The 113396-nt window shown below is 68.0% G+C and carries 100 protein-coding genes (2 of these 100 only partly in view); 62 read left to right on the forward strand and 38 right to left on the reverse strand.

Annotated features, from left to right (window positions below; all coding sequences use genetic code 11):
• Window positions 1–575: the 3' portion of a trimeric intracellular cation channel family protein gene (locus ACN6PJ_RS13355; protein WP_427996351.1), read on the forward strand. 64 nt of this gene lie to the left of the window's left edge; 575 of the gene's 639 nt are visible here — the last part of the coding sequence; its start codon lies beyond the left edge, outside the window; its stop codon occupies window positions 573–575.
• A gap of 60 nt (window positions 576–635) precedes the next feature.
• A complete protein-coding gene (locus ACN6PJ_RS13360; protein ID WP_427996510.1) occupies window positions 636–1379 on the forward strand; it encodes a GntR family transcriptional regulator in 744 nt (247 codons plus the stop codon).
• Here the strand turns inward: ACN6PJ_RS13360 and ACN6PJ_RS13365 are convergent.
• From ACN6PJ_RS13365 to ACN6PJ_RS13380, 4 genes are read right to left on the reverse strand one after another with little or no spacing between them, the layout of a single operon-like run.
• Window positions 1364–2143, reverse strand: a complete 780-nt coding sequence (locus ACN6PJ_RS13365; RefSeq protein WP_427996352.1) for a LamB/YcsF family protein — start codon at window positions 2141–2143, stop codon at window positions 1364–1366. The two genes, ACN6PJ_RS13360 and ACN6PJ_RS13365, sit on opposite strands and share 16 nt — an antisense overlap.
• Before the next feature lie 13 nt (window positions 2144–2156).
• The gene (locus ACN6PJ_RS13370) at window positions 2157–3149 is read right to left on the reverse strand and encodes a biotin-dependent carboxyltransferase family protein (RefSeq protein WP_427996353.1); all 993 of its coding nucleotides are present in this window, start codon (window positions 3147–3149) and stop codon (window positions 2157–2159) included.
• The gene (gene pxpB, locus ACN6PJ_RS13375; RefSeq protein ID WP_427996354.1) at window positions 3146–3877 is read right to left on the reverse strand and encodes a 5-oxoprolinase subunit PxpB; all 732 of its coding nucleotides are present in this window, start codon (window positions 3875–3877) and stop codon (window positions 3146–3148) included. The genes ACN6PJ_RS13370 and pxpB overlap by 4 nt, the downstream gene beginning before the upstream one ends.
• Window positions 3878–3896: 19 nt before the next feature.
• The gene (locus tag ACN6PJ_RS13380; RefSeq protein WP_062684611.1) at window positions 3897–4328 is read right to left on the reverse strand and encodes a VOC family protein; all 432 of its coding nucleotides are present in this window, start codon (window positions 4326–4328) and stop codon (window positions 3897–3899) included.
• A 142-nt stretch (window positions 4329–4470) separates the two neighbouring features.
• Between ACN6PJ_RS13380 and ACN6PJ_RS13385 the strand changes: the two genes are divergently transcribed.
• The gene (locus ACN6PJ_RS13385; RefSeq protein ID WP_427996355.1) at window positions 4471–5352 is read left to right on the forward strand and encodes a LysR family transcriptional regulator; all 882 of its coding nucleotides are present in this window, start codon (window positions 4471–4473) and stop codon (window positions 5350–5352) included.
• Here the strand turns inward: ACN6PJ_RS13385 and serA are convergent.
• From serA to phoB, 9 genes are all read right to left on the reverse strand, one after another.
• Window positions 5347–6546 (reverse strand): phosphoglycerate dehydrogenase, encoded by a 1200-nt coding sequence (gene serA / locus ACN6PJ_RS13390; RefSeq protein WP_427996356.1) that lies wholly within the window; start codon window positions 6544–6546, stop codon window positions 5347–5349. The two genes, ACN6PJ_RS13385 and serA, sit on opposite strands and share 6 nt — an antisense overlap.
• 138 nt (window positions 6547–6684) lie before the next feature.
• A complete protein-coding gene (locus ACN6PJ_RS13395) occupies window positions 6685–7143 on the reverse strand; it encodes a DUF411 domain-containing protein (RefSeq protein WP_129529094.1) in 459 nt (152 codons plus the stop codon).
• Between the two features lie 32 nt (window positions 7144–7175).
• Complete coding sequence (locus tag ACN6PJ_RS13400; RefSeq protein WP_427996357.1) at window positions 7176–8183, reverse strand: copper resistance protein B; 1008 nt, start codon at window positions 8181–8183, stop codon at window positions 7176–7178.
• A gap of 12 nt (window positions 8184–8195) precedes the next feature.
• A complete protein-coding gene (locus ACN6PJ_RS13405) occupies window positions 8196–9965 on the reverse strand; it encodes a copper resistance system multicopper oxidase (RefSeq protein ID WP_427996358.1) in 1770 nt (589 codons plus the stop codon).
• Between the two features lie 25 nt (window positions 9966–9990).
• Window positions 9991–10482, reverse strand: coding sequence for a cupredoxin domain-containing protein (locus ACN6PJ_RS13410; protein ID WP_427996359.1), 492 nt, complete (start codon window positions 10480–10482; stop codon window positions 9991–9993).
• A 71-nt stretch (window positions 10483–10553) separates the two neighbouring features.
• Complete coding sequence (locus tag ACN6PJ_RS13415) at window positions 10554–11954, reverse strand: heavy metal sensor histidine kinase (protein WP_427996360.1); 1401 nt, start codon at window positions 11952–11954, stop codon at window positions 10554–10556.
• Complete coding sequence (locus tag ACN6PJ_RS13420) at window positions 11951–12655, reverse strand: heavy metal response regulator transcription factor (protein ID WP_427996361.1); 705 nt, start codon at window positions 12653–12655, stop codon at window positions 11951–11953. The genes ACN6PJ_RS13415 and ACN6PJ_RS13420 overlap by 4 nt, the downstream gene beginning before the upstream one ends.
• A 54-nt stretch (window positions 12656–12709) precedes the next feature.
• Complete coding sequence (gene phoR / locus ACN6PJ_RS13425; protein ID WP_427996362.1) at window positions 12710–14017, reverse strand: phosphate regulon sensor histidine kinase PhoR; 1308 nt, start codon at window positions 14015–14017, stop codon at window positions 12710–12712.
• A gap of 12 nt (window positions 14018–14029) precedes the next feature.
• Window positions 14030–14728: a phosphate regulon transcriptional regulator PhoB gene (gene phoB / locus ACN6PJ_RS13430; RefSeq protein WP_006227196.1), complete on the reverse strand. Its 699-nt coding sequence runs from the start codon at window positions 14726–14728 to the stop codon at window positions 14030–14032.
• Between the two features lie 161 nt (window positions 14729–14889).
• Between phoB and ubiE the strand changes: the two genes are divergently transcribed.
• From ubiE to rfaE2, 6 genes are all read left to right on the forward strand, one after another.
• Entirely contained in the window at window positions 14890–15666 is a 777-nt protein-coding gene (gene ubiE, locus ACN6PJ_RS13435) for a bifunctional demethylmenaquinone methyltransferase/2-methoxy-6-polyprenyl-1,4-benzoquinol methylase UbiE (RefSeq protein ID WP_043544662.1), read from the forward strand.
• A 178-nt stretch (window positions 15667–15844) separates the two neighbouring features.
• Window positions 15845–16834 (forward strand): Tim44 domain-containing protein, encoded by a 990-nt coding sequence (locus ACN6PJ_RS13440; protein ID WP_427996363.1) that lies wholly within the window; start codon window positions 15845–15847, stop codon window positions 16832–16834.
• A gap of 183 nt (window positions 16835–17017) precedes the next feature.
• Window positions 17018–17656, forward strand: a complete 639-nt coding sequence (locus ACN6PJ_RS13445) for a ubiquinone biosynthesis accessory factor UbiJ (protein ID WP_427996364.1) — start codon at window positions 17018–17020, stop codon at window positions 17654–17656.
• Window positions 17657–17659: 3 nt separating this feature from the next.
• Window positions 17660–19213, forward strand: a complete 1554-nt coding sequence (ubiB, locus tag ACN6PJ_RS13450; protein ID WP_427996365.1) for a ubiquinone biosynthesis regulatory protein kinase UbiB — start codon at window positions 17660–17662, stop codon at window positions 19211–19213.
• A 181-nt stretch (window positions 19214–19394) separates the two neighbouring features.
• Entirely contained in the window at window positions 19395–20273 is an 879-nt protein-coding gene (locus ACN6PJ_RS13455; RefSeq protein ID WP_427996366.1) for a ferritin-like domain-containing protein, read from the forward strand.
• 39 nt (window positions 20274–20312) lie between these two features.
• Window positions 20313–20801 carry a D-glycero-beta-D-manno-heptose 1-phosphate adenylyltransferase gene (rfaE2, locus tag ACN6PJ_RS13460; protein WP_427996367.1) on the forward strand — a complete coding sequence of 163 codons (489 nt, stop codon included), beginning with the start codon at window positions 20313–20315 and terminating at the stop codon, window positions 20799–20801.
• Between the two features lie 15 nt (window positions 20802–20816).
• Here the strand turns inward: rfaE2 and ACN6PJ_RS13465 are convergent, their stop codons facing one another.
• The 6 genes from ACN6PJ_RS13465 to ACN6PJ_RS13490 form a co-directional block, all read right to left on the reverse strand.
• A complete protein-coding gene (locus tag ACN6PJ_RS13465; RefSeq protein ID WP_427996368.1) occupies window positions 20817–22148 on the reverse strand; it encodes a TolC family outer membrane protein in 1332 nt (443 codons plus the stop codon).
• A gap of 79 nt (window positions 22149–22227) precedes the next feature.
• Window positions 22228–22908, reverse strand: coding sequence for a protein-L-isoaspartate O-methyltransferase family protein (locus ACN6PJ_RS13470; protein WP_427996369.1), 681 nt, complete (start codon window positions 22906–22908; stop codon window positions 22228–22230).
• A 101-nt stretch (window positions 22909–23009) separates the two neighbouring features.
• Window positions 23010–23852: a bifunctional hydroxymethylpyrimidine kinase/phosphomethylpyrimidine kinase gene (gene thiD, locus ACN6PJ_RS13475; protein ID WP_427996370.1), complete on the reverse strand. Its 843-nt coding sequence runs from the start codon at window positions 23850–23852 to the stop codon at window positions 23010–23012.
• Window positions 23849–24664, reverse strand: a complete 816-nt coding sequence (locus ACN6PJ_RS13480) for a thiazole synthase (RefSeq protein ID WP_427996371.1) — start codon at window positions 24662–24664, stop codon at window positions 23849–23851. The genes thiD and ACN6PJ_RS13480 overlap by 4 nt, the downstream gene beginning before the upstream one ends.
• A gap of 150 nt (window positions 24665–24814) precedes the next feature.
• The gene (locus ACN6PJ_RS13485) at window positions 24815–25717 is read right to left on the reverse strand and encodes a cobalamin-binding protein (protein WP_427996372.1); all 903 of its coding nucleotides are present in this window, start codon (window positions 25715–25717) and stop codon (window positions 24815–24817) included.
• Between the two features lie 54 nt (window positions 25718–25771).
• On the reverse strand, window positions 25772–27817 hold the full coding sequence (locus ACN6PJ_RS13490) for a TonB-dependent receptor (protein WP_427996373.1): 2046 nt from the start codon (window positions 27815–27817) through the stop codon (window positions 25772–25774).
• Window positions 27818–28262: 445 nt separating this feature from the next.
• On the opposite strand from ACN6PJ_RS13490, the gene metH reads away from it, so the two are divergent.
• Window positions 28263–32036, forward strand: a complete 3774-nt coding sequence (metH, locus tag ACN6PJ_RS13495; protein ID WP_427996374.1) for a methionine synthase — start codon at window positions 28263–28265, stop codon at window positions 32034–32036.
• Window positions 32037–32088: 52 nt separating this feature from the next.
• Here the strand turns inward: metH and iaaH are convergent, their stop codons facing one another.
• Both iaaH and ACN6PJ_RS13505 read right to left on the reverse strand, forming a co-directional pair.
• Window positions 32089–33552, reverse strand: coding sequence for an indoleacetamide hydrolase (gene iaaH / locus ACN6PJ_RS13500; protein ID WP_427996375.1), 1464 nt, complete (start codon window positions 33550–33552; stop codon window positions 32089–32091).
• Window positions 33553–33644: 92 nt separating this feature from the next.
• On the reverse strand, window positions 33645–34415 hold the full coding sequence (locus tag ACN6PJ_RS13505; RefSeq protein ID WP_427996376.1) for a class I SAM-dependent methyltransferase: 771 nt from the start codon (window positions 34413–34415) through the stop codon (window positions 33645–33647).
• Window positions 34416–34531: 116 nt separating this feature from the next.
• Here ACN6PJ_RS13505 and ACN6PJ_RS13510 point away from each other — a divergent pair, with 116 nt between their 5' ends.
• The gene (locus ACN6PJ_RS13510) at window positions 34532–35353 is read left to right on the forward strand and encodes a helix-turn-helix transcriptional regulator (RefSeq protein WP_427996377.1); all 822 of its coding nucleotides are present in this window, start codon (window positions 34532–34534) and stop codon (window positions 35351–35353) included.
• A gap of 17 nt (window positions 35354–35370) precedes the next feature.
• On the opposite strand, the gene ACN6PJ_RS13515 is transcribed toward ACN6PJ_RS13510, so the two are convergent.
• A complete protein-coding gene (locus ACN6PJ_RS13515) occupies window positions 35371–36048 on the reverse strand; it encodes a GntR family transcriptional regulator (RefSeq protein ID WP_427996378.1) in 678 nt (225 codons plus the stop codon).
• Window positions 36049–36214: 166 nt separating this feature from the next.
• Here ACN6PJ_RS13515 and ACN6PJ_RS13520 point away from each other — a divergent pair, with 166 nt between their 5' ends.
• From ACN6PJ_RS13520 to ACN6PJ_RS13560, 9 genes are all read left to right on the forward strand, one after another.
• Window positions 36215–37942, forward strand: a complete 1728-nt coding sequence (locus ACN6PJ_RS13520) for an acetolactate synthase catalytic subunit (RefSeq protein ID WP_427996379.1) — start codon at window positions 36215–36217, stop codon at window positions 37940–37942.
• A complete protein-coding gene (locus tag ACN6PJ_RS13525) occupies window positions 37939–38694 on the forward strand; it encodes a 3-oxoacyl-ACP reductase (protein WP_427996380.1) in 756 nt (251 codons plus the stop codon). Before ACN6PJ_RS13520 ends, ACN6PJ_RS13525 begins: the two co-directional genes overlap by 4 nt.
• 40 nt (window positions 38695–38734) lie before the next feature.
• Window positions 38735–39691, forward strand: coding sequence for a tripartite tricarboxylate transporter substrate binding protein (locus ACN6PJ_RS13530; protein ID WP_427996381.1), 957 nt, complete (start codon window positions 38735–38737; stop codon window positions 39689–39691).
• A 66-nt stretch (window positions 39692–39757) separates the two neighbouring features.
• Window positions 39758–40642: a branched-chain amino acid ABC transporter permease gene (locus ACN6PJ_RS13535; RefSeq protein WP_427996382.1), complete on the forward strand. Its 885-nt coding sequence runs from the start codon at window positions 39758–39760 to the stop codon at window positions 40640–40642.
• Window positions 40639–41643 (forward strand): branched-chain amino acid ABC transporter permease, encoded by a 1005-nt coding sequence (locus tag ACN6PJ_RS13540; protein WP_427996383.1) that lies wholly within the window; start codon window positions 40639–40641, stop codon window positions 41641–41643. The genes ACN6PJ_RS13535 and ACN6PJ_RS13540 overlap by 4 nt, the downstream gene beginning before the upstream one ends.
• Window positions 41636–42355 carry an ABC transporter ATP-binding protein gene (locus tag ACN6PJ_RS13545; RefSeq protein WP_427996384.1) on the forward strand — a complete coding sequence of 240 codons (720 nt, stop codon included), beginning with the start codon at window positions 41636–41638 and terminating at the stop codon, window positions 42353–42355. The genes ACN6PJ_RS13540 and ACN6PJ_RS13545 overlap by 8 nt, the downstream gene beginning before the upstream one ends.
• Window positions 42342–43052: an ABC transporter ATP-binding protein gene (locus tag ACN6PJ_RS13550; RefSeq protein WP_427996385.1), complete on the forward strand. Its 711-nt coding sequence runs from the start codon at window positions 42342–42344 to the stop codon at window positions 43050–43052. Before ACN6PJ_RS13545 ends, ACN6PJ_RS13550 begins: the two co-directional genes overlap by 14 nt.
• Before the next feature lie 43 nt (window positions 43053–43095).
• On the forward strand, window positions 43096–44352 hold the full coding sequence (locus tag ACN6PJ_RS13555) for an ABC transporter substrate-binding protein (protein ID WP_427996386.1): 1257 nt from the start codon (window positions 43096–43098) through the stop codon (window positions 44350–44352).
• A 10-nt stretch (window positions 44353–44362) separates the two neighbouring features.
• Complete coding sequence (locus ACN6PJ_RS13560; protein ID WP_427996387.1) at window positions 44363–45382, forward strand: cyclase family protein; 1020 nt, start codon at window positions 44363–44365, stop codon at window positions 45380–45382.
• A 24-nt stretch (window positions 45383–45406) separates the two neighbouring features.
• On the opposite strand, the gene mutY is transcribed toward ACN6PJ_RS13560, so the two are convergent.
• Entirely contained in the window at window positions 45407–46477 is a 1071-nt protein-coding gene (mutY, locus tag ACN6PJ_RS13565) for an A/G-specific adenine glycosylase (RefSeq protein WP_427996388.1), read from the reverse strand.
• A 169-nt stretch (window positions 46478–46646) separates the two neighbouring features.
• On the opposite strand from mutY, the gene ACN6PJ_RS13570 reads away from it, so the two are divergent.
• Window positions 46647–50261 carry an indolepyruvate ferredoxin oxidoreductase family protein gene (locus ACN6PJ_RS13570; RefSeq protein ID WP_427996389.1) on the forward strand — a complete coding sequence of 1205 codons (3615 nt, stop codon included), beginning with the start codon at window positions 46647–46649 and terminating at the stop codon, window positions 50259–50261.
• A gap of 12 nt (window positions 50262–50273) precedes the next feature.
• Here ACN6PJ_RS13570 and glpK read toward each other — a convergent pair whose 3' ends face one another.
• Window positions 50274–51800, reverse strand: coding sequence for a glycerol kinase GlpK (gene glpK / locus ACN6PJ_RS13575; protein WP_427996390.1), 1527 nt, complete (start codon window positions 51798–51800; stop codon window positions 50274–50276).
• On the reverse strand, window positions 51787–53241 hold the full coding sequence (locus ACN6PJ_RS13580; RefSeq protein WP_427996391.1) for a DHA2 family efflux MFS transporter permease subunit: 1455 nt from the start codon (window positions 53239–53241) through the stop codon (window positions 51787–51789). The genes glpK and ACN6PJ_RS13580 overlap by 14 nt, the downstream gene beginning before the upstream one ends.
• A gap of 98 nt (window positions 53242–53339) precedes the next feature.
• On the opposite strand from ACN6PJ_RS13580, the gene ACN6PJ_RS13585 reads away from it, so the two are divergent.
• From ACN6PJ_RS13585 to ACN6PJ_RS13600, 4 genes are all read left to right on the forward strand, one after another.
• Window positions 53340–53528, forward strand: coding sequence for a DUF3460 family protein (locus ACN6PJ_RS13585; protein ID WP_008165355.1), 189 nt, complete (start codon window positions 53340–53342; stop codon window positions 53526–53528).
• Between the two features lie 16 nt (window positions 53529–53544).
• Window positions 53545–54435, forward strand: coding sequence for a segregation and condensation protein A (locus tag ACN6PJ_RS13590; protein WP_059374014.1), 891 nt, complete (start codon window positions 53545–53547; stop codon window positions 54433–54435).
• Between the two features lie 44 nt (window positions 54436–54479).
• Complete coding sequence (gene panC, locus ACN6PJ_RS13595) at window positions 54480–55334, forward strand: pantoate--beta-alanine ligase (protein ID WP_427996392.1); 855 nt, start codon at window positions 54480–54482, stop codon at window positions 55332–55334.
• Window positions 55335–55449: 115 nt separating this feature from the next.
• Complete coding sequence (locus ACN6PJ_RS13600; protein WP_427996393.1) at window positions 55450–55800, forward strand: response regulator transcription factor; 351 nt, start codon at window positions 55450–55452, stop codon at window positions 55798–55800.
• A gap of 134 nt (window positions 55801–55934) precedes the next feature.
• Here the strand turns inward: ACN6PJ_RS13600 and ACN6PJ_RS13605 are convergent, their stop codons facing one another.
• Complete coding sequence (locus tag ACN6PJ_RS13605) at window positions 55935–56705, reverse strand: copper resistance protein NlpE N-terminal domain-containing protein (RefSeq protein WP_427996394.1); 771 nt, start codon at window positions 56703–56705, stop codon at window positions 55935–55937.
• Window positions 56706–56907: 202 nt separating this feature from the next.
• Between ACN6PJ_RS13605 and ACN6PJ_RS13610 the strand changes: the two genes are divergently transcribed.
• From ACN6PJ_RS13610 to ACN6PJ_RS13640, 7 genes are all read left to right on the forward strand, one after another.
• The gene (locus ACN6PJ_RS13610) at window positions 56908–57756 is read left to right on the forward strand and encodes a prepilin peptidase (RefSeq protein ID WP_427996395.1); all 849 of its coding nucleotides are present in this window, start codon (window positions 56908–56910) and stop codon (window positions 57754–57756) included.
• A gap of 41 nt (window positions 57757–57797) precedes the next feature.
• Complete coding sequence (coaE, locus tag ACN6PJ_RS13615; RefSeq protein WP_427996396.1) at window positions 57798–58445, forward strand: dephospho-CoA kinase; 648 nt, start codon at window positions 57798–57800, stop codon at window positions 58443–58445.
• Window positions 58446–58487: 42 nt separating this feature from the next.
• Window positions 58488–59240: a cell division protein ZapD gene (zapD, locus tag ACN6PJ_RS13620; protein ID WP_427996397.1), complete on the forward strand. Its 753-nt coding sequence runs from the start codon at window positions 58488–58490 to the stop codon at window positions 59238–59240.
• Window positions 59241–59530: 290 nt separating this feature from the next.
• Window positions 59531–60805: an MdtA/MuxA family multidrug efflux RND transporter periplasmic adaptor subunit gene (locus ACN6PJ_RS13625; protein ID WP_427996398.1), complete on the forward strand. Its 1275-nt coding sequence runs from the start codon at window positions 59531–59533 to the stop codon at window positions 60803–60805.
• Window positions 60806–60818: 13 nt separating this feature from the next.
• Window positions 60819–63917 (forward strand): MdtB/MuxB family multidrug efflux RND transporter permease subunit, encoded by a 3099-nt coding sequence (locus ACN6PJ_RS13630; RefSeq protein ID WP_427996399.1) that lies wholly within the window; start codon window positions 60819–60821, stop codon window positions 63915–63917.
• On the forward strand, window positions 63914–67027 hold the full coding sequence (locus tag ACN6PJ_RS13635) for a multidrug efflux RND transporter permease subunit (RefSeq protein WP_427996400.1): 3114 nt from the start codon (window positions 63914–63916) through the stop codon (window positions 67025–67027). The genes ACN6PJ_RS13630 and ACN6PJ_RS13635 overlap by 4 nt, the downstream gene beginning before the upstream one ends.
• Window positions 67024–68550: an efflux transporter outer membrane subunit gene (locus ACN6PJ_RS13640; protein WP_427996401.1), complete on the forward strand. Its 1527-nt coding sequence runs from the start codon at window positions 67024–67026 to the stop codon at window positions 68548–68550. Before ACN6PJ_RS13635 ends, ACN6PJ_RS13640 begins: the two co-directional genes overlap by 4 nt.
• Before the next feature lie 22 nt (window positions 68551–68572).
• Here the strand turns inward: ACN6PJ_RS13640 and ACN6PJ_RS13645 are convergent, their stop codons facing one another.
• Together ACN6PJ_RS13645 and ACN6PJ_RS13650 are read right to left on the reverse strand one after the other, a co-directional pair.
• Window positions 68573–68842: a hypothetical protein gene (locus tag ACN6PJ_RS13645; protein ID WP_427996402.1), complete on the reverse strand. Its 270-nt coding sequence runs from the start codon at window positions 68840–68842 to the stop codon at window positions 68573–68575.
• Window positions 68843–68866: 24 nt separating this feature from the next.
• Window positions 68867–69640 (reverse strand): SDR family oxidoreductase, encoded by a 774-nt coding sequence (locus tag ACN6PJ_RS13650; protein WP_427996403.1) that lies wholly within the window; start codon window positions 69638–69640, stop codon window positions 68867–68869.
• Between the two features lie 155 nt (window positions 69641–69795).
• Here ACN6PJ_RS13650 and ACN6PJ_RS13655 point away from each other — a divergent pair, with 155 nt between their 5' ends.
• Window positions 69796–70701, forward strand: a complete 906-nt coding sequence (locus ACN6PJ_RS13655) for a LysR substrate-binding domain-containing protein (RefSeq protein WP_427996404.1) — start codon at window positions 69796–69798, stop codon at window positions 70699–70701.
• A gap of 33 nt (window positions 70702–70734) precedes the next feature.
• On the opposite strand, the gene ACN6PJ_RS13660 is transcribed toward ACN6PJ_RS13655, so the two are convergent.
• Window positions 70735–72153: an amidase gene (locus ACN6PJ_RS13660; protein ID WP_427996406.1), complete on the reverse strand. Its 1419-nt coding sequence runs from the start codon at window positions 72151–72153 to the stop codon at window positions 70735–70737.
• A gap of 70 nt (window positions 72154–72223) precedes the next feature.
• A complete protein-coding gene (locus ACN6PJ_RS13665; protein ID WP_427996407.1) occupies window positions 72224–73456 on the reverse strand; it encodes an amino acid ABC transporter substrate-binding protein in 1233 nt (410 codons plus the stop codon).
• 120 nt (window positions 73457–73576) lie between these two features.
• Here ACN6PJ_RS13665 and ACN6PJ_RS13670 point away from each other — a divergent pair, with 120 nt between their 5' ends.
• The 5 genes from ACN6PJ_RS13670 (at window position 73577) to ACN6PJ_RS13690 (ending at window position 77935) form a co-directional block, all read left to right on the forward strand.
• The gene (locus tag ACN6PJ_RS13670; RefSeq protein WP_427996408.1) at window positions 73577–74500 is read left to right on the forward strand and encodes a LysR family transcriptional regulator; all 924 of its coding nucleotides are present in this window, start codon (window positions 73577–73579) and stop codon (window positions 74498–74500) included.
• Between the two features lie 88 nt (window positions 74501–74588).
• Complete coding sequence (locus ACN6PJ_RS13675) at window positions 74589–75581, forward strand: branched-chain amino acid ABC transporter permease (RefSeq protein ID WP_427996409.1); 993 nt, start codon at window positions 74589–74591, stop codon at window positions 75579–75581.
• Between the two features lie 9 nt (window positions 75582–75590).
• A complete protein-coding gene (locus tag ACN6PJ_RS13680; RefSeq protein ID WP_427996410.1) occupies window positions 75591–76472 on the forward strand; it encodes a branched-chain amino acid ABC transporter permease in 882 nt (293 codons plus the stop codon).
• 13 nt (window positions 76473–76485) lie between these two features.
• Window positions 76486–77193, forward strand: a complete 708-nt coding sequence (locus ACN6PJ_RS13685; RefSeq protein WP_427996411.1) for an ABC transporter ATP-binding protein — start codon at window positions 76486–76488, stop codon at window positions 77191–77193.
• A 1-nt stretch (window position 77194) separates the two neighbouring features.
• Entirely contained in the window at window positions 77195–77935 is a 741-nt protein-coding gene (locus ACN6PJ_RS13690) for an ABC transporter ATP-binding protein (RefSeq protein ID WP_427996412.1), read from the forward strand.
• 146 nt (window positions 77936–78081) lie between these two features.
• Here ACN6PJ_RS13690 and ACN6PJ_RS13695 read toward each other — a convergent pair whose 3' ends face one another.
• The 6 genes from ACN6PJ_RS13695 to ACN6PJ_RS13720 all read right to left on the reverse strand — a co-directional run bounded on the left by ACN6PJ_RS13695 (window position 78082) and on the right by ACN6PJ_RS13720 (window position 83746).
• Window positions 78082–79044 (reverse strand): Nudix family hydrolase, encoded by a 963-nt coding sequence (locus ACN6PJ_RS13695; protein WP_427996413.1) that lies wholly within the window; start codon window positions 79042–79044, stop codon window positions 78082–78084.
• Window positions 79037–79903: an ATP-binding protein gene (locus ACN6PJ_RS13700; protein WP_427996414.1), complete on the reverse strand. Its 867-nt coding sequence runs from the start codon at window positions 79901–79903 to the stop codon at window positions 79037–79039. The genes ACN6PJ_RS13695 and ACN6PJ_RS13700 overlap by 8 nt, the downstream gene beginning before the upstream one ends.
• 25 nt (window positions 79904–79928) lie before the next feature.
• Window positions 79929–81155: a bifunctional glutamate N-acetyltransferase/amino-acid acetyltransferase ArgJ gene (gene argJ / locus ACN6PJ_RS13705; protein ID WP_427996415.1), complete on the reverse strand. Its 1227-nt coding sequence runs from the start codon at window positions 81153–81155 to the stop codon at window positions 79929–79931.
• Window positions 81156–81269: 114 nt separating this feature from the next.
• Window positions 81270–82295 (reverse strand): hypothetical protein, encoded by a 1026-nt coding sequence (locus tag ACN6PJ_RS13710; RefSeq protein ID WP_427996416.1) that lies wholly within the window; start codon window positions 82293–82295, stop codon window positions 81270–81272.
• A 50-nt stretch (window positions 82296–82345) separates the two neighbouring features.
• Complete coding sequence (locus tag ACN6PJ_RS13715; RefSeq protein WP_427996417.1) at window positions 82346–82840, reverse strand: MarR family winged helix-turn-helix transcriptional regulator; 495 nt, start codon at window positions 82838–82840, stop codon at window positions 82346–82348.
• A gap of 6 nt (window positions 82841–82846) precedes the next feature.
• A complete protein-coding gene (locus ACN6PJ_RS13720) occupies window positions 82847–83746 on the reverse strand; it encodes an alpha/beta hydrolase (protein ID WP_427996418.1) in 900 nt (299 codons plus the stop codon).
• 226 nt (window positions 83747–83972) lie between these two features.
• Between ACN6PJ_RS13720 and ACN6PJ_RS13725 the strand changes: the two genes are divergently transcribed.
• The 17 genes from ACN6PJ_RS13725 (at window position 83973) to ACN6PJ_RS13805 (ending at window position 103654) form a co-directional block, all read left to right on the forward strand.
• On the forward strand, window positions 83973–85136 hold the full coding sequence (locus tag ACN6PJ_RS13725) for an ABC transporter substrate-binding protein (protein ID WP_043544719.1): 1164 nt from the start codon (window positions 83973–83975) through the stop codon (window positions 85134–85136).
• A gap of 208 nt (window positions 85137–85344) precedes the next feature.
• The gene (locus ACN6PJ_RS13730) at window positions 85345–86265 is read left to right on the forward strand and encodes a branched-chain amino acid ABC transporter permease (protein ID WP_427996419.1); all 921 of its coding nucleotides are present in this window, start codon (window positions 85345–85347) and stop codon (window positions 86263–86265) included.
• A gap of 2 nt (window positions 86266–86267) precedes the next feature.
• Window positions 86268–87230 carry a branched-chain amino acid ABC transporter permease gene (locus ACN6PJ_RS13735; protein WP_427996420.1) on the forward strand — a complete coding sequence of 321 codons (963 nt, stop codon included), beginning with the start codon at window positions 86268–86270 and terminating at the stop codon, window positions 87228–87230.
• Complete coding sequence (locus tag ACN6PJ_RS13740; RefSeq protein ID WP_427996421.1) at window positions 87227–87994, forward strand: ABC transporter ATP-binding protein; 768 nt, start codon at window positions 87227–87229, stop codon at window positions 87992–87994. The genes ACN6PJ_RS13735 and ACN6PJ_RS13740 overlap by 4 nt, the downstream gene beginning before the upstream one ends.
• Complete coding sequence (locus ACN6PJ_RS13745; RefSeq protein WP_427996422.1) at window positions 87994–88698, forward strand: ABC transporter ATP-binding protein; 705 nt, start codon at window positions 87994–87996, stop codon at window positions 88696–88698. Before ACN6PJ_RS13740 ends, ACN6PJ_RS13745 begins: the two co-directional genes overlap by 1 nt.
• Before the next feature lie 230 nt (window positions 88699–88928).
• On the forward strand, window positions 88929–90917 hold the full coding sequence (siaA, locus tag ACN6PJ_RS13750; RefSeq protein WP_427996423.1) for a biofilm regulation protein phosphatase SiaA: 1989 nt from the start codon (window positions 88929–88931) through the stop codon (window positions 90915–90917).
• Window positions 90918–90939: 22 nt separating this feature from the next.
• Window positions 90940–91479, forward strand: a complete 540-nt coding sequence (gene siaB / locus ACN6PJ_RS13755; protein ID WP_427996424.1) for a biofilm regulation protein kinase SiaB — start codon at window positions 90940–90942, stop codon at window positions 91477–91479.
• Between the two features lie 37 nt (window positions 91480–91516).
• A complete protein-coding gene (gene siaC, locus ACN6PJ_RS13760) occupies window positions 91517–91894 on the forward strand; it encodes a biofilm regulation phosphoprotein SiaC (RefSeq protein WP_427996425.1) in 378 nt (125 codons plus the stop codon).
• On the forward strand, window positions 91891–92688 hold the full coding sequence (siaD, locus tag ACN6PJ_RS13765) for a biofilm regulation diguanylate cyclase SiaD (protein ID WP_427996426.1): 798 nt from the start codon (window positions 91891–91893) through the stop codon (window positions 92686–92688). The genes siaC and siaD overlap by 4 nt, the downstream gene beginning before the upstream one ends.
• A gap of 39 nt (window positions 92689–92727) precedes the next feature.
• Window positions 92728–95304 carry a sensor domain-containing protein gene (locus ACN6PJ_RS13770; protein ID WP_427996427.1) on the forward strand — a complete coding sequence of 859 codons (2577 nt, stop codon included), beginning with the start codon at window positions 92728–92730 and terminating at the stop codon, window positions 95302–95304.
• Between the two features lie 442 nt (window positions 95305–95746).
• A complete protein-coding gene (locus tag ACN6PJ_RS13775; RefSeq protein ID WP_427996428.1) occupies window positions 95747–98098 on the forward strand; it encodes a bifunctional salicylyl-CoA 5-hydroxylase/oxidoreductase in 2352 nt (783 codons plus the stop codon).
• The gene (locus ACN6PJ_RS13780) at window positions 98095–98886 is read left to right on the forward strand and encodes an SDR family NAD(P)-dependent oxidoreductase (RefSeq protein ID WP_427996429.1); all 792 of its coding nucleotides are present in this window, start codon (window positions 98095–98097) and stop codon (window positions 98884–98886) included. The genes ACN6PJ_RS13775 and ACN6PJ_RS13780 overlap by 4 nt, the downstream gene beginning before the upstream one ends.
• A gap of 44 nt (window positions 98887–98930) precedes the next feature.
• A complete protein-coding gene (locus ACN6PJ_RS13785; protein WP_427996430.1) occupies window positions 98931–99788 on the forward strand; it encodes an enoyl-CoA hydratase family protein in 858 nt (285 codons plus the stop codon).
• Window positions 99789–99879: 91 nt separating this feature from the next.
• Window positions 99880–101049 (forward strand): acyl-CoA dehydrogenase family protein, encoded by a 1170-nt coding sequence (locus tag ACN6PJ_RS13790; protein WP_427996431.1) that lies wholly within the window; start codon window positions 99880–99882, stop codon window positions 101047–101049.
• 61 nt (window positions 101050–101110) lie between these two features.
• Window positions 101111–102751 (forward strand): AMP-binding protein, encoded by a 1641-nt coding sequence (locus ACN6PJ_RS13795; protein WP_427996432.1) that lies wholly within the window; start codon window positions 101111–101113, stop codon window positions 102749–102751.
• A 20-nt stretch (window positions 102752–102771) separates the two neighbouring features.
• Window positions 102772–103197, forward strand: coding sequence for an acyl-CoA thioesterase (locus ACN6PJ_RS13800; RefSeq protein WP_427996433.1), 426 nt, complete (start codon window positions 102772–102774; stop codon window positions 103195–103197).
• Window positions 103198–103246: 49 nt separating this feature from the next.
• Entirely contained in the window at window positions 103247–103654 is a 408-nt protein-coding gene (locus ACN6PJ_RS13805; RefSeq protein WP_427996434.1) for a RidA family protein, read from the forward strand.
• Window positions 103655–103798: 144 nt separating this feature from the next.
• Here the strand turns inward: ACN6PJ_RS13805 and ACN6PJ_RS13810 are convergent, their stop codons facing one another.
• Window positions 103799–104785 carry an AraC family transcriptional regulator gene (locus tag ACN6PJ_RS13810; protein ID WP_427996435.1) on the reverse strand — a complete coding sequence of 329 codons (987 nt, stop codon included), beginning with the start codon at window positions 104783–104785 and terminating at the stop codon, window positions 103799–103801.
• 249 nt (window positions 104786–105034) lie between these two features.
• Between ACN6PJ_RS13810 and ACN6PJ_RS13815 the strand changes: the two genes are divergently transcribed.
• From ACN6PJ_RS13815 to ACN6PJ_RS13840, 6 genes are read left to right on the forward strand one after another with little or no spacing between them, the layout of a single operon-like run.
• Window positions 105035–106213 (forward strand): ABC transporter substrate-binding protein, encoded by a 1179-nt coding sequence (locus tag ACN6PJ_RS13815; RefSeq protein ID WP_427996436.1) that lies wholly within the window; start codon window positions 105035–105037, stop codon window positions 106211–106213.
• A 28-nt stretch (window positions 106214–106241) separates the two neighbouring features.
• A complete protein-coding gene (locus ACN6PJ_RS13820) occupies window positions 106242–107486 on the forward strand; it encodes a dienelactone hydrolase family protein (protein ID WP_427996437.1) in 1245 nt (414 codons plus the stop codon).
• Between the two features lie 9 nt (window positions 107487–107495).
• Window positions 107496–108845, forward strand: coding sequence for an aromatic ring-hydroxylating dioxygenase subunit alpha (locus ACN6PJ_RS13825; RefSeq protein WP_427996438.1), 1350 nt, complete (start codon window positions 107496–107498; stop codon window positions 108843–108845).
• Entirely contained in the window at window positions 108836–109369 is a 534-nt protein-coding gene (locus tag ACN6PJ_RS13830) for an aromatic-ring-hydroxylating dioxygenase subunit beta (protein WP_427996439.1), read from the forward strand. The genes ACN6PJ_RS13825 and ACN6PJ_RS13830 overlap by 10 nt, the downstream gene beginning before the upstream one ends.
• A complete protein-coding gene (locus tag ACN6PJ_RS13835) occupies window positions 109366–109980 on the forward strand; it encodes a cysteine hydrolase family protein (protein WP_427996440.1) in 615 nt (204 codons plus the stop codon). Before ACN6PJ_RS13830 ends, ACN6PJ_RS13835 begins: the two co-directional genes overlap by 4 nt.
• A gap of 9 nt (window positions 109981–109989) precedes the next feature.
• A complete protein-coding gene (locus ACN6PJ_RS13840; protein ID WP_427996441.1) occupies window positions 109990–110796 on the forward strand; it encodes an SDR family oxidoreductase in 807 nt (268 codons plus the stop codon).
• A gap of 21 nt (window positions 110797–110817) precedes the next feature.
• Here ACN6PJ_RS13840 and ACN6PJ_RS13845 read toward each other — a convergent pair whose 3' ends face one another.
• Window positions 110818–112554: a DUF342 domain-containing protein gene (locus ACN6PJ_RS13845; protein WP_427996442.1), complete on the reverse strand. Its 1737-nt coding sequence runs from the start codon at window positions 112552–112554 to the stop codon at window positions 110818–110820.
• A gap of 261 nt (window positions 112555–112815) precedes the next feature.
• On the opposite strand from ACN6PJ_RS13845, the gene ACN6PJ_RS13850 reads away from it, so the two are divergent.
• Window positions 112816–113396, forward strand: partial view of a lytic transglycosylase domain-containing protein gene (locus ACN6PJ_RS13850; protein WP_427996443.1) — the 5' portion only. The gene runs 172 nt beyond the window's last position; the window shows 581 of its 753 coding nt (coding positions 1–581); the start codon lies at window positions 112816–112818; the stop codon falls past the right edge of the window.

Genomic DNA, 113396 nt, shown 5'->3' on the forward strand with positions numbered 1-113396 from the left:
CCATGACCGCGGCGCTTTCGGCCGGCCGGCGCGACATGGACTGGATGGGCGTGTGCATCATTGCCTGCGTGACCGCGCTGGGCGGCGGGTCGCTGCGCGACGTGCTGCTGGGGCACTACCCGCTGACATGGGTGATCCATCCTGAATACCTGTGGATGACGGGCGGCGCCGCGATCGTGACCGCCCTGATCGCGCCGGTCATGCGGCGGTTGCGCAGCCTCTTCCTGTTGGCCGACGCCCTGGGCCTGGTGGCCTTCACGGTGATCGGCTGCCAGGTCGCGCAGTTGATGCAGCTGCCGATCACCGTGGTGCTGATCAGCGGCATGATCACGGGCTGCGCGGGCGGGGTGTTGCGCGACGTGCTCTGCAACGAGGTGCCGCTGCTTTTTCGCAAGGAGCTCTACGCCAGCGTGTCGGTCGTGACGGGAGGGCTGTACCTGGGAGGGCAGGCGCTGGGCCTGTCCGCCAATGCCGCGGTGCCCATTGCGCTGGCCGCCGGCCTGGCGGTGCGCCTGCTGGCGCTGCGGTTCAACTGGCAGATGCCCAAGTTCGTCTACCGCGACGACTGGGATTGAGCGCCGGCATGGCCGCAACAATTTTCCTATTTGTGTTTCAATAAATTTCTAGTATCTTGCCTGGGTTACACACTACGCATTACGCAGCACAAGGGGAGCCGATTGGACGTCAAAGCGCCCGCCACGATTCCGTATTTCCTACAGGAACAGATTCGTGAACTGATAGTGGACGGGACTATCCGCCCCGGCCAGCCGCTACGGGAACAGGAACTGGAACAGCGCTTCGGCACCAGCCGCAGCCCTATCCGGGAAGCGCTGCGCCTGCTGGAACTGAGCGGCCTGGTCACGCACGTCCAGCGCAAGGGCTTTCGGGCCACCCTCTATACGGAAACGCAGATCCGCCACCTGTACCTGCTGCGTGCGGAACTCGAGGCCTATTGCCTGCGCCAGGCGGCCGAGGCCGACGACCTGGCGCCGCTGCTGGATGAATTGAACCGCCACGATGCCGCGATCGCCGCGGCGCTGGCCAGCCGCGATGTGCGCGGCTGCATTTCGGCGGCATGCGAGTTCTACCTGGCCGCGGCCCGCAGCACGGGCAATACGCCCTTGGCCGGCATGCTCAGCAAGCTGTACGAACAGATCGAGCCGCTGCGCTATCTGCTGGCCAAGCGGTCGATGGAATCCAGCGCCATTCATGCCTGCACCCGCGGCATCGTCGACGCGATGGCGGCGCGGGACATCGAACTCGCGGCGCGCCTCGCGCGCGACTATCTGGCCGACGTGCTGCCGGCCGTCGCCGACGCGTACCGGCACGCGGCCCTGCAGGATGCGGAAGACCTGGCGCCGCGCTACGGGCGGGCCTGAGGCCGGGGCGGAGTACGCACTTCGATGCCGGCCTTTTCCAGGGCCCGGCGTATGCCGTTGGCGAAGACCAGGGCGTTGGGCTGGTCCCCATGGATACAGAGGGTGTCCGCCTGCACCGCCACGTCCTTGCCGTCTACCGAGCGCACCTTGCCTTCGCGCACCATGCGCACGACCTGCGCGACCGCCTGGTCCACGTCTTCGATCATCGCGCCGGCGCGCGTGCGCGGCGTGAGCGAGCCGTCGTCCTGGTAGGAGCGGTCCGCGAACACCTCGCTGGCGGCGGCCAGGCCGATGGCGCGGGCCGCGTCGATCAGCTTGCTGCCCGCCAGTCCGTACAGGATCAGCGAGGCGTCCACGTCTTTCACGGCCTGGCAGATGGCGCGCGCCAGGCCTTCGTCCTTGGCGGCCATGTTGTAGAGGGCGCCGTGCGCCTTGACGTGGTGCAGCCGCGCGCCTTGCGAGGCCGCGACGCCGGCCAGCGCGCCGATCTGGTAGACCACGATGTCGTAGGCCTCGTCGGGGCTGATCTGCATGACGCGGCGGCCGAAACCGACCAGGTCCTGCAGGCCGGGATGCGCGCCCACGGCCACGCCCTGCTTGAGGGCTGCCGCCACTGTCTTGCGCATGGTGGCCGGATCTCCGCCATGGAAGCCGCAGGCGATGTTGGCGGAGCTGACGTACTGCAGCACGGCCGCGTCGTTGCCCATGGTCCAGGCGCCATAGCTTTCGCCCATGTCGCAGTTCATGTCGATTCGGGTGGTCATGGCGGTTTCCTTTCTAGGCGAGAAGCGCGCGCAACGGCGCAAGCGCCTCCTGCAGTTGGGAGAAGGCGCGCTCGCGCTCGCTGTCCAGGCGCTGCGCCTCTTCCAGCGGGACCGGCTGGAAGCGCAGCGGCTGTCCGGGTGCGCATTGCGCCAGAGCGGGCAGGTCCACCGTGGCGATCTGCGCGATCTTGGGGTAGCCGCCGGTGGTCTGCCGGTCGGCCATGAGGATGATGGCTTCGCCGCCCGAGGGCACCTGCACGGTGCCGAAGCAGGCGGCCTCCGACAGCATCTGGCGCGGCTCGCTCATGGACAGGGCCGGGCCCAGCAGGCGGTAGCCCATGCGGTCGGATTGCGGGCTGATGCGGAACTCCGATGCGGCGAAGGCCTGGCGGGACGCTTCCGAGAATTCCTGCCAGTGCATGCCCGGCAGGAAGCGGATGGCGTCCCGGCGCTTGGGGCCCAGCGCCGCCGGCAGGTAGACGCGCAACTGCCACAGCGCCTCCTGGAGGACGTCCAGGTCGCGGCCTTCGGCCAGCGGGGTCCGCAGGGGCAGCCGGTCGCCCTTGGCCAGCGCGCGGCCCTGGAATCCGCCGAAGCCGCTGCGCAGGTAGGTGCTTTCGCTGCCCATCACGCGCGGGAGCGCGAAACCCCCGTGCACCGCGAGGTAGCCGCGCACGCCGGCGGCCGGCCTGGCGCCGAAGGCCAGCGTGTCGCCCGCCCGCGCGACCAGGGGGCGCAGGGCGGGGATGTCCTGGCCGTTCAGGGTGGCGCCCAGGTCGGCGCCCGCCAGGGCGAAGCATGCCGGCGCATCGAAGCGCAGGGTGGGGCCCGTCAGCGTCATTTCCAGCGTGGCGGGGTCGCCCTGGTTGCCGGCCAGCGCGTTGGCCAGCCGGTGCGCGCGTTCGTCCATGGCGCCCGCGGCGGGGATGCCCTGGTGCTGGTAGCCCTCGCGGCCGCGGTCCTGGAAGCTGGACAGCATGCCGGGCTTGATCACCGCAATGCTCATCGCCCGGCCTCCCGGATGCGCTCGAACTCCTCGGGGCTGATGGGCACGAAGCGCACGGAATCGCCGGGCTGGAGCAGGGCCGCGGGGTCGCGGTCGGGATCGAACATGGTCAGCGGCGTAGTGCCGATGATGTTCCAGCCGCCCGGCAGCCGGTTCGGATAGATCACGGTCTGGCGGTTGGCCACGGCGACCGCGCCGATCGGAACGGCGGTGCGCGGCGACGGGCGGCGCGGAATATTGAGCTTTTCGTCGTGCACGCCCAGGTAGGCGTGCCCGGGCGCGAACCCCAGCATGAACACCATGCTGCGGGGCTGGCTATGCAGCTGGATGACGCCCTCGGGCGTCAGGCCGGCGGCCTGGGCCACCTCGGCCAGGTCAGGACCATATTCGCCGCCATAGCAGACGGGGATGTCGACCTCGCGCCCGCCCGAGTCATCGGCGCGCACGCCATCGGCCAGCAGTTGGCCGATGCGTTCGGCCAACTGGGCATAGGTCGGGCCGCCGCGCGGGTCGGGCCGGTAATGCACGGCCACCGCGACGAACGAGGGCACCACGTCGGTCACGCCGGGAAGCCGCGCGTCGCGCAGCTTGCCCGCCGCGGCCAGGCAGGTCCTGCCCACCGAGGCGTCGATGCGGTCGCCAAAGGAAACGATGAGGCAGCGGTCGCCCTGGGGCAGGATGCGCCAGGAGGTCTCGGCCGCAGAAGGGGGTTCTGATAGTACGTTCAACGACACGAAACCTGTAGGGTTACTTGGCGAACAAAGAATCCATGTTCTTGAACGCCTTGAACTCCAGCGCGTTGCCCGACGGATCCAGGAAGAACATGGTGGCCTGTTCGCCCACCTCGCCCTTGAAACGGATGTAGGGCTCGATGACGAATTCAGTGCCGGCGTCGGTCAGGCGCTGGGCCATGGCTTCCCATTGTTCCATGGAAAGCACCGCGCCGAAATGGCGCACGGGCACATTATGCGAATCCACGGCGCTGGTGGCGCGGTGGCCGCATTCGCTGGGGGCCAGGTGAGCCACGATCTGGTGGCCGTAGAAGTTGAAATCGATCCATTCGGGCGAGCTGCGGCCCTCGGGACAGCCCAGTTTTTCGCCGTAGAAGGCGCGGGCTTCGGCGAGGTCGCGGACCGGGAAGGCCAGGTGGAAGGGCGGCAGGTTGGTTTGAGCGGTCATGAAAGGCTCCGGGACAAAAGTGACGATGGGATTGCGGGCCGCCGCAAGCGCGGACCGGCCTTGGCATCGAGGATTATTTTATGAATTGTTTTTTTGATCGAAAAACGATATTTTTTGTGTCTTAGCATCGAAAAAATTGATCGTGATCAAGGAATTCAAGACCTTTATCGGCGTGGCGCGCAACGGCACCTTTACGGGGGCGGGCGCCCAGCTGGGGCTGACGCAGTCCGCCGTCAGCGCCCAGATCAAGCGCCTGGAGGAATACCTGGGCGTGACCTTGTTCGAGCGCAGCGCGCGGGCGGCGGTGTTGAACGCCAATGGCCGCGAGATGCTGCCCCAGGCGGAAGAACTCGTCGCCATGGCCGAGCGCATGGTCACCACGGCGGGGGCCGGCCATGTCAGCGGATCGCTGCGGATCGGCGCCATCGCCTCCGTGCAGCAGGATCTGCTGGTCCGCGCGCTGGGCGAGTTCAGGGCGGTCTATCCGGACGTGCGCGTGCGCGTCGTGCCGGGCGTGTCGCTGTCGCTGCTGGGCCAGGTGGACGCGGGCGAGGTGGACATGGCCATGTTGATCCGGCCGCCCTTCGCCCTGCCGCCGGAACTGGGGTGGCAGCCGCTGATGCGCGAGCCGGTGATGCTGGCCGTGCCCGAATCCCTGCCGGCCGCGCCGTGGCGCGAATTGCTGGCGACGCAGCCATTCATCCGCTACGACCGGGCGTCGTTCGGCGGCCGCGCCGTGGATATTTTCCTGAAGAAGCACCGCATCGCGGTGCGTGAGGCGGTGGAGCTGGATGAAATCGAGGCCATCGCCGGCATGGTGCGGCACGGGCTGGGCGTGGCGCTGCTGCCGCATTTGCGGCAGCTGGACACGACGGGCCTGCGGCTGCTGGCGCTGGGGGAGGACGCCTTCCACCGCGAGATCGGCCTGATCGGGCGCCTGCCTTTCGAGGCAGGCGGCGTGCGGGAAAAAATGGCGGAGTGCCTGGCGTCGGCGGCGGCGGAGCCCGCCGCCGGGCCGCTATAGCTTGTCGCAGCGGACCGTGATCGGGTGGTCGCGCAGCGTGGTCATGACGATGTCGTTCACTTCGCCCTCCACGTCCGTGATCACGTAGCCGATCTGGCCGCGGGTCTGCAGGGTCTGGCTGATGATGTTCAGGCCATGCTGCGCCATCAGGTTGTCCAGCGTGCCGAGCGCGCCCGGAGCGTTGCGGTGCACGTGCAGGATGCGCGTGCCGCCGGCCTGCTCCAGGTAGGGCAGTTCGGGGAAATTGACCGCGCCCTTGGTGGTGCCCGCCTGCAGGAAGCGCACCAGCTTCTCGGCGACTTCCCGGCCGATGTTCTCTTGCGATTCCTGCGTGCTGCCTCCGATGTGCGGGGTCAGGATCACGTTGGGCATGCCGATCAGCGGGCTGGCCAGCGGTTCGTCCGGGCCCTTGGGCTCGGTGGGGAACACGTCCAGCGCGGCGCCGGCCAGATGGCCGGATTTCAGGGCGGCGTGCAAGGCCTCGATGTCCACGACGGTGCCGCGAGAGGCGTTGATCAGGATGGCGCCACGGCGCATGCGCGCGATGGTGTCCGCATTCATGATCTTTTCGGTCGCCTTGCCGCCGGGAACGTGCAGGGTGACGACGTCGGACTGCTCCAGCAGCTCGTTGAGCGTGCCCGCGGGACGGGCGTTGCCCAGCGGCAGCTTGGCCTCGACGTCATGGTAGATGACGCGCATGCCCAGGCTTTCGGCCAGCGTGCTGATCTGCGAGCCGATGTTGCCGTAGCCGACGATGCCCAGCGTCTTGCCACGGGTTTCGAACGCGCCGGAGGCGCTCTTGTCCCAGTGGCCCAGATGCACGCGCGCATTCTTTTCGGGAATGCGGCGCAGCAGCAGGATGGCTTCGCCCAGCACCAGTTCGGCGACCGAGCGGGTGTTCGAGAAGGGGGCGTTGAACACCGGGATGCCGCGCTGCATGGCCGCATCCAGGTCGACCTGGTTGGTGCCGATGCAGAAGCAGCCCACGACGCGCAGGTCGGGGTTGCCGGACAGCAGGCTGGCGTCCAGGTGCGTGCGAGAACGGATCCCGGCCACCGGGGCGCCGCGCAGGGCGTCGGCCAGTTGGGCCGGCGGCAAGGCCGCGGCGTGCGTGACGATGTCGGTGTAGCCGGCGGCCTCGAAAACGGCGCGGGCGCTCGGGTGGATATTCTCGAACAGGACGATTTGTGCCATGACTGCCTGGGGAGGGGTGGGGAAACGCGTTTTATCGATTGTGGCGCATTTTTGCTGCAGTGCAAGGAGTAGCCATTGGGCCGGTGTGGATGAATTGTTTCAGGAGGAGGGCCGTGGCACCGGCCCGTTCCTGGGGCGTCAGCGATAGGCCTGGAAGACCTTGGCGCCGCCCTGCTTGTCCACCAGCACCACATCGTGCGGCGTTTTGCGGCCGCCGTATTCGGGGCCGTCCATGCCGGGAGAGCCCAGCGGCATGCCCGGGGCCGCCAGGCCGGCGGCGTCGGGCTTTTCCAGCAGCAGCCGGCGCACATCGCTGGCGGGCACGTGGCCCTCGATGGCGTAGCCTTCCACCGCGGCCGTGTGGCAGGAGCCGTAATCCGCCATGCCGGCGTTGCGGCGGATGGGGCCGGTGTCCTGGACGTCATGCGTGGTCACGGCGAAGCCGTTGTCGCGCATGTGCTTGACCCAGTCCTCGCAGCAGCCGCAGGTGGGCGTTTTCCAGACCTCGACCTTGGTGGGCGCCTCGGCGGAGGCGAGCGCGGGCACGCACAGGGCGGCGGCGATGGCAAGGCGGCGGGTAAGGCGGGAAACGTTCATGATGCTCCGTGCAAGAGTCGTGGACATAAGGCTCAGAACCAGAAGCGCACGCCCGCCATGACGGACGTCTGGGACCGGCTGGCGCCGGCGTCCGATGCGTAGCGCGCGGTCTGGCCGAACTTGCGTTCAAAGGATACGCCAATATAAGGCGCGAACTCGCGGGTGACTTCATAGCGCAGCCGCAGCGACAGCGAGCCCTCCGACAGCCCGGAACCGATGCCGCGTTCGGGATCGTCCTTGCCGTAGAGGCTGGCTTCCAGCTCGGGGGTGAAGATCAGGCGCTGCGTCAGCAGCAAGTCGTACTCGGCCTTCAGCGCCAGCGCCGTGCGGCCGGACGGACCCGCGTAGCCCGTGGCCTCGAGTTCGATGTTGTAGGGCAGGACGCCTTCGACGCCGATGGCCGCCCAGTTGCGCTTGGGTCCGGTGCCGATGTCGCGGCGAGCGCCCAGCTGCAGGTCCCAGAAGGGCGAGACGGCATGGCTCCAGAAGGCCTCGACCTTGCCGCCCGATCCGCCGCCGTTCTCGCGTTCGCCCTCGCTCTTGACCAGCAGACGGTCGGTGGCGGTGCCGAACCAGAAGCGGCCGTCCCATTCCTGGGCATTCTGCCCATCGCGGTTGCGCGAAACGCCGAATTTGTCGAACAGCACCTGCCAGGTTGGCGAGTTGTCCATCATGTGCGGATGAATGCCGTAGCTGTCATAGCCGCGCTCGCCCGAACCATCGCTGACCGGCAGGCTGCCGACGGGCGGGGCGGCTTGCGCGCCGCCGTCCATCGATCCATGGTCCATGCCGGGCATGGCGCCGTGGTCCGCCGGGGCTGGCGCGGGAGCGGCGCCGTGATTCATCGATCCGTGGTCCATGCCGGGCATGGCGCCATGGTCCGCCGGGGCTGGCGCGGGAGCGGCGCCGTGATTCATCGATCCGTGGTCCATGCCGGGCATGGCGCCATGGTCCGTTGGCGCGGGCTGGGACCAGGCGGCCGGGGAGGCCAGCGCCGCGGCGATGGCGCAGGCGCGCAGCCGTTTGATTTGGCGGCTCATTGGTTTCATCGGTTACTCCACCACGACCGCTCTGAACATGCCGGCCTCCATGTGATACAGCAGGTGGCAGTGGTAGGCCCAGTTTCCGCGCGCGTCCGCGCTGACGCGGTAGCTCAGCCGCTGCGCCGGGTTGAGGGAAATGGTGTGCTTGCGCACCTGGAAGGCCCCGTCCGGCGATTCCAGGTCGCTCCACAATCCGTGCAGATGGATGGGGTGCGTCATCATCGTGTCGTTGACGAGCACGAAGCGCACGCGTTCGCCGTAGCGCAGGACGATGGGCTTGGCGTCCGAGAACTTCACGCCATTGAAGGACCACATGTAGCGCTCCATGGTTCCCGTCAGGTGCAGTTCGATTTCGCGGGACGGATTGCGGTTGTCCTCGGGCTCGCGCATGGACCGCAGGTCGGCGTAGGTCAGCACACGGCGGCCGTTGCCGCGCAGGCCGACGCCGGGGTCGTCCAGCCGCGTCGACACCACGTCGGGCAGCATGGAATTGCTCACGCCGCGCTCGGCGGGGTAGGGATGCTTGACTTCCACCATGCCGCCTTGGTCCGCGCCGGAGCCGTGGCCCGCGTGGTCCATGCCCGGCATGGCGCCCTGGCCGCCGCTGGCCGTCATGCCGGCCATATCGTGGCCGCCACCGCCCATGTCGTGCGCCATGCCCATGTCCATCATCCCCAGCAGCTGCACGCGATCCACTGGCGGGACCTCGGCCTGCATGCCGGCGCGCGGCGCGAGCGTGGCGCGCGCGTAGCCCGAACGGTCCATGGCCTGCGAGAAGATGGTGTAGGCGCGCTCGTCCATGGGCTCGACGATGACGTCATAGGTCTCGGCCACGCCGATGCGGAATTCGTCCACGTCCACGGGGCGCACGTCCTGGCCGTCCGCGGCCACGACGGTCATTTTCAGCCCGGGGATGCGGACATCGAAGTACGTCATCGCGGAGCCGTTGATGAAGCGCAGGCGCACGCGCTCGCCGGGCTGGAAGAGGCCCGTCCAGTTGCCGGCCGGCGTGACGCCGTTGGTGAGGAACGTATAGGTGGCGCCGGATACGTCCGCCAGGTCCGACGGATTCATGCGCATCTGCTCCCACATCAGCCGTTCCGACAGCGCGGCGCCCCAGCCCTTGTCGCGGGCCTCGGCGCTCAGGCTCTCGATGCTGGGCTGGATGCGGTTGTAGTAGTCCGGCATGATCTTCAGCTTGTTGAAGAGCCGCATGGGGTCTTCGTCCGTCCAGTCGGACAGCAGCACGGTGTAGTCGCGGTCCGAAGCGATGGGATCGCGGCGGCGCGGGTCGATGACGATTGCGCCGTACAGGCCGGTCTGCTCCTGGAAGCCGGAATGGCTGTGGTACCAGTACGTGCCGCTCTGGCGCACGTCGAAGCGATAGGTATAGGTCTGTCCCGGATCGATGCCGGGAAAGCTGAGTCCGGGCACGCCGTCCATCTCGGTGGGCAGGAGGATGCCGTGCCAATGGATGGAGGTCTGTTCGCGCAGGCGGTTGGTGACGTGCAGGGTCACCGTGTCGCCCTCGCGCCAGCGCAGCAGCGGCGCGGGCAACTGGCCGTTCACCGTGGTGCCGACGCGGGCCGCGCCCGTGAAGTTCACGGGCGTTTCGCCGATCTCCAGATGGAATTCGGTGCCGCGCAATTCCGTGGCGGCGGCCGGGGCCGGCGCGGGGGCGGCGAGCGCCGCGCGCCAGCCGCCCAGCGCGGCCAGCGCGCCGCCGCCGGCCAGGCCCCGCACGAAGCGGCGGCGGGAAAAGGGATGGGAGGCTGTCATGTCGGGTCCGTGAGGCTTGCCGGGCTTAGAGCACCGATATCGCGCCCTTCATGCCGGCGGCGTAGTGGCCGGGCTCCAGGCAGCCGAAGGACAGCGTGCCCGCCCTGTCGAAGCGCCAGACGATCTGCCCGCTCTTGCCGCCTTCCAGCGATATGGCGCCGGCTTCCTCGTGGCGCATGCCGGGATCCTTCATCATCATGTCATAGTGCGCCTTGAGATCGGCGTCGCTGCCCAGCACCAGCTCATGCCTGATCCGGCCGGCGTTGCGCACGTTCAGGCGTACGGTCTCGCCCGCCTTGACCTCGATGCTGGCGGGCGTGAAACGCATGGCGTCGGACATGTCTACGTCGATGCTGCGGGTGACGCGGGCCGGGTCGCCCGCCTTGCCGATGGGGGCCGAGGCTGCCGGCATCGCATGGCCGGCATGGCCGTGGCCGCCGGCGGCCACGGCGGCGCCCGCGCTGATCGTCAGGGCCAGGATGGCGGCCTGGGTGATGCGGAACAGAGAGCCTTTCACGCGTATCCTTGGTAGTGGGGACGGTGATGGCACTGTAGGGAAACGGCGGTGACCCTATCCTGTCGCCAACATTACATTTTCGTAATGTCGGCCGCGGCGGCGTGGCCGTCCGGCCCGCGCAGGGTGACGCCGATGACGGTGCCGCGCGCATCCGACGCGGCGTCCACTTCGCCGCCGTGCATGCGGGCAATGGCGCGCACGATGGCCAGGCCCAGGCCGTGGCCCTCGCTGCGCGGCGCGCGCGCCTGGCCGGAGCGGAAGAAGCGGTCGAAGATGCGGGGCAGGTCGGCGGCGGGGATGGGCGCGCCGGGGTTGCGCACTTCCACCCGCGCGCCGGCCGGCGACGCGAAGCAGGCCAGCACGATCTCGCCGCCCCGGGGCGTGGCCTTGATGGCATTGGAGATCAGGTTGGCCAGCGCGCGGCGCACCAGCCCGGGATTCGCGGCGACGGTGGCGTCGCCCTCGCAGCGCAGGCCCACGCCGTGCTCTTCCAGGGTGGCTTCGTAGTATTCCGCCACGCGCCGCGCCTCGCCGGCCAGCGACACCGGAACGAGATCCGCCGCCCGTTCGCCGCGGTCGGCGCGCGCCAGGAACAGCATGTCGTTGACCAGGGTCTTCAGGCCTTCCAGCTCTTCCAGGTTGGATTCCAGCGCGTCGCGCAGTTCCGCCGCGTCGCGGGGCGACGACAGCATGACCTGGGCGCCGTTGATCAGCGTGGCCAGCGGCGTGCGCAGCTCATGCGCCACGTCGGCGTTGAAGCCTTCCATCTGCTGGTAGGCCGCTTGCAGCCGTTCCAGGGTCCGGTTGAAGGACCGCACCAGCTCGTGCAGTTCGCGGTCGGTGTCTTCGAGGGGCAGGCGCCGCGATAGGTTGTCGGGCTGGATGCGCGCCGCCTGCTCGGACAGCCTGCGCGTCGGGGCCATGCTGCGGCGCACGGCCCAGGCGGCCAGCACCACCGTCGCGCCTACCCACAGCGCGCAGATCAGCACCAGGGCGGTGCCGTAGGCGTACAGGAACTGCGAGCTGGTGCGCGTGCTGACGGCCACGGTCAGTTGCGCGCCGGGCAGGATGCGGTCGTTCATGTCCACCCGCAGGCCGCGCATGCGGCCGCCGTCGGGGGCCTGCAGCACCACCTGCCTGCCAGGCAGCGTCTCCAGCGTTTCCGGGGCGCCGCCGCCGTAGACTACCTTGCCCTGGGCGTCCATGATCCAGATCCCCAACTGGCCCTCGCCCGCGCGCATCTGGTCGAAGGTGGCGGCCAGGTCCTGCAGGCCGCTGGCGCTGTTCTGCATGTCGATCAGGTGGTCGATCAGCTCCAGTTTGCCGCTGACCTCGGTGATTTCCTGGCGCTCCACTTCGCGCTTCAGCGCCCAGAACAGCGTGGCGCCGGCCAGACTGGACACGAGCAATGCGATGGCGCCGAGCAGCAGGGTCAGGCGCGCCTGCATGGAGCGCATGCGCGGCAGTGTCATGCGGGGCGGCCATCCGTGGGGCGGCCGTCCGTGGGACGCGATTCCAGCACGTAGCCCATGCCGCGCACGGTATGCAGCAACTTGGTGTCGTAGGGGTCGTCCAGCTTGCCGCGCAGCCGCCGCACCGCGACGTCGATCACATTGGTGTCGCTGTCGAAGTTCATGTCCCAGACCTGTTCGGCCAGCGTGGTGCGGGACAGTACCTGGCCCTGGCGGCGCAGGAGCAGGGCCAGCAGGCTGAATTCCTTGGCCGTCAGGTCCAGCCGCCGCCCGGCCCGCTGGGCGCGGCGCCGCGTCAGGTCGAGTTCCAGGTCGGCCAGCTTGAGCACGGTGGGTTCCTGCATGCGTCCGCGGCGCAGCAGCGCCTGCACGCGCGCCAGCAGCTCCGAGAAGGCGAAAGGCTTGACCAGGTAGTCGTCGGCGCCGCCCTCCAGCCCGCGCACGCGGTCCTCCACGGCGTCGCGCGCAGTCAGCATGAGGATGGGGGTGTTTTTCTGCGCGCGCACGGAAGCCAGGATGCCGAATCCGTCCACGCCTGGCAGCATCACGTCCAGCACGATCAGGTCGTAGGCGCCTTCCAGCGCCAGGTGCAGGCCGTCCACGCCATCGCGGGCGAGGTCCACGACGTGGCTTTGTTCCGACAACCCTTTCTTGAGGTAGTCGGCGAGTTTGGGTTCGTCTTCGATGACCAGGATGCGCATGGCCGAAAATTTACCACCCGCGCCACGCTTGCGGCGCGGATGCGGCGCAGGCGCTCAGGCCGAGGCTTCGACGGCGACGCGGTCGGGCGGAAAGCGCAAGGCGAAGACGCTGCCCTTGCCCTGCTCGCTGGTGATGAGCAGCTCGGCGTCGTGGCGCATGGCGATGTGCTTGGTGATCGCCAGCCCCAGGCCGGTGCCTCCCACTGCGCGCGAGCGGCCGCGGTCCACGCGGTAGAAGCGCTCGGTCAGGCGGGGCAGGTGGCGGGCGGGAATGCCGATGCCGGTGTCCTGCACGCTGTAGCGCGCGCCGCCGTCCTCGTCGCGCTCCCAGCGCACGGTGATGGTGCCGCCGTCGGGCGTGTAGCGCACGGCGTTGGTCAGCAGATTGGACAGGGCCGACGCCAGCTCGGTTTCGGCGCCCAGCACGTCCAGGGTCTCGTCGATGTGCCATTCCAGCACGTGGCGTCCGCCCGAGAGCGCCTCGATCTGCTGGCGAGCCTTCTGCAGCAGGGCGCTGATATTGACGGCGCGCGGATCGGTGCCGGGCGAAGACTCCAGCGTGGACAGGGTGAGAAGGTCTTCCACGATCGCCTGCATGCGCTGGGCCTGCTCATGCATCATGTCCACGTACTGCTCGCGCTGCTCGGCGGGCAGCGCGTCAGCGGGCATGTCGCGCAGCGTTTCCAGGAAGCCCGCCAGCACCGTCAGCGGCGTGCGCAGTTCGTGCGACACGTTGGCGACGAAATCGCGGCGGGTGGTTTCCAGGCGTTCGATCTGGGTGACGTCGCGGGTGATCAGCAGGCGCTGGTTGCTGGCGTAGGCCGTCAGCTGCATCATCATCAGCCGTTCCTGGCCATTCTGCCCCAGGCGCACCAGGATGGGCTCCGGCCAGGCCGCGCGGTGGGCGTATTCCACGAATTCGGGCGCGCGCAGCAGGTTCAGCAGATTGTGGCCGCGGTCAGCAGGCAGGCGCAGCCCCAGGTGCTGGCGGGCCATGCGGTTGCACCAGTCGATCTGGAAATCCTCGTTGAGGGTCACCGCGCCGTCCGGCAGCGCCTGGGCCGCCGCCAGCATGCCGTGCATGGTGTTCTGGGTTTCGGCCAGTTCGCGGGCCCGTGCCCGGGTGTAGCGATACAGCGGGGCGAGGATATCGTCCCAGGGGCCGACGGAGGCGGGAGGGGAGGTATCGGGGTTGTTCGCCCAGCGGGAGACGAGGTGCAGCCGCCAACTGCGCCAGACCAGCATGGCCGCCAGCGCGGCGCTGAACAGGATCCAGCCCGCCGGGTCTCCGATGAGCCATTGGGCGATAGACGCCACGACCGCCCACAGGGCGATCAGGAAAAGGGTGCGCAGCCAGATCATCGTGCGGGAGTTTTACCGCGTCGGCAGCTGGGCGGTAAACCGGTAGCCGCTGCCGCGGACCGTTTCCACGTGCGCGTCATGGCCGCTGGGCTCCAGCGCCTTGCGCAGGCGGCGGATGTGGACGTCGACCGTGCGCTCTTCCACGAACACGTGGTCGCCCCAGACCTGGTCCAGCAGCTGCGAACGGGAGAACACCCGCTCGGGGTGGGTCATGAAGAAATGCAGCAGGCGGAACTCCGTGGGGCCGATCTGCAGCGATTGGCTGTTGCCCGACAGGCGATGCGTCACCGGATCCAGCTTCAGGCCGCCCACGTCGATCACGTCGTCGGTGAGCTGGGGCGCGCGGCGGCGCAGCACCGCCTTGATGCGGGCCATGAGCTCCTTGGGCGAGAAGGGCTTGGTAATGTAGTCGTCGGCGCCGGCTTCCAGGCCATCCACCTTGTCCTGCTCCGAGCCCTTGGCCGTCAGCATGATGACCGGCACGGCGCGGGTGCGCTCGTCGTTGCGCAGCTTGCGCGCCATGGCGAGGCCGGAGGTGCCGGGCAGCATCCAGTCCAGCAGGATCAGGTCGGGGAGTTCGGCGCGGATCAGCGTCTGGGCCTGGTCGGCGTCGAAGGCGCGCAGCACCTTGTGCCCGGCGAAGGACAGGTTGACGGCGATCAGTTCCTGGATGGCGGGTTCGTCTTCGACGACGAGGATGGTGCTGGACATGGCGGATTTGGCACGCTTCTGAGCGCCGGCGCGGCGCGAACATTGCGATAGTATGGCCGCAATATTTCAGGTATGTGACCGCGGAAGGCCGCCCGGGGCGTCCGCGGGCCCGTCCCGGGGGGCCAATAGGCTACCATTGAGCGATATATCGGGAATTCACCATGCAAAACCCCTCCGAATCGCAACATTCCGCGGATTCCGCCTCGCCATCCACCCATTTCGGCTTCCAATCGGTGCCGGAAAGCGAAAAAGCCCGCAAGGTCGCCGAGGTCTTCCATTCGGTCGCCCAGCGCTACGACGTCATGAACGACTTCATGTCGGCGGGCCTGCACCGTGTCTGGAAGGCCTTCACGATCGGCCGCGCGGCCATCCGCCCGGGCATGAAAGTGCTGGACATCGCCGGCGGCACGGGCGACCTGGCGAAGGCCTTCGCCAAGCGGGCCGGCCCCACGGGCGAGGTCTGGCTCACCGACATCAACGATTCCATGTTGCGCGTGGGCCGCGACCGCCTGACCGACGCCGGCCTGCTGGTCCCCGCGGCGGTGTGCGACGCCGAGCGCCTGCCTTTCCCCTCGGGCTATTTCGATCGTGTCAGCGTGGCCTTCGGCCTGCGCAACATGACCCACAAGGACCGCGCCCTGGCTGAAATGACCCGGGTGCTGAAGCCGGGCGGCAAGCTGCTGGTGCTGGAATTCTCGCGCATCGCCAAGCCGCTCGCGCCGGCCTACGACTGGTATTCCTTCAACGTGCTGCCCTGGCTGGGCAAGAAGATCGCCAAGGACGAGGCCAGCTACCGCTACCTGGCCGAGTCGATCCGCATGCACCCCGACCAGGAAACGCTGGCCGACATGCTGCGCACGGCGGGCCTGGAGCGCGTGCAGTACTTCAATCTGACTGCCGGCATCGCCGCCCTGCACGAAGGCGTGCGGCTGGGCTGAGCGCCAGCGATTACGGGAGATTTCCGCGCCCCTTGCGGAACTTGTGGGGCGGCGTCTTGTCCGTTATTCTTACGGTATTCAGATTCTTGTAAGAAAAGTCGCGACCCTGGCCCTGCGATCCGCGGGGTTCCCTGCTGCTCGGGGCGGCAGGGGGCGCGAGTACGAGGGAGCAAAACTTATGTCCAAATTCTGTCTTTCGCGGTTTGTCGCCGCGGCGCTCATCGCCATTTCCGGCGCGGCGCTGGTGACGGCGTCGTTCGACGCCGAAGCCCGGCGCGTCGGCGGCGGCTCGAGCCTCGGCCGGCAATCCACCAATGTGACGCAGCAGCGCCAGGCCACCACGCCGCCGGCCGCGACCAACAATACGGCTGGCGCCACGGCGGCGCCGGCGGCCGCAGGCGCGGCCACGGCCGGCGCCGCAGGCGCGGCAGCCAAGAGCGGCGCGTCGCGCTGGCTCGGCCCCATCGCGGGCATCGCCGCCGGCCTGGGCATCGCCGCGCTGCTCTCGAGCATGGGCCTGTCGGGCGCCTTCGCCGAGTTCCTGTCGTCCGCGCTGCTGATCGCCCTGGTCGTCTTCGCCATCATGTTCATCGTCCGCCGCCTGCGCGGCGCCGCGCCCCGCACCGCCACGCAGGGCGCGTTCGGCGGAGCGAACAACGCGTCCGCCGGCCAGCAGCAACCGATGTGGCGTGAATCGCTGAAGCCGGCCGCAGCCCCCGCGGCCGCTCCCGCCGCCGCCGAGCCGGCCGCCGTGCCCAAGGCCGGCGACGACAACAACTGGTTCGTGCCGGGCGACTTCGATACGCCCAACTTCCTGAAGCAGGCCAAGGAGCAGTTCGTCCGCATCCAGGCCATCTGGGACAGCGGCAGCACCGACCGCCTGCGCGAGTTCCTGACCGACGACCTGATCATCGAACTCAAGCCGCAGCTGGCCGAGCGCGGCGCGGCGCCCAACAAGACCGAGGTCGTGCTGCTCAACGCCGAGCTGCTGGGCATCGAAACGGTGTCCGACGGCCACCTGGCCAGCGTGCGCTTCTCCGGCATGCTGCGCGAGGCGCCGGGCACCGAAGCCTTCCGCTTCGAGGAAGTCTGGAACCTCTACAAGCCGGCCTCGGGCGGCTGGCTGCTCGCCGGCATCCAGCAGATCCCGGTGGATTACGCCAGCTGAGGCTGGCGGACCGGGCGGAACCGCCCTCCGTTGGGGATGCCGCGAGGCGTCCGCTTGAACCGGCCCCTCTAGGGGCCGGTTTTTCCATGTCCCTGCGCAAAACACGCTCTCATCTAACCCGTTACACTCCCGATTTACCCATCAAATCCGGCAACCCGTCCCCGCGGGCCGTTGCGAACCGTCATGCTGCCTTTTTCGTTCCTGCCCACGCCTTCGCGGTTGGCTGTTAGCGCGCTCAACGCCCTGTTGCGGCGCGAGGACTGGGCGCGCGAACGCCTGGCCCGGCACGCCGGCAAGACGGTGCGCTTCGCGCTGGGCGGCTTCAGCCTGGGCCTGACGATCGACAGCGAAGGGCTGGCGGCGCAGGCCGACGCGGCAGTGGTGCCCGACGTAACCCTGACGGTCGCGCCCGAGAAGCTGCCCCTGCCGCGCCTGGGCGCGGACCGCGATGCGCCGGATTTCGCCGAGGCCACCCATATCTCCGGCGATGCCGCCCTGGCCCAGGTGGTCGCCGACCTGTCCAAGCAGCTGCGCTGGGATCCCGAAGACGCGCTGGCCCGCGTGGTGGGCGACATCGCCGCGCTGCGCATCGTGGGCGGCGCCCGCGCCGTGGCCGAAGGCGCGCGCACGGCCGGCCAGCGCCTGGCCGGGAACGTGTCCGAATACCTGTCCGAAGAAAGCGGGGTGCTGGCGGGCCGGCCCGCGCTGGAGCAATGGCGCCTGGACCTGGCCGAGCTGAACGCCCGGGCCGACGCCTTGGCCCGTTCGGCGGCCGCGCTCCAAACCCGTCTGGCCGCGGCCGGCGCAAAGCGGGGCGCCTGATCCATGTTTCCCCTGCTGCGCCTCGCCCGCATCGTCCTGGTCTCGCTGCGCTACGGCCTGGACGAACTCGTGCTGTCCAGTCTGAACCACCCGCTGGCCACCTGCCTGCTGCGCGTCATCCGCCTGGGCACGCGGCCGCGCAAGCCGCGCGGGCTGCGGCTGCGCCTGGCCCTGGAATCGCTGGGCCCCATTTTCGTGAAATTCGGCCAGGTGCTGTCCACCCGCCGCGACCTGATCCCCGCCGACATCGCCGACGAGCTGGCCCTCCTGCAGGACCGCGTGCCGCCGTTCCCCTCGGCGCAGGCGGCCGCCTGCATCGAAGCGGCGCTGGGCGCGCCGCCCGAGAAGCTCTTCGCGCAATTCGACGTGGACCCGGTGGCGTCGGCTTCGATCGCCCAGGTGCACTTCGCCGTGCTGCATGACGGCCGCGAGGTCGCCGTGAAGGTGCTGCGCCCGGGCATGCTGAGCATCATCGAGAAAGACCTGTCGCTCTTGAAGGTGGTGGCGCGCATCATCGAGCGCCTGGGCGCCGATGGCCGCCGCCTGAAGCCGCGCGAGGTCGTGGCCGAGTTCGACAAATACCTGCACGACGAGCTGGACCTGGTGCGCGAGGCGTCCAATTGCAGCCAGCTGCGCCGCAATTTCGGTCCGGAATCCGGCCGCGGCGACATGCTGATCGTGCCCGAGGTGATCTGGGAATACACGGCCTCCACGGTGTTCACCATGCAGCGCATGTACGGCGTGCCGGTGGGCCAGGTGGATCGCATGCGCGAGGCGGGCATCGACATCCCGACCCTGGCGCGCACCGGGGTCGAGATCTTCTTCACGCAGGTGTTCACCGACGGCTTCTTCCACGCCGACATGCATCCGGGCAACATCTATGTGTCGGACCGTCCCGAAACGCTGGGCAGCTACATCGCCCTGGACTTCGGTATCGTGGGGTCGCTGTCGGAGTTCGACAAGAATTACCTGGCGCAGAATTTCCTGGCCTTCTTCCATCGCGATTACCGCCGGGTGGCCCAGTTGCACATCGAGTCGGGCTGGGTGCCCCCGGATACGCGCGAAGAAGAGCTGGAGGGCGCGGTGCGCGCCGTCTGCGAACCCTACTTTGACCGGCCGCTGTCGGAGATCTCGCTGGGGCAGGTGCTGCTTCGGCTGTTCCAGACCTCGCGCCGGTTCAACGTGGAGATCCAGCCGCAGCTGGTCCTGTTGCAGAAGACCTTGCTGAACGTCGAGGGCCTGGGCCGGCAGCTCGACCCGAACCTGGATCTCTGGAAGACCGCCAAGCCCTACCTGGAGCGCTGGATGCGCCAGCGCGTCGGGATCAAGGGCTTGCGGCAAAGCCTGGAAAAGGAGGCCGCGCAGTGGTCGCAGATGCTGCCTGCCTTGCCCAGGCTGGTCCATGACCACCTCAGCCGGCCCAATGTCTCGCCGGCCCTGCTGGCCGAGATGGCCCAGCTGCGGCGGGCGCAGGAGCAGAACAACCGGCTGGTTGCAGCGCTGGTTGGCGTCGTGGCTCTCGCGGTCGGGGTCGCGATATGGGCGTTGACCCGGTAGGCGGCGCGATGATCTAGACGCCTGCTGTCATGTTTCATTCATGAAACGGTCATCATAGCTTCGCGGGAGACGGCGAAAAATAGCGCTGCGGCGAATGGTTGCAGCGCTCGCGCCGATAAGTCGCGCGCGCCATTCATTAATTTCCATAGCCCCATCAGCGGGACGAATACAAGGGCAGAACATGCTTTATCCTGAACTCTTCAAGACCATGGAAGCCGTGCGCTGGAACATGGCGCATGACATTCCCTGGGGCGACTTCGATCGCAGCAAGCTCTCGGACGAGCAGGCGCACACGATCAAGATGAACGCCATCACCGAATGGGCTGCCCTGCCGGCCACCGAAATGTTCCTGCGCGACAATCGCGGCGACAGCGATTTCTGCGCCTTCATGTCGGTTTGGTTCTTCGAAGAGCAGAAGCATTCGCTGGTGCTGATCGAATACCTGCGCCGCTTCCGTCCGGATCTCGTGCCGACCGAGGAAGAACTGCACAACGTGCGCTTCGAGTTCGACGCCGCGCCCGAGCTGGAAACGCTGATGCTGCACTTCTGCGGCGAAATCCGCCTGAACCACTGGTACCGGCGCGCCGCGGAATGGCATACCGAGCCGGTCATCAAGGCCATCTACAAGACCGTGGCGCAGGACGAGGCCCGCCATGCCGGCGCCTACCTGCAGTACATGCGCCGCGCCCTGCACGACCGCGGCCAGGACACCAGCGAGCAGGCGCGCCTGGCGTTCTCGAAGATCGGCGTGCTGATGGCGTCGGCAGGCCGCACGCAGCAGGCCCTGCACCCGACCAACCTGCACGTGAACAAGGAACTGTTCCCCAACGACACCGTGCAGTCGCGCCTGCCCGAGCCGGGCTGGCTCGAGCATTGGCTGGACACGCAGATCCGCTTCGACGGCGTCTGGGAGCAGAAGGTCGCCAGCCGCATCCTGCATATCCTGTCCAAGCTGATGGACCGCAGCTTCGAAACGGTGAAGGACCTGAACCGCTACCGCAAGGAAATGACCGCCCTGATCGTTCCGAAGGAAAAGGAAATCGTCCTGGCGGGCGCCTGACCCGGCGCGGCGTGGCAGGGGGCGCTGTACAATCCCGCCATGCCCGCCGCCCGTTTCGAATCCAAGGTCCTGTCCCGCGACCAATGCGTCGCCGCCGTCGCCGAAGGCCGCTATCCGCGGCCTTTGGTGTTCACCAACGGCGTCTTCGATATCCTGCATCGGGGCCATGCGACCTACCTGGACCAGGCGGCCCAGCTGGGCGCGACCCTGGTGGTGGCGGTGAATACCGATGAATCGGTGCGCCGCCTGGGCAAGGGCGCCGAGCGTCCCTTGAACCGCATGGAAGACCGCGCCGCCCTGCTGGCCGCGCTGGGCTGCGTGACGCTCGTCACGTCCTTCCACGAGGACACCCCCGAGGCCCTGATCGCGCAGCTCAAGCCCGACATGATCGTCAAGGGCGGCGACTACGACATGGAGACGCTGCCCGAGACCGCCCTGGTCAAGACCTGGGGCGGGCGCGCCGTGGCGATTCCCTTCGAGTTCGAGCGTTCCACCACCGCCCTGGTGAAGAAGATCCAGGGCGCGTAGCCGGGGGCGATGCCGCTAGCGCGGATCCCTTAGCAGACGGTTGATCGCTTCCAGGTCCGTTTCCGCCAGGATGCCGCTCGTGGCTTTCAGCCGCAGGCTCGCCAGCACGGTGCTGTAGCGCGCCAGCGCCAGGTCGCGCTGGGTGGCGTAGAGCTGCTGCTGGGCGTTGAGCACGTCCAGGTTGATGCGCACGCCGACCTCATAGCCGGTGCGGTTGGCTTCGACCGCGGCGCGGCTGGATTTCTCGCCCGCCTCCAGGGCCTGGATGCGCGCCAGGCCGCTGGTGACGCCGGTGTAGTACTGGCGAGCGGCCTGGACGGCTTGGCGGCGCGCGGCCTCGTAGTCGTGGCGCGCCTTTTGCTCCAACTGCACTTTTTCGGTCACTTGCGACGACACGCCGCCGCCCGCGTACAGCGGAATGGACAGCACGACGCCGATGGTGTTGTCGATAGGCTTGCCCGGCGCCGCGTTGCGCATGACCGCATCGCTGGCGCTGCCGCTGGTGGCGCGCAGGTTCAAGGTGGGGTAGTGGCCGCTCTTGGCGATCTGGATTTCTCGCCCGGCGATGCGCGTCAGCAACTGGGCGCGCAGCACATCCAGGCTGGACGCCTCGGCCTGGTTGCTCCAGTCGGCGACGCGGGCGGGCTGCGGGGCGGGCAGTTGCACGCCGTAGGGCAGTTCGGCCAGCGCGCCGGGAGGCGAGCCGATGATCTTGGCAAGCTCGTCCCGGCGCACATCCAGGTCGTTCTGCAGGCGCAGTTCCTGGGCCACCACCAGGTCGTAGCGCGCCTGCGCCTCGTAGGTATCGGTAATGGTGGCGTTGCCCAGCTCGAAATTGCGCTTGGCCGATTCCAGCTGCCCGGCCACGGCGGCCTTCTCGGCCTCGGTGGCGGTCAGCGTGTCCTGGGCGTAGAGCACGTTGAAGTAGGCGTCGGCCACGCGCAGCAGCAGGTCCTGGTAGGCCTGCTGCAGCTGCACTTCCACGTCGGCCACGACCAGCTTGGATTGTTCGTAGTTCTGCCAGCGTCCCCAGTCGAACAGGGGCTGGGTCAGGGACAGGTCCCAGACGCCGCGTCCGCCGCTGTAGGCGACGCCCAGGCCGCGGGTGCTGCGGGTTTCCTGGTAGGCGCCGCCGGCCTCGGCGGAAATCAGGGGCAGGAGCAGGGAGCGGGCCTGGGGTTCCTTTTCCAGGCCGGCGCGGTAGTTGGCGCGCGCGGCGGCGTAGATCGGGTCATTGCCCAGCGCCGACTGCCAGACCTGGATCAGGTTCTGCGCGCGCGCGAGGGTCGGGCCGACGCTTGCGGCGCAGGTAAATACCAATAAAGCCGTAAGCAATCGGACGCGCATGATTTTCAACGATACGCAGGGCCGCCGTGGACGCCGCCGGCCCTGCGGGGTTGCGGACGCAGGGCGGCAGGGTTGGGACTCAGAACTTGAACTGGGATACGGTGACGCCGCGCAGCGGCTTGATGACCGTTTCGAACAGGTTCACCGTCTCGAAGCTGGCCGCGGTGGTGCGGGTGATGCGACAGGCGGTCATGACGGGAGCCTGGCCCACGACGACGACCAGGCGGCCGCCCACGCGCAGCTGGTACTTCAGCGCGTCCGGCACGGTCGGCACGGACCCCGTGACGAGGATGGCATCGTATTCGGTGGAGCCCCAGCCGTTGCGGGCGTCGCCCGTTTCGACCTTGACGTTGGTGACGTTGTTCATCTGCAGGTTCTGCTGCGCGAACGTCACCAGGCGGCTGTCGATCTCGACCGACGTGACCTGCTGCGCCAGGTAGCCCAGCAGGGCGGCCTGGTAGCCGGAGCCGGTGCCGATTTCCAGCACGCAGTCGGACTTGGTCAGCAGCAGTTCCTGCGCCAGGCGGGCTTCCACCTTGGGCGCGAGCATGGTCTGGCGCGTGTTGACCGCGTTGATCTCAAGCGGCAGTTCCAGGTCGGAAAACGCCATTGCGCGCAGGGCCGGCGGAACGAATTGTTCGCGGCGCACATCGAACAGCGCTTGCAGCACGTTGGCGTCCAGAACCTCCCAGGGGCGGATCTGCTGTTCCACCATGTTGAAGCGGGCTTGTTCTACGTCGGGCAGGGTCGAAGCGTTCATGACGGTCAGAAAAAACAGAGGAATCAACTGACCATTGTACCGATTCGTAGCGTACTGTGACGCTGCGCCCCGCCGACAGATGTTTCAGCCGCCGCTTGCGCCTACCACCAGGCGTGGAAGTGGTGCACCGGGCCGTGGCCTGAGCCCACCGACAGGCGTTCCGCGTGGCGGATGGCCTCGGTCAGGTAGGCCTTGGCGCGGCGCGCGGCCTCGGGTACGTCCCCGGTTTGCGGCAGCAAGGCCGCCAGCGCCGCCGACAGGGTGCAGCCCGTGCCGTGGGTATTGACCGTGGCGATGCGGTGGCCGGGCAGTTCGATCATCCGGTCGCCATCGTGCAGCAGGTCGATCGTGTCGTCGCCGGGCAGGTGGCCGCCCTTGACGAGCACCCAGCGTTCGCCGGAATGCGCCAGCTTGTTGCGCAGCCGTTCGGCCACCCGCCGCATTTCCTTGACGGTCTCGACCGGCCGCTCCTCCAGCAGCACGCCGGCCTCGGGCAGGTTGGGCGTCAGCAGGGTGGCCTGCGGCAGCAGGGCCTCGCGCATGGCGCCCACTGCGTCCCGCTCGAGCAGCAGGTCGCCGCTCTTGGCCACCATGACGGGGTCCAGCACCACGTGGGCCGGGCTCCACTTGGCGAGTTTTTCGGCCACGACCTGTATCACCGGATGCTGGCCCAGCATGCCGATCTTGACGGCGTCGATGCGCACGTCCTCGAACAGCGTGTCGATCTGCTGGCCCACGAAGGCGGGCGGCACCGCCGAAATGCCGGTGACGCCGCGCGTGTTCTGCGCGGTCAGGGCCGCGATGACGGAGCAGCCATAGGCGCCCAGCGCGCTCATGGCCTTCACGTCGGCCAGGATGCCGGCGCCGCCGGAGGGGTCGACCCCGGCGATGGTCAGCGCGTTCGGAATGGGGCGGCCGCCGGCGGCCGGGGCGCGGGAGCTCATTTGGCGCCGCCGCTGGCCGGACCGGCAGTGATCAGGCCTTCGGTGGGCGAACTGGGCGCGCCGCTGTACAGCTTCTTGGGCATGCGGCCGGCCAGGAAGGCTTCGCGGCCGGCTTCCACGCCCTTCTTCATGGCGCTGGCCATCAGGATCGGGTCGCGCGCGCCGGCGATGGCGGTGTTCATCAGGACCGCGTCGCAGCCCAGTTCCATGGCGATGGCGGCATCCGAGGCGGTGCCCACGCCGGCGTCCACCACGATGGGCACCCGGGCCTGGTCGATGATGAGACGCAGGTTCCAGGGGTTGAGGATGCCCATGCCCGAGCCGATCAGCGAGGCCAGCGGCATCACGGCCACGGCGCCCAGGTCTTCCAGCATGCGGCACTGAATGGGGTCGTCGGTGCAATACACCATGACCTTGAAGCCGTCGTCCACCAGCGTTTTGGTGGCCTTGAGCGTTTCGGGCATGTTGGGGAACAGGGTGTGCGGGTCGCCCAGCACTTCCAGCTTCACCAGGTCATGGCCGTCCAGCAGTTCGCGCGCCAGGCGCAGGGTGCGCACGGCGTCGTCCGCGCTGTAGCAGCCGGCGGTGTTGGGCAGCAGCGTGAATTTCGAGGGCGGGACGTAGTCCAGCAGGTTCGGCTCGCCGGCGTTCTGGCCGATGTTGGTGCGGCGGATCGCGACGGTGACGATCTCGGTGCCGCTGGCGTCCAGCGCGGCGCGGGTCTGTTCGAAGTCCTTGTACTTGCCGGTGCCGACGAGCAGGCGCGACGAATAGGCGCGGCCGGCGATGGTGAGAGTGTCTTGAGTGGTCATGGCGGTGTTTCAAAGGGCGGGTGCGCACGATGCGAGGCCCGCGGGGACTGGCGTATCGTTGCACGAATGATAAAGCACGGCGCCCGTCGGCAGACGCGTCCGGCGGCATGCCGCGTTCCATAATTTGAAGATGGCGGCATGGAGAAGGGGTCAGCCGCGCAGGCGGTCCAGGTCGGCGCAGAGGGCCTCGGCCGCGTCCAGCAGCCGCGGCCCCGGGCGGTAGAGCGCGTCCGCGTCGATCCCGTATACATGGCCCTGCCGGGCGGCGGGCAGGCCCATGGCCCGCCAGGCGGCGAGGTTCCTCGGGGTGTCTTCCGGCCGGCTCACGCCCGCCAGCACGGCCTCGGGGCGGGCGGCCAGCACGCTCTCCAGCGTGACCTGCGGCGCCACGACGGGAGCCTGCCCGAAGACGTTGACGCCGCCGCAGGCGCGCAGGGCGTCGCTGACGATGCTGGAGTCGTTCAAGGTGAAGATGGGGTCCAGGCCCGCCTGGACGAAGACGCGCACCGGCCGGCGCCCGGCATAGCGCGCCTGCAGGGCGGCCAGCCGGGCGCGCATGTCCTGGGCGGCGGCCCGCGCCCGGGGCTCGGTGCCGAACAGGACCCCCATGCGTTCCACGGCGTCCGGGATGGCGGCCAGGGTGGGAGGATCGCTGTAGAAGACCGGCACGCCCAGCTTGTCCATGACGCGCACCAGCGCCTCGGCGGGCGCCGCCTGCCAGGCGATCAGCAGGTCGGGGCGGGCGGCGGCCACGCGTTCGGGGTCGGGCTGGGTGCCGTCGCCGATCACCGGCAGGCGGCGGGCGGCGGGCGGGTAATCGCTGCCGCGGATGGTGGCGGCGATATGGTCGCCCGCGCCCGCGGCGTAGACGAGTTCGGTGGCGTGCGGCGCCAGGGTGACCGCGCGTCTGGCGGGCGCGGCCAGGACGACCTCGCGGTTGCGGTCGTCGACGACCCGGATGGCCGGGCCGGGCGGCGCGCCGGCCGCGGACGCGGCGCCCAGCGCCAGGATCAGCGCCAGGCCGGCGGTTGCGAGCGCGCGGTCAGGTGTCATGCAGAAGCCTCGGTAGCGCCGGCCCGGGAAGGCCGGCGGGTCGGAGAGCCGCGATCAATAACGCAGCGTGAGCGATGCGTAGAAATTGCGGCCGGGGGCGGGATACAGGCTGTAGTTCGCGACGGGGCCCAGCATGTCGAACGAGGCATTGCCGCCACGGATGCCGTAGGTAGCGTACTGGCGATCGAAGATGTTGTTCACGCCCACCGCGCCTTCGATGTTGCGGGTGAATTTATACGCCAGCTTGGTGTTGAACAGCACGTAGGCGTCGAGTTGCTTGCCGAACTGGTTGGCCTGGTCGTTGTCCATGCGCGATTTGCCCACGTATTGCGCCGACACGTTCCACAGGAAGGCATCGGTCGGGCGCCAGGTCACGCCGGCGTTGGCCAGCCATTTCGGGGCCAGCGGCACCGTCTTGCCGGCCAGGTCGACGCCGGCGTAGGTGCCGGAGCGGAATTGCGCTTCCATCCAGGTCACGTTGGCGTCCAGGGCCAGGCTGCCGGACAGGGCGGTATGGCCTTCCAGCTCGATGCCTTGGCGGCGGGTCGGATCCAGGTTGGTGTTGGCGCCGGTGCCCGGCCCCCACATGCCGTCGGCCAGCGGGTTGTACTGGATCTCGTTGGTCAGGTCGGAACGGAAGTACGACAGGCGGGCGCTGCTTTCGGCGGATTGCCAGGTTACGCCGATTTCCTTGTCCGTGGACGTCTGCGGCGCCAGCGGGCTTTGCACCGACAGCAGTTCGTCGGCATTGGGCAGGCGGAAGCTGCGGCCTACCTTGCCGTACACGCCGAAGCCCGCGGCCAGGTCCTGGCGCACGCCGAGCTGCCAGGCGGTGAGGTGGTTGCTGCGGTCGGACGGCGTGCCCGTGCCACTGATCACTTCCAGGTCGTCGGAGGCGTACTGGCGGCGCACGCCCATCGTCACGTAGGTGCTGTCGGTGGCGCGGATCTGGCCTTCGGCGAACAGGCCGTACTGGTGCTGGCGCGACTGCCACTGCGCGGGTTCGAAGTCGTAGTAGGCGTTCTGGTTGGCCGTGGTCTTGGCTTCCTGCGCATCGGCGCCGAAGACGAGGCTGTGGCCGCCTTCGATCGGCAGGCGATAGCGGATGCTGGCGATGTTCTCTTCCAGCTTCTGGTCGCGCAGGATGTCGCCGAAGCCGTCGTAGGACAGGCCATCGAGCTTCTTTTCGCGGGTCGACAGGTCCGCGTACAGCGTGCCGGCGCCGATCGCCTGCTCGCCCTGCAGGCCGAAGGTGGTGGTCGTGGTCTTGACGTAGTCCACGTCGTTCTTGGCGCCGCGCGGATCGCTCTCGAATTCGTTCAGGCCCGTGAACGGGTTGATCGAGCGCGGGCCGGGCAGTTCCAGCTTCTGGGTGGTCGTGCGGCCGTACAGGCGGATCGAGCCGCTGTCGTGGCGCAGGGTGATGCCGCCTCCGCCGCCCTCGCGGCGTTCGCCGCTGTGGTCGCGGTAGCCGTCGGTATGCAGCGACTGCATGTAGGCGTCGACGCCCACTTTCTCGTTGTTCAGGGCCACGGCGGCGTCGTACTGGCGCAGGCCGTAGCTGCCGAAGGTGGCCGTCGCGCGCGCGGTCACCGGTTCCTTGGCGAAATCCTTGCGGGTGATGATGTTGATCACGCCGCCGGTGGTGCCGCCGCCATATTGCACGGAGCCGCTGCCGCGCACGATCTCGATCCGCTCGACTTGGTCCAGCGGCACCACGCCCAGGCTGGGCGCGGACAGGTCGTTGGTGTTCTGCTTGACGCCGTCGATCAGGATCAGCGTGTTGCTGGCGCCGGTGATGCCGAAGCCGCGCAGATCCACGATGGCGTTGTCGCTGGAGCCGGTGGTGTTGACCAGGTGGATGCCCGCCTGCGTCGACAGCAGGTCCTGCATGGTCCGGGCGCTGCTGGCCTCGATATCCTTGGCGGTGATGACCGAGATGGACACCGGCAGCGTGCGGCCGTCGGCCGGCACGCGCTGGGCGGTGACGGTGACCGCGTCGAGTTCGGGAGTGGGGGAAGCGTCTTGCTGGGCGGCGGCGATGGCCGGAGCGGAACAGAGCAGGGCGCCGGCATAGCGCCGGAGGGAGCGGGCTTTCATCTACGTAACCTCGATACGGCCCGCGACCCCGCAGGCCATTCACGATGGGAGGATGTCCGGCGCCGCTTGCAGGCCGATCGGGGCCCGGCGGGCGGCAGGCGTGGACGTCCTGACTGGCGAACTGGCCGGTATCGGGCTGCCATGGGCGCGTGGCGCGCATGGGGACCGTTGCGGGGGCAGCACAGGCTGGAGCCGGGGGGCGGGCGCCTTGTGGGGCCTGCCGTCCTGCGGACATCTTCCTGTTTCCCGTTTACCTTTCGCGCGCGGCCCGCAAGTGTTGCGTTCTTGCAGGCGCGATGCGCCGAAAGCACCGGTTCGGGGCCGAAACTGTATCACCGGGAGGCGCGGGTTAGCCCATTTTGTTACGATCAGGACTTGTTTTTCCGGCGTTTTTCGCTTTTTAGCCACATTGCGCCGCCGTCGCCAACTCCATCCGGACCTGCCCGTGTCGTATCCCCGTCTGCCGTACCCGCCCGAAGCCTATACCCAGGGTGGCGAATTCGCCCGCCTGCTGGGTCAGCGCATTCTGATCCTGGATGGCGCCATGGGCACCATGATCCAGCGCTACAAGCTGGGCGAGGCCGATTTCCGCGGCGAGCGCTTCGCCGCCCACGGCAAGGACCTGAAGGGCGACAACGAACTGCTCTCGCTGGTGCGCCCGGACGTGATCTCCGAGATCCACCGCCAGTATCTCGACGCCGGCGCCGACGTCATCGAGACGAACACCTTCGGCGCCACCTCGATCGCCCAGGGCGATTACGACCTGCCGGAACTGGCCTACGAGCTGAACCTGGCGTCGGCCCGCCTGGCGCGCGAGGCCTGTGACGCCTACAGCACGCCGGACAAGCCGCGTTTCGTGGCCGGCGCGCTGGGGCCGCAGCCCAAGACCGCCTCGATTTCGCCCGACGTGAACGATCCCGGCGCCCGCAACGTCACCTTCGACGAACTGCGCGCCGCCTACGTCGAGCAGCTCAACGGGCTGCTCGACGGCGGCATCGACATCGTCCTGATCGAAACCATCTTCGACACCCTGAACGCCAAGGCCGCCATCTACGCCACCGAGGAAGTGTTCGAGCAGCGCGGCATCCGCCTGCCCGTCATGATCTCCGGCACGGTGACCGACGCTTCCGGCCGCATCCTGTCGGGCCAGACCGTCGAAGCCTTCTGGAACTCGGTGCGCCATGCGCGCCCGGTCACCATCGGCCTGAACTGCGCGCTGGGCGCGGCGCTGATGCGCCCCTACGTGGCCGAGCTGTCCAAGATCTGCGACACCTACGTCTGCGTCTATCCCAACGCCGGCCTGCCCAACCCCATGGCCGAAACGGGCTTCGACGAAACCCCGGCCGACACGTCGGCGCTGCTGGAGGAATTCGCGCGCGCCGGCCTGGTGAACATGTCCGGCGGCTGTTGCGGCACGACGCCGGACCACATCCGCGCCATTGCCGAGAAGGTCGCCACGCTGACGCCGCGCGCGGTGCCCGAGATCCCGGTCAAGACCCGGCTGTCGGGCCTGGAGCCTTTGAACATCGACGAGGACACGCTGTTCGTCAACGTGGGCGAGCGCACCAACGTGACGGGCAGCAAGATGTTCGCCCGCCTGATCCGCGAGGAAAAGTACGACGAGGCGCTGGCGGTGGCCCGCCAGCAGGTGGAGAACGGCGCGCAGATCATCGACATCAACATGGACGAGGCCATGCTGGATTCGGTCGCGTGCATGCACCGGTTCCTGAACCTGATCGCCTCCGAGCCCGACATCGCGCGCGTGCCGATCATGATCGACAGCTCCAAGTGGGAAGTCATCGAGGCCGGCCTGAAGTGCGTGCAGGGCAAGCCGGTGGTGAACTCCATTTCCATGAAGGAAGGGCTGGAGCCCTTCCGTCATCATGCGCGCCTGTGCCGCCGCTACGGCGCGGCCGTGGTGGTGATGGCCTTCGACGAGCAGGGCCAGGCGGACACGCTTGAACGCCGCAAGGAAATCTGCGGCCGGGCCTACAAGATCCTGGTCGAGGAAGAGGGCTTCCCGCCCGAAGACATCATCTTCGATCCGAACGTCTTCGCGGTCGCCACCGGCATCGACGAGCACAACCACTATGCCGTGGACTTCATCGAAGGCACGCGCTGGATCCGCGAAAACCTGCCCCATGCCCGCATCTCGGGCGGCGTGTCCAACGTCAGCTTCTCGTTCCGCGGCAACGAGCCGATGCGCGAGGCCATCCACACCGTTTTCCTGTATTACGCGGTCAAGGAAGGCATGACGATGGGCATCGTCAACGCCGGCCAGCTCGGCGTGTACGCCGACCTGGATGCCAAGCTGCGCGACCTGGTCGAGGACGTGATCCTGGACCGCCCCGAGCCCGTGGGCAAGACCGAGGCCGACGACGAGCGCTCGCCGACCGAGCGTCTGGTGCAGTTCGCCGACAGCGTGAAGGGCTCGGGCGCCCGGAAGGAAGAAGACCTGAGCTGGCGCAACGCGGAGGTCGAGCAGCGCCTGTCGCACGCGCTGGTGCACGGCATCACGGCCTTCATCGTGGAAGACACGGAAGAAGTGCGCCAGAAGATCGCCGCGCGCGGCGGCCGCCCCATCGAAGTGATCGAAGGCCCGCTGATGGACGGCATGAACGTCGTCGGCGACCTGTTCGGCGAAGGCAAGATGTTCCTGCCGCAGGTCGTGAAATCCGCGCGCGTGATGAAGCAGGCCGTGGCGCACCTGATTCCCTTCATCGAGGAAGAAAAGCGCCAGATCGCGGCTGCGGGCGGCGACGTGCGCGCCAAGGGCAAGATCGTCATCGCCACCGTCAAGGGCGACGTGCACGACATCGGCAAGAACATCGTGTCGGTGGTCCTGCAGTGCAACAACTTCGAAGTCGTGAACATGGGCGTGATGGTGCCCTGCGCGCAGATCCTTGAAAAGGCCAAGGAAGAGAACGCCGACATCGTCGGCCTGTCCGGCCTGATCACGCCCAGCCTGGAAGAGATGGCGTACGTGGCCTCCGAGATGCAGCGCGACGAGTATTTCCGCAGCCGCAAGGTGCCGCTGATGATCGGCGGCGCCACCACCAGCCGCGTGCACACCGCCGTCAAGATCGCCCCGAACTACGAAGGCCCGGTCATCTATGTGCCGGACGCCAGCCGGTCGGTGGGTGTGGCCACCAACCTGATGTCGGACCAGTCGGAAGCCTATCTGACGGAGTTGGCCGAGGAATACGAAGACGTGCGCCGCCGCCACGCCAACCGCAAGGCGACGCCGATCCTGCCGCTGGCCGAGGCGCGCGCCTCGCGTCCGGCCATCGACTGGGACAACTACACGCCGCCGCGCCCCAAGTTCATCGGCCGGCGCACCTTCAAGAGCTACGACCTGGCCGAGATCGCGAAGTACGTGGACTGGGGCCCGTTCTTCCAGACGTGGAGCCTGTTCGGCCCGTACCCGGCCATCCTGCAGGACAAGGTGGTGGGCGAGCAGGCGCGCAAGGTCTTTGCCGACGGCCAGGCCATGATGAAGCGCATCGTCGAAGGCCGCTGGCTGACCGCCAACGGCGTCGTGGGCTTCTATCCGGCCAACAGCGTCAACGATGAAGACATCGAGGTCTACAAGGACGAGACGCGCAGCGAGGTGCTGTTCACGTACCGCAACCTGCGCCAGCAGGGCGCCAAGCGCGAAGGCGTCAGCAACAAGTCGCTGTCGGACTTCATCGCGCCCAAGTCCAGCGGCAAGCTGGACTACATCGGCATGTTCGCCGTGACGGCCGGCCTGGGCATCGAGAAGAAGGAAGCGGAATTCGAAAAGGCGCTGGACGACTATTCCAGCATCATGCTGAAGTCGCTGGCCGACCGCCTGGCCGAGGGCTTCGCCGAGTGCCTGCACGCCCGCGTGCGCCAGGACCTCTGGGGCTATGCGCCCGACGAGGCCCTGTCCAACGACGACATGATCGCCGAGAAGTACGTGGGCATCCGTCCTGCGCCCGGCTATCCCGCCTGTCCCGAGCACGTGGTGAAGACCGACATGTTCCGCGTGCTGGATGGCGCGGACATCGGCATGATGCTGACCGACAGCTATGCCATGTATCCGGCCTCCAGCGTGTCCGGCTTCTACTTCAGCCATCCGCAGTCGCAGTACTTCAACGTGGGCGTGATCGGCGAAGACCAGCTGCTGGATTACGCCGCGCGCAGCGGACGCAGCATCGAGGACCTGAAGCGCACCCTGGCGCCCAACCTGGGCTGACCGGGATTCAAGAGAAGGCCGGCCCTCGGGCCGGCCTTCTCTTTGCGGGCCGCTAGCGCGGCGGCGCGGCCAGCCGGCCCAGGACGGCTTCCAGCGTCAGGCCGATCGCCAGGATCTTCCTGTCCTCGCCGGGCAGTCCATCCACTTCCAGTCCCACGGGCAGGCCCTGCTCCGACAGGCCCGCGGGCACGCTGAGGCCGGGCAGGCCGGCATTGCTGCCCGGATCGACGTTACGGGCGAGGCGGCTGAAGTTATCGAGGCTGCTGGCGTCCTGCGTGGACGCCATGGGCAGGACCGGCGACGTGGGAAACAGCAGGCCGTCGAGCGCATGTTCCCGGAACGCGCGGCGGTAGACGCCGATGAGCTCGTCGCGATGCACTGCCATGGCGCGCTCGTACAGCGGTTGCAGCGGCAGCAGTTCGCCGGATGGCGTGGGCAGGACGCCGGGCATGATCAGGCCGTCGAAGATCGCTTTGACGTCCGGGCTCGAGATCTGCGCCACCACCGCTTCGACGCTCACCCCCGCGCCATGGCGCCGAAGGTACTCCGCCAGGTCCGCCTTTTGTTCGTACAGGCAGACCGGCATGCCGACCGCGGCGTTGCTGGCCTCCAGGCCCGGCATGTCCAGCTCCACAAGCTGCACGCCCGCGGCGCGCAGCTTGGCGAGGGCGGCTTCCGCGGCCGCTTGCACCTGCGGGTCCAGGTCCTTCCAGAAATACGCGTGCAGGCCCAGCCTCAATCCGCTTGCCGGCAGCGGCGCCAGGGGTTGGGCGTCGCCGGCCAGCACGGCGTCCAGGAGCACGATGTCGTCCATGCCGTTGGCGATGGGGCCGGGGGTGTCGCGGGTGTGCGAGATCGGCGTGATGCCCGAGCCATCGTATCGCCCGACCGACGGCCGGAAGCCTGCGGCGCCGTTCAAGGCGGCAGGCAGGCGCACCGAGGCGCCCGTGTCGGTGCCCAGCGCGGCGGGCGCCAGGCGCGCGCCCACCGCCGCGCCGCTGCCCGAGGATGAGCCGCCGGCGATGAGGCGGGCGTCGTAGGCATTGCGCGTGCCCACGCTCAAAGGGCCGGGGAACGCGGTGTTGTAGCCCGACACGCCGAACGCCAGTTCGTGCATGTGCGTCTTGCCCACGATGACGGCCCCGGCTTCGCGCAGCCTGCGCACCACGGGCGCGTCCTCGGCCGGCCGGAACTGCCTGAGCGCGGGCGTGCCCGCCGTGTTGGGCAGGCCGGCGACGTGGATGTTGTCCTTGATGGCGATGGGCACGCCGTCCAGCGGCCCCGCGGGGCCATCGCCCCGGGCGCGCGCCGCGTCGCTGGCGGCGGCCTGGGCGAGCGCGCCGTCCCGGTCCACCGTGATGAAGGCGTTGAGGTCCTCGCGCGCGGCGATGCGGTCCAGGCATGCCTGGGTCAGCGCGACGCTGGAGAGGCTGCCCTGGCGGATCAGGGCGGCGGCCTGCGTGACGGTCAGGCCGGCCAGCGAGGCGGAGGACGGCGGCTTGGAGGGATCGGACATGGCGCTTCCTTGTTGTACGGTTTCCGGTTCATCCGTATCTATACAAGGCCGGCGCGCAGGCTGTCGAGCGCGGCGCGCGCCGGGGCGCGGAGTCAGCCCGGCTTTTTCACCACGATGGTGGCCGTATCGCTGGTGAAGGAGCCGTCGTCCTGCACCGCGAAGTGCGCGCGCACCACGTCGGGCGCGATGCCGAACATATGGCGCAGCGCGGCCACCAGCGTGTCCGGCGTGCGCATGCGGGTCACCCAGGACTGGAATTCCAGGGGCAGGCGGCGAGGCTCCAGGCCTTGCAGGGTGAAGCCCGCCTCGGTCAGCATCCGCGTCCATTCCGCAACCGAATAGTCACGCACGTGGGAGGTGTCGCGCAGCACTTCGATCGTTTGCAGCCAGGTGTCCAGCAGCGGCTCGCCCGGCGAGACCACGTCGGCGAACACGGCGGTGCCGCCAGGCTTGAGCACGCGGAACGCCTCGCGCAGGCCGCGCCCGGCGTCCTGCCAGTGGTGGGTGGAATAGCGCGACATCACCAGGTCGAATTCGCCATCGTCGAAAGGCAGGTATTCGGCCTTGCCCTGACAGGTGGCCAGGTTGGCCAGCCCGCGCTTGGCGGCCTCGCCGGCGACCACGTCCAGCATCTGCTGCGACAGATCATAGGCGGTGACGTGCCCGACCTTGGGCGCGACGTGAAAGCTCACGTGGCCGCCGCCGCAGCCCAGGTCCAGCAGGCGCGCGCCGGGATGCTGGCCGGCAATGCCGGTCATTTGCAGCAGGTCCTCGCCCCGCGCGTGCACCGCGCTGGTGAGGTAGGCGGTGGCGCGCGGGCTGAACTGGCGGTCGACGGCGTCGTCGTGCGTGCGGGAAGTCATGGGTGTCCTTATGGTGGCGGAAGGCGGAAAAAGTCAGGGGGTCGCCCGGAATTGGAGGTGCAGGCGCTAAGATAGGCGGGCCGCTATACACGTACAAGCCCATTGCTGATCCTGGTATGACTACTTCCCCCCAGCCCGGCGCCGCCGGCCATGAAGGTTCCCGCGTGCGCCGCCAGGCGCTGGGCGAGTTCGTGCGCAGCGCCCGATCCCGCATCACCCCCCAAATGGCGGGCCTGCCGGAAGGCATGCGCCGGCGCACGCCCGGCCTGAGGCGCGAAGAGGTCGCCCAGCTTTGCGGTATCAGCGTGACCTGGTACACCTGGATCGAACAGGGCCGGGAGGTCTCGGTATCTCCTTCGGTCTGGTCGCGGATCGCGGGCGTGCTGCAGTTGGCCCGCGCCGAGCGCGCCTATCTGTTCGACCTGGCCGACTGCGCCGATCCGCAGCATCCCCGCGACGATGCGGGCGGCGTGCCGGGATCCTTGCAGGAATGCGTGAACGCCATCGATGCGCCGGCCTACGTGCTGGACCGCGCCTGGAACGTGCTGGCGTACAACGAGCCGCTGCGCGATCTGTTCGACGACTGGCCCAGGCGCGATGCCGAACCCAATCTGCTGCGCTACATCTTCCTGGACCCGGCCGCGCGCGAGCTGGTGGTGGACTGGGATCAGCGCGCCCGGCGGGTGGTGGCGGAATTCCGGGCCGACGCCGGGGCGCACCTGGACGAGCCGGCCGTGCTGGCGCTGCTGGACGGCCTGAGCCGGCAAAGCCCGGTATTCGCCCATTGGTGGACGCGCCACGCGGTGGTGGAGCGTGAGGGCGGCCTGCGCGAGTTCCAGCACCCGGCGCGCGGCAAGCTGGCCTACCAGCAGATCACGTTCCGTCTGGCCACGCATCCGGACCTGAAACTGGTGATGCTGCTGGGGGCCGGGACTTAGCGCGGCCTTGCCGGGGCTTACTTAACGAGGCCGTGTTCGGTGAGGTAGCGGATCAGAAATTCGCCGTGGCCCTCGATGTCGCGGCGGATCTCGCGCACCACGGCCTCCGTATCGCCGGCTTCGAGCGCCGCGATGATGCCCTCGTGCGGGTGCCCGTCAGGCAGGACCGGAAAGGGCGGGGTGTACAGATAGGACAGGTACGAAGCCGTCTGCACCCACAGGTTCTCGATCATCGACAGCAGGTGCGGCATCCGCGCTGCCGAATACAGCGCGAAATGGAAGTCGAAATTGCGCGCCAGCACCGGCGCCATCAGCTGCTGCCGGCGGCTGTCCATCAGGCTGGCGTGGATGGCCCGCAACTCGGCGATCAGCGCCGGCGTCGCATGGGGCACGGCGCGCCGGGCCGCGAAGCATTCGAGCTCCAGCCGGATGCTGCGCAATTCCTGCAACTGGGCCACGGTGAGTTCGGGCACCTTGACCGATTTGCCGGGGCTGAGCGTCAGCGCGCGTTCCGAAACGAGCTGCAGCAATGCCTCGCGCACGGGGGTCTGGCTCACGCCAAGAGAGTCGGTGATCGAGCGCAGCGTGATCGTGTCGCCCGGGCGCAGCTCGCCCATCATGATCTTCTGCTTGATTTCACGATAGATGCGGGCGGTCATGTTTTCCCGCTGCATCGGCGCCAAATTGATGGTCATCCTGTGTTTCCTGGTCGGCCGGCCGCAAGGCTCGGCGCGGGGCGGCCCGCGCTAGGCGATTCTACCGTTCTCCCTGCTGTCTCATTTTGTATTTTGTAAAAAATAAAATTATTGACCGCCGGCGTTGTTACCATCTATATTTTATAAAATATAAACAGGAGACGAGATGTCGACGCTGCACCCCCTGACCGCACCGGGCCTGACCAACCACGGCACGGTGGCCCACCTGATCGCGAAGGCCCTGATCCGCCACGGCGTAACCCATGTATTCGGCCAGAGCCTGCCCAGCATGCTGCACCTGGCCTGCGAAGAACTCGGCCTGACCCAGGTTGCCTACCGCAGCGAGAACGCTGGCGGCTATATGGCCGACGGCTACGCCCGCATCACTGGCAAGCCCGCCGTCGTGACCGCGCAGAACGGTCCCGCCGCCACGCTGCTCGTGCCGCCCTTGGCCGAGGCCCTGAAGGTGTCGATTCCCGTGATCGCGCTGGTGCAGGACGTCAATCGCGACCAGACCGACAAGAACGCCTTCCAGGAGTTCGACCATATCGGGCTGTTCTCGTCCTGCACCAAATGGGTGCGCCGCGTCACCGAGGCCTCGCGCGTCGAGGACTACGTGGACCAGGCGTTCGCAATCGCCTGCTCGGGCCGTCCGGGGCCGGTGGCGCTGATGCTGCCCGCCGACCTGCTGAACGAAGCCGCGGCCGCATCGCAACGGCAGGCGAGCCTGGGGCATTTCCCGCTGGACCGCAGCGTGGCCGCCAGCGAGGCGGTCAAGGCCGCGGCGGACTTGCTGGCCTGCGCCAAGCGGCCGGTGGTCATCGCCGGCGGCGGCGTGCACGTCTCCGGCGCCGCCCAGGCGCTGGCCGCCTTGCAGGAAGCCGCGCACTTGCCCGTGGGCACTACCGTGATGGGCAAGGGCAGCACCGATGAACGCCATCCCCTGTCGCTGGGCGTGGTCGGCTATTTCATGGGCCCCAACGGCGCCAGCCGCGATCTGCGGCCCTTCATCGCGGATGCCGACGTGGTGCTACTGGTGGGCACGCGCACCAACCAGAACGCCACGGATTCCTGGAAGCTCTACCCCGAGGACGCCCGCTACATCCACATCGACGTCGACGGCGGCGAGATCGGCCGCAATTACGAGGCGCTGCGCCTGGCCGGCGACGCGCGCGAAACCCTGCTGGCGCTGCAGCGTGAACTGGCAAGCCGCGACCTGGCCGCCGCGCGGGCGCGCCGGCCTGGGCTGGAGGCTGCCATCCAGGCCGGCCGGGCTTCTTCGTGGGAAGCGTCGAGCGAGGTCCGACTGTCCAATCAGCAGCCGATCCGCCCGGAGCGCCTGCTGGAGGAAATCCGCCAGGACGTGGATCGGGACACCATCGTGGTCGCGGACGCCAGCTATTCGTCGATCTGGATCGCCAATTACCTGACCTCGCTCGCACCGGGCATGCGCTTTCTGACCCCGCGCGGCCTGGCCGGCCTGGGCTGGGGCTTTCCGATGGCCATGGGCGCCAAGGTCGCGCGGCCCGACGCCCACGTGGTCTGCGTCGTGGGCGACGGCGGCTTTGCCCATGTGTGGTCGGAGCTCGAAACCGCGCGCCGCATGGGCATCAAGGTCACGCTGGTCGTGATCAACAACGGCATCCTGGGCTTCCAGAAGCACGCCGAGAACGTGAAATTCGGCGCCCATACTTCCGCAGTGCATTTCCATCCGGTGGACCACGCCGCGATCGCGCGGGCAGCAGGCTGCCTGGGCGTGCGCGTCGAGGCGCCGGCAGATCTCGCCGGCGCCCTGCGCGAGGCGCGCGGCGCCGAACTGACCACGCTGATCGAAGTCATCTGCGACGAGAACGCGTTCCCGCCCATCACGTTCTTCACGGCGGGCCAGGCATGAAGCGCGATCCGAGCAAAGTCGCGCTGGTGACCGGCGCGGGGCGGGGCATAGGCCTGGAGCTTGCGCGCCAGATGCTGGCCAAGGGCTACCGGGTGCTGGCGGTCAGCCGCGAGGGCGTGGACGCGCAGAAGCTGGGCGGCCCCTGCGCCCGGTTGCGCGCCGAATGCGCCGACGTGACCGACCATGCCGCGATGCAGGCGCTGGTGGACAGCGTGCGCGAGGCCTGGGGCCCCGTGTCGGTGCTGATGAACAATGCGGGCATCTCCCCCAAGCAGGCGAACGGCAATTCCTCCGGCATCCTGGACATCACGCCCGCGGAATGGGACCAGGTGCTGCACGTGAACCTGACGTCGGTGTTGCGGCTGTGTCAGATGGTGCTGCCCGCCATGCGCGAGCAGGGGTGGGGGCGCATCGTCAATGTGTCCTCGCTCGCGGGGCGGGCCAAATCGCTGGTGGCCGGTGGCAGCTACATGGCGTCCAAGGCGGGCGTGCTGGGCCTGACCCGGGCGATCGCCGCCGAGATGGGGCCCTTCGGCATCACGGCCAACGCGGTCACGCCGGGCCGCATCCTGACCGAAATGGCGCAGCAGGCCGCGCCCTCGGTCAACGAGAACTACGCGGCGCAGATTCCGGCGCGCCGCCTGGGCACGCCCGAAGAGGTGGCCGCTGCGATGGTGTTCCTGGCGGCGGAGGAATCGGGGTTCATCAACGGCGCCATTCTCGACATCAACGGCGGCTTCTACATGCCCTGAGCAGGCCCGCCGCGCATAAGAAACCCAACAGGAGACAAGTATGAAAGCAGCATCGTTGCTGGCGGCGTTCGCGGCCGTCGCATTGTGCACGGCGGCCGCGCCGGTCCTGGCGTGGCCCGACAAGGAGGTTACGCTGACGGTCAATTACGGGGCGGGCGGCAATACCGACGTCGCCAGCCGCGAACTGGCGCGCGCGATGGAGGCGGATCTGGGCCGCGCCGTGGTGGTGTTCAACCGGCCCGGCGCGCTCGGCACGATCGGTCCGGCCTACGTGGCCAAGCAGGCGGCCGACGGCTACAACCTGGGCGTGGTGACGCTGTCGTCCATCGCCATCATGCCGCACCTGATGACCATCCCCTACGCCTCGCGCGATTTCGAATTCGTGGCCGCCTACGGGCGCTACCGCTATGGAGTGGTGGTGCGGGCGGACTCTCCTTACAAGAGCGTGGCCGACCTGGTCGCCGCGGCAAAGCAGGGGCCCGGCATCTTCTTTGGCGCGCCGTCGGCGCCCAATAACCTGGCCATGTTCGATCTGGGCCGCGTCACCGGCGCCAAGTTCGAGCAGGTTTCCTACAAGTCAGGCAGCGAAACGGTGTCGGCCTTGCTGGGCAAGCAGGTCGACGCCATCGTCCAGAATCCCTCGGACGTCACCAGCTACATCCAGTCGGGCCGCTTGCGCCTGCTGGCTTCCGCCAGTCCGATCCGCTGGCCGGAATTCCCCGATGTTCCGACGTTGAGGGAAGCGGGTTACGACGTGGAGATCGATTCATGGCTGGGGCTTGCGGTGCCGAAGGGCACGCCGGAACCGGTCCGGGCGCGCCTGGAACAGTCCGCCAAGACGGCCGTGGCGAGTGAGCGGCTGCAGCAGACCTACAGGCAGTTGGGCGTGGACCCGGTATGGATGTCGGGCCAGGACTACGCCAGGATGGTCGACACCACCTACGAACAAATGGGCCGAGCAATCAAGGCGGCGAATCTGCCGCGCATGACTAACTAGGTTGAAAGGCCGGCCCGCGCGCATGCCCATCGACGGGCATGCGCCGACGCGTGTTCGGGAGGGGAAATGGATGTTCTGATTCAACTGGCGCTGTCGGGGATTCTGCTCGGCGGCGTATACGCGCTTGGCGCCATGGGGCTGAACCTCATCTTCGGCGTGGCCAAGGTCGTCAATTTCGCCCACGGCGAATTCCTGATGATCGGCATGTATGCGGCGTTCTGGCTATGGAAGCTGGCGGGGCTGGATCCCTATTGGGGGGCGCCGCTCATATTCCTGGCGGGTGCCGGGGTCGGCGTGGCGTTCTATCTGGGGCTGATCCGCTACACGATCTATCGCAGCGAAATGACGCAGGTGTTCGCCACGCTGGGCCTGGCGCTGGTGCTCCAGAACCTGGCGCTGATGCTGTTCTCCGCCGACTACCTGACCGTGCAGGTGTTCCCGCCGGCCCGGGAGTCGATTGCGTTGTTCGGCGGACACGTGAGCAGCACGCGGCTGGTGTCCTTCCTGTTCGCGATGGCGGCCATGGCCTTGACGATGTTGTTCATCAAGCGCACCTACATGGGCAAAGCGATCGAAGCCGTGTCGCAGGACCTCTCGGCGGCCCGGCTGGTGGGGATCAACATCAACAAGACGCTGGCCGTCGCCTTCGCGCTGGGCATCGGACTGACCACGCTGGCCGGCGGCGTGCTGATACCCAGCTTCTATGCCTATCCCTCGGTGGGATCCAGCTTCGTGCTGATCTCGTTCGTGGTGGTCGTGCTGGGCGGCCTGGGCAATGTCGCGGGCACTTTGGCGGGGGGCATCATCCTGGGCCTGATCGAAACTTTCGTCGGCTACCTGGAGCCCGACCTCAAGGAGGCGACCCACTTCGTGCTGCTCATCCTGCTGCTGTCGTTCCTGCCCAATGGCCTTTTCGGCGTAAAGGGCGCGGAAAAGGAGGGTCTCAAATGAACATGCACTGGCTGGAATGGCGCAAAGGCGACGGCGCGGGCATCGCAATCATGGCGGCCGCGGGCCTGCTCCTGCCGCTGGCGATCAGCGACCGCTTTTATCTCAATCTCCTGTTCCTGGTCATGCTGTACGCGGGCTTGGCTTCCGCCTGGAACTTGCTGGGCGGCTACGCGGGACAGTTCTCCCTGGGGCACACGGCCTTCTTCGGCATCGGCGCTTACAGTTCGACGCTGCTGTACACGATGGCCGGAATAAATCCCTGGCTGGGCATGCTGGCGGGCATGGCGATATCCGTGCTGCTGGCCTTCCTGATTTCCTATCCCGTATTCCGGCTGCGTGGCGTGTTCTTCGCCATGTCCACCATCGCGGTGGGCGAGACGGTGCGCATCGTGCTGCTGTGGCTGCGTCGAAAGGCCGATATCCCCTACGGGATCACCATCGACTACCAGCCGGGTTTCGGGCGCATGATCTTCGCCGAGCCGCGCAGCTACGCCCTGCTGGCCGGTTGCTTCATGCTGCTGGTCTGCGCGGTGGTCTACGCGCTGACGCGCAGCCGCGTCGGCTACTACCTGCGGGCGGTGCGCGACAACGAGGAAGCCGCCCAGGCCAGCGGAATCGACCTGCGCCGCTACAAGCTGATCGCCTTTCTGGTCAGCGCTGCCTTCACGTCGGCGGGCGGCACATTGATGGCGCAGTACGTTCTGTACATCGAGCCGGCCACGGTCTTCGCCACGTCGATTTCCATCGATCTGGCGCTCATGACCATTCTGGGCGGAGTGGGCACGCTGCTGGGGCCGGTGCTGGGCGCCGTGATCGCCTTGCCGTTGCAGGAATTCCTGCGTGACTGGCTGGGCAACGCGGGCGCGGGCGCGCACCTGGTGGTCTACGGCGCCCTGTTGATCGTAATCGTGATGCTGTTGCCGCAGGGCGTGATCGGAGCCTGGTCGGCCCGCCGCGCGCGCAAGGCGGCGGTTGCCAAGGAGGCGGCAGGCGATGCTTGAAGTCGATCGAGTCGAAAAGCGGTTCGGCGGCCTGATCGCCGTCAACCAGGTCAGCCTGACGGTGCGGGAGGGCGAGATCGTGGCCCTCATCGGCCCGAACGGCGCGGGCAAGACCACGCTGTTCAACCTGGTGGCCGGCGCCTTGCCGTGCGACGGCGGATCCATTCGCTTCCGCGGCCAGGCACTGGCCAGCCTGGACGGCCCGCGCATCTGCCGGGCGGGACTGGCGCGCACGTTCCAGATTCCGCAGTTGTTCCCGTCCATGAGCGTGCTGGAAACCGTTCTGGTGGCCGCCCTGGGGCACACGGCCGACATTGCGCAGGCGCGCGAGCGCGCCCGCGCCGTGATCGCCCGCGTCGGCCTGGCGGGGCGCGGGGAGCAGCTTGGCGCCGCGCTGACCATCAGCGGCAAGAAGCGCCTGGAGATCGCGCGGGCGCTGGCGACACGGCCCGGCCTGATCCTGCTGGACGAAGTCATGGCCGGCCTCAACCAGCCGGAGGTGCTCAAGCTGCTGGATCTGATCCGCGAATTGCGCGCGGGCGGCATGACGGTGGTCCTGGTCGAACACAACATCGAGGCGGTGCTCAACGTGGCCGATCGCGTCGTGGTCCTGAACCAGGGACAGAAAATCGCTGACGGCTTGCCGCGCGACGTGCTGCGTCAGCCCGACGTGGTTCGCGCCTATCTGGGAGACGACTATGTCCTTGCTTGAAGTTCGCCGGCTTGAGGCCTCCTACGGCGATAGCGACGTGCTGCTGGGGGTGGACCTGGACGTGGGCCAGGGAGAAGTGGTGGCGATCGTGGGATCCAACGGCGCGGGCAAGACCACGCTGATGCGCGCCATCGCCACGCTGATCCCCGCCAGGAATGGCTCGGTGAAGCTGGACGGCAAGCCGATGGAGGGCGCGTCGACGCACGCTGTGGTCGCCAGCGGCATGGTCTACGTGCCGGAAGGCAGGCGGCTGTTCCCGCGGCTCAGCGTGAGGACCAATCTGGAGCTTGGCGCCTTCACGCCGCACGCGCGGCCCCAGCGCGAAGCCACGCTGCGCACCATCTTCGAACTGTTTCCCGTGTTGAAGAGCCGGGCGGGCCAGATGGCCGGAACCTTGTCCGGAGGCGAGCAGCAGATGTGCGCCATCGGCCGCGGCCTGATGGCTCGGCCCAAGCTCCTGATGATCGACGAAGTGTCGTTGGGGTTGGCGCCCGTGATGGTGTCCAAGGTGTACGAGGCGATCGCGGAAATCCGCAGGCTCGGCACCACGGTGATGCTGGTGGAGCAGAACGTCCGCCAGGCCTTCAAGGCGGCAGACCGCGGCTACGTGATCAACCACGGCCGGGTGGCGGTCAGCGGGGCCAGCGGCGAATTGATGGACAACCCGGAAGTGAGAAAAGCATACCTGGGCCTTTGAGGCTTCGGGATGGAACCCGCCTCATGCGGAACAGGAGACAACCATGAAGAAAATCAGGAAATTGCTGTTGAACGCGGTCTGCGCCGCCATGCTGGCGGCTGGCGCCAGCGCGCATGCCGACATCAAGGTGGGCGTGGTGCTGCCCTTGACGGGGCCGCTGGCCTCGCTGGGCAATGACGTGAACCGTGGCTTCGAGCTGGCGCGCGATCTCGTCAACGAGAAGGGCGGCGTGGCCGGCGAGAAGGTCGTCTTGCTGACCACCGACGTGCCCGGGTCCAACGAGGCGGCGTCGCAGGCGATGCGCCTGATCAATCGCGACGGGGTCAAGGTGCTGGTGGGCTCGTACGCCAGTTCGATCTCCTTCGCGGCCAGCCAGGTGGCGGAGCGCAACGGCGTCATCTATGTCGAGCAGGGCGCCGTGGCCGACGACATCACGCGTCGCGGCTTCAAGAACCTGTTCCGGTTCATCTATCCGGCCAGCGAGCTGGGCAAGGGTAGCGCCCAATACGCCACCGACGTCATCCTGCCCAAGCTGGGCGTTCCCTTGGACAAGGCGCGCGTGGCGATCCTGAACGAGGACAGTTCCTACGGGTCGGCCGTTGCCGACGGCGCCCGCAAGTGGCTGAAGGAAAAGGGCGTGCAGATCGTCGACGAGTCGAGCTACAGCTACAAGACCACCGACCTGTCGTCGCTGGTTCAGCGCCTGAAGTCCAGTAATCCCGACGTGATCGTGGCATGTTCCTATACCCCCGACGGCATTCTCTTTTGGCGCCAGGCCCGCGAGGCCAATCTGAACGTCAAGGCGTTGATCGGCAATGGCGGCGCCCACAACATCCCGGATTTCGCCGAAGCGCTGGGCGACGACGTCAATGGCGTTTTCAACGCCGGCACGTCGGCCTACTTCAACGATACCGGCCTGACGCCCGAGGCGGCGGCGCTGTTCAAGGTGTTCCACGAGCGCTACGAGCAGAAGTTCGGCCGCAAGCCGTCCGCGCATTCCGCCATGGGCTTCAATGCAATGTGGGTACTGCTGTCCGACGTGCTGCCGGCCGCCGGCGGCGTGGACCCGGACAAGGTGCGCCAGGCCTTCCTGGCCCTGGACAAGCCGGTGGGTTCCACCATCGTGGGCTGGGGCGTGAAATTCGACCCCAAGACCGGCGAGAATACGCGCGCCTTCCCCATGGTGGACCAATGGCAGGGCCGGCAGATCCGCACGATCTGGCCCGCCGAGTTCGGTGTGACCGACAAGATCACCTATCCGCTGCCCGCCTGGGGCCAGCGCCAGAACGTCGGACAGTGAGGACGGCGACATGAACCCGCGCTGGAAAAAACGGCCGCCGGGCTCCAATTGGGGCGAGTTCGGCGCCGACGACGAACTGGGGCGCCTGAACCTGCTGACGGCCGAGAGACGGGTGCAGGCGGCGCGCGAAGTGCGCACGGGCGAGGCCTTCTGCCTGAGCCTGCCGCTGGACCTGCCCGGAGGCACCGCGCTGAATCCGAACCGGCTGCCGCCGAAACGCCACGTGGCCACGCGCAAGCGCGGCCTGTTCAGCGTGAACTATCCCCTGCGGCTGGAAGACGCCCGCTACGTCGATTGTTCGAGCGACGATTCGGTGACGCTCTACACCCAGTATTCGACCCAATGGGACGCCCTGTCGCACGTCGGGCAGTACTTCGACGTCAACGGCGACGGCATTCCGGTGCCGGTGTACTACAACGGCTTTCGCGCCGGGGTGGACGTGATGGGGCCGACCGGCGAGTCCGAGGCGCGCGCGCGCCGGCTGGGCATCGAGAAAATGGCCGAGACCGGCGTCCAGGGGCGCGGCGTCATGCTGGACCTGCATGCCCATTATGGCGATGCCCGGACCTATGTGGGATACGACGCGCTGCAGCGCGTCATCGATGCGGACCGGGTCGACATCCAGGCCGGCGACATGCTGTGCCTGCATACCGGCTTCGGCCAGAAACTGATCGACATGGGCGGGGATCCCGATCCGCAGGTGCTGCACCACAGCTGCGCGGTGCTGGACGGGCGGGACGAGCGCCTGTTGCGCTGGATCGACGAAAGCGGGATTGCCGTCCTGATCGCCGACAATTTCGCCGTCGAGGGGTATCCGTACGAGAAGAACGATTGCCCCCGGTGCGAGGGGCTGCCGCTGCATCAGGCCTGCCTGTTCAGGCTGGGCATCCACCTTGGCGAGCTCTGGTACCTCACGCCGCTGGCGCAATGGCTGCGGCAAAACGGCCGCAGCCATTTCATGCTGACGTGCCCGCCGCTGCGCCTGCCCGGCTCTTTCGGTTCGCCGGTGACGCCGGTCGCCACGGTCTAGGGGGCTTGGTTCGCCGGGCGGCGCTCAGTCCCTGAACAAGCCGCCCTGCATGCCGGCCTCGACCAGGCCCAGCAGCAGCTTCTTCACGGGGGCGGGCAGGGCCGTCGAAGCCAGTTGATCGGCGGGCACCCAGCGTCCGGGAAGCGCGGATTCGCGCAGCCCGGCCGCCCGCACGGGCACGAGCCACGGCCGGATATGCAGGCGGTAGTGCGTGAAGGTATGGGCGAAGGCGGCCAGCTCGTAGCGTTCCTCGGGCTCCAGCCCCAGCGCGCGTGAGGCGCTGTCCGGGTCCTGGGCCGTATCGAATTCGGGCAGGCTCCACAGGCCGCCCCAGATGCCGGGTTCCGGCCGTTGCTGGAGCAGGAACGCGCCCTGGTGGCGCAGCACCAGCATACCGGTCTCGCGTTCCGGAATGGCCTTGCGCGCCTTGGGCGTGGGCAGTTCGGCCTGGCGTCCCTCGCGCCTGGCCACGCAGCTGTCCGCCACGGGACATTTGCCGCAGGCGGGCTTGCCGCGCGTGCAGAGCGTGGCGCCCAGATCCATCAGCCCTTGCGTGTAGGCGGCCATGTCCAGGCCGGGCGCGGCCTCGACCTGCGCGTCAGCCAGCGCCCACAGCCGTTGCTCGACTTCGCGCTTGGCCGGATCGCCGGCGATGCCGAAGTGGCGCGTGAACACGCGCTTGACGTTGCCGTCGAGGATGGGCGAGCGCTCGCCGTAGGCGAACGCCGCGATCGCCGCGGCGGTGGAGCGGCCGATGCCGGGCAGGGTGGCGATGGCTTCGGCCGTGGGCGGGAAACGGCCGTTCCAGTCGCGCGCGATCTCCTGCGCGCAGCGATGCAGGTTGCGGGCGCGGGCGTAGTAGCCCAGCCCGGCCCAGTACGGCATCACCTCTTCCTGGGCGGCCGCGGCCAGCGCGGCCACGTCCGGGAAGCGCTGCAGGAAGCGGTCGTAATAGGGGATGACCGTGGCGACCTGGGTCTGCTGCAGCATGATCTCGGACAGCCAGATCCGGTAGGGATCGCGGGTGTTCTGCCAGGGGAGATCATGGCGGCCATGCCGGCGCTGCCAGTCGACGATACGTGGGGCGAAGTCCATGGCGGCAATTATCGCATCGCCCTATTGCCGGGGGTGGGGCTAACGGTTACAACCAAGGGAAAACAGAAGCGCGCCAGCGCCCGGAATTCACGTCCCCTGTTCGCCCGCGCGCGCTTCAAGAGGGTGTCGCGCGAAGCCGGCGGGGGTTCCAGGATCCCTCGGAGCAGACATGAACTCCCCTCTCTCGCCCGCGGCCCGCGCGGCGCTCGAATCCGTCCAGCTGGACGACAAGTACACCCTGGAATCCGGGCGTGCCTGGATGAGCGGTATTCACGCCCTGGTCCGCCTGCCGATGATGCAGCGCATGCGCGATCTGAAGGCCGGATTGAACACGGCAGGCTTCGTGTCCGGCTATCGCGGTTCTCCGCTGGGCGGGGTCGACCAGAACATGTGGAAGGCGGCCCGGTACCTGAAGGCGCACCACGTCGAGTTCCAGCCCGGCATCAACGAAGACCTGGCCGCCACCGCGGTATGGGGCTCGCAGCAGGTCAACCTGTTCCCGGGCGCCAAGTACGACGGCGTGTTCGGCATGTGGTACGGCAAGGGGCCCGGCGTGGACCGCTGCGGCGACGTCTTCAAGCACGCCAACGCGGCCGGGACCGCGCGCCACGGAGGAGTGCTGGTGGTGGCGGGGGACGACCATCCGGCCAAGTCTTCCACGCTGCCGCACCAGAGCGACCACATCCTCAAGGCCTGCATGATCCCGGCGCTGTTCCCCTCCAGCGTCCAGGAGGTGCTGGACTATGGGTTGCACGGATGGGCGATGAGCCGCTACGCGGGCGTATGGGTGGGCATGAAGTGCATCACCGACATCGTCGAGGTGTCCGCTTCCGTGGACGTGGATCCGCAGCGCGTGCGGATCCTGCTGCCCGACGATTTCCAGTTGCCCGCCGACGGCCTGAACATCCGGCTGGCGGACACGCCGCTGCAGCAGGAGGCCCGTCTGCTGGACTACAAGCTCTATGCCGCCCTGGCCTACGCCCGCGCCAACCGGCTCAACCGGGAACTGTGGGACGTGCCGCAACGCGATGCCCGCTTCGGCATCATGACCTCCGGCAAGGCCTATCTGGATACCCGCCAGGCGCTGTCGGACCTGGGCCTGTCCGAAGCCGTCTGCCGGCGCATCGGCCTGCGCCTGTTCAAGGTGGGCATGGTCTGGCCGCTGGAGTCCACGGGCACGCAGCGCTTCGCGGAAGGCCTGGACGAGATCCTGGTCGTCGAGGAAAAGCGCCAGGTGCTGGAATACCAGTTGAAGGAAGAGCTGTTCAGCTGGATCGGCAGCGGCAAGAAGATCCCCCGGGTGGTCGGCAAGTTCGACGACAAGGACGGCGGCGAATGGTCGGTGCCCCAGGGAAATTGGCTGCTGCCGGCGCATTACGAGTTCTCGCCCGCCATGGTCGCGCGCGCCATCGCCGCGCGCCTGCTGCGTTTTGAACTGCCCGATGACGTGCGCGCCGGCATCGAGGCGCGCCTGGCCTTCATCGGCGAGCGCGAACAGGCGCTGGCGCGCCCGCGGGTCGTCGAAGAGCGCAAGCCCTGGTTCTGCTCGGGTTGTCCGCACAACACCTCGACCCGCCTGCCGGAGGGGTCGCGCGGGATGGCGGGCATCGGCTGCCACTACATGGTCAGGTGGATGGGCCGCAGCACGGACGTCTTTACGCAGATGGGCGGGGAGGGCGTGCCCTGGGTGGGCCAGGCGCCGTTCACCGAGGAAAAACACGTATTCGCCAACCTGGGCGACGGCACCTATTTCCATTCGGGCCTGCTGGCCATACGCGCGGCGGTGGCGGCCAAGGTGCCCATTACGTACAAGATCCTGTTCAACGACGCGGTGGCGATGACGGGCGGGCAGCCGGTGGACGGCCCGCTCAGCGTGCCGATGATCAGCCGCCAGATGGCGGCCGAGGGCATAGAGAAAATCGTCGTGGTGACGGACGATCCGGAGAAGTACAGGCGGATCGAAGGCCTGGCGCCGGGCGTGCCGGTGAAGCACCGCGATGAATTGGACGCGGTGATGCGCGAGCTGCGCGAATATCCGGCGGTATCGGTGCTGATCTACGACCAGACCTGCGCCACCGAGAAACGCCGCCGCCGCAAGCGCAACGCCTACCCGGATCCGGCGCGCCGCGTGGTGATCAACGAGCGGGTGTGCGAAGGCTGCGGCGACTGTTCGCAGAAGTCGCATTGCCTGTCGGTGGAGCCGCTGGACACCGAGTTCGGGCGCAAGCGCAGGATCAACCAGTCCAGCTGCAACAAGGACTTCTCCTGTCTGAAGGGCTTTTGCCCCAGCTTCGTGACGGTGGAAGGCGGCCGGCTGAAGAAGCCGCGGGCCCTGGCGCAGGACGGCGCGATCGACGAGGATGTGCCGCAACCGCCCGCGCGCGGGCTCGACCAGCCTTACGGGGTCTTCGTCGCCGGCGTGGGCGGCACGGGCGTCGTTACCATCGGCCAGTTGCTGGGCATGGCCGCGCACCTGGAAGGCAAGGGCTGTTCGGTGCTGGACATGGCGGGCCTGGCGCAAAAGGGCGGCGCGGTGTATTCCCATGTGGTGCTGGCGCAGGCGCCGGACCGCCTGATGAACACGCGGGTCGCCCTGGGCGAAGCCGACCTGCTGCTGGCCGGCGACCTGGTCGTGGCCACCAGCATGGAATCCATGGCGCGCGTGAGCCCGGGCCGCACGCATGTCCTGCTGAACAGCGACACCGCGCCCACCGCGGCGTTCGTCGGCAATCCGGATTGGACGCTGCCGGGCGCCAACCTGACGGCGGACCTGCAGACCGCCTGCGGCAAGGAAAATTTCTGCGCGGTGGATGCGGCCGCCCTGGCCGTAGGGCTGCTGGGCGACGCGATCTACGCCAATCCGCTGATGATGGGCTATGCCTACCAGAAGGGCTGGATTCCGCTGTCGCAGGAGGCGCTGCTGCGCGCCATCGAGCTCAATGGCCAGCAGGTGCCGAACAACATCGCCGCATTCGCCTGGGGGCGCCGCGCGGCCCACGATCTGGCTGGCGTGAACCGCCTGCTGGCCAATGGCGGCGCGCCGTCAGCGCTTCCCGAGGGCATTCTCGAACTGAAGCGTCCGCGCGCGGTCAGCCCGGTGGTGGCGCTCAAGAGGCCCGCGGGCGAACTGGAGCAGCTGGTGTCCGTGCGCAAGGCCTTTCTCACCGGCTACCAGGACGCGGCCTATGCCAGGCAGTACGCCGAACTGGTGGACAAGGTGGCGCGCGCCGAGCGCGAGGCCACCGGCACCAGCCGGCTGGCGCTGGCGGTGGCGCGCGGCTATTTCAAGCTGATGGCCTACAAGGATGAATACGAGGTGGCGAGGCTGTATTCGGACGGCGCGTTCATCAAGCAGGTGGGCGAGCAGTTCGAGGGCGACTGGAAGCTGCGTTTCCACCTGGCGCCTCCGCTGTTCGCGCGGCGCGACAAAGACGGTCACCTGGTCAAACGCAGCTACGGCCCGGGCATGCTGCGGGCCTTCCGCCTGCTGGCCAGGCTGCGCGGCCTGCGCGGCACGAAGCTCGATATCTTCGGCTACACGGCGGAACGCCGCGCCGAACGCGCATTGATCCGCGAGTATCGCGAGACGCTGACGGCGATCCTGTCGAAGCTGAACCGCGGAAACCTGGACCGCGCGGTGGCCTTGGCCAGCCTGCCCGAGGAAATCCGGGGCTATGGGCACGTGAAGGAAGCCGCGATGGAAAAAGCCGCGGCCCGCCGGGAAGAACTGCTGAAGGAATTCAGCGCGACGGTGGTGCCGATCGGAGGGGCGCGGGTGGCCTGAGCCCCGCCGCCTTTACGTCCCCGCGTTGGCGGACCAGCCCTTGGACAGTTCCACGGCCTGCCGCCAGCGCTTCATCCGGGCGTCGCGCACCGACTGGGGCCAGGTCGGCTCGAAGGTGCGCTCGGCCTGCCATTTCGAGGCGAACTCGTCCTGGCCGGACCAGAAGCCCACCGCCAGGCCGGCCAGGCCGGCGGCGCCCAGTGCGGTGGATTCGGGCACGCGCGGGCGCACCACGGGCACGCCCAGCAGGTCGGCCTGCATCTGCATCAGCAGGTCGTTGCGGGCCGCGCCGCCGTCCACCCGCAGCTCGGTCAGCGCGATGCCGCTGTCGGCGTTCATGCAGGTGAGCAGTTCGGCGCTTTGCAAGGCGATGGATTCGAGCGTGGCGCGGGCGATGTGCGCGCGCGTGGTGCCGCGGGTCAGGCCCACCAGGGTGCCGCGGGCATAGGGATCCCAGTGCGGCGCGCCCAGGCCGGCGAAGGCCGGGACCATGAAGACGTCGTCCGTGCTGGACACGCTGGCGGCCAGGGATTCGATTTCCTCGGAGCGCTGGATGATGCCCAGGCCGTCGCGCAGCCATTGCACGGCCGCGCCCGCCACGAACACGCCGCCTTCCAGCATGTAGGTGGGATTCCAGGCGCCGTTGCCGGACCGGGGCAGGCCCCAGCCGACGGTGGACAGCAGGTTGTTCCGCGATTGCACGGGCTTGTCGCCGACGTTCATCAGCATGAAGCAACCGGTGCCGTAGGTGTTCTTGGCCATGCCGGGCGCGAAGCACGCCTGGCCGAAGGTGGCGGCCTGCTGGTCGCCCGCCACGCCGGCGATGGGAATGGCGCCGCCCAGCCATTCGGGCAGCGCCTCGCCCACCACCGCGCTGCTGGGCGCGATCGCGGGCAGCACGCTGCGGGGAATCTTGAGCAAGGCCAGGATCTCGTCGCTCCAATCCTGGGTGTGCAGGTCGAAGAGCATGGTGCGCGAGGCGTTGCTGGGATCGGTGCTGTGCACCGCGCCGCCGGTCAGTTGCCAGACCAGCCAGGTATCGACCGTGCCGAAGGCCAGTTCGCCGCGGTCCGCCATCTGGCGGGCGCCGGGCACGTGGTCCAGCAGCCAGGCGAGCTTGGTGCCCGAGAAATAGGCGTCCAGCACCAGACCGGTCCGAGATTGCAGGAAATCGGCGTGGCCATCCTGGCGCAGCTGATCGCACATCGGCGCGGTGCGGCGGTCCTGCCAGACGACGGCGCGGGCGAGGGGGCGGCCGGTGGCCCGCTCCCAGATCAGCGTGGTTTCGCGCTGGTTGGTGATGCCGATGGCGGCGATGTCGGCCGCCGTGGCGCCGGCGTTGCGCAGGGCCTCGCGGGCCACGTCCAGCTGGCTGTTCCAGATTTCGCCCGCGTCGTGCTCGACCCAGCCCGGGCGGGGATAGTGCTGGCGGAATTCACGTTGGCCGACGCCGCGCACGACGCCTTCGCGGTCGAATACGATGGCTCGGGAGCTGGTGGTCCCTTGGTCCAGGGCCAGGACAAATTCACTCGTCGTCACTTTGTTTTGCGCCGTTCAGGTGTGCCCCGGCCAGCGGGTCGAGGCGTCCAAAGGAGAAGGTCGAAGCCATGCACAACACGCCGACCACGATGAAGCCGGCGACGACGTCCCGTATCGCCAGCGTCTCGGCGCCGCGCAGGGCCATGCTGATGTTCAGCGTGACCGCGGCCACCCCCACGCCCAGGCTGATGCCGAGCTGCTGCGCCATGGCGGCGAAACTGCTGGCGCGGCTCATCTTGGCCGGGGGAATGTCGGCATAGGTTAGCGTATTTACCCCGGTGAATTGCAGCGAGCGGAAAAATCCGCCGACCAGGAGAATGGCGATCATCAGCCAGACCGGCGTGTCGGGCGTGAAGGCGCCGCAGACCACGATGAACACCCCGGCCAGCACCGCATTTACGGTGAGGACGCGGCGGAAGCCGAAGTACCGGACGATGGGGGTGGCGACGAATTTCATCAGCAGCGCGCCCGCCGCGCTGGCGAAGGTGATCAGCCCCGCGGAGAAGGGCGTGAGGCCGAAGCCCACCTGCAGCAGCATGGCCAGCAGGAAGGGCGTGGCGCCCACGGCGAAGCGGCACAGGTTGCCGCCGAGCGTGGCGATGGCGAAAGTGGGGATCCGCATCAGGGAAAGATCGATGATGGGATGTTCCGTGCGCCGGGCGTGCCAGCCGTACAGCAGTCCGCAGGCGGCGCCCGTGGCGATCAGGCCGAGCAGCATGGGCAGCGGCATCACGTCGCGGCCGATGGCCTCGAAGCCGCTGACCAGCGCCGCCAGGCAGATGGCGCTGAGCAGGAAACCCGGCCAGTCCAGGCTGGGCGTGCCTTCCTCGCGGATTTCCGCCACGTAGCGCAGCACCAGGAAGATACCCAGGACGCCGATGGGGATGTTGATCAGGAAGATCCAGTGCCAGGACATGTAGGTGACCATGAAGCCGCCCAGGGGCGGCCCGATCACCGGTCCCAGCAGGGCGGGGATGGACAGGAAGGACATGGCCTTCAGCAGGTCCTGCTTGGGCACGGTGCGCAGCAGGATGATCCGGCCCACGGGCACCATCATCGCGCCCGCCATCCCCTGGACGATGCGGGCCAGGACCAGCTGCGGCAGATCCTGGGACAGGGCGCAGGCCACGGAACTCAGGGTGAACAGGCCGATGGCGGCCACGAACACCCGCCGGGCGCCGTAGCGGTCGGCCGCCCAGCCGCTGACGGGCACGAAGACCGCCACGGACAGCAGGTAGGAGGTGATGGCCACGTTGAGCCGCACCGGGGCGGATCCCAGCGCCCGCGCCATGGCCGGCAGGGCGGTGGCGACCACCGTGGCGTCCAGCATCTGCATGAACAGGGCGCAGCCTACGATGAAGGGGATCATGCGCGCCGCGCGCAACGCTTCCGGGGTGGGTGACGGCGCGGGATGGGCTGCTGCTGCGGATTCTGCGGACATGGCGGGAGGGGGCGTTGGGTGCCGCGAGATTGTAACGCCGGGGGGTCGGCCGCCGTGAAGTAAACTCCCTACATCCGAAACCCATTGAAATTGGTGTCATGGCGACCAACTACGAATCCGAGATCACCCTTTTCCTGAAAGACTACAAGCAATCGCACCCTGGCACCGAAGAACGCCAGCGCGAAGGCCGCGCCCGTCTTTGGGACAAACCGCAGGACTCGGAACTGCTGGAAGGCTTCCGCGCCGCCCGCGTGCCGCAAAAGCCGTACGTATACCAGGCCGATTGAGTCCATTGCGGCAACCATGGCCCAAAACGCTTCCGTCCCGGGCGACGCCCTGGCCGCGCTAGTGGAACCGCCCGTCGACAGCACTCCCGATACGATCGACAGCGTCGCGTTCGCGCGCCTGTACGGCGAGCCGCTGTTCCAGATGCCCACGGACCTGTACATCCCGCCGGATGCGCTGGAAGTGTTCCTGGAAGCGTTCGAAGGGCCGCTGGACCTGCTGCTCTACCTGATCCGCAAGCAGAACTTCAATGTGCTGGACATCCCCATGGCGGATGTCACGCGGCAGTACCTGTCGTATGTGGAGCAGATCCGCATCCACAACCTGGAGCTGGCCGCCGAGTACCTGCTGATGGCGGCGATGCTCATCGAGATCAAGTCGCGCATGCTGCTGCCGGTCAAGAAGACCGACACCGGCGAAGAGCCCGAGGACCCCCGCGCCGAACTGGTGCGCCGCCTGCTCGAATACGAGCAGATGAAGCTGGCGGCCCAGAAACTGGACGCGATGCCGCAGCTGGGCCGCGACTTCGTCAGCAGCCAGGCGGTGGCCGATCTGAGCGTGGAGCGCATGCTGCCGGAAGTCAGCGTGGACGACCTGCGCGCGGCCTGGGCCGACATCATGAAGCGGGCCAAGCTGAACCAGCACCATCACATCACGCGCGAACAGCTATCCGTGCGCGACCACATGACGCACATCCTGCGGCGCCTGAACGACGTGCGCTTCATGGAGTTCGGCGACCTGTTCATGGAACGCGTCCGAGAAGGCGCGCCCGCGGCGGTGGTCGTCGTGCATTTCATCGCCATGCTGGAGCTGGCCCGCGAATCGCTCCTCGAGATCACGCAGGCGGAGCCCTACGCGCCCATCTACGTCCGCCTGGCCTATACCAGCGTGGCGGCGGTCGCGGCCTGAGCCCGGCAGGGCCAGGAAACGCCGTCCATCCCCGGAGAGTCCCCTTGAAAGTCGTACACACCATCCAGGAATTGCGAGATCACCTGCGCGGGCAGAACCGCGTGTCGTTCGTGCCCACCATGGGCAACCTGCACGAAGGCCACCTGGCGCTGATGAAGCTTGCGCGCCAGCATGGCGATCCGGTGGTGGCCAGCATTTTCGTGAACCGGCTGCAGTTCGGCCCCAACGAAGACTTCGACCAGTACCCGCGCACCCTGGCGGCCGACATCGAGAAACTCGAACGGGAACGCGACGTCTACGTGCTGTTCGCGCCGAACGAGCGCGAAATGTATCCCGAGCCGCAGAATTTCCGCGTGCAGCCTCCGGACGACCTGGGCGACATCCTCGAGGGCGAGTTCCGCCCCGGATTCTTCGAAGGCGTCAGCACCGTGGTGCTGAAGCTGTTTTCCTGCGTGCAGCCGCGCGTGGCCGTGTTCGGGAAGAAGGACTACCAGCAGCTGATGGTGGTGCGCAATATGTGCCGCCAGTTCCAGCTGCCCGTGGAGGTGCTGGCGCACGAAACCGTGCGCGCCGATGATGGTCTGGCGCTGTCCTCGCGCAACCGCTACCTGAGCGATGCCGACCGCGCCGAGGCGCCCGCGCTGTACGGCGCGCTGCAGCGCCTGGGCCAGCGCCTGGCGCAGGGCGAACGCGACGCCGCCGCGCTGGAGCGGGAGGCGGTGGAGGGCCTGGCCCGGCGCGGGTGGCAGGTGGACTACGTCGCTCTGCGCCGCCAGCGCGACCTGAAGCGTCCCGAAGCCGCCGACCTGCAGGCCGGCGAACCCTTGGTGGCGCTGGCTGCCGCCAAGCTGGGCAGCACCCGCCTGATCGACAACCTGGAGTTGGCCTACACGGCCTGACGCCACGCCGGGGAGGAGGGCGTTTATGTCCCTCCCCTGGCAGAATTGCCAGCTTCCCGCAGTTGGCCCGGCGGGGCAGACTCGCTGCAATCTTACATTGCAGGAGACCTGCCTCATGAGAGTTCCCCGCTCCGACCTCGAAGCCGTCCTGTCGTCCCTGACGCCGCGCGAACGGCAGATCGTCGCCTATGTGGCGGCCGGCAGTCCCAACAAGGTCATCGCCATCGACCTGGGGATCTCGCTGCGCACCGTCGAGGCCCACCGCGCCCGCATCTTCGCCAAGCTCGACGCCCGCAACGCCATGCAGCTGGCGTGCAGGCTGTGCGCCCACGGGCGCTCGGGCGCATCGCCCGTGCCGGGCAGCCGCTGCCAGAAGAGCGTCCCGCTTGCCCCCGCCGCCACAATGCATGAATCGCCGCAGCCCGAATACGGCCAGCCGCGGGCGGGATCTGGCGCCGAGGCATGATGTCCGTTCCCATCCTCATCCCCGCGCGGCCGGCCGGGCATCGCGCGCCCAAAAGCATCGGGCCTGGCGAACGGCCGGTTCGCCAGGCCCGGGGCCTGCGCATCAGGTCGGCGGCGCCTGGCCGCCGCCGGGAATCAAGGGCACTTCGGCGCGCTTGCCTTGGCCAGCTCGTCGATCGGGTCCAGATCGGGCTGGCGGGTCAGGTTGTAGTTGAGGTTGGGCGTCTTGCCGCCTATGGACCGCACGCGCAGCACGTTGTTGGCGGCCACCAGGAATTCCACCCGGGCATTGCCCTGCCCGTCCATCAGGATGACGCGCGGCGGGCGTTCGTCGGTGGCGTCCCAGCAGCCCTGTTCGGCAACCGGCGGGCCCTTCTTGGGATCGTCTTCCAGGTAGGCCGTGCGGCCGCGCCAGCGGCCATTGGGGGCCAGCGTCAGCGTGACGCGCTGCGCCGTGCACTGCATCGCGGGGGAGAAGCACGGCAGCGTGCCCATGTAGGTTTGCGGCTGGGGCACCAGGTTGTGCACCGCGGCGTTGGGCACGGGCGCGGGAGCGGCCGGGGCGGAGCCGCCGCCGGAGCCGCTGCCTTCGGTGTTTTCAGGCACGGCCTGGCCGTCTTCCGTGGTCTGCGCGCCGGCGGCCGCCTGCTGGGCCTGGTTCTGCGGCTTGCGGGCGTCGGGCTTGAGCGCGATCTGCACCTGCGAGGGCGCGCGGATGACGCTGCGGTAGCCGGCGCCGGATCCCTGGTACTGCGCGTCGGTTACGGTGCTTTCCACCGGGGGGTCGTAATAGCCTTCCGTTTTCTGCTGGGCGCAGCCTGCCGCGCCCAATGCGGCGCCCGCCAGCAGCAGCCCCATGACGCTGAGTTTGCGGGGGCGGGTAACGATGTCGACGCGCGCGGTCATGGCAGCTTATCCGTGAATTGAGTCCGTCTCCGATTTTACGCACTTATGCGAAGATTCGGTACGTTCCCTTAGCCGCTCTTGGGCGCAGCCCGCACTTTATGCACAATTTACGACAAGACCGCCCGCGGCCCGTCTTCCATTGCGTTCCCGGCCGCGGGGGCGCTGCGCCGGCGCGCGCGCGCCGTCCGCGCGGATGACGGCGATGCGGCACGTCTTCGATCTCCCCCTGGGCCTGTTCATCGGCCTGGCGGCGTTGGCGGGGCTGGCTGTCGGCAACTGGCTGACGACCCTGACCCACCGGCTGCCGCGCATGATGGAACAGGAATGGCAGGCGCAATGCCAGGAGGCGGCGGGCAAGGCGCGCTCCGCGAGCCGCTACGGTCTGTTGTCGCCGGTCTCGCATTGCCCGGCGTGCGAAGCGCCCGTATCCGGCTGGCGGCGCCTGCCTCTGCTGGGCTGGCTGTTGCTGCGGGGGCGCTGCGCCGCCTGCGGGGCGGCGATAGGCTGGCGCTACCCCGCCATCGAACTGCTGACCGGCGCGCTGTTCGCCGCCTGCGCCTGGCGTTTCGGCGCCACGCCCCTCGCGTTGTGCGCCATGGGCCTGTCCGCCGCGCTGGTGGCCCTGGCATGGATCGACTTCGAATCCACCCTGCTGCCCGACGCGCTGACGCAGCCGCTGCTGTGGGCGGGCCTGCTCGTCAATTTTTCCGACGCCTTCGCCAGTGTGCGGATGGCGGTGGCCGGCGCCGTGGCGGGCTACGTCTTCCTGTGGGTTATCTTTCATGTATTCCGCCTGCTGACCGGGCGCGAGGGCATGGGCTACGGCGACTTCAAGCTGCTGGCCGCCCTGGGCGCGTGGTTCGGCGTCGAGGCCTTGCCGGTGCTGCTGCTGAGCGCATCGCTGCTGGGCGTGCTGATCGGCGGGCTGCTGACGCTCAGCGGGCGCGCCAGCCGCGGGCAACCGCTGCCTTTTGGCCCGTATCTGGCGCTGGCGGGCATCGTGACGCTGCTGGCGGGCGGCCAGCAGGGCATCTGGGAATGGTGGGGTTAGCGCGGCTGGCGCGCGCCACCGGGCAACACAGGATGGGCGGTATGTTCAAGATCGGGCTGACGGGCGGTATCGGATCGGGCAAGACCCGCGTGGCGGACATGCTCGCGGAGTGGGGCGCGTCGCTCGTCGACACCGACGAGATCGCGCGCATGCTGACCGCCGCGAACGGCGCCGCCATGCCGGCGATCGAGCGCGAGTTCGGCGCGCGGGCGCTGACGCCCGACGGCGCGCTGGACCGCGCATGGATGCGCGAGCAGGCGTTCTCGGATCCGCAGGTGCGCCTGCGGCTGGAAGCCGTGTTGCACCCCGCCATCGGGCAGGAGACCGAGCGCCAGGCCCGCGCGGCCACCGGGTCTTACCTGGTCTTCGTCGTGCCTTTGCTGGTGGAGTCGCTGCCGCGCTGGCGTCCGCGCCTGGACCGCATCTGCGTGGTGGATTGCGATCCCGACACGCAGGTGGCCCGGGTGCGCTCGCGCAGCGGGCTGACGGAGCCGGCCATCAGGCGTATCATGGCGGCACAGGCTGCGCGGGCAAGCCGGCTGGAGGTCGCCGACGACGTCATCGTCAATGATGGCGCGACCACGCCGGAACAATTGCGCGCGCAGGCGAAGACCCTGCATGAACGCTGGCTGGCGCTGGCGAGCACGACGGGCCGGCAAGCCCAGGGCCAGGCCGGCACCCCTGAATAACATTGGCCTGCCGGCCAACCACAGATGGGCCTGTAAAAAAGCGTGATTGTTTACGAATACCCCTTCAATGAGCGCATCCGCGCTTATCTGCGGCTGGAATTCCTGTTCGACAGGTTGTTTTTCTTTGCTCGCGAGGGAGATTCACGCCAACACCAGGTTGCCGTCACCTCCCTGTTCGATCTGCTCGACGCCTGCGAGCGCACCGACGTCAAGGGGGCGCTCCTGCAAGACCTGGAGCGCCAGCGCCTGGCGCTGGTCGGGCTGCGGGACCATCCCGGCGTGGCGCAGGATGCGCTGGAAGCGATGCTGCGCGACATGGAAAAGGTGACCACCGCGCTGGCCGCTCCCGGCAAGACCGGCCAATCCCTGCGTGAAAACGAATGGCTGACCAGCCTGCGCGGGCGCCTGTCCGTGCCGGGCAGCGCCACGCAGGTCGACATGCCGTCGTACTTCGCCTGGCAGAACAAATCCGAGGCCGCCCGCTGCGCGGACCTGCAATCCTGGGTGGCGCCGTTCATCCCCCTCTACGATGGGCTGACCCTGGCGCTGCGCCTGCTGCGCGAGTCCGGCCGCAAGACCGACATCGTGGCGGAGCAGGGCGCCTACCAGCAGATGCTGGGCGGCAAGCAGTTCCAGCTGCTGCGGGTCTGGCTGGATCCGTCCCAGGGGGTGTTTCCAGAGATCAGCGCCAATAAGTACATGATCTGGATACGTTTTTCCACCCAGGACGGCGAATTCAAGCCCCAGCAGGTCGCGCGCGACGTCGGCTTCCAGATGACGTTGTGCAACTCGTAGGATGGGTGAAGCGCGAGAGTTCTTAAGGAAGAACTCGAATATCGAACGCGCGTAACCCATCAGGCGGCGCAAGCCGCCGTTTTTCGTGGCAAGCGCAAATGCCGGCTTGCGCCGGCCGATGGGTTACGCGCGTTCAGCAATAGCGTTCTTCCTTAAGAACTCTCGCGCTCCACCCATCCTACACCGCCCTGATTCCTGTTGCGGCAAGTTTCAACCGCGGGCCGAGGTGCTGGAAACCGGGACGGTCTAGTAGACAATACGGCTTTCCCCGCCAGTGTCAGAACCGTTCCATGTCTGAAAGCCGCCCTGTCTCTCCTTCCGCCAGCCGGACCCGCCGCCGCCTAGCCGGCCTGGCGGTGTTGTTGCTTGTCGTGGCGGGCATTGCCTGGCTGGTCCTGCGGCCCTCGGCCAAGCCGGGAGGCGCGGGCGGGCCCGGCGGGCGTTCCGGAGGCCGGCCGCCGGCGGGGGCCATGGCGAGCATGGCGGTGCCGGTGCGCATCGCCACGGCCACCCAGCAGGACATCGACATCTACCTGAAATCGCTGGGCACCGTCACCGCCTACAACACGGTTACCGTCCGCAGCCGGGTCAGCGGGGAACTGGTGGACGTCGCCTTCCAGGAAGGCCAGCGCGTGAAGGCCGGCGACCTGCTGGCGCAAGTGGACCCGCGCGCCTTCCAGGTGGCGCTGGACCAGGCGCGCGGCACGCAGATGCAGAACCTGGCCCAGCTGGAGAACGCGCGCCGCGACCTCCAGCGCTACCAAGCCCTGTTCAAGCAGGATTCGATCGCCAAGCAGCAGGTCGATACGCAGGCGGCGCTGGTGCGCCAGTACGAGGGCACCGTCAAGAGCGACCAGGCCAATGTGGACAATGCCCGCCTGCAACTGGACTACGCGCGCATCACGGCCCCCATCAGCGGCCGCCTGGGCCTGCGCCAGGTGGACCGGGGCAACCTGGTGTCCAGCTCGGATGCGAACGGCCTGGTGGTGATCACCCAGACCCAGCCGATTTCGGTCGTGTTCACGCTGCCCGAGACCCAACTGCCCGAAGTGCGCGCCGAGATCGCCGCGGGCAAGACGCTGGCCGTCGACGCCTATGACCGCGCCGACACCCGGCGCATCGCCACGGGCCAGTTGGAAACGTTGGATAACCAGATCGACGTGACCACCGGCACCCTGAAAATGAAGGCCCGTTTCGACAACGCGGACGATGCGCTTTTCCCGAACCAGTTCGTCAACGTGCGCCTGCACGTGCTGACGCGCAAGGACGTCACGGCCATCCCCACCGCCGCCATCCAGCAGGGCTCGGCCGGCGCCTTCGTGTTCCTGGTGCAGCCGGATGACACGGTCCAGGTGCGCCAGGTGAAGCTGGGCGCGATCAACAATGGCATGGTGGCGGTCAACGAAGGCCTGCAGCCCGGCGACCGGGTGGTCGTCGAAGGCACCGACCGCCTGCGCACGGGCGCCAAGGTGGAGGTGGTGGGCGGCGCGGACGTGATCCCGGCCACCCGCGACAAGACGCTCGGCGCCGGCGCCCCGGCCGGCACCACGCCGCCGTCCAAGTAAGCCAGGAAACGCCGTGAGTCCGTCGCGCCTGTTCATTCTGCGTCCGGTGGCCACCACCCTGTCCATGGTGGCCATCCTGATCGCGGGCTTCATCGCCTACCGGCTGCTGCCCGTTTCGGCCCTGCCCGAAGTGGACTATCCGACGATACAGGTGGTGACGCTGTACCCCGGGGCCAGTCCCGACGTGATGACCTCGCTGGTCACCTCCCCGCTGGAGCGGCAGTTCGGGCAGATGCCGGGCCTGAACCAGATGTCGTCCACCAGTTCGGGCGGCGCGTCGGTCATCACGCTGCAGTTCAATCTCAGCCTGCCGCTGGACGTGGCCGAGCAGCAGGTGCAGGCGGCCATCAACGCCGCGTCGAACCTGCTGCCCAGCGACCTGCCGGTGCCGCCCACCTACAACAAGGTGAATCCGGCGGACGCGGCGGTGCTGACCCTGGCGATCACCTCGCCCACCATGCCGCTGCCGCAGGTGCGCGACCTGGTCGATACGCGGGTGGCTCAGAAGCTGTCGCAGATTCCCGGCGTGGGCCTGGTCAGCGTGGCGGGCGGGCAGCGGCCCGCGGTGCGGGTGCAGGTGAATCCGCAGGCGCTGGCGGCCAACGGCCTGTCGCTGTCGGACCTGCGCACCGCCATCGTCGGCGCCAACGTCAACCAGCCCAAGGGCAACCTGGACGGCCCGCAGCGCTCCACCACCATCAACGCCAACGATCAGCTCAAGACGCCTACCGACTACAACGACCTGATCATCGCGTACAAGAACAACGCGCCGCTGCGCCTGTCCGACGTGGCGCGCGCGGTGGAAGGGGCCGAGGACACGCGGCAGGCGGCCTGGGCCGGCGACCAGCCCGCCATCCTGCTCAACATCCAGCGCCAGCCCGGCGCCAACGTGATCGACGTGGTCGACCGGATCCAGGCGCTGCTGCCGCAGCTGCGCGCCGCCTTGCCCGCCACGCTGGACGTGGCCGTGGTGTCCGACCGCACCCAGACCATCCGCGATTCGGTCGCCGACGTGCAGTTCGAAATGCTGCTGGCCGTGGCGCTGGTGGTCATGGTGACCTTCGTGTTCCTGCGCAGCCTGACGGCCACGCTGATCCCCAGCGTGGTGGTGCCGCTGTCGCTGGTGGGCACCTTCGGCATCATGTACCTGGCCGGTTTCTCCATCAACAACCTGACCCTGATGGCGCTGACCATCGCCACCGGTTTCGTGGTGGACGACGCCATCGTCATGATCGAGAACATCGCGCGCCACATCGAAGAGGGCGAAACGCCGTTGCAGGCGGCGCTGAAGGGCGCCGCGCAGATCGGCTTCACCCTGATCTCGCTGACGTTCTCGCTGATCGCCGTGCTGATCCCGCTGCTCTTCATGACGGAGGTGGTGGGGCGGCTGTTCCGCGAGTTCGCGATCACGCTGGCCGTGTCCATCCTGATCTCCCTGGTGGTGTCGCTGACCTTGACCCCCATGATGTGCGCGCGCCTGCTGCGCGCCGAGTCCGAACAGAAGCACGGCCGCTTCCACCAGGTCACCGGCGCGTTCATCGACCGGGTCATCGCCGGCTACGACCGCTGGCTGCAGGTCGTGCTGCGGCATCAGCCTCTGACGCTGCTGGTGGCGCTGGCGACGTTCGCGCTGACCGCGCTGCTCTATCTGGCGATACCCAAGGGCTTCTTCCCGCAACAGGACACCGGCCTGATCCAGGCGATCACCCAGGCGCCGCAATCCATTTCGTTCAAGGCGATGGCCGAGCGCCAGCAGGCGGCGGCGCGCCTGGTGCTGCAGGATCCCGACGTGCAGGCCGTGTCCTCCTTCATCGGCGTGGACGGCAGCAACGCCACGCTCAGCGCGGGGCGGCTGCAGATCGCGCTCAAGCCGCAGGCCGAGCGCGACGGGGACCTGCGCGCTGTGATGGCTCGCCTGGACGAGGCCCTGGCCGGGCAGGACGGCCTCACGGTCTACATGCAGCCGGTCCAGGACCTGACCATCGAAGACCGCGTGAGCCGCACGCAGTACCAGATGACGCTGTCCAACCCCGACCTGAAGGTGCTGAGCGAATGGACGCCCAAGCTGGTGGACCGCCTGCGCCAGGTGCCGGGCCTGAAGGACGTGACCGACGACCTGCAGGACGACGGCCTCCAGACCTGGGTCGAGATCGACCGCGACGCGGCTTCGCGGCTGGGCATCACGGCGGCGGTGATCGACGAGGCGCTCTACAACGCCTTCGGCCAGCGGCTGATCTCCACCATCTTCACGCAATCCAACCAGTACCGCGTGGTGCTGGAGGTGCAGCCGCAGTTCCAGATGACGCCGGCCTCGCTGGGGCAGATCCACGTGCCCACTTCGGCGGGCGGCCAGGTGCCGCTGTCGTCCGTGGCGCACATTTCGGAAGGCAAGACCGTGCTGGCCGTGAACCGGCTGGACCAGTTCCCCATGGTGACGGTGTCGTTCAACCTGGCGCCGGGCGCGTCCCTGTCCGGCGCGGTCGAGGCCATCACCGCGGCCGAGGCCGAGATCGGCCTGCCCGCGGGCGTCGAGACGCGCTTCCAGGGCGCGGCGCTGGCGTTCCAGAATTCGCTGTCCAGCACGCTGTGGCTGATCCTGGCGGCCGTGGTCACGATGTACATCGTGCTGGGCGTGCTGTACGAGAGCTACATCCACCCGATCACCATCCTGTCGACGCTGCCCTCGGCCGGGGTCGGCGCGCTGCTGGCGCTGTTGATCAGCGGCACCGAGCTCGACATGATCGGCATCATCGGCATCATCCTGCTCATCGGCATCGTGAAGAAGAACGCGATCATGATGATCGACTTCGCGCTGGACGCGGAGCGCAAGCGCGGCCTGAGCCCGCGCGAGGCCATCCATGAGGCGGCGCTGCTGCGCTTCCGCCCGATCCTGATGACGACGCTGGCCGCCCTGTTCGGCGCGCTGCCGCTGATGCTGTCTTCCGGCACGGGCGCGGAGCTGCGCCAGCCGCTGGGCCTGGTGATGGTGGGCGGCCTGCTGCTGTCGCAGGTGCTGACGCTGTTCACCACGCCGGTCATCTACCTGATGTTCGACCGCATGTCGCGCCGCTGGCGCGGCGCGCGCGCGGCCTCGGCGGAGGATGCGTCATGATCCTGTCGGCGCCCTTCATCGTCCGGCCGGTGGCGACCACGCTGCTGAGCCTGGCGGTCGTGCTGGCAGGCCTGCTGTCTTTCTTCCTGCTGCCCGTGGCGCCGCTGCCGCAGGTGGACATCCCCACCATTTCGGTCTCGGCCAGCCTGCCCGGCGCCAGCCCGGAAACCATGGCGTCCAGCGTGGCCACGCCGCTGGAGCGGTCGCTCGGCAGCATTGCCGGCGTGACCGAAATGACGTCCAACAGCTCGCAGGGATCCACCCGCATCACGCTGCAGTTCGATCTCTCCCGCGACATCAACGGCGCCGCCCGGGACGTGCAGGCGGCGATCAACGCGGCGCGCTCGCTGCTGCCGACCGGGCTGCGCAGCAACCCCACCTATCACAAGTCCAACCCCTCGGACGCGCCCATCATGACGCTGGCGCTGACCTCCGATACGCTCAGCCAGGGCCAGCTCTACGACATCGCTTCCACCATCGTGGCGCAGAAGCTGTCGCAGGTGGACGGCGTGGGCGAGGTGACGGTGGGCGGCAGTTCGCTGCCCGCCGTGCGCGTCACCGTGCTGCCCGGCGCCCTGGCCAACCGCGGCGTGTCGCTGGACGAGCTGCGCGCGACGCTGGCCAATGCCAACGCCAACCGTCCCAAGGGCGTGCTGGAGAACGACCGCTACCACTGGCAGATCATGGTCAGCGACCAGCTCAGCCGCGCCGAGCAGTACCGGCCGCTGATCGTGGCCTGGCGCGACGGCGCGCCCGTGCGGGTGTCGGACGTGGCCCGCGTGGAGGATTCGGTCGAGGACCTGTACCAGACCGGCTTCTTCAACGACCGCAAGGCCATCCTGATGATCGTGCGGCGCCAGGCCGACGCCAACATCATCGAGGCGGTGGACGCGGTGCGCGCGCAGCTGCCCGTCCTGCAGGCGCTCATGCCGGCCGACGTGAACATGACGGTGGCGCAGGACCGCACGCCCAGCATCCGGGCATCGCTGCACGAGGCGGAGCTGACGCTGATCATCGCGGTGGGCCTGGTGGTGCTGGTGGTGCTGCTGTTCCTGCGGCGCTGGCGCGCGGCCATCATTCCCAGCGTGGCGGTGCCGGTATCGCTCATCGGCACCTTCTGCATCATGTACCTGTGCGGCTTCACGCTGAACACCATTTCGCTGATGGCGCTGATCGTGGCGACGGGATTCGTGGTGGACGACGCCATCGTGGTGCTCGAGAACATCATGCGCCATGTCGAGCGCGGCATGTCGCCGATGCGGGCGGCGCTGCGCGGTTCGCGCGAGGTCGGTTTCACCGTGCTGTCCATGAGCCTGTCGCTCGTGGCGGTGTTCATTCCGATCCTGCTGATGGGCGGCGTGGTCGGTCGCCTGTTCCGGGAGTTCGCGGTCACCCTGTCGGCCGCGATCCTGGTGTCGCTGGTGGTGTCGCTGACCCTGACTCCCATGATGTGCGCGCGCCTGCTGCGCAACGAACCCGAGGAAGAACGGCCGCCCGGCAGGCTGGCGCGCTGGTCGGAGCGCGGCTTCGAGGCCATGCTGGGCGGCTACCGGCGCTCGCTGCGCTGGGCGCTGGAGCACGGCCGGCTGATGATGCTGACGCTGGCGATCGCCGTCGGGCTCAACGTCTACCTGTACACGGCGGTGCCCAAGGGCTTCTTCCCGCAGCAGGACACGGGCCAGCTGCTGGGCTTTTTCCGCGTGGACCAGGGCACCTCGTTCCAGGCCACCGTGCCCAAGCTGGACGCGCTGCGCAAAGTGGTGCTGGCGGACCCGGCGGTGCAGAGCATGACGGGCTATGCCGGCGGTCGCGGCGGCAGCAACAGCAGCTTCATGCAGATCCAGCTCAAGCCCCTGGCAGAGCGCAAGGTGTCGGCGGACGTGGTCATCAACCGCCTGCGCGGCAAGCTGCAGAACATGCCGGGCGCGCGCATGTTCCTGGTGTCGCAGCAGGACATCCGCATCGGCGGACGCCAGAGCCAGGGTTCGTACGACTACACGCTGATGTCGGGCGACCTGCAGCTGCTGCGCACCTGGATGCCGAAGGTGCAGCAGGCCATGGCGAAGATTCCCGAGATCACGGACGTGGACACGGACGTCGAGGACAAGGGCCGCCAGATCAACCTGGTGATCGACCGCGAGGCTGCTACGCGGCTGGGCGTGAGCATGTCCACGATCTCCACCGTGCTGAACAATTCGTTCAGCCAGCGCCAGGTGTCGGTGATGTATGGGCCGCTGAATCAGTACCACGTGGTGTTGGGGGTGGACCCGAAGTTCGCGCAGGACATCGAATCGCTCCGGCAGGTCGAGGTCATTACGGCGGCGGGCGCGCGCGTGCCGCTGTCGGCGTTCACGCGCCTGGAAAACGGGAACGCGCCGCTCAGCGTGCAGCACCAGGGCCTGTTCGTGGCCGACACGGTATCGTTCAGCCTGGCGCCCGGCGTATCGCTGGGCCAGGCCACCAGCGCCATCGATGCCGCGGTGGCGCGCATCGGCCTGCCTTCGGACCAGATCCAGGCGGGCTTCCAGGGCACGGCCGCGGCCCTGCAGCAGACCTTGGCGCAGCAACCCTGGCTGATCCTGGCGGCGCTGGTCACCATGTATATCGTGCTGGGCATCCTGTACGAGAGCTTCGTGCATCCGCTGACCATCCTGTCCACCCTGCCATCGGCGGGGCTGGGCGCGCTGCTGGCGCTGCTGCTGGTGCGCTACGACTTCACGCTGATCGCGCTGATCGGGGTTTTCCTGCTGATCGGGATCGTCAAGAAAAACGCCATCATGATGGTGGACTTCGCGCTGGAGGCCGAGCGGGGCCAGGGCATGAGCCCGCGCGAGGCCATCTTCCAGGCCTGCCTGACGCGCTTTCGCCCGATCATGATGACGACCATGGCGGCCATATTCGGCGCGCTGCCGCTCGTGCTGGCCTCCGGCGCGGGCGTCGAGATGCGCCAGCCGCTCGGCATTACCATCGTGGGCGGTCTGGTCCTGAGCCAGATCCTCACGCTGTACACCACGCCCGTGGTCTATCTTTACCTGGACCGTTTCCGCCTGTGGGCCGCGCGCGGGCGCGCCCGCAGGAACGGACCCGCCGCTTCCATAGAACAATCATGATGCGCAACGCCAAGCTTTTTCCGTATGCCTTTCTGCCTCGCGCCCTTGCCGCCGCGGCGCTGTGCGCGCTGCTGGGCGCCTGCGCCGTCGGTCCCGACTACCAGCGTCCGGCGCTGGACGTGGGGGCGGCCTACAAGGAAGGGCAGGGCGAGGTCGAAGGCTGGAAGCCCGCCAGGCCGCGGGACGAGGCCGACCGCGGCGAGTGGTGGCGGGTCTATGACGACGCCACGCTGGACGGGCTGGTGGCGCGCCTGAACGCCTCGAACCAGACCATCGCGCAGGCCGAGGCCAATTACCGGCAGGCGTTGGGACTGGTGCGCGGCGCGCGCGCCGGCTTCTTCCCGACGGTGGGCGCGGGCGCGGGCATGACGCGCTCGGGCAGCGGCCAGGGAGGCTCGACTTCCTCGTCCGGCAGCAATGTGTCGAACCAGTATTCGTTGACGGGCAGCGTCAGCTGGGAAGTGGACCTGTGGGGCCGCGTGCGCCGCAGCGTGGAATCCTCGGAGGCCAGCGCCGCGGCCAGCCTGGCCGACCTCGGCGCCACGCGCCTGAGCGCGCAGGCCGCGCTGGTGCAGTCCTATCTGCAATTGCGGGTGCTGGACGAACAGAAACGCCTGCTGGACGCTACGGTGGCGGCATACGAGAAGTCCCTGGAGTTGACCCAGAACCGTTATGCCGTGGGCGTGGCGGGCCAGGCCGACGTGGCGGTGGCGCGCACGCAGCTGGAAAGCACGCGCGCGCAATCCATAGACCTCGATTGGCAGCGCGGGCAGCTCGAGCACGCCATCGCCGTGCTCATGGGCCAGGCCCCCTCCCAATTCAGCCTGCCGCCCACGGCGTTCGCGTTGCGCCTGCCGCAGATCCCGGTGGGCCTGCCCTCCGAACTGCTCGAGCGCCGCCCGGACGTGGCGGCCGCGGAGCGTCGCGCGGCGGCGGCCAACGCGCAGATCGGCGTGGCCCAGGCCGCATGGTTCCCCAGTCTGATCCTGTCGGCCGACGGGGGCTTTCGCAATGGCCAGTTCGCCGATCTGCTGACCGCCCCGGCCCGTTTCTGGTCGCTGGGGCCGGCGCTGGCCTTGACGATATTCGACGGCGGCGCGCGCGAGGCCCAAGTCGAGCAGGCCCGCGCGTCCTACGATGCGCAGGCCGCGGCGTACCGCCAGGCGGCGCTGACCGGGCTGCGTGAAGTCGAGGACTACCTGATCCAGCTGCGCGTGATGGAAAACGAGCAGATCGTGCAGCGGCGCGCGCTCGAGTCCGCGCGCGAATCGCTGCGGCTGATCCAGAACCAGTACAAGGCCGGCCTGGTCGACTACCTGAGCGTGGCCGTCGTGGACGCCACGGCGCTCAGCAGTGAACGCAATGCGCTGAGCCTGCTGGGCAACCGCCTCGCCGCGAGCGTGAACCTGATCGTGGCGCTGGGCGGCGGCTGGGATCCCCAGGCGCCCGCGGCGCCGGCGCAAACCCAGGCCCGAACCGAGACCCCAGCCCCGGCAGGGACGGCGGCGCCCGCGCGGCCTTGAGCGCCGCCGCGCCGGAGAGCGCTCAGGCGCGGGGCGCGAACGCGATCAGCAGCCCCGCCACGGCCGCCGGCGCGCCGAAGACCAGCAGCAGGATGGGCAGCTCCTCGCGCAGCGTATAGCCCGCGCGAGCCACTCCCACCCACAGGTTGGCCACCGACACCAGCAGCCAGGCGGGGATGAAAAGTTTGGCCGCGAGCGCCACGGCAGGGAAGCTGCCGCCCCATAGCCAGCCAAACAGCGCGAAGACGGCCAGGAGCAGCAGGCCCGCGAAGAGGGTGAGCAGCACGTGCATGCCTTTTCTCCGGAAGGGGGCGGCCTACTTGGTGGTGTAGCCGCCGTTGATCAGCATCGTCTGGCCGGTGATCCACCAGCCGTCCGACACCAGGAAGCGGATGAAGGGCACCACGTCCTCGATGTCGGTCAGGCCGGTCTTGGAAAACGGCGACAGCGCGGCCGCGGTCTTGTGGTACGCCACGGCGTCGGCGCCTTCGGCAGGATAGAAGAAGGGCGTGTCCATGGGGCCGGGGCCCACCGCCGTCACGGAAATGCCGCGGGCGCCGAATTCCTTGGAGGCGGCGCGGGTGTAGTGCTCGACCGGCGCCTTGGTGCCCGCGTAGGCGGCGTAGAAGGGCGTATAGGCGCCCAGCAGCGAGGTCACCAGCGTGCAGATCTTGCCGTTGTCGTTGACGTGGCGGCCCGCCTCGCGCAGGAAGAAGAAGGCGGACTTGGCGTTGACGGCGGCCATCTCGTCGTATTCGGCTTCGGTAATCTCGGTGAAGGGCTTCTTGAGCACCTTGCCGACGGTATTGATCGCGATGTCGGGCCGGCCCACCGCGGCGACGGCATCCGCGAAAAGCCGTTCCATCGCGCCTGCCGTGCTGAGGTCGGCCTGCAGGGCCACGGCCTGCGCGCCAACGGCCTTGACGGCGGCCACCGTGGCCTCCGCATCCTCCCGGCTGCCGGGGCTGTTGTAGTGGATCGCGACCGCCCTGGCGCCTTGTTGCGCGAGGTCCCGCGCAATCAGGCCGCCCAGATTCTTCGCGCCGCCCGCGATGATGACGGTTTTGTCTTTGATGCCATGGTCTGCCATGTTCGTCTCCGCTGTCCGGGCCGCCGGATGCGGGCCCTTCATGGGACGATGATATATTCCACAAAATCAGGATAAAACCTGGATTTCTGGTATCTATATCCAGAAATCACGAACAATGGAATTCCATCCCCAGCTGGCGCCGGAGGCCATCTCCCATGGATCGCATCGACCTGTTCCGCGTCTATGCCCGCGTCGTCGAATGCGCGAATTTCTCGCGCGCGGCGGACACGCTGGGCCTGCCGCGCTCCACGGTGTCCGCCGCCGTCCAGGAACTGGAGGGCAGGCTGGGCGCGCGGCTGCTCAACCGCACCACGCGGCAGGTCGCGCCGACGCAGGAGGGCGCGGCGTTCTATGAGCGCTGTCTGCGCCTGGTGGCCGACATGGAGGACGCCGAGAACCTTTTTCGCCATGCCGCGGGCGGGCCCAGCGGCACTTTGCGCGTCGACGTGCCGGGGCGCGTGGGCCGACTGATCGTCGCGCCGGCGCTGCCGGATTTCCTGGAAGCGTATCCGCAGATCGACATCGTGCTCGGCGTCACCGACCGCGCCGTCAATCTCATCGAGGAAGGGGTGGACTGCGTGCTGCGGGTGGGCGCGCTGCCGGACTCCGGCCTGGTGGCGCGGCCCATCGGCATGTTGCCGCTTATCAACGTCGCCAGCCCGTCCTACCTGGCCCGCCACGGCGTGCCGGCGACGCCGGCGGACCTGGCGGGGCATGGCTGCGTCAACTATGCCTCGCCCACCACCGGACGGCCGGCGCCGTGGGAATGGCAGGAGGGCGGCGCGACGCGCAGCCAGCCGCTGCGCGGCCGCGTCACGGTCAATAGCGCGGAGGCCTACATCGCGTGCTGCGTGGCCGGACTGGGCCTGATCCAGATCCCGGCCTACGACGTGCAGGCGCAGATCGCCGCCGGCGAACTGGTGGAAGTGATGCCCGGCCATCGACCCGCGCCCATGCCCATGACCTTGCTTTACCCGCAACGGCGGCCGCCTTCGCGTCGCGTCCAGGTATTCGCCGACTGGCTGGAAGCGCTGCTGAAGCCGGCCTGCGGGCTGCGCTGAAGCCGCGCGGGCCGGGCCCCGCGCGGCGGGGCGCTACAGGCCGATCGCCCCGAGATCGGGCCGCCGCAGGTGCCAGTCCGTGGCCGCCTGGAAGGCCATGCCGAGCCGGCCCAGCGCGGCTTCCCCTTCGGGCCTGCCCAGCAGTTGCACGCCGATGGGCAGGCCGTCCGCGGTGAAGCCGGCGGGCAAGGCCAGGCCCGAGGCGTTGACGTAGTTGCCCGGCCGGGTGAATGCCGCCAGCGGCGTGGCGTTCTCGTCCACTTCCTCAAGCGGGCAGGCGGCGAAGGGCAGGCAGGGCGCCAGCACGGCGTCGAAATCGCGCATCCAGTTCCGCCATGCCGCGCAGGCGGCGGCATGGGCCTGCAACGCCCGGATGTAGTCGGCGGCCGTCACCTGCTTGCCGCCCAGCACGCGGGCGCGCACGTAGCGGCCCAGGGGCAGCGCGTCGTCTTCGATGTAGTCGCGGTGCTGCGCATAGGCTTCGGCCGCGATGATCAGGCCGTTGCGCAGCATCATGTCGTGGAAATCGAAGGGGAAGGGCGCCTCGATGAAGTCCGCGCCCAGCTCCGCCAGCGTGCGCCGCGCGTCGTCCAGCGCGCCCTGCACGGCGGCGTCCACGGCGATGGGGTATTGCGCCGCCGGCATGAGGGCGATGCGCATGCCGCGCAGCGGCTTGGGGCCGGCGCCGGGCTCGGGCAAGCGGAAGGCGGCCACGCCCTGCGTTACCGGATCGAGCGGATCGGGCCCGGACAGGGCTTCCGTCAGCATCAGGGAGTCGCGCGTGTCGCGAGTGAGCGGGCCGATGGAATCCAGCGTGTGGGACAGCGCCACGGAGCCATGCAGGCTGATGAGGCCGCGCGAGGTCTTCAGGCCCGTGATGCCGTTCAGCGCGGCCGGAATCCGCACCGAGCCTCCGGTGTCGGAGCCCAGGGCGGCGGGCGCGAGGCCCGCGGCCACCGCCACGCCGGATCCGCTGGACGAGCCGCCCGGGATGCGGGCGCGGACCAGATCCCAGGGGTTGCGCGGCGTTCCCATCACGGGATTCGTGCCCCAGCCGCCGAACGCGAACTCCACCATGTGCGTCTTGCCGAGCACCACCATGCCGGCGTCGAGCAGGCGGGTCACCGCCGTGGCGGTGAGCCCGCTGCGGCGTTGCCGCCAGGCCTGCGAGCCGGCCGTGGTGACCTGGCCCTGGATATCGCACAGATCCTTGACGGCCACGGGCAGGCCGTCCAGCGGCCCGAGCAGGCCATAGCCCGCGCGGCGGCGCGCGTCGGCGGCCTCGGCCAGTTTCAGCGCGCCCTCGTGGTCGACGCTGACGTAGGCTCCCAGCGCGGGGTTGGCCCGGTCGATGCGGTCCAGGTAGTGCCGCGCGAGTTCGACCGAACTGTAGCGGCCGCTGGCCAGGCCCTGCGCCAGTTCACCCAGCGTGGCAAATGCAATGTCAGACATGTTTTCCTCGGTTGATGTGCAGGAAGCGGCACGGACTGCCGTGCCGCTTGCAGGGGCGTCCCTGCGCGGATCAGCGCTTGTTCCAGTCGGGCGTCGGGTACACCGGTTTCTGCGTGGCCACGTCCTCGGGCCAGACGGGCACCATGCCCTTGCCGGGCAGGAGCTGCACGACGGGGAATGGCATCAGCAACTGTTTGCCCGTTTCATCGATGGCGTAGGGGCCGGCCATGACGGTCAGCTTGCCGGACAGGTCCAGCGAGGCCTTCTTCAGCGCGGCCGCATCGGTATTGCCGGCCTTCTTCACGATCTCTTCGGTCAGGGCGCCGGCGCCGTAGGCCAGCGCGGTCTGGAAGTCGGGCGGGAACTCGGCCTTGGGGAACTGGCGGTCGTAGGCCGCGGCGAATTGCTCGCGCGTCATGCCCGCGTTGACCTTCCAGTTGATCGCGGGATGGTAGTTGGTGTGACTGTAGATGTAGTTCGCGTCCGCGCCGATGGCCTGGAATTGCGGCGTCGAGGCATACACCATGAAGACGTAGGGGAAGTTGATGTCCAGCTGCTTCATCTGGCGCGTCATGCTGATCAGGTCGCCCTCGTACGAGGTCGGCACCAGCGCTTCGGCGCCGGCGGCGCGCGCCTTCTGCAGGATGGTGCTGAAATCCTTCTGGCCCTTCGGGTACTTCTCGAACAGCACCACCTGCATGCCGTTCTTGGCGGCCTGTTCGCGTCCGCCCTCGGCCAGGCCCGCGGGGAACGGCTCGTCCGAATACAGCAGGGCCACCTTCTTCACCCCTTGCCTGGCGGCCAGCTCCATGTTGGCGCGCAGCATGGCCGACACCGGCATCTGCGTGCCCGAGACCATGTTCTTGAAGCCCTGCTTGTACAGATCGTCGCTGGCGGCCGACCAGACCATCATGTACTTGCCCAGGCGTTCCGTCACGGTAGCGGCCGCCGCGGTCAACGTGGAGCCGAAGGGCGCGAACACCAGATCCACTTTTTCATCGACAATCAGGCGTTCGTAAACGCGGGTCACCATCTGCTTGTCGCTGCGGTCGTCCAGTTTGACGAGTTCGACCGGGTATTTCTTGCCATTGACTTCGATGCCGCCGCGGCGGTTGACGTCGTCGACCCACAGCTCCACGCCGCGCACGCCGGATTGCGATGCCAGGGCAAAGCTGCCGGTGGACGAAACCGTCATGCCTACCCGGATCTTGTCCGAGCTCTGGGCGGAGGCGAGGGATGGGGCGAGGGCGGCCATGGCCAGGGCCAGCGCCGGTAAGCGGAACAGCCAGGATTTCGCGAACATGGGTTGTCTCCTATCGTTTTTGGATGTGGGGCCCTTCCTCCCGCGGAGCTTGAGTCCGAGGCCCGGTATTGGGCAATAATTGCCCAATACCTGAGAAAGCGTATAACAAATAGGCATGGAGTGCACGCCTTGAATAAATTGAACTACCGACAGACCGAAATGCTCTGGGCCATCGTGATGGCCGGATCGATCAGCGGCGCCGCCCGTCTGTTGAATATCTCGCAGCCGGCGGTCAGCCGGATGCTGGCCCAGACCGAGAAATCCATGGGCCTGACACTGTTCGAGCGGGTGCGCGGGCGGCTCCGGCCCACGCCGCAAGTGCATAGCCTGTTTGAAGAAATCGAAAAAACGCAACGCATGATGCAGCGCGTCAACGATCTCGCGGACGCGCTGTCGGAGCATGGCACGGGGGTACTGCGGCTGGCTTCCATTCCAAGCCTGGCGCAATTCCTGGTGCCTCGCGCGGTGGCGCGTTTCCAGCAGCGTCATCCCGAGCTGCTGTTGCGGCTGAACACCAGCGCGCTGCCCAATCTCATCACTGAGGTGCTCCAGGGGGAGGCGGAGCTTGGGCTGGTGGTCATGCAGGCGGACCACCCGTTCCTGACGTCGGAGCTCCTGCACGTGGGGCGCATGGTGGCGGCGATCCCGAAGTCCCATCCTCTGGCGGATCGCGCCCGGGTCAGTCTGGCCGACCTGTCCCCGCATCCGCATATCGTGGTGGGCACGCGCATGCCCTTCGGCATGCTGGTGCTGGGGGCGTTCGAGCAGGCCGGGCTGCCGTGCCGGATGTGCGCCGACGTGCCCTGGAGCCAGCTGGCCTGCGCGCTGGTCAATGCCGGCGTCGGGATCGCCATCGTGGACGAATTCACCGTCATGCAGAACACCATGCCCGATGTCGTGATCGTGCCGCTGGCCGAGCGCATTCCCCTGAATATCTCGGCGGTCTATGCCGGCGGCCGGGAGCCTTCGCAGATCGCCGTCCAATTCATCAAGGAGCTGCGCCAGGTGTTGGCGGAGGCGTTTCCGGTGTCCGATCAGGGTTAATACTTAACCTAAAGTTATGGTTTTATCAGTCATAATCGCCTCCAAATAAATCGGCCGCCCAATCCGGACAGGCCTGGAGGAAGACACCATGAGCAGCAGTCCCGCCCTGGCGGCGGGCGCGGCTTCGCATCGCGCGCAGGATCAGCGCGCGGTGCGATTGCGCACCCGCATCGCAATGACCGTCTTTGTCGCGCTGACGGCCGTCCTGGCCGCGATTCCGTTGGCGACCTCGAATATCTCGTTCGCGTTCTACCTCATGCTGTGGATCACCATGGCCAGCGCCATGAACATCTGCGTGGGCTTTACCGGCTACCTGCCGTTCGGCTACGTGGTGTTCTACGGCGTGGGCTCCTACGCCACCGGCATCTGCTACAAGATCCTGGGCTGGCCCATCCTTCCCTCGCTGCTGGCCGCGGGCTGCGTGGGGGTGATCATCGCGCTGCTGCTGGCGCCCACCCTGCGCCTGCGCGGGGTGTACTTCGGCATCGTCAGCCTGGCGCTGGCCACCATCGTCAAGCTGGTCATTTCCAATCTGCCCCAGTCCTTTACCGGCGGCAGCATGGGCATCATCCTGTCCAACGCCAACAACCCATCGCACAGTTACTACGCCATGCTGATCGTGATGGGCGCCACGCTGGCCACCGTCACCTGGCTGTCGGTGTCGCGGCTGGGCCGCGCCCTGAAGGCAATCCGCGACGACGACGGCGCTGCCGCCTGCGTCGGCATCCACGTTCCCAATACCCGGCTGAAGGCGTGGCTGCTGGCGGCGCTGTTCCCCGCCCTGGCCGGGGGCATCGAGGCCTGGTACACCAACGTGGTGGATCCGGAATACGCCTTTCACGTGCTGATCACGGCCAAGAGCATCATCTACGCGATGGCGGGCGGGTTCGGCACCATCCTCGGGCCGGTGGTCGGCACGCTGGCGCTCCTGGGCATCGACCACGTCATCTGGCAGAAATTCCCGGTGGTGAACCTGCTGCTGCTGGGCCTGATCATCGTGCTGCTGATGCTGTTCCTGCCGCGCGGCATCGTCGGCAGCCTGATCAAGCGCAAGCCGCAATTGCGCCGCTACATAGCCTGAGGAAGCGTCATGACCGGACTGATTATCCAAGGCCTGATCAACGGCCTGATCCTGGGCGCCATCTATGGACTGATAGGCGTGGGCCTGAACGTGGTGTTCGGCGTGCTGCGGGTGGTGAACTTCGCGCATGGCGAGTTCCTGGTGCTGGGCGCGTATTTCGCGTTCTACCTGATGGAGTACGCGGGCATCAACCCGCTGCTGGCGCTGCCGCTGGCGTTCGCGGCCTTCTTCCTGGCGGGCTACCTGCTGTATTTCGTGCTGATTCCCCGGCTGAACAAGGCAGACGACCCCGAGATCAGTTCGCTGCTGCTGATGTTCGGGGTCTCCATCATGCTGGGCGCGCTGATGCTGCTGGCCTTCGACGCCGACGCCCGTTCGCTGCCGTACGAGATCGAGCCGGTGTTCCTGAAGTTCGGCCCCGTCCTGATCCCGACGGTGCGCCTGCTGGCGCTGGCCATCGCGCTTGCGATCATCGGCGCGCTGACGCTGTTCCTGTACCGCAGCCAGGTGGGCAAGGCGCTGCGCGCCATCATCATGAACCGCGATGCGGTGCGCATCGTGGGCATCAACGCCGAGCGCCTGTCGGCGGTGGCGTTCGGCCTGGGCGTGGGGCTGGCGGCGGCCAGCGGCGTGCTGGTCGCGATGGTGTTCCCGGCGTTCTCGCCCTTCATGGGCAACGACTACACGCTGATCGGATTCATCGTCATCGTGCTCGGCGGCCTGGGCCATCCGGTGGGGGCGCTGGTCGGGGCGTTGCTGTATGGCATCACCGAGCAGGTGTCGGTGGTGTTCTTCAATCCGTCGATCGCGACCATCTGCGGCTTCGCGCTGATGGTGGCGATGATTTTCGTCAAGCCCAGCGGCCTGTTCGGCCGCCAGGCGCTGCGCTGAACGGGAGCCGGACATGTTGAAAGTCACGAATCTCAAGAAGCGCTTCGGCGGGCTGGTGGCCCTGCAAGGGGTAGACCTGGACGTGCCGCGCGGCTCCATCCTGGGCGTCATCGGCATGAACGGGTCGGGCAAGACCACGATGCTCAACTGCATCAACGGCATCTACACGCCGGACGAGGGGCGCATCGAGCTGGACGGCCGCGATATCGCGGGCCGCCAGATCCACGAGGTGGCCCGGCTGGGCGTGGGACGCACTTTCCAGGTGCCCCGCATCTTCCCCCACCTGAGCCTGCTGGACAACCTGGACGTCGCCCAGCAGCAGGCGGGCCGGGGCGCCGACGAACGCTACGCGCAATCGGAATACTGGCTGCACAAGGTGGAACTGCACCGCCTGCGCCACAACTATGCCGAGGAACTGTCGGGAGGGCAGCAGAAACTGGTGGAACTGGCGCGCATCATGGTGGCACGGCCCAAGGTCGTGCTGCTGGACGAACCTTTCGCGGGCGTCAATCCGGCGCTGGCGCAGCTGCTGATCTCGGTGATCCGCGAACTGCCCACCGAGCACGATTGCTCGGTGGTGCTGGTATCGCACGACCTGACGTCCATCTATCAGTTGTCGCACCACATTATCGTGATGAACGAAGGCGCGATCCTGTGCGAAGGCGACGCCGACCACGTGCGCGCCGACCCGCGGGTGGTCGAAGCCTATCTGGGAGCCTGACATGAGCACGCCTATCATCGCGCTGGAGGATGTGACCGTCGCCTATCATGGCGATATCACCATTCTCAACCGCATCAACGTCCAGGCGCGCGCGGGCAAGGTCACCGGGGTGATCGGGCCCAACGGCGCGGGCAAGTCCACGGTGCTCAAGACGCTGTTCGGCTTCCTGCCGCCGCGCACGGGCCGCATTACGTTGCGAGGACAGGACATCAGCGCGCAGCCTTCGCACGAACGCGCCAGCCACGGCGTGGCGTTCGTGCCGCAGCACCGCAGCCTGTTCGGCGATCTGTCGGTGCACGACAACCTGCTGCTGGGCTGCTGGCCGTTCCGCGGCGACAAGGCGCGGGTGCGCCAGCGCATCGAATCCGTGTACGACCGCTTCCCCATTCTGGCGCAGAAGCGCAACGATCCCGTGTCCAGCATGAGCGGGGGGCAGCAGCGCTTCGTGGAGTTCGGGCGGGCCTTGCTGATCGAGCCCTCGGTGATCCTGCTGGACGAGCCGACCGCGATGCTGGCGCCGAAGATTTCCAAGGAGATCTACAGCCTGATCCGCGGCTTCGCGGACGAGGGCATGACGGTGGTGCTGGTGGACCAGAACGTGCGCCGCTGCGCGGAGGTGTCCGACTATATGTATATCCTGGAACTGGGGCGCAACAAGGCCGAGGGCGGGCGCGAGTCCTTCGAGGACGGTGGCGGGCTGCGGGAGATGGTGGCTTCCTGGATGGATTACAAGATCGATTGAAGTGCCGCTTTTCTTCGCGGCAGGATACTTGGCTGGCGGGACGGTCTGGGTCTGGGCGTCTTTGAGTTCTTGAGACGCCGGCCACGGCGAGGGCCGGGGGGGGCGCGGGGCCACCGACGTGAGCGGCGTCTTAAGAACCCGTTCGTTCAGAGCAACCCGCGTATCCCGGCAATCCCATGCGCGCCATGACGCAACGCGGCAGAGACCGTAGCGGCGGATTGCCCTCCCAACGCGTACACCGGAATGCCCGCATCGCGGTTGCCGGCGACGAAACCTTCCCAGCCCAGCGCCGGGGCGCCCGGGTGCGACGCCGTTTCCAGAACGGGGCCCAGCACGGCGAAGTCCGCGCCGAGTTCCCGCGCATGCACGACTTCCGCGTTGTCGTGGGCCGATACGCCGACCAGCGCGCCGGCGGGCAATGCCGGGCGGGCGGTCAGGCGGGCCGCGTCGGCGCTGCGCAGGTGCACGCCGTCGGCTTCCTTCCACCAGGCCGCGGGGTGGACGCTGTTGACGAGCACGCGGGCGCCCGCGGCGCGGCAGCGCTTGAGCACGGCCTGCATCACTTCATGCAGCGAAGTGGCGCCCACGCCGTCCGGCCATTGCGGCTCGCGCAGCTGCACCAGCTTCACGCCGCGCGCCAGCGCCGCTTCCAGCCGGCCCAGGAAGGCGGGCACGCCCGCGCGCGAGCCGATGCCGCTGATGCCGTAGGCGGTGGGCAGCTGCAGCCAGCGCAGCGGAGGCAGCGTGGCGGGGAGCAGGTCGCCCACCGATGCCGCCTTGGCCGGGTCCACCCATTCCAACCGCTGGTTTTCCAGGCCGCGCGGCTCGCCTTCCCAGCCCGTGACGTGGCAGAAGGCCAGGCGCACCGTGGTGTGCGGGTAGGCATGCACGTAGGTGACCCAGGGGCGGGACTGCGTGACGCGGATGCCGATCTCTTCCTGGAGCTCGCGCGCCAGCGCTTCCAGCACGGTTTCGCCGGGTTCGAGCTTGCCGCCCGGCAACTCCCACCAGCCCGCCCAGGGCTTGCCTTCCGGACGCTGGCCCAGCAGCAGCATGCCGTCCGGGCGCAGGATCAGGCCGGCCGCGACGTCGACAATCTTCTCAGACATGCCGGGCCGCCCAGTCGCGCGCGAATTGGTAGGCCACGCGGCCCGAGCGCGAGCCGCGTTCGATCGTCCACTGCAGGGCCTCGGTGCGCGACGGCTCGATCTGCGCTTCGGGGCAGCCGAGTTCGCGCAGCCAGTGGTAGACGATGTCCAGGTAGTCGTCCTGCTTGAACGGGTAGAACGACAGCCACAGGCCGAAGCGCTCGGACAGCGAGATCTTTTCCTCGACCGTTTCGCCGGGGTGGATCTCGCCGTCGGGCTGGTGCTTGGCCGCCAGGTTCTCGCTCATGTATTCCGGCATCAGGTGGCGCCGGTTGGAGGTGGCGTAGATCAGCACGTTGTCGCCGGAGGCGGAAACGGAGCCGTCCAGCACGGACTTCAATGCCTTGTAGCCGGCCTCGCCTTCTTCGAACGACAGGTCGTCGCAGAACACGATGAAGCGCTCGGGGCGCGAGGCCACCAGCTCGACGATATCGGCCAGGTCGCCCAGATCGGACTTGTCCACCTCGATCAGGCGTAGCCCCCGGTCGCCGTAGGCGGCCAGCATGGCCTTGACCAGCGAGCTCTTGCCGGTGCCGCGGGCTCCGGTCATGAGCACGTTGTTGGCGGGCTTTCTGTCGATGAACTGCAGCGTGTTGCGGTCGATGATGGACTTCTGCCGCTCGATGTGCTGGAGGTCTTCCAGGTCGATGCGCGCCACGTGGCGCACGGCGTCCAGCCAGCCGCGCGAGCCTCGCTTGCGCCAGCGGAAGGCGTGGGCGCTCCAGTCGATTTCGGGCGGAGCGGGAGGAAGCCAGGCTTCCAACTGGGCCAGCACGCGCTCGGCGCGCTGGATGAGGGTGGAAAACTCGGTTGCGGTCACGTCTCGGGTCCAGGTTGGGGGCGGATCAGGAACGGTAGTCGGCGTTGATCGACACGTATTCGTGGGAGAAGTCGCAGGTGTAGACCGTGTCGCTCACCTGGCCGCGGCCCAGCGCGATGCGCACCAGGATTTCGGCCTGTTTCATCACGCGCTGGCTGTCGGCTTCCTGGTAGGCGGGGTTGCGGCCGCCGTCCTTGGCCACCAGCACGTCGTCCAGCCACAGGCGGATCTTGGAGACGTCCAGGTCGTCGATGCCGGCGTAGCCCACCGCGGCCAGGATGCGGCCCAGGTTGGGGTCCGACGCGAAGAAGGCGGTCTTGACCAGCGGCGAGTGCGCCACGGCGTACGCGACCTTCAGGGCTTCCTCGGTGTTGCCCGCCTCTTCGACGCGGATCGTCATGAACTTGGTGGCGCCTTCGGCGTCGCGCACGATCTTGGTGGCCAGTTCCAGCGCCGCGGCCGTCAGGGCCTCGCGCACCGCGGCGTAGGCGGCGTCGGACTCGCTATCGACGTTGACGCCCGACTTGCCGGTGGCGGCGATGATGAAGGAGTCATTGGTGGAGGTGTCGCCGTCGACCGTGATGCGGTTGAACGAGGCGTCGGCGATCTCGACGGCCAGCTTGGCGAGCAGGGGCTGGGCGATGCCGGCGTCCGTGGCCAGGAAGCTCAGCATGGTGGCCATGTTGGGGCGGATCATGCCCGCGCCCTTGCTGATGCCGGTGAACGTGACGGTCTTGCCTTCGATCTGGACCTGGGCCGAGGAGATCTTCGGCAGGGTGTCCGTCGTCATGATGCCGTGGGCGGCGCTGGACCAGTGGTCGGCGGCGAGGTCGGCGATGGCGCGGGGCAGGCCGGCGACCAGGCGGTCCAGAGGCAGCGGCTCCAGGATGACGCCGGTGGAGAAGGGCAGGATCTGGGCCGCGGGCACGCCCAGCAGCTGGCCCAGCGCGGCGCAGGTGTCCTGCGCCTTCTTCAGGCCTTCCTCGCCGGTGCCGGCGTTGGCGTTGCCCGTATTGATGACCAGCGCGCTGATGGGGCCGCCGGCGGCCAGGTGGGCCTGGCAGACCTGCACGGGCGCCGCGCAGAAGCGGTTGCGCGTGAACACGCCGGCGACGCTCGTGCCTTCGGCCAGGCGGAATACCGTCAGGTCGCGTCGGTTGGCTTTGCGGATGCCGGCCTCGGCGACGCCGATTTCAACGCCGGCAACAGGAAAAATTTCGGACTCGGAGGGGATCTGCAGGTTAACGGCCATGACTTCGTCTCATGAATGAGCAGGACGGAATCGCCGCCAGAAGAGGCGGCGCGCGGGGGAAAGCTTCGTATTATCCCACCGGTTCGGGCCGGGGGACGTCATGGGGAGATCCCCTCAGGGACCGATCCGCATGGCGGCCACGTCCAGCACGCCGGCCTCGCGGTTGCCGAGCACGCCCCGCACCGTGCCGTCGGGGGCCTGCAGCACCGAGTTGCCGGCGGGCACGTCGTCGCCGCCGGCGCGCCGCGCCGAACGGCCCCGCGAAGGAGAGAACAGCAGGTCGCCCGCCTGGGCGCCGGGCAGCCCGGCGTTGGCGGCCAGCACCCGGGTGCCCGGGGGGTAGGTCATGTCGCCCAGGACGGTTTCGCGCGCCAGCAGGCCCTCGAAGCCCAGCATGCGGCGCTGGCCATCCAGCTGCATGTCCACCTTCAGCAGCGGCAGGCGGGCCACGTCCAGGGCGTCGCTGCCCTCGGTGCGCAGCAGCCAGCGCGGCGTGTCGCCGGCCGCGCCGGCCCCGGCGATGACTTTCAGCCAGGCGCCCGCGGGCACGGGCTGCCGGTCCAGGGTATTGCCGATCGCCAGATGGCAGCTGGAGAAGCGGGGGTGGCCGTCCCGCAATACGAATTCGATCCGGTGGCCGTGCGCGCACAGCCAGCCATCCAGCGCCTGGTCGCGCTCGATCTCGACCGACAGGGTTTCGGCCTGTTTGCCGTTGGCCGGGTAGCGGAACAGCCGGGTCGCGGTAATGCCCTGGATGGGGGCGGGGTGCGCTTCAGGGAAGACGGCGCGCTCGAACGAGCCCAGGTCGCCCGGCGCGGCCAGGCGGAGCTCGGTGCCCGCCGGCATTTCCACGCCGGCCAGCATGGTGGGCTGGGCCAGGACGGTCCTGCGGCCGGCGTCGGCCTGCGCGTCGCGCTGGGCCGAAAACCACAGGCTGAACTGCTGGTAGGGAAAGATGGCCCCGACGACGGCGAGAAACGCCATCAGAACGGTGCCGGTGCGGCGGTGGCCGCCCAGCCAGTGCCGGGCGCTACGGGTGGTGGCCAGAACGGCCAGCCAGGTCAGCAGCGTGGAGAGGCAGGCCAGCGAAACCGCCATCAACACGTAGAAATTGCCGCCAGGAAGGGAAACCGGAATCATGGCGGCAATTATGCGCCAAACCGGCGGGCGGTTTCAGCGCGGATGGCGCTTCAGGCCTTGGCCGCCGCCGAGCGGGTGGCCACCACCTGGAGCTTGAGTTCGCCCAGGGCCTGGAACAGCGCGTTGCGGGTGGCCTCGGGCAGGTCGCCGAACATGGACTTGACCCAGGTTTCGTGGGCGCGCGCCATGCGGGCGAAGGTCTTCCTGCCCAGCGGCGTAAGCTTGATGAGCGAGCTGCGCCGGTCGGATTCGACCTTGGTGCGCACGACCAGCCCTTCCTTTTCGAGCTGGTCCGTGATGCCCGTGATGTTCCCGTTGGTGACCATCATGTGGCGCGACAGCTCGCCCATCTTCATGCCCTTCGGCGCGCGCTGCAATTGCGCCATCAGGTCGAAGCGGGGCAGCGTCGTATCGAATTCGTTGCGCAGGCGGCTGCGGATCTCGCTTTCGACGAGATTGGCGCAAGTCAGCATGCGCAACCACAGACGCAGCGCGTGGTGGTCGTCCGGCGCGGCGCGGGATTCCAGGTCGGGGGCGTTGATCATGGCGAGTTACCGGGCATGAGGGGCGGGCGCCAGACCCATCTGTTCGAAGAGGGCGCGGGTCAGCGGGCTTTGGGTATCGTTGAGGCTCAAGACGAGGTCGTAATGGTTCGTGCCGGGCATCGGCACGTAGCGCCCGGGAAAGCCGCGTTCGAGCCAGGCGGCGAGGTAATCGTCGCTTTGGCGCTTGAACTCGGCCGTCTCGGTTTCGCCATAGCTGACCACCAGCGGGCAGCCTGCCTGCGGAAGCTGCAGGGCAGGGCTGTTGCGGATGGCGTCGGCCTCGCTCATGCGCATCCACTCGTTCACATGGGTGTGCACCAGGGGGCGCAGGTCGAACAGGCCGGACAGCGGCGCGGCGCCGCGGATCACGTCGGGCGGGACCTCGTAGCCGGCGTGCCAGCCGCTGGAGAGCAGCGCGCCGACCAGATGCCCGCCGGCGGAACTGCCGCAGATATGGATGCGGGCGGGATCGCCGCCGTATTCGGCGATGTGGCGGTGGATCCAGGCCAGGGCGCGCCGGTTCTGGTCCACGATGCGGTCCAGCGTGACGGCGGGGGCCAGGGAGTAGTTCACCGCCACGACCGCGGCGCCGGCCCGCGTGAAGGCGGGCGCCATGCCGCTGGAGTCGCTCTTGGAGAGCAGGCGCCAGTAGCCGCCGTGGATGAACACGAACACAGGCGCGTTGCGCGCGCCGCCGGCGGCGGGGAAGATGTCCAGCAATTCGTCGGCGTGGTCGCCGAACGGCACATCCAGCGCACAGTCCAGCGTGCGCCGCGCCTCGGCGCTGTCCTCGGCGTACTTCTTGAGTATCGGCTGGATGTCGGGTACTGTCGCGCGAGCGTTGTACTGGATGTCCAGCGCGGCGCGGTCATAATTGCGGTAAAGGGCAGGGTGAAGGGTGGCCATGGCGGTCGCTATCGGGAAACCCGTTGGTAAAAACCCTAGACTTGTTTTGGGGGATACTTTAAACCTAAACTATGAACCACGCCAGCTTTCCCTATGCTGCACAAGGGGATCGGGGTGGCTCAGGAAGGCGGCGCCACGGCGTCGGCAGGCCGGGCACAAGAAGTCCTTCGAATCGCACCTTCAAGAAGAAAACCCTCTGCGCGGCTCGCGCACGGAGCACACCACCATGCGTTTGATCACTTCCCTTCTGGCCGCCGCCGCCCTGGTTCCGGCATTGGCCAGCGCCGACACGATCAAGGTCGGCATCGCCAACGACATTTCCGGCCCCTTCGCGGCCCTGGGCGCGGAAGCCCGCGACGGCTTCAACCTGGCCATCAAGCAGCTGGGCAGCAAGCTGGGCGGTCAACCCGCCGAATTCGTGCAGACCGACATGGGCGGCAACCCCGACCAGGCCCGCCAACTGGTGACGCGCTACATCCAGCGCGACAAGATCGATTTCTTCACCGGCCCGATCGGCTCGAACGTGGCGCTGGCCGTCGGCCCCGCGCTGTTCGCCGCCAAGGTTCCCTACCTGTCGAACAATCCCGGTCCCAGCCAGTTCGCCGGCGCGCAATGCAATGCCTACTGGTTCGGCACGTCCTACCAGAACGACGCCTTCCACGAGGCGGCGGGCAAGGTCGCCGCGGACCGCGGCTTCAAGAAGATGTTCATCATGGCCCCCGACTATCCGGCGGGCAAGGACGCGCTGGCCGGCTTCAAGCGCGGCTACAAGACCCCCCCCGGCGACGAGGTCTATACCAAGCTCGGCCAGATCGACTACGCCGCCGAACTCGCGCAGATCCGCGCGGCCAAGCCCGATGCGGTCTATATCTTCCTGCCGGGCGGCATGGGCATCAACTTCGTCAAGCAGTTCGTGTCCACCGGCCTGTCGCAGAGCGTCAAGCTGATCGGCCCGGGTTTTTCGGCCGACGAGGACGTGATCCAGGCCGTGGGCGACCCGATGCTGGGCATGTACAACACGGCGCAGTGGGCGCATGACCTGGACGTGCCGCAGAACAAGGCTTTCGTCGAGGCCTTCCGCAAGGAATACAACGGCCGCTACCCCTCGGTCTACGCCGCCCAGTCCTATGACGTGATCATGGCCATGGACGCCGCCGTCAAGCAGGCCGGCGGCAAGGCCTCCGACCGCGCCGCCATCATCAAGGCGCTCGAAAAGGCGGACTACCCCTCGGTGCGCGGCAGCTACACCTACGGCAAGAACCACTATCCGATCCAGGCCTATTACCTGCGCGTCGTCGAAAAGGACGGCAGCGGCCGCGTCACCAACAAGCTGGTGGGCAAGGTGTTCGACAAGTACCAGGACGTCTACGTCGGCGACTGCAAGCTGTAGGGGGCGGGCCCACCCCCGAAGCGCTGCGCGCTTCCCCCTCGAGGGGGCATGCCCTGCGGACCGGCGAAGCCGGCTCCGCGGCATCCGGATGGAGTGACACCATTGCACGCGCGGCGCGGGGTGCGCCGGCGCGATGCGCAATCAGATTGGCTTTGGTGATTTGGCCGCGCGCGGGGCTATCGGCAACGCGCAGCAAGGGGAAGTTCTTATGACGTTTACGCTGATCGTCGAGCAATTGCTGAACGGTCTGCAGTTTGGGTTGATGTTGTTTCTGATCGCGGCCGGGCTGACCCTGGTGTTCGGCATCATGGACATCATGAATCTGGCTCACGGCTCGCTCTACATGGCCGGCGCCTACGTGGCCGCCGAAACCATGCAGCGCACGGGTTCCTTCACCGCCGCCGTCCTGGTGGCGGCCGTCGCCACCGGCCTGGTCGGCGTGTTCCTGGAACTCGTGCTGATCCGCCGCCTGGCGCTGCGCGACCATCTGGCCCAGGTCCTGGGCACCTACGCGATCATCCTCATCGCCAACGACCTGGTCAAGATGATCTGGGGCCCCGCTCCGGTGATGCTGAACATGCCGGCCGCGCTTTCCGGGCCCGTGCGCCTGCTGCCCGATCTGCTCTATCCCGCCTACCGTCTCATGATCATTGTGTTCGGCGTCGGCGCAGCGGCCGGACTGTACTGGTTCGTGACGCGCACCCGCGCCGGGGTCCTGGTGCGGGCCGGCGCCTCCAACCGCCAGATGGCCACGCTGATGGGCGTGCGCGTGCCGCTGCTGTTCCTGGGCGTATTCGCGCTGGGCGCCATGCTGGCCGCGGTGGCCGGCGCCCTGCTGGGTCCCATCACCTCGGTGCAGGTGGGCATGGGCGAGGAAATCCTGATCCTAGTGCTGGTCTGCATCGTCATCGGCGGCATCGGGTCGATCCGCGGCGCCTTCGTCGGCGCGCTGCTGGTCGGCATGGTGGACACGGCGGGGCGAGCCTTCCTGCCCATGCTGCTGCGCCAGGTCTTTTCCCCGGCCGTGGCTTCCAGCGTCGGCCCGACGCTGGCGGCCATCGCCATTTACGTGCTGATGGCGGCAGTGCTGGTGTTCCGGCCCTCCGGCTTGTTTCCGGCGAGAGGGTGAGCATGAAATCCACGATCTGGACGGTGGTCCTGTTGGCCGCGCTGGCGGCATTTCCCCTGGTGGCGCCCGCCCTGGGCCTGGACTTCTACATCTCCTTCGTGCGGCGCGTGCTGATCTACGCCCTGGCCGCGACCAGCCTGAACCTGATCCTGGGTTATGGCGGCATGGTGGCGCTGGGGCACGCGGCCTTTTTCGGCACCGGCGCCTACGCCGTGGGCATCCTGGCCATGTCGGGCATCACCTCGGCGCTGGTCGCCTGGCCCGCGGCCATGCTGCTGGCCGCGGTGCTGGCGTGCATCACCGGAGCGATCTCGCTGCGCACGCGGGGCGTGTACTTCATCATGATCACGCTGGCGTTCGCGCAGATGCTGTTCTACATCTTCATTTCGCTGCGCCAATACGGCGGGGAGGACGGGTTGAACCTGCCCGGTTATTCCAGCCTGCCCGGCATCGACCTGGCCAATGACGTCAGTTTCTACTACCTGGTGCTGGTCCTGTTCGCGCTGGTCATGTGGGTGTTCGGACGCGTGGTGGCCTCGCGCTTCGGCACGGCCCTGCAAGGCATCCGCGAAAACGAGTCGCGCATGGAGTCGATGGGCTACCCGGTCTACCGGCTCAAGCTGACCGCCTTTACGCTGAGCGGCGCCGTGGCCGGCCTGGCCGGCGCGCTGCTGGCGAACCACAACCTTTTCATCTCGCCCAGCCTCATGCACTGGACCCAATCGGCCAACCTGCTGATCATGGTGCTGGTGGGCGGCATCGGCCTGCGCTATGGCGGGGTGGCGGGCGCCGTGGTGATGCTGACCCTGGAGGAAGTGCTGCGGCTGTGGACGGAATATTGGCACCTGCCCCTGGGCGTGCTGTTGCTGTGCGTGGTGTTCGGCGCGCCGCGCGGCCTGGTCGGGCTGTTCGGCCCCATGTTCGGCGGCCGCGCCGCTGCGCAATCCGGCAAGGTGGGATCATGAACGTTTCCGTAACCCCGGCCCTGCAGGCTTCGGGGCTGGTGCGCCGCTTCGGCGCGCTGGTCGCCACCGACAATGTGTCGCTGTCGCTGAACCCGGGCGAGATCCATGCCCTGATCGGCCCCAATGGCGCAGGCAAATCCACGCTGATCCACCTGCTATCGGGCACGCTGTCGGCGGATTCGGGCACGCTGAGCGTGGGCGGCCGCGACGTTACGGGCATGAACGCCCACCAGCGCGTGTCCGCCGGTCTGTCGCGGTCCTATCAGATCACCAATATCTTCAAGCAGTCCAATGTGCTGGACAACCTCGTGCTTGCGGTGCAGGCGCACGCGGGCACCAGTTTCCGCTTCTGGAAGCCGCGGGCGGCCGAGTCCGCGCTGTACGAGCAGGCGCGCGAACTGGCGCGGGAATGCGCCATCGACGCCAGCCTGCTGGAACGCCCGGCGGGCACCCTGCCGCACGGCGAACAGCGCAAAGTGGAATTCGCGCTGGCGCTGGCCGCAAGGCCCAGCGTGCTGCTGCTGGACGAGCCCATGGCGGGGATGGGGCCGGACGAAACCGTCCGCCTTACCGAATTGATCGAATCCATGCGGGGACGCGCCGCCATGCTGCTGGTCGAACACGATATGCAGGCGGTGTTCCGCCTGGCCGACCGCCTTTCGGTGCTGGTGTATGGCCGCGTCATCGCGACGGGCACGCCGGACGAGATCCGGGCCAACCCCGAAGTGCGCCAGGCTTACCTGGGCGACGAGGAGACCGCGTAATGCTGACCATCGAATCGGCCAAGAGCGGCTACGGCGCCAGCCAGGTGCTGTTCGGCGTGGACCTGGAGATCGGCGCGGGCCAGGTCGTGACCCTCCTGGGCCGCAACGGCATGGGCAAGACCACGCTCCTGCGCACGCTGTTCGGCCAGCTGCCGCTGCGCGGCGGCCGGATCCATTTCGCCGGGCAGGACATCAGCGGCTGGAGCCCGGACCGCATCGCGCGGGCCGGCATGGCCATCGTGCCGGAGGGGCGGCAGTGCTTTCCCAACCTGACGGTGCGCGAGCACCTGACGGCCTTCGTGGCGGCGCGCAATCCGGACATCGGCGCGCCCTGGACGCCGGAGCGGGTGTTCGAACTCTTTCCCCGCCTGCACGAGCGCGCCCGCAACATGGGCAACCAGCTCTCCGGCGGCGAGCAGCAGATGCTCGCGATCGGCCGCGCCCTGGTCACCAATCCGCGGCTCCTGATCCTGGACGAGGCCACCGAAGGCCTGGCGCCCAAGATCCGCGAGGAAATCTGGAACTGCCTGGCGCGGCTGCGCCAGGCGGGGCAGACCATCCTGGTCATCGACAAATATGTCGAACGGCTGCTCAGCCTGGCCGACCGGCACGTGATCCTGGAGCGCGGCAAGGTGGTATGGACAGGCGATTCGCAGGCCCTGGACGCCGACCGCGGTCTCTGGGAACGCTACCTGGGCGTGTAGCGGGAAAGCCGCAGTCCGCGCCGGAACATACTCGCCGCATTGATATAAATCGCAATAAATCGGCATTTACATTGCCGCGATGAAACTTATGGCGAATCGGGTGTTTACACTCGCTTTCGCCAGTTTCAATTGGATCCACTGTTATCTACACTTGTCGCGCCGGGCGCGCCGCCCCGGGGCGCCCGGAGCGGGCGCGTCACGTTTTATTCGAGTTGTCAGGAAAACTTCGCATGGCGAAATGGGGTTTGCGCAGGAAATCGTTGATGGCGCTGCTGTTGGCGTGCGTGGTCGCCCTGGCGCCGGCGGCATTGATTGGATGGCAGGTGCTGGACGGGGTCAGGGAGCACTTCGGGCGCGCTTTCGCCGACAACTTCACGCAATTGAACCGCCAGCGCATCCTGGCGCCGGTCTCGCGCGAACTCGCCCTGTCCTTGCGGCTGGCCGATAGCGAAGTCACGCGGCGCTGGCTGCGCCACGAAAGCGATGCCGCCGCGCGCGAGCTGTTCTTCCGCGAAGCCGACGGCTACCGGCGGGATCTGCTGGGGCGGGCCTATTTCATCGCCAGCGCGGCCTCCGGCAATTACTACTTCAACGACGAGCAGCCGCTGTCAGAAGCGCCGCGCTACACGCTCAGCCGTACGGCGGCCGACGACGGATGGTTCTATCTGACGCTGAAATCCCCCGCAAAATACAACATCAACGTCAATCCGGACCTGAAGCTGAAGACCACGAAAGTGTGGATCAACGTCCAGGTGCGCGACGGCGACCGCGTCCTGGGGCTGACGGGATCGGCCCTGGACGTCGGCGGCTTCCTGCGCGATTTCGTCAACAGCGGCCAGCCGGGCGTCACGCCCATCATCGTCGACACGGAAGGCGCCATCCAGGCGCACATGGACGCTTCGCTCATCGCCTACAACTCGGGCGCGGGCGGCGCCGGCAACGGCCGTGGAATGGTGTTCAACCTGCTGGACGGCGGGGAAGGGCGGGACGAGCTGGCCGCCGCCATGAAGGCGGCCCAGGCCGACCCGCAGTCGGCGCAGTCGGCCTGGGTGACGATGGACGGCGTCCGGCAGCTGGTGTCCGTGGCCTATATGCCCGAACTCCGCTGGCACGTGCTGACCGTGGTGGACCTGGGCGCCGCCCGCGTGCTGGATACGGATTGGCTCTGGCCGGCGGCGATCGGCCTGGTGGTGCTGTTCGCGGCCATGCTGCTGTGCTTCGGGTACGCGATCGAGCGCCTGATGCTGCGCCCGCTGCGCCGCCTGCAGCAGTCGGCGCGGGCCATCGCCGACGGCAGCTACGATGTGCGCCTGCCGCCGGGCGGCCAGGACGAGATCGGCGACCTCAGCCGCGCCTTCGGGGTCATGGCCGACAAGGTGCGCCAGCACACGGCCGAACTGGAAACCAAGGTGCGCGAACGGACCTCCGAGCTCGAGGACGCCAACCGCGCCATGGCCGCCGCCCACAAGAAGATCGACGATTCCATCGACTACGCCAGCCTGATCCAGCGCGCCATCCTGCCGGACCGCCAGCTGACCCAGTCGCTGGGCGCGCACCATTTCGTGCTGTGGAAGCCGCGCGACGTGGTGGGGGGCGATTTCTACGTATTCCGCTCGGACGGCGCCAACTGCCTGCTGGGCATCATGGATTGCGCCGGCCACGGCGTGCCCGGGGCGCTGATGACCATGCTGGCCCGTGCCGCCATCGACCTGGCGATCACCGAGGTCGGCCCGGCCGATCCCGCCGCCATCCTTGGCCGCACGGACAGCGCGATCCGCGCCATGCTTGCGGACGCGCAATTGCCGCGGGCGCTGGCCACCAATACCGATGCGGGCCTGGTATATATTGACCGCCAGGCCGGCCGGCTGCTGTACGCCGGCGCCAAGATCAGCCTGTACGCAAGCAATGGCGAGGTCCTGCGCGAAGTGCCCGGAGGCAAGCGCGCGCTGGGCGACAAGCGCACCGAGACATACCAGAACATCGAATTGAAGCTGGAACCCGGCTGGACCTATTACCTGGCCACGGACGGGTTCCTGGACCAGGCCGGCGGCGAGCATGGCTTCGGTTTCGGCAACACGCGTTTCGCCGGAATGCTCAAGAGGCACGCGCGCCAGCCGTTAACCGAACAGGCGGCCGCATTTACCCAGGCCCTGGCGGAGTACCAGGGCGGACGGCCACAGCGCGACGACATCACCTTGCTGTCGTTCCGTTTCGAATAAACGTAATCAGGGCGTAACCTCCATGAATGCCTCCGATCTCTACGCATTGGGCGAACGATTCAACCAGAATCGCACGTTGCTGTGCTTCAACGGACCGATTTCCCGCAGCCTGATCGAGGAAATCGGCAACGCGCTCAAGAACTACCTGAACGCCGAGCACGCCCGGCCGGCGGAAGCCATGGATGTGTTCTCGGTCTACATCGAAATGATCCAGAACATCCGCCAGTATGCGGCGCAGAACGGCGACGTGGACGCGTCGGCCACCGTGGTGATCGGCCGCCGCGACGATAGCCGCTACGTGGTGTCCGCGGGCAACCTCGTCAAGGCCGGAGACGGCGAACTGCTGGTTGCGCGCATCCAGGAACTGGCGGCGCTGGACAAGCCCGCCCTGAAGGCTGAATACAAGCAGCAGCTGCACAAGCCGCGCGCCCAGGGCGTCGCCTCGGGCGCGGGCCTGGGGCTGATCGATATCGCCCGCCGCGCCGGCGCGCCGCTGGATGCCAGCCTGACCCCAGCCAAGGGCGCGGGGCAGGCGTTCTTCAGCCTGAGCGTCGTGATTTGAAGGCGCGCGCGCCCAAGCAATATTTTCGGAGCAATTGATGAAAGACCTGAACATTCCCGGGACGCAGTCCACGCCCGCCATCGACGCCGATGCCGCAGCCGGCGTGCTGGCGATGCGCGGCGACTCCTATCCCGAGAATTCCTTTGAACTCTTCGGCCCGGTCATCGAGTGGGTCGAGGCCTACCTGCTGGGCAGCGCGGCGCCCTTGAAGCTGGAGTTGGAGCTGCTGTACCTGAACACCAGCAGCATCAAGTCCGTCATGGATATCTTCGACCTGCTGGAGGCGGCGCACGGCAAGGGCCGCGAGGTCAGCGTCACCTGGTACTACGACATGCGCAACGAGCGCGTGGGGGAGCTGGCCGAGGAATTCAAGGAAGACTGCACCTTCCCCTTTTCGGTCGTCGGCCGCCAATGAAACCCGACGCCGCCCAGCTGGACAAACGCATCTCCGCGCTGCTGGCCGATCCGGCCTACGAGGGGCACCCCCTGCGCGAGGCACTGGAAGCGCTGTGGCGGCATACCGCGGAACAGATGGCGCGCATCGAACGCGTGACCCAGCTGTCGGACGCCTACCAGAGCATGGCGCACGAGCGCGAGCTGGGCCTGTGCGACCGGTTCGACCGGCAACTGCGCCGGCTGACGCGCATCGCGCGGATTTCGGACCACTATCAGAGCATGATGCGCGACCTGAACGTCGCGCTGCTGGAAACCTCCAACCGCGATCCGCTGACCGGGCTGCTGAACCGGCGCGCGCTGATGGAAATGATCAAGCAGGAGGTCCAGCGCGCCTCCCGTGGCGGCGAGAGCTTCGTGGTGGCCATGCTGGACGTGGACCACTTCAAATCGGTCAACGACCGCTACGGCCACGAAACCGGCGACCGCGCCCTGGTCGAATTGGCCGGGGTGCTGGGCAAGAACCTGCGCGAGTACGACCTGTGCGGCCGCTGGGGCGGAGAGGAGTTTCTGGTGCTGCTTCCCAGCACGCAGTCCGAAGCGGCGCAGCGCGTCATGGACAGGCTGGTCGGCGCGGTGCGGGCGCTGACGATCGCGGCCGGCGACGGCGTGTTGAGGCTGACGATCAGCATAGGCATGGCGTACCACCAACTGGGAGAGACTTTTTCGGAGACGCTCAGCCGCGCGGATCAGGCGCTGTACCTCGCCAAACAGGACGGCCGCGACCGTGTCGCCCTGGGTTTTCCCAAGCGCTGAATGAAACCGGACCCGCTGTTATCCGGCATGGAGCCCCATATGCTTGATTCTTATCCAGGCGCTTTCGCCGCGGGGCCTCAACGGGCCGCTTGGAGCGCGGGCAATTACCTGACGGCGATGGATCGGGCGCTGCTGCTGTTCGATTTCGACGCGGCCGGCTCCCTGGTGCGCGCCAATGAGAACTTCCTGGCCGCCGTGGGATACCCGCGCGAGGAAGCCCTGACCCTGCGCCACGACATGCTGTGCGACAGCCTGGACGAAGGCAAGGGCATCGTCGGCGGGGAGCAGGTCTGGACCCGGTTGCTGGGGGGCAGACACTTCTCGGGCACCTGCCGCTATCGCAGGAAGGGCGGAAATTTCCTCTGGATCGAAGCGACTTACGTTCCAATACTCGACGAAGCGGGCGAAGTGGCGCGCATTACCGTCATTTCGCGGCGTTCCATCGCGGACGCGGAGCGCCAGGAGGAGATCCGCCTGCTGCTCCTGGGCATCAACGAAACCGGCAACGCCGTCGCCGTGTCGGGCCAGGACGGCCGCATCGTCTACGTGAACGACGGCTTCAAGCGCATGCTGGGATTCTCCCGGGGCGACGCCGTGGAGCAGGAGCTCGGCGAATTGCTGTCCGGGGGCAGGCAGGACGGCGGCACGCGCGAGGAACTGGCGCGACGCATCGCCTGCCGCGAGGGCTATCACAAGGACGTGCTGGTCTACGACCGGGCCGGCCGGCCGCTGTGGGTTTCCGTGATGGCCAACTCCGTGTTCGACGATCGCGGCGCCCTGGTCAACATCGTGGATGTGCTGACGGACATCACGCCCACCAAGGTGCACGAGGTGCTGCAGCGCCGCGTGCTGCAGGCCATGGTCAACGAGGCCTCGGTGATCGAGGTCATGAACATGGTGTGCCGCGAGGTGGAACGGCTGGCGCCCGAGGTGGCGGCCAGCGTGCTGCGGGTGGACGATGCCGGCCTGTTGCGGCCGCTGGCCGCGCCCAGCCTGCCCGTCGCCTACGCGGAGGCGCTGGACGGCGCGGCCATCGGCCCGCAGGCGGGAGCCTGCGGCACGTCCGCCTTCCTGGGCAGGCCGGTCATCGTGCCCGACATCGCCACCGATCCGCTGTGGGACGGCTATCGCGACATGCCGCTGCCGGAGGACATCAAGGCGTGCTGGTCCTCGCCCATCAAGTCCAGCGACGGACGGGTGATCGGAACCTTCGCCTTCTATTTCCGCGAACGGCGCCTGCCCGACGATTTCCACCACCGGCTGGTGGACGTATGCGTCTATCTCTGCGCCCTGGCGCTGGAGCGCGAAGAGGCCCGCGCCCGCATCCGCCAGCTGGCGTTCTACGACGAATTGACGGGCCTGCCCAACCGCAACCTGCTGCTGGCGCAGGCCGAGCAGGCCATCGCCCGCGCCGAGCCCGAGCGCAAGCGCGTGGCGGTGCTGTTCCTGGACCTGGACCGCTTCAAGCAGGTCAACGACACGCTCGGCCATCCCATCGGCGACGCCCTGCTGCGCGACGTGGCCCAGCGCCTGCGCCGGCTGGCGCGGGCAAGCGACATCGTCGGCAGGCTGTCGGGCGATGAATTCGTGATGCTGATGCCGGACTTCGAGCATGGCCGCCTGACCGCGGCGGCCGAGCACGTCCTGGTGGCGCTCGCCCAGCCGTTCTCGGTGGGCGGCATCACCCTGAACCCGTCCGTCAGCATCGGCATCAGCGTGTTCCCCGAGAACGGGCGCGACATGGATACGCTGCTGCGCCACGCCGACATGGCGATGTACCAGGCCAAGACGGCGGGGCGCAACCGCATTTCCTTCTTCAGCGCCGAAATGAACCGGCAGGCGCAGGAGAGACTGGCGCTGGAGGCCGCGCTGCGCGATGCGCTGGAGGAAAAGGCCCTGCGCCTGCACTACCAGCCCCAGGTCGGCCTGGAGAACGGCGCCCTGTACGGGGTGGAGGCGCTGGCACGCTGGCGGCATCCGACCCTGGGCGATATTTCCCCCGCGCGCTTCGTGCCCCTGGCCGAGGAGTGCGGGCTGATCGGGGACCTGGGCGACTGGGCCCTGCGCGAGGCGTGTTCGCAGCTGGCGGTCTGGCGCGCCAAGGGACTGCGGGTGCCGTCGGTGTCGGTGAACCTCTCGGCGACCAATTTCCACAACCTGAACCTGCCCCGGATGATCGAGGCCATCCTGTCCGAGTTCGGCCTGGCGCCGGCGGACCTGATGCTGGAAATTACCGAAGGCGTGGTGCTGGACGCCACCGCGGGCACGCTGCGCACCATCGCCGAGCTGCACCGGCTGGGCGTGCGCCTGTCGATGGACGATTTCGGGACGGGCTATTCCAGCCTGGGGCACTTGCGCCGGCTGATCGTGGACGAACTGAAACTGGACCGCAGCTTCGTCCAGGGCCTGGAAAGCGACGACGCCGCCCGCGCGCTGACCAGCGCCGTCATCCGGATCGGCGAGAGCCTGAGCCTGCCGGTGGTGGCAGAGGGCGTCGAAAACGAAGAACAGCGGCGTTTCCTGATCGAACAGGGGTGCGCGGCGGGGCAGGGTTTCCTGTTTTCTCCGCCGTTGCCGGCCGAGGAGTTGGAAGAGTGGTTACGGGGGAGGCCGTAAGGGCTTTATTTGTTTGCGGGCTGGCGGTGTCGGTTGAGTTTTCAAGACGCCCGCCGCGACGGGCTCGGGTGCTTGAAACTTGACGTCACCGGGGGCTTGCGCGGCGTCTTGCGGTTGGCGATGACGCTGCGCGCTGCCGGGAAGAGGCCGGGTGTCCGACACCCGGACCGCTAGACATCCTGCGCTCTCACATCTATCTGCAGAACGCGCCGGATGGGTGGCGTGCGCGCCCAGGTCCGCATCACCGCCCCGCGATTCCCTCGACAGCAAGCGATCCAAGATCGTCCCCATTTAAAACCCGACCGATCTAGATACTTTCCCCATTTGCAACCCTCTTCCGTCGGGTATATATTTCAAGCCTAAACTATCAAGGTTTAAATCTCTGCGGCCCCAGCTCCAGGAATACAGAGCGGATGTCGCATACCACGGAGCGTGTACGGCGATGAAAATAGTCTGCATTGGCGGCGGTCCCGCCGGTCTGTATTTCGGTCTGCTCATGAAGCTGCAGAACCCCGAGAACGAAGTCACCGTGATCGAGCGCAACCGCCCGTACGACACCTTCGGCTGGGGCGTGGTGTTTTCCGACGCCACCATGCAGAACCTGCGCGAAGCCGATCCCGTCTCCGCCCAGACCATCGGCGACGCCTTCAACCACTGGGACGACATCGACATCCATTTCAAGGGCCGCAGCATGCGCAGCAGCGGCCACGGCTTCATCGGCATCGGCCGCAAGAAGCTGCTGAACATCCTGCAGGCGCGCTGCGAGGACGTGGGCGTCAAGCTGGTGTTCGAGAATTTCGTGCAGGACGACCAGGCCATCGCCCGTGAATACGACGCCGACCTGGTCATCGCCTCGGACGGCATCAACAGCCAGGTCCGCACCCGCTACGCGGACACGTTCCATCCCGATATCGACCAGCGCCGTTGCCGCTTCGTCTGGCTGGGCACCAAGAAGGTATTCGACGCGTTCACGTTCGCCTTCGTGCAGACCGAGCACGGCTGGTTCCAGGCGCACGCCTACCGCTACGAAAACGGCATGTCCACGTTCATCGTGGAAACGCCCGAGGAAACCTGGCAGGCCGCCGGCATCGAGCAGATGAGCCAGGAAGAGGGCATCGCCTACTGCGAAAAACTGTTCGCGCCGTGGCTGGACGGCAATCCGCTGGTCAGCAACGCGACGCACCTGCGCGGCTCGGCCATCTGGATCCGCTTCCCGCGCGTCATCTGCAACACCTGGGTGCACTGGAACACGCTGGAAACGGCCCGCGGCCAGCGCCGCGTGCCGGTCGTGCTGATGGGCGACGCCGCCCACACCGCGCATTTCTCGATCGGCTCGGGCACCAAGCTGGCGCTCGAAGACGCCATCGAGCTGGCCCGTTGCCTGAGCGGCGCGGAAGGCAGCGTTGAACACGGACTCAAGCACTACGAGGACGTGCGCAGCGTGGAAGTCCTGAAGATCCAGAACGCCGCCCGCAACTCCACCGAATGGTTCGAGAACGTCGCGCGCTACGCCGACCTGGAGCCCGAGCAGTTCGCCTATTCGCTGCTGACCCGTTCGCAGCGCATCTCGCACGAGAACCTGCGCCTGCGCGATCCGGCCTGGCTGGAAGGTTTCGAACGCTGGATCGCGGAGCACGCGGGCGCCGCCACGGCGCCGGGCGAGCGCCCGGCCCTGCCCATGCTCACGCCCTACACGGTGCGCGGCGTGCGGCTCAAGAACCGCATCCTGGTCTCGCCGATGGCCATGTATTCCTGCGTCGACGGCGTGCCGGGCGACTTCCACCTGGTCCACCTGGGAGCGCGCGCCATGGGCGGCGCCGGCCTGGTCATGGTGGAAATGACCTGCGTGTCGCCGGACGGCCGGATTACCCCGGGGTGCCCCGGCCTCTGGAACGACGAGCAGCGCCAGGCCTTCTCCCGCATCGTCGATTTCGTGCACGGCAACAGCGACGCCCGCATCGGCATGCAGCTGGGCCATGCCGGGCGCAAGGGCTCCACGCAGCTGGGCTGGCAGAAGATCGACCATCCGCTGGCCGAGGGCAACTGGCCGCTGATCTCGGCTTCCGCCTTGCCCTACATCGAAGGCGTGTCGCAGACGCCCCGCGCCATGACCCGCGCGGACATGGACGAGGTGCGCGACAACTTCGTCGCCGCCGCGCGCCGCGCCGAACAGGCCGGCTTCGACTGGCTGGAACTGCACTGCGCCCACGGCTACCTGCTTTCCAGCTTCATTTCGCCCCTGACCAACCACCGCGAGGACGAATACGGCGGCAGCCTGGAAAACCGCCTGCGCTTCCCGTTGGAGGTGTTCCACGCCGTGCGCGCCGTCTGGCCCGAGAACAAACCCATGTCGGTGCGGATCTCCGCCAGCGACTGGGTGGAGGGCGGCATCACGGCCGATGACGCCGTGGAAATCGCGCGCCACTTCAAGGCCGCCGGCGCCGACATGATCGATTGCTCGTCCGGCCAGGTCAGCAAGGAAGAGAAGCCGGTCTATGGCCGCATGTTCCAGACCCCGTTCGCCGACCGCGTGCGCAACGAGGCCGGCATCCCCACCATCGCGGTGGGCGCCATTTTCGAGGCCGATCACGCCAACGGCATCATCGCCTCGGGCCGGGCGGACCTTTGCGCGCTGGCGCGTCCCCATTTGGCCGACGCCTCCTGGACGCTACGCGAAGCGGCGCGGGTGGGCTACCGTGACGTAACGTGGCCGAGCCAGTACTTCGCAGGCAAACGCCAGCTGGAAACCAATTTCGAACGCGCCGCCGCCCTGGCGCAACTGGACATCAAATGAATGCAACCCCGCTCCCCCTGGCCGGACGCCATGCCCTGGTGACGGGCGGCGCGCGCGGCATCGGGCTCGCCTGCGCCCGGGCCCTGCTGCAGCGCGGCGCCCGCGTCACGCTCCTGGGCCGTGACGGCGCGGCCCTGGACGCCGCGGCCGACAGCCTGGCCCGCCTGGGGCAGGTGCAGGCCGTCAGCGCCGACATCGCGGATGACGCATCGGTACGGGCGGCCTTCGCCCAGGCCGAGTCGGAATTCGGGCCGGTGCTGGTGCTGGTGAACAACGCCGGACAGGCGGTCAGCGAGCGCTTCGATCGCACCGATACCGCCTTGTGGAACGCCATGATTGCGGTCAACCTGACGGGCACGTTCCACTGCATCCAGGCGGCCTTGCCCGGCATGCTGAAAGAGAAATGGGGGCGGGTCATCAACGTGGCCAGCACCGCCGGCTTGATCGGCTATGGCTACGTCAGCGCCTATTGCGCGGCCAAGCACGGCGTGGTGGGGTTGACCCGCTCGCTGGCGCTGGAGACCGCCCAGAAGGGCGTTACGGTCAATGCCGTCTGCCCCGGCTACACCGAAACCGACATCGTGCGCGGCGCGGTCTCGAACATCGTCGACAAGACCGGCATGACGCCGGAAGCCGCGCGCGCCAAACTGGCCGAACGCAACCCCCAAGGCCGCCTGGTGCAGCCTGAGGAAGTGGCCGAAACGGTTGCCTGGCTGGCCCTGCCGGCCTCGGCGTCCATCAATGGCCAGGCCATCGCCGTCGATGGCGGCGAAGTGATGACCGGTTGAGGCCGGCGCCCCACCCATCCCGAAGATCCAAGAACGGAGACACCATGAACACCCAGCCCGAAGAACACACCATGAAGCACCACAAGCGTCCGCTCGCCGGCTATCGGGCGAAGACGTTCCTGTGGCAGGTGTCGGCCGACGGCAAGGTCGGCACGGTCACCCTGAACCGCCCCGAGCGCAAGAACCCGCTGACGTTCGACTCCTACGCCGAGCTGCGCGACTTGTTCCGGTCGCTGGTCTATGCCACCGATATCAAGGTGGTCGTGGTGACGGGCGCGGGCGGCAACTTCTGCTCGGGCGGAGACGTGCACGAAATCATCGGCCCCCTGACCAGGATGTCCATGCCCGAACTGCTGGACTTCACCCGCATGACGGGCGACCTGGTCAAGGCCATGCGCGCCTGCCCGCAGCCCATCGTAGCGGCGGTGGACGGCGTCTGCGCCGGCGCGGGCGCCATGGTGGCGCTGGCCTCGGACATGCGCCTGGGCACGCCCGCGGCGCGCACGGCCTTCCTGTTCACCCGCGTGGGCCTGGCCGGCGCCGACATGGGCGCCTGCACGCTATTGCCGCGCATGATCGGCCAGGGCCGCGCCTCCGAGCTGCTGTACACGGGCCGCGCGATGACGGCGGAAGAGGGCGCCAGCTGGGGCTTCTTCAATGCCCTGCACGAATCCGGCGCGCTGGCCGACGCCGCGCAGACGCTGGCCGCCCAATTGGCCGCGGGCCCGACTTTCGCCCATGGCGTCACCAAGAAGCTGCTGCACCAGGAATGGAACATGGGCGTGGACGAGGCCATCGAGGCCGAAGCCGAGGCCCAGGCCATCTGCATGCAGACGCGCGATTTCCACCGGGCCTACGAGGCCTTCGTGGCGAAGCAGAAGCCGGTATTCCAGGGGGACTGACGGCCACCCCCCCGGAAGCGCCTGCGGCGCTTCCTCTCAAGGGCGCGCGGAGACTCGGGATCGAAATGGTTGGATGCGAAGAGGAATCTAGATGAGTGACATGAGCTGGCTGGACTGGCCTTTTTTCGACGACGCGCACCGCAAGCTGGCGCATGACGTGAACGCGTGGTGCGAGCAGTCGCTGGGCGACGTCGACCACCACGACGCCGACGGGGCCTGCAAGAAGCTGGTGAAGGCCATGGGCCAGGCCGGCTGGCTGCGCTACGCGGTGGCGGGCGGCCCCGGCGGAGCCTGGGGAGGCGCGTTGCCCGAGGTGGATTCCCGCGCGGTCTGCATCCTGCGCGAGACCTTCGCCCGCCACGAAGGCCTGGCGGACTTTGCGTTCGCCATGCAGGGGCTGGGCAGCGGGGCCATTTCGCTCATGGGATCCGACGAGGTGCGCCAGCGCTACCTGCCGCGCGTGTCGCGGGGCGAAGCCATCGCCGCCTTCGCGCTGTCCGAGCCCGACGCGGGATCGGACGTGGCCGCGCTGGCGTGCGAGGCCCGGCAGGACGGCGACCATTACGTGCTGAACGGCGCCAAGACCTGGATCTCCAACGGCGGCATCGCGGACTTCTATTGCGTCTTCGCGCGCACCGGCGAAGCGCCCGGCGCGCGCGGCATCAGCGCCTTCGTGGTCGATGCCGGCACGCCGGGCTTCGAGGTCAGCGAACGCATCGACCTGATCGCGCCGCACCCGCTGGCCACCATCACGTTCGACGACTGCCGCATTCCGGCGTCGCAGCGGCTGGGCGACGCGGGCCAGGGCTTCAAGCTGGCCATGATGACGCTGGACATCTTCCGCGCCTCCGTGGCGGCCGCCGCGCTGGGCTTTGCCCGCCGCGCGCTGGACGAGGCCGTGGCGCGCTCCAAGTCGCGCCGCATGTTCGGCCAGACGCTCGCCGACCTGCAGCTGACGCAAGCCGCGCTGGGCGACATGGCGACCGCCATCGACGCGTCCGCGCTGCTGACGTACCGCGCGGCGTGGATGCGCGACGTCAAGAAGCAGCGCACCACGCGCGAAGCGGCCATGGCCAAGATGACGGCGACGGAATCGGCGCAAACCGTGATCGACCGCGCGCTGCAGATGTTCGGCGGCGCGGGCGTGGTGTCGGGGATGCCGGTGGAGAAGCTCTACAGGGAAATCAGGGCGCTGCGCATCTACGAAGGCGCCACCGAAGTGCAGAAGTTGATCATCGCCCGTGAACTGCTGAAGGCGTAGGAGAGCCATCGGGCTCCGGCGTCCAGGCAAGCAACAACACCGCATAGCCAAGGGGAATTTCATGGAAGCATCCGCCCACATCGACACCTTTGCCCGGGACAACCTGCCCCCGGGCGAGCAATGGCCAGAGTTCCTGCTCGACGGCCCCGACGTGGCCTATCCCAAGCGTTTCAATTGCGCGGTCGAACTGGTGGACGCCATGGTCGAGCGCGGCCACGGCGAGCGCATCGCGCTGCGCTGGCGCCAGGATGGCAAGCAGGCCGTGATGACCTATCGCGAGCTTGCGGCACTGAGCAACCGCATCGCCCGCGTGCTGACGGAGGACATGGGGCTGGTGTCCGGCAACCGCCTGCTGCTGCGCGGTCCGAACAACCCCATGATGGCCGCATCCTGGCTGGCCGCGGTCAAGGCGGGCCTGGTGACCGTGCCCACGATGCCGCTGCTGCGGGCCAAGGAGCTCAAGCAGATCATCGAGAAGGCGCAGGTCCAGGCCGTGCTGTGCGATATCCGCCTGAAGGACGAGGCGGATTTCTGCGCGCAGCCCGGGCATGAGCACCACTGCCCCGCGCTGTCGAAGATCATGTATTTCAACGATGCCGCGCCGGATGCGCTGGACGCCCTGGCCGCGGCCAAGCCCGACGACTTCAAGGCCTGCGATACGGCGGCCGAGGACGTGTGCCTCATCGCTTTCACCAGCGGCACCACGGGCGCGCCCAAGGGCTGCATGCACTTCCACCGCGACGTGCTGGCGATGTGCGACCTGTTCCCCAAGCACATCATCAAGCCGACTGCGGACGACATCTTCTGCGGCACGCCGCCGCTGGCCTTCACCTTCGGCCTGGGCGGCCTGCTGTGCTTCCCGCTGCGGGTGGGCGCCAGCACCGTGCTGGCGGAAAAGCTGTCGCCGGAAAGCCTGCTGGAGCTGATCCAGGAGTTCCGCGCCACCATCGTCTTCACGGCGCCGACCTTCTACCGGCAGATGGCCGCCCTGGTCGGCAAGTTCGACATTTCCTCGCTGAAGAAGAGCGTTTCCGCCGGCGAAGCCCTGCCTGACGCCACGCGCCAACTCTGGAAAGAGGCCACGGGCATCGAGATGATCGACGGCATCGGGGGCACGGAAATGATCCATGTCTTCGTGTCGAGCCCACCCGAGTCCGTGCGCCGCGGCGCGATCGGCCGCGTCGTGCCGGGCTATGTCGCCCGGATCGTGGACGATGAGATGAAGCCCGTGCCCAACGGCACGGTGGGCCGCCTGGCCATCAAGGGGCCCACGGGCTGCCGCTACCTGGCCGACGAGCGCCAGCGCCGCTTCGTGCAGGACGGCTGGAACCTGCCCGGCGACACCTTCCTCCAGGACGACGACGGCTATCTGTTCTACCAGGCGCGCAACGACGACATGATCGTTTCCGCCGGCTACAACATCGCCGGCCCGGAAGTCGAGGACGCCCTGCTGCGGCACGAGGCCGTGGCGGAGTGCGGCGTGGTCGGCGCGCCGGACGACGAGCGCGGCCAGGTGGTGAAGGCCTTCGTGGTGCTCAAGCCGGGCTACGAGGCCGGCAGCGAGCTGACCGCGGCCCTGCAGCAGTTCGTCAAGGCCAGCATCGCGCCCTACAAATACCCTCGCGCCATCGAGTTCGTGGAAGCGTTGCCGCGCACCGAAACCGGCAAGCTGCAGCGTTTTGCGCTGCGCAAGATGGCGTGAACAGGCAATAAGGAATCCCCATGGCAGCTCCGTTCGTCAGCCAGGTCGAAGTCCGCTTCCGTCATTGCGACCCGGCGGGCATCGTCTTCTACCCCCGCTACTTCGAAATGATCAACGACTTCGTCGAGGAGTGGTTCGACAAGGGCATGGGACTGCCGTTCCACGCACTGCACGTGGAGCGGCAGATCGGCACGCCGACGGCGTCGGTGCAGTGCGATTTCAGCGCGCCCAGCCGCTGGCACGAGCGCTTGCGCCAGGTGCTGGAGGTACAGCGCATCGGGGGCGCATCGTTCAAGGTGCTGGTGAAGTTCGAAGGGCCGGACGGCCAGCTGCGCCTGGCGGCGACGCTGACGATCGTGACGGTGGATCTGCGGACGATGAAGTCCATGCCGCTGCCTGCGGACCTGCGGGAACGCATGCAGGCTTATCTGGTTCCCGCGGCGTAAGCGGCGGGGATCACCTGTAGTTTGTTTTTCTTGAAAATAGGATGACGTTATGAAGATTCTGCAACCGCCGGATTGGATGGCGCCCCGGGGCTATTCGAATGGCGTGCTCACCGAGATGCAGGTGGGCAGCAAGCTCGTTTTCGTGGGCGGACAGGTGGGGTGGAATGGCCAGCAGCAGTTCGAGACGGACGACCTGGCGGATCAGGTCCGCCAGACGCTGGCGAATATCGTTGCGATTCTGGCGGAAGGGGGAGCCAAGCCGGAGCATATCGTCCGCATGACGTGGTATGTGACGGACAAGGAAGAATACGTGGCGGCATATCCCGCCATCGGCAAACACTACCGGGAGTTGATCGGACGGCATTTCCCGGCGATGACGGCGGTGGAGGTGGCCGACCTGGTCGAGGACCGGGCGAAGGTGGAGATCGAGGTTACGGCGGTGGTGCCCCCTCGGTAGTTTTTTTCGTCGATGGCTGTATTTCTTGAAACGCCCGACGGGGCGGGGGCGGAGGATCTGCCTGCCCGCCCCAGGCTGGGCTTGCGGGCGCCCTGTCGGGGCGATGTCAGCCATGGCATATGCGGCTTTCTTAGCGGCCGTCGTTCATCCCGTCATGCGCCGCGTTTCGCGCGGCAACTCGCCGAAGCGTTCACGGTAATACTCCGAAAACCGTCCCAGATGCCCGAATCCGACACCTAGCGCGACCTCGGTCACGCTGGCATGGGCGTCCGATTTCAGCTTCTGCCTGGCGGTGTCCAGGCGCAGCGCCCGCAGCGCGTTCATGGGAGTGGTGTCCCGGTGTTCCTGGAACAGGCGTGTCAGGGCGCTGGCGCTGGCGCCGGCGTGGCGGGCGATGTCGATCAGGGTCAGGGGGGCGGACAGGTGCTCGCGCATGTATGACTCGGCCAGCGTCAGGCGGCGCGGGAGCGCCGGAGCCCGGCCTGCGCGCGCCTGCCAGCTGTTCGGCTGGTTGTAGAGCAGGTGCAGCATCAGGGTGTCTTCCAGATGGTCCAGCCAGGCCGCGGGCGGACGGCGCGCGCCGTCGTCCAGCGTGGGCAGCAGGTGGATCAGGCTTGCGACCATGCTGCACCAGGCGGCGCCGACGGGGGTGTCCAGGCGCAGCGCGGGGCTGAAGTCCAGCGGGCCGGCGGCGGCCTCGCCGAAGGCGCGCAACCCGATGGCTTCGAGCTTGCCGCGCGGGATCTTGAGCAGCAGCTGCTCGCAGCCGGCTTCCCAGTGCAGGCGCAGCGGGCGGTTGGGGGCGATGACAGCGGCGCACTCGGGGCCGGCGTCGACCCGGTCGTTGCCGCATTCGATACAGGCGCGGCCGCGCAGGGGCACCTGCACCAGCATGAAATCCTGCAGCCTGTCGGGCTCGATATGGACTTCGGCGCCGTAGCGCAGGGTACAGACCGTGAGGGATCCGAAGCGCGCCCGGTTCAGTTCCGCGTCCACCCGGCCGCCCTTCCAGGTCAGGCGGTGCTCCTTCAGGGCTTCGGACACGAGCGTCCGTGTTTCGTCCTGCTGGGTGGAGCTGAAGACGCGCCGCTGCAACAGGGGCGCCAGCGTGAGTCGTGACCAGCCATGCATGCATGCCTCCGGTACGGGAACCCTCCCGTATCTCAGGCCAGGGTAATGTAAACGGCTGGCCCTTGGAATTAAGTGAATCCCGGATAAGACTGACTGTAATCGGATAGAGCCGCTCCCCCGGGCGGCCTAAGCTAGGGCCTGTGCGCGGGGCCTTCGGGCGCGCGTCCATCGGCAGCATGCGTTAACCGAGGGCAGACGGGTTCTGTCAGCTTTCCGCCGGCGGGGCCGGCGGGGAAAACGGGGTGGCTCATGAATCGAAACCTATGGCGCCGGCGCGCGCTGGCCGCGTTGGCGTGCATGGCTGCCGCCGCGCATGCATCGGCGGCCGACAAAATCAAGATCGGCCTGCTGACCACGCTCTCGGGGCCCGGGGCGGCGCTGGGCAACGAGATCCGGGACGGCTTCAATCTCGCGCTGCAACATACGGGGGGCAAGCTGGGCGGACTGCCGGCCGAGGTGGTGGTGGCGGACGACCAGCAGAAGGCGGACACGGGCCGCCAGGCGGTCGAGCGCCTGCTCAAGCGCGACCACGTGGACGTCATGACCGGCATCGTGTTCTCGAACGTGCTGTTGCCCGTGATGCCGGCCATCCTGCAATCGGGCACCATCTACCTGAGCACCAATACCGGGCCGGAGAACTACGCCGGCGCGGGCTGTAATCCCAATTTCTTCGCGGTCGCCTGGCAGAACGAGGACATTCCGGCCGCGATGGGCAAGTATGCCGCCGACCAGGGCTACAAGCGCGTGGCGCTGATCGCGCCGGACTATCCCGGCGGCCGCGAATCGCTCAACGGCTTCAAGCGCCTGTACAAGGGCGGGCTCTCCGAAGAAATCTACACCCAGCTCGGCCAGCTGGACTACGGCGTGGAAATCACGCGGCTGCGCGCCAGCAAGCCCGACGCGGTGTTCTTCTTCCTGCCGGGCGGCATGGGCGTGAACTTCATCAAGCAATTCAACGGCGCGGGCCTCGGCAAGGAGATCGCGCTGCTGGCGCCCGGCTTCTCGGGCGACGAGGACACGATCGCCGCGGTCGGCGCGCCCATAGAAGGCCTGCGCAATACGTCCCAGTGGGCCGCCGACCTCGACAACCCGGCGAATCGCAAGTTCGTGGAGGATTTCACGAAGGCCTACAAGCGCAGCCCCACGCTATACGCGTCGCAGGGCTATGACGCCGCCATGCTGCTGGACAGCGCGGTGCGCCAGACCGGCGGCAAGCTGGACGCGGACGCGCTGCGCCCTGCCTTGCGCCGCGCGGATTTCAAGTCCGTGCGGGGCGATTTCAAATTCAACAGCAACCAATATCCGGTGCAGAACTACTACCTGCGCATCGTCGAGGCGGGCGCGGGCGGAAAGCTGTCGAACAAACTGTCGGGCACGGTGCTGACGCAGTACCAGGATCCGTTCGCCGCTTCCTGCCGGATGAAGTAGGGCGGACGCCCGCAACAAGGAGATACGCATGACCTCGAGCATTACGACGCGCGACGTGACCGTTGCTTCGCATGATGGCAAGTCCTTCGGCGCCTATCTGGCGGTGCCGGCGTCCGGGCGCGGCCCCGGCCTGGTGCTGTGCCAGGAGATCTTCGGCGTGAACGGCTTCATGCGCCGCGCCGCGCAGCTGCTGGCCGAGGAGGGTTACGTGGTGCTGGTGCCCGACCTGTTCTGGCGCCAGCAGCCGGGCATCCAGTTGACGGACGGCCCGGCCGACATGCCGCGCGCCTTCGAACTCTACAAGGGCTTCGACGTGGAACTGGGGCTGCGCGACATTGCATCGGCCATCGCCGCGCTGCGCGAACTGCCCGAGCAGCAGGGTGGGGTAGGCGTGCTGGGCTACTGCCTGGGCGGCAAGCTGGCCTACCTGGCCGCCTGCCGCACCGATGTGGACGTGGCGGTGGGCTACTACGGCGTGGGCATCGAAGACAGCCTGGCCGAGGCCGAGGGGCTGCGGGGCCGGCTGGTGCTGCACATCGCCGAGCAGGACGGTTTCTGCCCGCCCGAGGCGCGCCAGCGCATCCTGGAGGCGCTGGGCGGCAAGCCCGGCGTGGAGCTTTACGTCTATCCGGGCGTGGACCATGCCTTCGCCCGAACGGGCGGCGACCACTACGACAAGCCGTCCGCGCTGATGGCGCACCAGCGCAGCATGGCCGCGCTGCAGCGCGCCATCGGGCCGGAGTTCGATTATTCGTACCTCTGGGACAAGCACTGCGAATACGAATTCGGCACGCGTGATGTGGCGGCCACCATGGCCACCATGGTGGCCGAGCCCTACGTGAACCACATTCCCACCATGACGGGCGGCGTGGGTCACAAGGAACTGAGCCGCTTCTACCAGCACCATTTCGTCAACAGCAACCCGCCCGACACCCGTCTGGTGCCGCTGTCGCGCACGGTGGGCGCCACGCAGATCGTGGACGAGCTGCTGTTCTGTTTCACACACACCACCGAGATCGACTGGATGCTGCCCGGCGTGGCGCCCACCGGCAAGTACGTGGAGATTCCGCTGGTGGCGATCGTCAAGTTCCGCGGCGACAAGCTCTATCACGAGCACATCTATTGGGACCAGGCCAGCGTGCTGGTCCAGGTGGGCCTGCTGGACCCCAAGGGCCTGCCGACCGCCGGCCGCGAGACGGCGGCCAAGCTGCTGGACGAGACGTTGCCATCCAACACGCTGATGGCGCGCTGGAAAGACAGCGAAGGCAAATAGGAGGCGGCCATGGCATATACCGAAGCGCAATTGGCCGGCATGGTGCGCGGCGACAGCGTGCACCGGGCGGTCTATACAGACCCGGCCATTTTCGACCTGGAGATGCAGCGCATCTACGGCCGCGCCTGGATCTACGTGGGGCACGAAAGCCAGGTGCCGAAGACGGGCGATTACCACACGACACGCCTTGGGGACCAGGACGTGCTGATGGTGAGGGCGTCCGACGGCCGCGTGCATGTGCTGTACAACCGCTGCCCCCACAAGGGCGCGAAGGTGGTGGCCGACGGCGACGGCTGCGCGGGCAAGTTCTTCCGCTGTCCGTATCACGCCTGGACCTTCAAGCTGGATGGCAGCCACCTGGGCGTGCCGCTCAAGCAGGGCCTGGAAGGCACCGCCTACGATCCCGCCGACCCGTCGTTCTCGATGCGGCGGCTGCCGCGCGTGGAAAGCTACCGCGGCTTCGTGTTCGCCAGCCAGTCGGCCCAGGGGCAGGGGCTGGAGGAGTTCCTGGGCGGCGTGCGCTCGTCCATCGACAATCTCTGCGACCGCTCGCCCGTGGGCGAGGTGGAAGTGGCCGGCGGCATTTTCCGCGTCATGCAGCGGTCGAACTGGAAGGTGTTCTACGAAAACCTGCACGACACCATGCATGCCCGGGTCACGCACGAATCCTCGTACGCCGCGGCCCGCGACGAGGCCAAGGAGATCGGCGAGATGCCGCTGGAGCTTCACATCATGGACGGCAACGGCGAGCCCTACGAGTTCTGGGAGAAGCTGGAACTGCGCGCCTACGCCAACGGCCACGGCTACATGGAGGGCATCTTCAATCCGGGCGCGGCCGAACGCGATCCTGTCTCGCGCGCGCACTTCGAAACGCTGAGCGCCGCCTACGGCGAAACGCGGGCCCGCGAGATCCTGGGCATGAACCGGCACAACACCGTCATCTATGGCAGCGGATCGCCCCACACGGTGTTCCAGCAGTTCCGCGTGATTCGCCCCATCGCGGTGGACCGGACGATGATCGAGATCCAGACGTTCCGCTGCAAGGGCGCGCCGGACGGCGTGTTCAAACGCGCCATGCTGTATGCCAACGTCATCAATTCGCCCTCGTCCAACGTCATGCCGGACGACATCGAACTCTATAACCGCTGCCAGGAAGGCAACGCGACGCGCGGCGGCGAATGGGTCAGCATGCACCGCTACCACGGCACCGACCGCAGCGATGCCGACGGCATGGTGTCCCTGAACGGAACCAGCGAGCTGCCGATGCGCAACCAGTTCCACGCCTGGAAGACCTACATGCAAGCCGGCGCCGCGCACACGGCCGCGGCCGCCGCCACCGGAGACGCCGCATGCTGCTAGACCTCGATTTCGACGTTGCGACCGATGGCCTGTCGCCCGCCGACGTGCCGGCCGACGCCTACCATCGCATCGCGCAGTTCCTGTACCGCGAGGCCCGCCTGCTGGACGAGCGCCGCTACGCGGACTGGCAGGCGCTGTGGACGGCCGATGGCATGTACTGGATGCCGCGGGTGCCCGGCCAGCCGAGCCCGTACGACCATATCTCGCTGTTCTGGGAGGACCGCATGCTGCGCGACGTGCGCATCCGGCGGCTGGAACATCCGCGCAACTGGTCGCAGCAGCCGCCCACCCGCAGCGCGCGGCTGGTGGGAAGCGTGCAGGTGGAGGGCGTGGACGCGGGGGGCAACCTGGTCGTGCATTCCGTCTTCCAGATGACCGAATGGCGCAAGCGCGAGCCGCGCCAGCTGGCCGGCCGCTATACCCACAAGCTCGCCGCCGAGGGCGACGGCTGGCGCATCCGCATGAAGCGGGTGGATCTGGTCAATTGCGACGACGTGCACGACGTGTTCGAGGGGTTCGTGTGACGGCGCCGGACACCGCGGTGCTGGCCCTGCACTACCAGAACGACGTGCTGCATCCCGACGGCAAGATCCGCGTCGGGCTGGACGCGGACGGGCTTGCGCGGCAGCGCCTGCTGGAGAGCGCCGCCGCCTTGCTGAACGGCGCGCGGGCCGGCGGCCTGCCCATCGTGCACGTGCGCATCGCCTTCCGGCCCGACTACGCCGACCTGCTGGCCAATTGCGCCATCTTCCGCAACGTGGCCGCCATCGGCGCGGTGGCGGAAGGGCAGTGGGGCAGCGCCTTCTACGAGGGGTTGCAGCCCTTGTCCGGCAGCGCGCGCGAATTCGTGGTCAAGCACACCCGGATCAGCGCCTTCTATGGCACGCCGCTGGAGGAAACCCTGCGGGTGCTGGGCGCGCGCAGGCTGGTGGTGGCCGGCGTCGCCACGCATTCCGTGGTCGAGGGCACCGTGCGCCATGGGGCCGACATCGGCTTCGAGGTGATGGTGGCCCAGGATGCCTGCGCGTCGGCGGACCCCGCGGTGCACGAGGCCTCGCTGGCCAGCATGCGCCTGGTCGCGCGCACCGGATCGGTGACGGAGGCGTTGCGCTGGGCGGCGACGCCCGACAATTAAGGAAGATTCATGGATTTCACAGGATTCCCCGGCGTTGCCGGCAAGACCGCCATCGTGACCGGCAGCACTCAGGGGCTGGGCGCGGATATCGCGCGAGGGCTGGCCGCGGCCGGCGCCAACGTGGTGCTGGTTGGACGCAACGCCGAGGCCGGACGCGCGCTGGAGCGGGACTTGCAGGGCCGCGCGCTGTACTGCGAGACGGACATCGGGCAGGACAGCCAGATACAACGCTGCATCGATGCGGCCCTGTCGCGCTTCGGAAGGCTGGACATCCTGGTCAATAATGCCTGCCAGTACACGGACCGCGGGCTCGCGTCGTCCCGCGAGGAATGGCACGGCACGCTGGACACGAACCTGGTGTCGGCGGCCATCTTCACGCAGATGGCCGCGCCGCTGCTGCGGCGCGGCGGCGTGGTGGTGAACATGGGCAGCACGGGCGGCAAGTTCGGCGCGGCCGGACGCGCGCTGTATCCGGCCTCCAAGGCGGCGTTGTTGCAGATCACCAAGAACTTCGCGGTGGAGCTGGCGCCGGCGGGCGTGCGGGTGCTGGCGGTGTCGCCCGCCTGGACCTGGTCGCCGTCGGTGGCGCAGTTGTCGGGCGGGTCGCGTGAAGCCGCCGACGAGGTGGGCGCGCATTTCCACCCGCTGGGCCGGGTCGGGTCGGGCGAGGAGATCGCCGCCGCGGTGTGTTTCGCCTGTTCGGATTCGGCCTCATGGATGACCGGCGTGGACATTCCGGTGGACGGCGGTTTTTCCATCCTGGGGCCCGACCGCGGCATTTCGCCGCGAGCCTGGTTCAAGGAGCTGGCGCCCTAGCGCCCGCCCCGCGGGGAGGGATCAGCGGATGACGATCTGCCCTTCCTCCAGCTTGGCCTTGCCGCCGACCTGGTCTTCCAGGAATTCCTGCATCTTGTTGCCCAACTGGATCGTCGCGCCGCTGCAGAAGCGCTTGGCGGCCGCGATGGTGGCGGTTTGCAGGGGTTGGAGTTCGCGCGCCAACTGGGCTTCCTCCGCATCCAGCTCCAGCAATTCGTGGCTGAGCTTGGCATGGGTGTTGCGCGCGCGTTCCGCCACGTCGCCGGGGGCGCGCCCGGGATTGGCCTGCAGGAAGGTCAGCAGCTTTTCCAGCTTGGCTTTCTCTTCGTTCATCTGCAGGCGCTTGCGCGCCAGGGCCGAACGCTTGATGTCCGCGTGCGGATCCAGGCCGGCCTGCACCAGCGTCGGGATGCCCGAGGCTGCGCCGATGGTGCCGGCGCGCACGCTCTGCAGGGCGCGCACCTGCCCGCCGGCGATGGCGCTTTGCTGCGTATTGGGCGGACCCACGTTGATGCTGCCGCCGGCGGCGATATTGCTCTGGCGGATTTCGCGCTCCACATCCACGTCCTTGCCGGCGCTGACGATCGCGTTGGCGATGAACCTGGCGCGCAGCGCCCCGCCACAGACGATGCGGGCGGTGCGCGCGGCCGCGGCGGCGTCCTGCAAGGCTTCGGCCGTGCCGATGATGCCGCCCTTGACCGTGACGTTGCCGCCGGCCTCCACCAGCGCGGCCTCCATCGTGCCGTTGACGACCACGTCTCCGGTGACGCGGACCTCCATGGTGGCGCTGATGTCGCCGCGCACCTGCAGCGATCCCTCGAAATTGATGTTGCCGGTGGACAGGTTGACGGCGTCCACCTCCACCATGGGATTCACCTGCACGCCGTGGCTGACCAGGGTGGGCGTGCCGGCGATGGCCGCGCGCAGCAGCAACGGGTCTTCAGGATCGATCTCCACGCCCGCCAGGTCCTTGGCGAACGGCGTGTCGGGCATTTCCTCCGGCAGGACGGGCTTGCCCATGACATCGGTGCCGTCCACGCCCGGCAGCGGCGGCGAGCGCCGCATCAGCGGCGTGCCGGGAGAGACCAGGAGCAGGTTGCCCAGGTCGCGGTAGTCCACCTGGGCCAGTTCGTCGATGTCTTCCCCGCGGGGTTTGAGGCGGTCCAGCAGGCTTTCGAAGCGCGTGGGGGTGCCGCGGGTGGGCGGCGTGCCCCGGGCGATCAGCACCGTTTCCCGCGCGCCGCGCTCGACGGCCTCGGCCAGCTCGCGTTCCAGCACGCCGTGGACGATGCCCTGGTCGGCCAGCGCCTGGCGCACGGCTTCCAGCGCGACGGGTTTGCCGCCCTTGGGAGGGTGCAGCGTCAGCAGCGCCGACATGCGGGCCGGATCCAGTTCCAGCTCGAAGCTGCCGTCCACGACGATGCCCACCGGCCCTTCGACGGGTTCTCGGGCGCTGCGGCATTGCTCGATGAAGGCCAGCACCGCCTGGCTGTCCAGGGCCTCGGCCGTCCAGCCCTGGGCCACGGCGGCGGCGGCCAGCGTGTCCCAGGTGGGCAGGTCGGGGTTGAAGACGGGGGGCGCGTCGACGGCCGGATCGGCCAGCGCGATGTCGGCGCCATCGCCTTCGGCCGACGGGCCGGGAGAAAGGGCGCCCGCCAGCCCGCCGGCCGGCTCGGGACGAGGCGGCGGCGCGTAGCGTGCCGTCAGGACCAGGGTGGTGGTGTCCAGCGACAGCTGGAGCATATTCGTTGCGTCCATCTCAGCCTCTCCCGCTTGGCGCTGGCGGCCAAGTTAATTCATTTGGTAATGATGCGAAATATTAGGTCATATTCTAACGCAAGCTTTCCGTGCTACTGGAAAGTAGGTGCCGGGGGCCAGCCGCAAGCCCTAGTTATGTCCCTGTTTTTCCCGCAGGGCGGGCCCCCAGGATTAGGACGTTGGCACGAGCGACAAATCGGCGCCGGCGCAGCAGCATAGGAGCTCGCCAACGCGTCCCTGGACGCCGCCGGAGCTCCGCCCATGCCTCGCCACGCCCCACCCGTTTTCCCGGCCCTGCGCGCCCTCCTGGCGCACGCCGGGGGCATGGCGGCGCTCGCGGCCCTCCTGGCGGGCGCGCTGGCGCTGGCGCCGGCCCGGCCGGCCCAGGCGGCCGATATCTACCGCTACAAGGATCCCTTCGGCGTCTGGCGGGCCATGAAGGTGCCCACGGGCCACGCCAAGTACTACAAGCGGGCGCAGGCCCGCGCCGCCTGGCGCAGCGGCGGCGTGAAGGTCTGCATGGCCTGCGAGCCCAAGTCCGGCGATGGCGCGCGCCTGGCCGGGCTGGAGCCGGCGTCGCGCGCCCTGCAATGGGGAGACGGCAAGGTGCCCACCGCGCACGATGGGCTGATCGCCCGGGCGGCCCAGGATTCGGGGGTGGACCAGGCCTTGCTGACCGCGGTCATCGCGATCGAATCGGGGTTCCGCAGCGATGCGCGCTCGCCCAAGGGCGCGCTGGGCCTGATGCAGCTGATGCCGGCGACGGCGGCGCCGCTGCTTGCCGTGGACGACGTCGAGACGGCGCTGGTGGATCCGGCCACGAATGTGAAAGCGGGATCGCG

The sequence above is a fragment of the Achromobacter sp. genome, assembly GCF_050285585.1.
Lineage (GTDB): Bacteria > Pseudomonadota > Gammaproteobacteria > Burkholderiales > Burkholderiaceae_B > Achromobacter.

Coding starts and splice junctions, on each gene's coding strand:
- ACN6PJ_RS13365 (WP_427996352.1), bottom strand. CDS start 2,143: ATGACCACCCGAATCGACATGAACTGCGACATGGGCGAAAGCTATGGC.
- ACN6PJ_RS13370 (WP_427996353.1), bottom strand. CDS start 3,149: ATGAGCATTGCGGTGATCAAGCCCGGCATGCTGTCCAGCTTCCAGGAC.
- ACN6PJ_RS13380 (WP_062684611.1), bottom strand. CDS start 4,328: ATGACCGCTCAAACCAACCTGCCGCCCTTCCACCTGGCCTTCCCGGTC.
- serA (WP_427996356.1), bottom strand. CDS start 6,546: ATGGCACAAATCGTCCTGTTCGAGAATATCCACCCGAGCGCCCGCGCC.
- ACN6PJ_RS13395 (WP_129529094.1), bottom strand. CDS start 7,143: ATGAACGTTTCCCGCCTTACCCGCCGCCTTGCCATCGCCGCCGCCCTG.
- ACN6PJ_RS13400 (WP_427996357.1), bottom strand. CDS start 8,183: ATGAGCCGCCAAATCAAACGGCTGCGCGCCTGCGCCATCGCCGCGGCG.
- ACN6PJ_RS13405 (WP_427996358.1), bottom strand. CDS start 9,965: ATGACAGCCTCCCATCCCTTTTCCCGCCGCCGCTTCGTGCGGGGCCTG.
- ACN6PJ_RS13415 (WP_427996360.1), bottom strand. CDS start 11,954: ATGACACTGCCGCGCATGCGCTCCATGCAGGCGCGCCTGACCCTGCTG.
- ACN6PJ_RS13420 (WP_427996361.1), bottom strand. CDS start 12,655: ATGCGCATCCTGGTCATCGAAGACGAACCCAAACTCGCCGACTACCTC.
- phoR (WP_427996362.1), bottom strand. CDS start 14,017: ATGATCTGGCTGCGCACCCTTTTCCTGATCGCCCTGTGGGCGGTCGTG.
- phoB (WP_006227196.1), bottom strand. CDS start 14,728: ATGTCCAGCACCATCCTCGTCGTCGAAGACGAACCCGCCATCCAGGAA.
- ubiE (WP_043544662.1), top strand. CDS start 14,890: ATGCAAAACCCCTCCGAATCGCAACATTCCGCGGATTCCGCCTCGCCA.
- ACN6PJ_RS13440 (WP_427996363.1), top strand. CDS start 15,845: ATGTCCAAATTCTGTCTTTCGCGGTTTGTCGCCGCGGCGCTCATCGCC.
- ACN6PJ_RS13445 (WP_427996364.1), top strand. CDS start 17,018: ATGCTGCCTTTTTCGTTCCTGCCCACGCCTTCGCGGTTGGCTGTTAGC.
- ubiB (WP_427996365.1), top strand. CDS start 17,660: ATGTTTCCCCTGCTGCGCCTCGCCCGCATCGTCCTGGTCTCGCTGCGC.
- ACN6PJ_RS13455 (WP_427996366.1), top strand. CDS start 19,395: ATGCTTTATCCTGAACTCTTCAAGACCATGGAAGCCGTGCGCTGGAAC.
- rfaE2 (WP_427996367.1), top strand. CDS start 20,313: ATGCCCGCCGCCCGTTTCGAATCCAAGGTCCTGTCCCGCGACCAATGC.
- ACN6PJ_RS13465 (WP_427996368.1), bottom strand. CDS start 22,148: ATGCGCGTCCGATTGCTTACGGCTTTATTGGTATTTACCTGCGCCGCA.
- ACN6PJ_RS13470 (WP_427996369.1), bottom strand. CDS start 22,908: ATGAACGCTTCGACCCTGCCCGACGTAGAACAAGCCCGCTTCAACATG.
- thiD (WP_427996370.1), bottom strand. CDS start 23,852: ATGAGCTCCCGCGCCCCGGCCGCCGGCGGCCGCCCCATTCCGAACGCG.
- ACN6PJ_RS13480 (WP_427996371.1), bottom strand. CDS start 24,664: ATGACCACTCAAGACACTCTCACCATCGCCGGCCGCGCCTATTCGTCG.
- ACN6PJ_RS13485 (WP_427996372.1), bottom strand. CDS start 25,717: ATGACACCTGACCGCGCGCTCGCAACCGCCGGCCTGGCGCTGATCCTG.
- ACN6PJ_RS13490 (WP_427996373.1), bottom strand. CDS start 27,817: ATGAAAGCCCGCTCCCTCCGGCGCTATGCCGGCGCCCTGCTCTGTTCC.
- iaaH (WP_427996375.1), bottom strand. CDS start 33,552: ATGTCCGATCCCTCCAAGCCGCCGTCCTCCGCCTCGCTGGCCGGCCTG.
- ACN6PJ_RS13505 (WP_427996376.1), bottom strand. CDS start 34,415: ATGACTTCCCGCACGCACGACGACGCCGTCGACCGCCAGTTCAGCCCG.
- ACN6PJ_RS13510 (WP_427996377.1), top strand. CDS start 34,532: ATGACTACTTCCCCCCAGCCCGGCGCCGCCGGCCATGAAGGTTCCCGC.
- ACN6PJ_RS13515 (WP_427996378.1), bottom strand. CDS start 36,048: ATGACCATCAATTTGGCGCCGATGCAGCGGGAAAACATGACCGCCCGC.
- ACN6PJ_RS13520 (WP_427996379.1), top strand. CDS start 36,215: ATGTCGACGCTGCACCCCCTGACCGCACCGGGCCTGACCAACCACGGC.
- ACN6PJ_RS13525 (WP_427996380.1), top strand. CDS start 37,939: ATGAAGCGCGATCCGAGCAAAGTCGCGCTGGTGACCGGCGCGGGGCGG.
- ACN6PJ_RS13530 (WP_427996381.1), top strand. CDS start 38,735: ATGAAAGCAGCATCGTTGCTGGCGGCGTTCGCGGCCGTCGCATTGTGC.
- ACN6PJ_RS13535 (WP_427996382.1), top strand. CDS start 39,758: ATGGATGTTCTGATTCAACTGGCGCTGTCGGGGATTCTGCTCGGCGGC.
- ACN6PJ_RS13540 (WP_427996383.1), top strand. CDS start 40,639: ATGAACATGCACTGGCTGGAATGGCGCAAAGGCGACGGCGCGGGCATC.
- ACN6PJ_RS13545 (WP_427996384.1), top strand. CDS start 41,636: ATGCTTGAAGTCGATCGAGTCGAAAAGCGGTTCGGCGGCCTGATCGCC.
- ACN6PJ_RS13550 (WP_427996385.1), top strand. CDS start 42,342: ATGTCCTTGCTTGAAGTTCGCCGGCTTGAGGCCTCCTACGGCGATAGC.
- ACN6PJ_RS13555 (WP_427996386.1), top strand. CDS start 43,096: ATGAAGAAAATCAGGAAATTGCTGTTGAACGCGGTCTGCGCCGCCATG.
- ACN6PJ_RS13560 (WP_427996387.1), top strand. CDS start 44,363: ATGAACCCGCGCTGGAAAAAACGGCCGCCGGGCTCCAATTGGGGCGAG.
- mutY (WP_427996388.1), bottom strand. CDS start 46,477: ATGGACTTCGCCCCACGTATCGTCGACTGGCAGCGCCGGCATGGCCGC.
- ACN6PJ_RS13570 (WP_427996389.1), top strand. CDS start 46,647: ATGAACTCCCCTCTCTCGCCCGCGGCCCGCGCGGCGCTCGAATCCGTC.
- ACN6PJ_RS13580 (WP_427996391.1), bottom strand. CDS start 53,241: ATGTCCGCAGAATCCGCAGCAGCAGCCCATCCCGCGCCGTCACCCACC.
- ACN6PJ_RS13585 (WP_008165355.1), top strand. CDS start 53,340: ATGGCGACCAACTACGAATCCGAGATCACCCTTTTCCTGAAAGACTAC.
- ACN6PJ_RS13590 (WP_059374014.1), top strand. CDS start 53,545: ATGGCCCAAAACGCTTCCGTCCCGGGCGACGCCCTGGCCGCGCTAGTG.
- ACN6PJ_RS13600 (WP_427996393.1), top strand. CDS start 55,450: ATGAGAGTTCCCCGCTCCGACCTCGAAGCCGTCCTGTCGTCCCTGACG.
- ACN6PJ_RS13605 (WP_427996394.1), bottom strand. CDS start 56,705: ATGACCGCGCGCGTCGACATCGTTACCCGCCCCCGCAAACTCAGCGTC.
- ACN6PJ_RS13610 (WP_427996395.1), top strand. CDS start 56,908: ATGCGGCACGTCTTCGATCTCCCCCTGGGCCTGTTCATCGGCCTGGCG.
- coaE (WP_427996396.1), top strand. CDS start 57,798: ATGTTCAAGATCGGGCTGACGGGCGGTATCGGATCGGGCAAGACCCGC.
- ACN6PJ_RS13625 (WP_427996398.1), top strand. CDS start 59,531: ATGTCTGAAAGCCGCCCTGTCTCTCCTTCCGCCAGCCGGACCCGCCGC.
- ACN6PJ_RS13635 (WP_427996400.1), top strand. CDS start 63,914: ATGATCCTGTCGGCGCCCTTCATCGTCCGGCCGGTGGCGACCACGCTG.
- ACN6PJ_RS13640 (WP_427996401.1), top strand. CDS start 67,024: ATGATGCGCAACGCCAAGCTTTTTCCGTATGCCTTTCTGCCTCGCGCC.
- ACN6PJ_RS13645 (WP_427996402.1), bottom strand. CDS start 68,842: ATGCACGTGCTGCTCACCCTCTTCGCGGGCCTGCTGCTCCTGGCCGTC.
- ACN6PJ_RS13650 (WP_427996403.1), bottom strand. CDS start 69,640: ATGGCAGACCATGGCATCAAAGACAAAACCGTCATCATCGCGGGCGGC.
- ACN6PJ_RS13655 (WP_427996404.1), top strand. CDS start 69,796: ATGGATCGCATCGACCTGTTCCGCGTCTATGCCCGCGTCGTCGAATGC.
- ACN6PJ_RS13660 (WP_427996406.1), bottom strand. CDS start 72,153: ATGTCTGACATTGCATTTGCCACGCTGGGTGAACTGGCGCAGGGCCTG.
- ACN6PJ_RS13665 (WP_427996407.1), bottom strand. CDS start 73,456: ATGTTCGCGAAATCCTGGCTGTTCCGCTTACCGGCGCTGGCCCTGGCC.
- ACN6PJ_RS13675 (WP_427996409.1), top strand. CDS start 74,589: ATGAGCAGCAGTCCCGCCCTGGCGGCGGGCGCGGCTTCGCATCGCGCG.
- ACN6PJ_RS13680 (WP_427996410.1), top strand. CDS start 75,591: ATGACCGGACTGATTATCCAAGGCCTGATCAACGGCCTGATCCTGGGC.
- ACN6PJ_RS13685 (WP_427996411.1), top strand. CDS start 76,486: ATGTTGAAAGTCACGAATCTCAAGAAGCGCTTCGGCGGGCTGGTGGCC.
- ACN6PJ_RS13690 (WP_427996412.1), top strand. CDS start 77,195: ATGAGCACGCCTATCATCGCGCTGGAGGATGTGACCGTCGCCTATCAT.
- ACN6PJ_RS13695 (WP_427996413.1), bottom strand. CDS start 79,044: ATGTCTGAGAAGATTGTCGACGTCGCGGCCGGCCTGATCCTGCGCCCG.
- argJ (WP_427996415.1), bottom strand. CDS start 81,155: ATGGCCGTTAACCTGCAGATCCCCTCCGAGTCCGAAATTTTTCCTGTT.
- ACN6PJ_RS13710 (WP_427996416.1), bottom strand. CDS start 82,295: ATGATTCCGGTTTCCCTTCCTGGCGGCAATTTCTACGTGTTGATGGCG.
- ACN6PJ_RS13715 (WP_427996417.1), bottom strand. CDS start 82,840: ATGATCAACGCCCCCGACCTGGAATCCCGCGCCGCGCCGGACGACCAC.
- ACN6PJ_RS13720 (WP_427996418.1), bottom strand. CDS start 83,746: ATGGCCACCCTTCACCCTGCCCTTTACCGCAATTATGACCGCGCCGCG.
- ACN6PJ_RS13725 (WP_043544719.1), top strand. CDS start 83,973: ATGCGTTTGATCACTTCCCTTCTGGCCGCCGCCGCCCTGGTTCCGGCA.
- ACN6PJ_RS13730 (WP_427996419.1), top strand. CDS start 85,345: ATGACGTTTACGCTGATCGTCGAGCAATTGCTGAACGGTCTGCAGTTT.
- ACN6PJ_RS13735 (WP_427996420.1), top strand. CDS start 86,268: ATGAAATCCACGATCTGGACGGTGGTCCTGTTGGCCGCGCTGGCGGCA.
- ACN6PJ_RS13740 (WP_427996421.1), top strand. CDS start 87,227: ATGAACGTTTCCGTAACCCCGGCCCTGCAGGCTTCGGGGCTGGTGCGC.
- ACN6PJ_RS13745 (WP_427996422.1), top strand. CDS start 87,994: ATGCTGACCATCGAATCGGCCAAGAGCGGCTACGGCGCCAGCCAGGTG.
- siaA (WP_427996423.1), top strand. CDS start 88,929: ATGGCGAAATGGGGTTTGCGCAGGAAATCGTTGATGGCGCTGCTGTTG.
- siaB (WP_427996424.1), top strand. CDS start 90,940: ATGAATGCCTCCGATCTCTACGCATTGGGCGAACGATTCAACCAGAAT.
- siaC (WP_427996425.1), top strand. CDS start 91,517: ATGAAAGACCTGAACATTCCCGGGACGCAGTCCACGCCCGCCATCGAC.
- siaD (WP_427996426.1), top strand. CDS start 91,891: ATGAAACCCGACGCCGCCCAGCTGGACAAACGCATCTCCGCGCTGCTG.
- ACN6PJ_RS13770 (WP_427996427.1), top strand. CDS start 92,728: ATGCTTGATTCTTATCCAGGCGCTTTCGCCGCGGGGCCTCAACGGGCC.
- ACN6PJ_RS13775 (WP_427996428.1), top strand. CDS start 95,747: ATGAAAATAGTCTGCATTGGCGGCGGTCCCGCCGGTCTGTATTTCGGT.
- ACN6PJ_RS13780 (WP_427996429.1), top strand. CDS start 98,095: ATGAATGCAACCCCGCTCCCCCTGGCCGGACGCCATGCCCTGGTGACG.
- ACN6PJ_RS13785 (WP_427996430.1), top strand. CDS start 98,931: ATGAACACCCAGCCCGAAGAACACACCATGAAGCACCACAAGCGTCCG.
- ACN6PJ_RS13790 (WP_427996431.1), top strand. CDS start 99,880: ATGAGTGACATGAGCTGGCTGGACTGGCCTTTTTTCGACGACGCGCAC.
- ACN6PJ_RS13795 (WP_427996432.1), top strand. CDS start 101,111: ATGGAAGCATCCGCCCACATCGACACCTTTGCCCGGGACAACCTGCCC.
- ACN6PJ_RS13800 (WP_427996433.1), top strand. CDS start 102,772: ATGGCAGCTCCGTTCGTCAGCCAGGTCGAAGTCCGCTTCCGTCATTGC.
- ACN6PJ_RS13805 (WP_427996434.1), top strand. CDS start 103,247: ATGAAGATTCTGCAACCGCCGGATTGGATGGCGCCCCGGGGCTATTCG.
- ACN6PJ_RS13810 (WP_427996435.1), bottom strand. CDS start 104,785: ATGCATGGCTGGTCACGACTCACGCTGGCGCCCCTGTTGCAGCGGCGC.
- ACN6PJ_RS13815 (WP_427996436.1), top strand. CDS start 105,035: ATGAATCGAAACCTATGGCGCCGGCGCGCGCTGGCCGCGTTGGCGTGC.
- ACN6PJ_RS13820 (WP_427996437.1), top strand. CDS start 106,242: ATGACCTCGAGCATTACGACGCGCGACGTGACCGTTGCTTCGCATGAT.
- ACN6PJ_RS13825 (WP_427996438.1), top strand. CDS start 107,496: ATGGCATATACCGAAGCGCAATTGGCCGGCATGGTGCGCGGCGACAGC.
- ACN6PJ_RS13830 (WP_427996439.1), top strand. CDS start 108,836: ATGCTGCTAGACCTCGATTTCGACGTTGCGACCGATGGCCTGTCGCCC.
- ACN6PJ_RS13840 (WP_427996441.1), top strand. CDS start 109,990: ATGGATTTCACAGGATTCCCCGGCGTTGCCGGCAAGACCGCCATCGTG.
- ACN6PJ_RS13845 (WP_427996442.1), bottom strand. CDS start 112,554: ATGGACGCAACGAATATGCTCCAGCTGTCGCTGGACACCACCACCCTG.